A 115,343-nucleotide genomic window follows, 5' to 3' on the forward strand; every position below is an offset into this window, starting at 1 on the left:
ATTTCTAGCAGACGCTGTTTGAAGCTTCGGCCAATGACCGACATCGCGCTACCCACCATGTGAGAGTTGGCATCTTCATTGACAAGACGCACGAAGCTGCTTTTCACTTCTTCGGCAACAACTGCTAAATCTTCGATAGTCTGTTGTTGGAAAATACTACTCACCAACAACAACGAATTCTGAGATTCATAACGAACAATGTCGGTTGTTTCGATAATACCGATTGGTAATTGGTTTTTTACCACTGGTAGGTGGTGTACGTTGTAACGTAGCATCGTTAACATTGCTTCATAGATGTAAGCGTTGTGGTCAAGAGACATGACTTCAGTGGTCATCACACTGGACACATCGTCCTGTGGGGACAAACCTTCAGCTAACACACGGGTACACAAGTCACGGTCAGTAATGATACCAAGTACTGGGGACTGTGGATCGTCTTCGTCACGAACGAAATCTGGGTCGACGATAAGTAAAGCCGATACGTTGTCATTCGCCATTTGCTGCGCGGCTTGTTGGATTGTCTGACCACGATCAATCGTATGAGCCTCGCCAGTCAGCAAGGTTTTCACTTTCGATGTCGTCAGGTCATTGGCGTCTTTGTTTTCTGAAATGGCTTGGCGTAAACGAGCGCTATTTTCAACTTCAACAAAATCCGCAAAGGAATCAAAGTTATCGTAAATTTCTTGGAAAATGTCACCAGGAATACAGTAGAGCAGGGTATCCTCAATGGCTTTTACCGGAAAGCGGACTTTGTTATTGGTGAGCATGCCCATCTGGCCAAATAGGTCACCTTCGTCAAGGCGATTATACAGCTCACCTTTGCGTCGATAAACTTCAACAACACCGCTTCGCACCACGTATAAATCTTGGATATAGTCTCCAAAATGGATGATGGGGGTATCTTCTCGGTAGTACGAGATTTCGACACTCTCTGTCACCTTGTTTAGTGTTTCTTCAGGGAGTTCATTGAACGGGGGATACTTGGCGAGAAAGTTGTAAATCTCGAGAAGTTCTGCATCCATCGAAGGCGCCTTTTAGTTCGCAAATAATAAAGTAATCTTAACTTAGTTTTAAAACAGAGTCTTATCTGAACCGCGATTTTCGTGCTCAGTCATAAGATTCTGACATATCGCACGATAAGGGAGCTTCATTTTTACTACTATATGGTCACCTCAATTGAAAAAGACGTCGTCGATATGTTTTCTTCGTGATGACTGATGAGATCTTTGGCTGTTTCAGATCGTTATCACGTCTTTAGATTAAGCTATTCTTCTTGAGCCAAGTAGCTCAGGCGATGGAATACAGTGTTTAGATAATTCTCATGAAAGGAAGTCGAATGGTGAGAAATTTATTGCTTGTTTCTTTAGCTGCTTTGCCGGCGATATCAAGCGCAGCGGTCATGGACCAAGCAGAAAAATTTGGGTACGAACACATTCATTTGGATGTTGGTGCCGGAACGACAAACGAAGAATGGTTAGATAACTCTAATGCGACCACAGTTGGACTCGGTGGTAACTATTTGTTTACTGAGAACTGGTTGTTTAATGTTGATTACTCAGCGCAGTTTTTCCATCCGGATGATTTTACTCTTCGCATTGACCGCCTTTTGTTTGGTGGTGGTTACCGTTATGGAGTTACAGAGCAATTCGATATCTACGGGATATATGGAATAGGCGCAATCAAAGCGAAAGCGACGGACGACAAAACGGATAATACGTTGTCTTCCGATAGCGAATTGATTCAAGCTGTAACTGTTGGGGTGAATTACTTGCTCAGTGAAAAGCTTATTGCGACAGCTGAAGTGGAGTTGAACCGTAGTGATATCGTTGATGAGAACAATTTTAAGATCGGTTTTAACTACCAATGGCATAAAGTCATCGGCACTGGTCTTTTTTATCAGTTTAGAGATACTGATTACAGCGGTGAAAGCTCAGATTACGTCAATGAAGTAGGGCTGAGTTTGAAGTTTGTCTACTAGATCGGACGGGTTCGTTTTTGGCGTTAAGTTAAAACAAAAAAGGTCAGCTTATGCTGACCTTTCCTTTTAATAAAGTATGCGACAGTCGATTATAAAACCGCTGCAATGCCTTTACACAGAGGGCCCATATTTGACTTCGTCATACCAGCAACACTGATTCGGCCAGAACCGACAATGTAAATACCGAACTCTTCTTTTAGGCGGTTAACTTGCTCTTTAGAAAGACCAGAGAAAGAGAACATACCATTTTGACGTTCGATGAAACTAAAGTCTGCGTCCACACCCTCTGCTTTTAGTGTCGCTACAAACAGTTCACGCATTTCTTGAATACGGTCACGCATTTCTGCTACTTCAGCTTCCCATTCCGCACGCATTTCGGCGTTGCCAAGAATGTGAGTCACGACAGCGCTGCCGTGTGCAGGTGGGTTAGAGTAGATAGAGCGAATAATGGCTTTAACTTGAGAAAATGCGGTTGTTGCGACTTCTTCTGACTCAGCTACTAACGTGAAGGCACCTACGCGTTCATTGTATAGGCCAAAGTTTTTCGAGAAAGAGCTCGCGACTAGGATTTCTTTGTTGTACTTAGCAAAAGTACGAAGACCTGCAGCATCTTCTTCCACACCTTTAGCAAAGCCTTGGTAGGCGAAGTCGAACAGAGGAAGCAATTTCTTCTCTGCGATAAGTTTCGCCAATGTTTCCCACTCTTCAGCCGTAGGATCGATCCCTGTAGGGTTGTGACAGCAGCCGTGTAGAAGCACGATGTCGCCTTCAGATGCAGATTGCAGATCATTTAGCATCGCATCGAAGTCTTTGTCTTTTGTTTCAGCATTGTAGTAGCTGTATTGTGCCGTTTCGATACCAGCAGCAGTAAATACGCCGTTGTGGTTCGCCCATGTTGGGTTGCTGATCCAGATCTTTACATCGCCTAGTTGACGTTTAATGAACTCGCCGGCAACACGTAGTGCACCAGTACCACCCGGAGCTTGAGCTGTTTTAGCGCGTTTTTCGTTTACAATTTCTGCATCAGAGCCGAAAAGCAGTTTTTGCACTGCAATACCGTACTCTGCTGTGCCTTCGATGGTTAGGTAAGATTTGGTTTTTTCAGTTTCAACAAGTGCTGCTTCAGCTTTCTTTACTGTCGCAAGAACGGGAGTTTCGCCTTGCTCGTTTTTGTAAATACCTACGCCAAGGTTAATTTTTTCTGCGCGAGCATCTTTTTTAAACTCTTCAGTAAGGCCAAGAATAGGGTCAGCCGGAGCGGCAACTACTTTTTCAAACATAATCTTCATCCATGTTAATCGAAGGGGTGTGCTAACATTTATACCTTTCAGCAATATTGGTTACAACCGTTACTGAAAAGAAAACCTAAAAAAGTTGCGATTTGAAACAGAATTCTAACATAACTAAAGTTTTTGCCATGAAAACGTTTGGTAGGCACAGAGTTTGAAGGGCATTTATGCCATGGTTGGAGAAGTTTTGCACACATCCCAATCGTTTCAATTCAGTGCTTTGCGTTAACGCGTTTATAATTGTCTAGTGAGGATTTGTTGAGACAAAAACGCCCCACCAAAGGTGGAGCGTTTACTGTTAGAAGTATGGATATCGGTTGGAGTTATTTCTTCAGATTGATTTCCGACTCAACCGCATTGGTTTCGATGTCAGGGTTAGAAGAAAGTTTTTCAGTCGCCCAGTCGTTCATATGCTTTAAGATCGCTTTTAATGCGTGCTTTTCGGTTGGTACTTCTGTCTTTTCAACTTCAAGTTTTTGCTTCGGATGCGTACCCGTCGCATCTTCCGCAACGTGTAACCAATCTGGGTGCCAGTAATAAGGTTGGCCGGAAGGAGAGCTCCAAGAATGTACGCCGTTGGATTCACCTTTGTATTTAATATCTTCTTCGTTGTATTTCGCCATTATTGTTTTCTCTCATAATCCATGAGTTGAGGTGTGCATCACCATTACTATTTAAATGTAACAGATGTAATGAAAATTAATGTGATAACAATCGACTTATTTTGCCCTTTGAACGCTATAGAAGATGCGTACTTCTCATTCAGGAGAATTTACTATTTGGCAGGTTTTAGCTTTATTTGTGTCTAAAGCATACGACGATGGATTCGCCTACCTAATGCTATTCTTGAACGGTGATAGAGCCTAAACTACTCGTCATTCAAGTGTTTGAGAATCGCCGCTTTTGCATGCTCTTCTGTCGCTGTTTCTCCATCAGGGACTTCAAGGTCAGCCTTTTTGTGTTCACCCAAAGCATCTTCAGCGATATGCAGCCAATCAGGATGCCAATAATAAGGGGTGGTACTGCCAGGATGGTCCCAACTATGTACACCTTTATGTTTTCCGCGATACGAGAGATCGTCCATTGTAAAAACTTTCATCGCTTCCTCCTGATTTAAAGACAGTAGTTCGAAGTGAGTTTAACGCACTCAGTCCAACGTAAAACCTTGGCTTTTAGGTATTGCAAAGATGTGAGGCAATATGTGTGTAACGGTCAAAGTATGGGATATAAACGCTCACTTCGTGGCTGAAATATCTATTATAAGCTTGATAAATTACGTTGCTAAATTGAATACTCCCATATCAGAATGCTGGCGCGAAGTATGCTATGGTGCGGCTGTAAGTGAAATGAGGGAAACATGAACCGATACCGTCAACTGGCTGAGCTGTTCAAAACGCAGATTCAGCAAAATACTTGGAGAGCAGGGGAAAAGCTGCCATCAGTGCGTGTAACAAGCCGAAACCATTCTGTCAGCGCAGGTACGGTATTACAAGCTTATCAGCTGCTCGAAGCACAAGGTTGGGTCGCAGCGAAACCTCAGTCTGGATATTTTGTGACTGCGGAGTTGGACCGCTTCGAACCGAGTTCTCCAGCCACTTCCGTTTATCGCTCTAGCATCAACGATGAACTTTACGACTACCTCAAAAATCAGGCCTCACCGAATGCGGTGAAGTTTGGCTCCGCGTTTCCAGACCCTGCATTGTTCCCATTAGAAGCGCTAAACCGCAACCTAGCCAGCTCAGGCAGGAAGATGGGGGCAGAGACGTTATTGGATAACTTGCCGCCGGGCTGTGAGTCTCTACGCCGTTTGATTGCTCAACGGTACATCCAACAAGGTATGGTGTTTACCCATGATGATATTGTCGTTACTTCTGGCGCATTAGAAGCGTTGAATTTGAGCCTTCAGGCCGTGACCCAGCCTGGAGATACTGTTGTAGTTGAATCACCGACGTTTTATGGCGCAATTCAAGCGATTGAACGTTTAGGTCTAAAGGCGATAGAAATAACGGTGGATCCGTTAACTGGACATTCAGTGGATCAAATTGAAGCGACTTTTGCCGACAATGATGTTCGCGCATGTTGGTTAATGACTAACTTTCACAATCCAACAGGAACCTTATTAAGTGACGGGCAGAAGCAACGTATCGTCGAACTGGCTGATAAATACGATGTGTACTTGATCGAAGATGATGTGTATTCAGAGCTTTATTTTTCTGAAAAAAAGCCAAGCTCACTTAAAGCTTTTGATACACAAGAGCGCGTGTTGCATTGTGGATCATTTTCAAAAAGCCTTTGCCCTGGCTATAGGCTGGGCTGGGTGGTAAACAAACGCTTCAATGAGCAACTTCAAAAGCTGCAACTTATCTCGACGTTGTCAGGCAGTGCACCAATCCAGCAGGGTATCGCGCATTACTTGCAAAACGATAGTTATGATAGCCATCTTAGAAAACTGCGAAAGAATCTTGAGCAGCGGCAATTGGCGTTTATTGAACTGGTTGATAAGTACTTTCCCCAATCGATTCGTTACATGCAACCGGAAGGCGGCTATTTTCTTTGGATAGAACTGCCGAAAACAAAGTGCGGAAAAGCGATTTATCAAAAGTTATTGGAAGCGAACATCACTGTAGCATTTGGTCAGTTGTTTTCTGTCGCTCCAAATTATGAGAACTACCTGAGGCTTAATACATCGTTACCTGTAAATGATGAATTAGAACAAGCCGTGAAGACGGTCGGAGAATTACTTCATTAGCCAACTGTTTACCTGTTTTTTGCTCAAACTGTATCAGTGGACGATACCGAAGCTGTGTTTCAATCATGGGCAGACAACCATTTAGGTTAGGAGCCGTAATGAAAAAGCAGTTGGTAAAGCATGAACTTAGGTTGATGGGTGTTGCTATTTTTAGCGCATTTTTGTTGGTGTTTGCACACTTGATATTGGCGAAATCTTTTTCTCATATGGTTTGGACGGAATACACTGCTGCCGTTATCCCATTTGTGATGTTTGGCTTGTGTGTGGTTGGAGTAAAATACGCAGCGCGAGCAGATGAGGATGACGACGAAAATAACAACTAGAGTGCATACACCGGTTGCTAGAAAATCATTCGTACAAATAAAAGACCTCCACATGGGAGGTCTTTTTAATTCCATATCACTAAAAAGTGATTAGAAGTTCGCAGAGCGAGGAGTACGTGGGAATGGGATCACGTCACGAACGTTGCCCATACCAGTTACGTAAGATACTAGGCGCTCGAAGCCTAGACCGAAGCCTGCGTGTGGCACTGTACCGTATTTACGTAGGTCGCGGTACCAGCTCATGTGTTCAGGATCGATACCCACTTCACGCATACGTGCATCTAGAATGTCTAGGCGCTCTTCACGCTGAGAACCACCGATGATTTCGCCGATGCCCGGTGCTAGAACGTCCATCGCTGCAACTGTTTTACCGTCATCGTTAGCACGCATGTAGAATGCTTTAATGTCTTTCGGGTAGTTCTTAACGATTACAGGTGCTTTGAAGTGTTCTTCAGCAAGGAAACGCTCGTGCTCAGAAGACATATCGATACCCCATTCAACTGGGAATTCGAACTCACGGCCTGAATCAAGAAGAATCTGGATTGCGTCAGTGTAGTCAACCTGCGCGAAGTCAGAAGAAACGAACTGCTCTAGACGAGTGATTGCTTCTTTGTCGATGCGTTGAGCGAAGAATTCAAGGTCATCACGACACTCTGCAAGCACTGCTTTAAACACGTACTTGAGCATGTCTTCAGCCAGTTTCGCTACATCGTCCAGTTCTGCGAACGCAACTTCAGGCTCAACCATCCAGAATTCTGCTAGGTGGCGGCTTGTGTTTGAGTTTTCAGCACGGAAAGTAGGGCCGAAAGTGTAAACTTTGCTTAGCGCACAAGCGTAAGCTTCTGCGTTTAGCTGACCAGATACGGTTAGGAACGTCTCTTTACCGAAGAAGTCTTCGTTGTAGTCCACTTTACCAGCGTCAGTGCGAGGAAGGTTTTCCATGTCTAGCGTAGATACGCGGAACATTTCACCAGCGCCTTCAGCATCTGAAGCCGTGATCAACGGCGCAGATACCCAGAAGTAACCTTGCTCGTGGTAGAAGCGGTGGATTGCTTGAGATAGGCAGTTACGTACACGTGCTACTGCACCGATTACGTTTGTGCGCGGACGTAGGTGCGCAACTTCACGTAGGTACTCGATTGAGTGACGAGTTTTTGCCATTGGGTAAGTTTCAGCATCTTCAACCCAACCAACCACTTTAACGCCAGTGGCAGCAAGTTCGAAGTCTTGACCCTTTGCAGGAGATTCAACAATCTTACCAGTTACTTCAACAGAGCAGCCAGTCGTTAGCTTTAATACTTCGTCTTCGTAATTATTAAGATTATTTGGGACCACGGCCTGAATCGGGTCGAAACAAGAGCCGTCATATATGGCAAGGAAAGAGATTCCAGCTTTGGAATCACGACGTGAACGGATCCAGCCACGAACAGTCACTTCGCTGTCTACTGCTAGCTGACCTTTCAATACGTCTGATACAGGCGCGTAAGTCATGTTTTCAATATTCTCCATTGAGGTAAAAATTCAACTCAACGCTTACTTAAAGTACTTGTCCAATAACATTTTTGTTCAAAAAACAAGCTAAGCGCTGAGTTGGGTAGCATTTTACAGATTCAACGAGACATATTACCTGTCAATTCGCTCGCATCAACCTTTATATTCGTTTTGATGGGGAGAATCTCTCTATTTATTCACTCTTTGGTGCTCTGAAAGTGTGAATTGGTTTAGTAATTGCTCTAAACGTTCGGATAGGTGCTCTAAATCAACACTAATATCACGCGTGTGTGATGCTGATTGCGATGTGTCGTTAGCATGCAGTGTGATCACATCTATTTTAGATTGAATATGCTGACTTACATCAGATGTGGTTTGCGTCTGGTTTTGGATATCTTCTGCATGTCTGAGCACTTGGCGCATTTCGTCAACAACGTTATGCATTGTGGCTGATAGTGCCTCGACATCGACAGAGCGTTGATGAGCAAACTGGCAGACGGTATCAACAGAAGTTAATGACTCTTCACTTCCTTGCTGGAATTGAGAAATGATATGTTCAATATTACCAGTGGCTTCAGCCGTCCTAGAAGCCAGGTTACGCACTTCTTCCGCGACGACCGCAAAACCGCGTCCTTGCTCTCCGGCACGGGCGGCTTCAATAGCAGCATTCAACGCGAGCAGGTTGGTTTGTTCTGCAATACCCTTAATAACCACAAGAATGGACGACACTTCTTCGGTTCTTTGGTTTAGAGAGCTGATTTTTTCCCGTACGGTATCAATGTTACTTACTAGTTGTTTGATGTCTTCACTGACGTTGTGTGCTTGACTTGCACTATGAGTGGCGACATCAACGGTGTGATTGACCAAAACAGTAGCGTTGTTAGTCGAGTCCTCAACCGCAGTTTGTTGCTGCAACATATCGGTGATATTACTTTGTACTTCGTTGGTCTCTAGCTGTTGGTTATTGGCCGCTTTATCTGTGGACTGCGCGACAGCAGTTAGTTGACTCGCGGAGTCGGCAAGTGAGTGAGAGGTGTCTTGCACACGTTCTAAGCTTTCGGAGACCGTATCCATGAATGAATTGATTGCAGTAGAAAGTTGGCCCACTTCATCCTGTTGGTGATGCATAAGTCGTTGAGATAGATCTTTGCTATGGCTCACATTCGACATGAATTTCGACGTTCTTTGAATTGGTCGTACAATGATTTTCTGAATCAAACTCATCGTTATGATGAAGCCCACAAATGCGATTACGGCCATTATTCCCATCGCAAACATTGCCTGTTTACTGATCATTGAATTGACATGATTCATGTTGTATTCCAAGCGAATCGCGCCCAACACTTCTCCTGCTGGTGCAACGTGGCAAGAAACGCAGTTGGTGCCACGGTAATTTTCGCTCGATTTCATTGGTAGTGCGACTACTAACCCTTTGCCCCAATCGGCTGAGATTGGTTCAATCACCAGTTCACCATTCAACGCTCGTTGATCAATATCATCGACAGGCTGCTGGTTTTGTTGCCCAGGTCCGTAAAGTTTGGTCACAGCGTCAGCTCGCAACACGCGAACTGCTTCAATGCCTTCTTGGGCTAGGGCCTTTTGACGTAAGGTTTCTTTTTGCGACATGGTGCCCGTAAGCATCATCATATTTAGGCTGTCGAAATAATTACTAGCCTTATCATGGAGTTGTTCACTAAGAACATCATTGATTAAGGTTTTTTGTTGATGGTATTGGTAAGCCGTAGAGGCAGCTAGAACGCAGCTGAAGACAGCAATTAACGCCAGTAAGAGCTTAAAAGTGATAGTTGAGCGCATAAATTTATAAGTGTAATTGGAACGAACTGCACAATATTAATGTGCACAAATGCGCACTGCGAACAACGAAATGAATGATTGTGACCCCACACATGTTGGGGATATGTAATTGTGATGTGAGTGCTGTGTAATCAAATGTTTGGCGCGTGACAGAAATACGGCGCTTTGGTGTGAGTGATAGCAAAGAGGCCAGGAACCAGCGGAAGTTTTTGCTACGCTTGTATGGGGTAACGCTTGTCTCTTGGCAGCGAATTCCTTAGTATTGCCTGTCTTTTTAAAGCCTGAGAATCAAGATGAAAACAGAATTATACAAAGAGTTTATGTTCGAAGCAGCACACCATTTGCCACACGTACCAGAAGGTCACAAGTGTGGTCGTTTGCACGGACACTCTTTCCTTGTTCGTCTTTATGTAGAAGGTGAAGTTGATCCACATACAGGTTGGGTAGTGGATTTTGCAGAGATCAAAGCTGCATTTAAACCAATTTACAATCGCTTAGACCATTACTACCTAAACGACATTGAAGGGTTAGAGAACCCGACTAGCGAAGTGTTAGCAAAATGGATTTGGCAGCAGCTTAAGCCAAGCTTACCACTGCTAAGTAAAGTCGAAATCAAAGAAACGTGCACAGCGGGTTGTATTTACAAAGGCGAATAAGTCACTTTCTATTGAGCATTAAACAAAGGCAAGCGAGAAGCTTGCCTTTGTTGTGTCTGAATGGCCCAATTTTGATTATGCTTCACCAGCTAGCTTAATGGGTGTCGTAGAATCCATTCTTTTTCATTATCACCCAATGTTGTTTCCTCTGTATTAATGAATCCGCACGCATCAAGAAAACTGATAGCGTATTGCTGACTTTGTGGGACAGTGGCGCAAAGAGAGGTGCTTTTAGGGTTAATGGTATACGCATAAAGGAACAGTTTACGCAATGCCTCACTCCCAACCCTTTGACGTTGGAAACGTTGATCAATCATCAAGTATTTAAGCTCCAGTTCGTATCGTTTAGCAAACGGCGCATGTTGGGAGAAACCTTTATCGATAACAAGATAGCCTACTAATAGGTCATCAGAATAAATCGTAAAGAACGCCTCTGACTTACTGCGTTTTTGGTAAGCCATTTCAAACGGTGTAAAAAATCCTTTTTGCTCTTCTTGCACATCCAATTGCATCAAACTTGAAAAATCTTTCAGTTTGGTGGGTTTAATCGCAATCATCGCTCAATCACAAATTGGCGGCATACCGTTATGCCACCACGAGTTTTTATAGAGTATTAAATCTATTTTAAGTAACTAACCGAGTGAAGAAAAGCTAGCAATGAAGAGGGTAATAATAACCTTGGTGAATATAGGCGCCCAATGTTGTGAGTAAGTGAGCACTGTCTGCCGTTTCTACGCCTTCAACAATGACCGTGCAGCGATACGTATTGCCCATAGCAATTAACTGACGCAAGGTTTCTATCTTTTTATCATCAGATTTTAGGCCAATAACAAATTCTCGGTCGATTTTGAGGTAGTCAGGATTCAGCTTGCTGATAAGCGCCACATTATTATTGCCGGTGCCAAAGTCATCAATACTGATTTTACAATCCAGTGCTTTTAGTTTCGCGACATTGCCATAAATCTCAGAGGTATAATACATCGATGCATTTTCTGTGATTTCGATTGTCAGCAAACGGCAATCCCGATTAGATAGCTCTCTATATAGGATTGAAAAGTTACGCCCTCGCAGCAAAGAAGGACAAACGTTAATGCTGATAGGGATGGGCAACGCTTTTTGTTTGGTGTAGATGGAATCAATCACCAGTAAGGTATGAGTTAGCAGCAATCCATTGCGGATCAGTGTTTCAATAAACCGTTGCGTATTTTTTACCTTAAACCGGGAGAGCGCTTCGTAGTGCACAATCTTTTGTGCCGAAGTGTTATAAATCGGTTCCAGTTTTATTTTGAATTGTCGAATTGCGCACAAGTAAGCCATAAAGGCTTGTAGGGAGCGGTGACGCAGTATAATGAGAAAAAGTAAGCTCAGTAGAATGATACTTTGAAACGGTCCAGAGATGTAATACACCTCTTTATAGCCACTATTCTTTACGTGATAATTGAAAAAGCGTTCATTGGTGTTACCAATCTCTAACGACGTTCCGGTATTCGTTGATAGCTTCATACCGGAAAGAAAAAAACGTGAAATATGATTTTCAACATTGTCGGATAAGTTAATGTTTTTAACACGAACCAAAACAGTTGCGTTATTTAAGTCAAATGATTGGGTCGTGTAATTGTTATTGTTACTCCACTCTTCAAAGGCTTTTTTGCTGACAGGGACAACGGTTTCTGGAGTGACTAAGCATCGAATATTGAAACGATCTAGCATCATGCTCGATTCCACCAACTTCACATTATCAAATAGTGACTTCAGTTCGCTTTCATTAGCAAAGCAACTCCTGCGGGAAAGGTTCTCTGCAATTTCGAAGGCGTTATCCAGATAATTATGTTTAACGATGCTGTTTATCGCGTAGTAACAGATAGCAAAGAAAATGATCGCAGTGATCAACACAACCCACATTGCTTCTGAATAGATCTTTTTATTACGCAGGCAAATACGAAGCGCTTTGCGAAGACTATTGGTTGTGTATTGATTGATCTTCTGTTGATGTTCGATGCCATTCTGATGGTTGTTTTGCATAGTAAAAGGGATGAAGTATCCGGTCCGGTGAATGTTTTCGATAATGTTTTTGTTAGTGGTTAAATGTTCTTCCGTGAGCTTGCGAAATTTCTTTCTTAGAGCGGCCACCGCGTTTTTAAAGCCATTTTCAGGCAGTGTCATTTTGTATTGTTGAGTGATTTTGCTTTCTATTAACCGCTGACTAATCGGCGTATTTAAACTGCCGTATGTGGCGATAGTTGACAGAATGGCGTACTCATTTGGGTTGACAGGAATGGAGTGGTGGAGTGACTGATTGAGCTCTAGAGATATTTCGTTTTCGGACAAGCAAACGCAGATTTGGTTTCCAATTTCAAACCTAATCATGTGTTGATGTGCTCCAAGTTTAATTTTTGGCTACGTTATCAATAAAGCTAGGGAAGAGATGTGATTTTTTACTGAGATATCCATAATATTTGGATATATTCAACGTTTTAGGTTTTTTTTACTTGTCCTGATAACGTATTTTTCTGGGTTTTTTAGGTATAAAAAAACCCGAGCATAAACTCGGGTTTTGATTGGTATTCAGAAAGGCGTGTTAGCAAATCACTTTGATTGCTAGACCACCTTGAGATGTTTCGCGGTATTTTGCGTTCATGTCTTTACCTGTTTCTAGCATGGTTTCGATAACCTTATCTAGAGAAACAGTTGGAGCTGAAGAGCGACGTAGTGCCATACGAGTAGAGTTGATTGCTTTTACTGCCGCAATACCGTTACGCTCGATACATGGAACCTGAACCTGACCTGCAACTGGGTCACACGTTAGACCTAAGTTGTGCTCCATTGCGATTTCTGCTGCCATACATACTTGCTCTGGGCTACCACCCATAAGCTCAGCAAGGCCTGCTGCTGCCATAGAACATGCCACGCCAACTTCACCCTGACAGCCAACCTCTGCACCAGAGATCGACGCGTTACGCTTGTAAAGACCACCGATTGCGCCAGAAGCTGCAAAGTAACGGATGTAATCTTTTTCAGTCACAGTTTGGATGAACTTATCGTAGTAAGCCAGTACCGCAGGGATGATGCCACACGCACCGTTAGTTGGTGCTGTAACAACGCGGCCACCTGCTGCGTTCTCTTCGTTTACTGCGAAAGCAAACATGTTTACCCAATCAACAACAGACATTGGGTCGTTTGTTGTCTTTTCTGAAGTAAGTAGCTGCTGGCGAAGTGCTGCTGCACGGCGAGGCACACGCAGTGGACCAGGCAAAATACCTTCTTCATTCATACCGCGATCCATACACTCGCGCATTGTGCGCCAGATGTTTGCGAAATAAGTACGAGTTTCTTCATCTGAATGAAGCGCATGCTCATTCTTCATGGTTAGTGCGCTGATGGACAATCCACTTTCGTGGCATTGGTTAACCAGTTCCTCTGCCGTTGTAAACGGGTAAGGTACTTTTACTGGGTTTTCAGCTTCTTTACCGAAATTTTCTTCATCAACGATGAAACCACCGCCGATAGAGTAGTAAGTTTTTGAGTACGCCTTTTCGTCATCAATCCAAGCGTGGATCTGCATGCCGTTTTCGTGTAGCTCTAGGTTTGTTTTGTGGAAGTTCATTCCACCTTCACGTGGGAACGATACTGTGTGACAGTGCATGCCAACAGGAAGGCGTTCAGTTTCTTCTACACGAGCGATAAAGCCCGGGATAGAATCGATATCAACTTTCTCAGGAGTGTTGCCTGCAAGACCCATGATGATAGCAATATCTGTGTGGTGACCTTTCCCTGTCAGTGATAGTGATCCATAAACGTCAACGGTGATTTTAGTGATGTCGCGCAGTTTTCCCATTGCACGAAGATCATCAATAAACTCTTTACCCGCTTTCATTGGGCCTACAGTGTGTGAGCTTGAAGGTCCAACACCGATTTTATAGATATCAAAAACACTAATCATATCGATTACCTCAGAAGAAAGCCTCCCAAGGGGAGTTGGGAGGCTTAATTTTATCGTTATATTTTTGGATTAATCATACTGCAACGGGCAGAGATGATTAAAGAGCGCCGTAGATTACAGAACTAATTGCAGCAAGACCACAGATTGCTGTGAAAATTTGCACAGGTGCTGAAGTTTTGTACTTAGCCATCGCAGGAACTTTTTGCATTGCGAAGATTGGCATCAAGAATAGGATTGCCGCAATCATCGGTGCACCCATTGTTTCAATCATACCTAGGATGCTTGGGTTAACGATAGCAACGATCCAAGTTGTGATTACAATGAAGATTAGAGACATCTTCTCGATCTTGCTTACTGGTGATTTTGAACGAGATTTCACTAGACCAACTAGACCTTCGTGCGCACCTAAGAAGTGGCCAAAGTAGCTAGAGGTGATCGCTGCGAAAGCAACCAATGGACCCATGTAAGAGATCAGTGGAGATTCATGCACGTTTGCTAGGTAAGAAAGAACAGAGATGTTTTGCTCTTGCGCTGTTGCTAGTTGCTCTGGAGACAGAGAAAGTACAACAGAGAAAACGAAGAACATAACAAAGCCCATCAGCATCATTGCTGCGCCACCAGTGATAGCGTCAGTTTTCTTAACTGCGTCATCACCGTATACACGACGTTGCTCTTTAGAGAACTGAGAAATGATTGGGCTGTGGTTGAAAGAGAACACAATAACAGGGATTGCTAGCCATACGATAGCTGGCATTGCACCCCAGTCAGGCGACACTTCCATCATTGAAGTGTTCCAACCAGGAATTAGGTATACAGACAATGCTAGTAGGATGAACACGAGAGGGTAAACCATTGCTGAAGTTGCTTTCAGCATAAGCTCTTTACCGAATACTACACCTGCTGTCATTGCAGCAATAAGCGTACCAGAAAGTAGCCAGCGAGGAATAGATTCCATGCCCATTTGGTTAACTAGGAAAGAGTCAACTGTGTTTGTGATACCAACACCGTAGATAAGTACGATTGGGTAGATAGCGAAGAAGTAAGCGAACGTAATAAGGTTTGCGCCAGTCTTACCAAAGTGCTCTTCTACTGTGTCGGTGATGTCCGCTTCAGGGTTTTTCGCAGAAAGAACGAAACGAGCTAAAGATTTGTGTGCGAACCAAGTCATTGGTGCTGCAATTAGGGCTAGGATTACTAATGGCCAGAAGCCACCTGCACCTGCTTTAATAGGAAGGAACAGTACACCTGCACCTACTGCCGTACCAAAAAGGGACAGACACCAGGTAAAGTCTTTGTAAGAAAACTTACTAGACGATTGTGCGGTAGAAACCGCAGAAGTAGTTGTATTCATTTTTTAGTTACTCATTTTGGGAACAGGAAATAAGTCGGGAGTAATTTTGCAAGATTTTACACTAGGAAAATTAGATCTAAATCATTTATTGCTTACGCTTATTGAATGATATGTCAAAAACCTGCTTTTTATCACGAAAATGATGTGCTACTCGTGATTTCTGCTAATGAGTAAAATTAGAAAAACTTATCAATAGGGCTGTTTGTATAAATTTATTTCACCGCAAGCGTTTGCGGTGAAAATGGAAAATTAATCTAATGTGAATGAATGTTTATGAAGCAACGTTTTATTAATATTGATGCGCATAATGATCGCGCCTATAAAAGCACCGATATCAACAACTGTTTAATGTGAAATAATATGTTTTTGCATTGATTCGATAATTTGTGCCGTCATGCCCCAGATGAAATGCTGTCTATATGGGATAGCAAATACACGATGACTGCTTCTTTTTAGGTCAAATTTGGTGCTATACAATTTTTTGGGGTTCAGAATATGGTTGGCAGGAACCTCAAAAACTGACTCTACTTCATTTGGGTCAATATGCGTTTTATATTCCGGAGAAACAAAAGCCAAAAAAGGTGTCACATTAAACTGACTAATCGTTGGTAGTGTAGGCAGTTGACCAAACACATGAATATGCTCATCTTCTATCCCAACTTCTTCTTTGGTTTCTCTTAAAGCGGTATTCACGAGCTGAATATCTTCCTGCTCATATTTGCCACCGGGAAAGCTGATTTGTCCCGGATGATGGCGTAAGTGGGCTGCACGCTTAGTCAGAATGACTTGTAACCCGTCATCGCGTTCCACAAAACCGATTAAGACTGCCGCATCTCTCAGGGACTTTTCTTTCATCCATTTCAGTCGTGCAAGGGACTCTTTGTGGTAGCCCGTTGGAAGCCGAAATTGAAAGTTCTGTAGTAAATGAGTTTTGTCGATAACCAAACTGAGTCCTTATTTATCGTGCCTAACCATTATTTATTATACTCAAAGACGGCAAAGCGTATGGCGTTATCGTTACTGGTTACCAAATAAAGCATTCGCATTAAAACACTCGCCAGCACTTTCCCTCTTTGTGTCGTGTGTCTCACTCTACTTGAACATATTAATTTGAAACTTATAAGGTTATACACCATTCTTTATTTTAGGACGTCACTATAGGGCAAGTATTGGCCAATGAAAGGGATTATTTTCACCGAGTTCATGGAGTTAGTGGAAGAGAAATTCGGTCTTGATGTGTTAGACCAAGTTCTCGATCTTTCTAACGATGAAGGTGTTTACACCGCTGTTGGTAGTTACGATCACAAAGACTTAGTTAAGTTGATCGTGAATCTCAGTAAAGTATCTGGTGTTCCCCCCGAGCAACTGCAAGAGGTGTTTGGAGAGTGCGTCTTTTTGAATTTACTTCGCTCTATTCCTAGTCACGCCAGTTTGCAACAGTGTGAAACGACGTTTCAATTTGTTCGCCATGTTGAAGATTTTATTCATGTCGAAGTTAAGAAGCTCTATCCTGATGCTAACCCTCCGCAATTTGATTTCATTAGTGAAAACCAATCCCAATTGGTATTTGACTACCACAGCGCAAGATGTATGTCTCACGTATGCTTAGGATTGATAAAAGGTTGTGCTGCACATTTTGGTGAGGTAGTTCATATCAAACATCAAAACCAGTCAGAAGATGGCAGCAAAGTACGTTTTTGGTTAGAGGCTCAATAAGAACGATATGACGGGAAGTTCCTCATTAGAAAGGAAACTCAAACGAGAAGTTGCATCAAGAAAAGCAGCTGAGCAGCTGTTGGAACAGAAAAGCTTAGAGTTATATGAATCCAACCAGCAACTCAGTGTTGCATTGAAAAAGCTGGAGCTGAAATCTAAAAAGGATCTGCGTAAGTTTGAGTTTGAAGAGCAAATTGATGCCACGTTGATTAAGTTCGGTCGTACTTTTTTATCGAGCACGTTCGATGAAGCAATGATAGCGAGCTTTATTGAGCAGCTCACTTCTAACTCGATCATTTCTGCGGCTTACTTGTTTCTTGACGCTACAAAGCTGAGCTCATTACGTCGTCATCACTTTGGTCACTTACAGCTTCGTCATAACAACGAGATTTTCACCACTCCTAATTGGCAGGGAGAGAATTTGCATTTGCCAGTTATCATTGATGGGGAAACGGTTGGGGAGTTGATTTTCTCTGTGTTGCAAGATCAAATCGATCAGTCTTTTATTTCCAAACAGATGGAGCTCGTGTCTGACTTAGTTCATGGTGTTATTGGTCGACACTTAAGTTTAGAGCGAGAGGTCGAGCTGAGAAAGCGGGCTGAGGAATCAGAAAAAGCGACGAAGGAGTTTGTCGCCATGATTAACCATGAGCTGCGAACTCCTCTCAATGGCGTATTGGGTAGTGCGGAGTTATTGAGTCGAACCCAATTAGAAGAAGAGCAGCGTCAATACTTGAGCAATTTGACTCAATCAGGGGACTTATTGAGAGTTATCATTAATGATCTTCTTGATTTCAGTAAGATGAATGCCGGTATGATGGAAATCATACATAAAGTTTTTGCCTGGGAGGAGCTTGAAAAAGCCATCATGGGTGTATTTGCCGCTAAGGCTGCGGAAAAACGTATCCATTTCTCTATCGACAAAAAGCTGGGGATCCCGGAATTTTTAGTCGGTGACTTAGAGCGCATTACACAAATTTTGGTTAACTTGGTGGGAAACGCGATTAAGTTTACTCACTTGGGTGGTGTCGTGTTACGTGTGGAATGGCTTAACGGCACGGCTTATTTTGAGGTTGAAGACACTGGTATTGGCATCCCAATAAAAGCACAGCCGTCACTATTTGATCCATTTGTCCAAGTTGATCGCTCGGCGAAACGCAGCTTTGAAGGTTCAGGTTTAGGTCTCGCGATTTGTAAAAATCTCGTGGATTTGATGCAAGGTCAAATTAGCTTTGAGAGTGAAGAGCGCAAAGGGACAACTTTTAAAGTTGCTATTCCTCTTGAGGAAGGGCAAGCACAAGGCACAGCAGAGGGGGAATTGGTCACCATAGAGCGAAGCGATTTAGCAGGACGCTCAATATTAGTGGTTGATGACATCAGAATGAATCAAGTCATTGTTACTCAAATGCTGAAAAAACTCGACATTACACCTGATTTAAAAGCCAACGGCAAAGAAGCATTAGAAGCGGTGAAAAGTAAAGACTACGAACTGATATTCATGGACTGCCGAATGCCTGAAATGGATGGTTATGAGGCGACGATGTATCTGAGAGAGCGTGGCTTTACTCATCCTATTATTGCATTAACCGCTGGCACTACCATCGAAGAGCGTCAAAAGTGTATTGATTCAGGCATGGACGACATCCTCACTAAGCCGTACACCGCAACCGATATTGAACAGATTATGTGTAAGTGGCTTGAGCAGTAGACGCTTCCTTTTAAAAAAGAATTTTTGTTGGCCAACGGCTAAAAGCTAAAGTACATGATAATGCCGATCATTTAACGATGTTTTTTGGGTCATTCTAGCGAGCCTTGGCGAGACTAAGAATCTAGTAGCAGCACGATGAGCGGGTAATGAAACAAATTTGACCACAAAGTGCTTGAATAGAAGAACCTGTATCACGCTCCTTCGTCGCTGTGCAGGGTGATGAGATACAGAAATATGCCACTCGCTGTTAAACGAGCGGCATTATCCGTTCTAGAGGCGTTTTAGATTGTTTTCGTCACTAGCATTAAGCGACGTTGTCCGCGGTTGAAATCTACGATTGCAGCGCTGGCAAAATCTTTGAAAGCTTATCCAACGTTTCTTGATACTCAGAGGCGCAATCGCTATCTGCCACGACGCCGCCGCCAGCCCAAGCGTAAAGTTTGTTTTTTTCCGCTACAAGAGTTCGGATAGTAATGCTGGTGTCCATACGACCATGGCGTGAAATGTAGCCAATACTGCCGCAATACGCGCTGCGTCGATGCGGCTCCAGTTCTTCAATAATCTGCATTGCGCGAACTTTAGGTGCTCCCGTAATTGAACCGCCTGGAAAACACGCTCGCAGCAAATCCGCAGGAGCGTATTGTTCATCCAAATTTGCACGAATGGTGCTCACCAAATGATGCACGGCAGGGAAGCTTTCAATATCGAACAACTTTGGCACGTGAACGCTACCCGGTGATGCAACCCGACCAATATCATTACGCAGCAAATCGACAATCATCAGGTTTTCTGCCTGATCTTTTTCCGCTGTCTGCAAGTCATGGGCATTAGCGTTATCTTTCTTTGGATCTTCGCTGCGTGGGCGAGTACCTTTGATTGGTTTTGTTTCAATGACGCGATCTTTGAGCTCTAAAAAGCGCTCTGGAGAGATACTCAAAATCGAAGACTCAGGCATACGGATAAAAGCGGAAAATGGCGCTTGGTTGGCGGACTCTAATTTTAGATACGCTTGCCACTCACTGCCTTGATACGGTGCGTTAAAGCGTTGCGCCAAATTGATCTGATAACAGTCACCGCTCAACAAGTATTCTTGCACCTTGTCAAAGCGAGTGGCGTAGCTCTCTTTTGTCATGTTTGACTGCCAAGCACCAGACAAAGCGAAGTCAACGGTTTGTTCTGCTTTTTGCTCGTTTAACCATTGCCAAGCTTGCTCGATGTTCTGACCGACTAAGCATGCTTTTTTAAGCTTGTGGTCAACAACGACGGCCCATTCATACAGACCTACCGCCATATCCGGCGTGTTGAGATCTTTTTCTGCCACTTCTGGCATCGTTTCTACGCGGCGACCTAAATCGTAACTGAAGTAACCTAGCGCACCGCCGACAAAAGGCAAATCCAATTCTTTATTTAACTCTACGTGAGGAAGCCACTGTTCTTGCATCTGATGAAGCAGCGCAAATGGGTCATCTTGAGTTGAATAGGCATTCGATGGCGTTTCAACTTGTGTGTTGTCGGCAGTGGTTTCTAACGTTGCAATTGGGTTGGCAACCAATACATCGAAGCGGCTATCGATATGCGTTTTTGATGCAGAACGCAGCAACATCGCCCAAGGCTGGTGTTGAATGCGAGAAAAAAGGTGAAGAGCAAACTCTGGTGCGTATTCCAGCGCTTTAAAATCAATGAATTGATTGTCCATGTTGTTCATTTGTGTAATTTGTGACAAAGAGATCGTTCACTGCATGGCATGTCATGGGCAGCAAGAGTATCATATTCCTCTGTGTAGCCAAACTCCCTCTATTCATAGGGTTTTGAGATGGTTTACAAGTAGGCAACTTCAGCGTTTCGTGTGTCGATATCAGCCGTTCGACAATTGTTTATAAAAAACGAAGCTCAAAAGAGCAATAAGCTCAACAAACACGATTGAAGCCAAGCCAATAATGGAAGCATAACTATAACGAGGCATGTAATGACGGTAATACGCAAGCAGGATGTGATCAGCAGTGTCGCTGATGCGCTACAGTATATTTCTTACTACCACCCGCTAGACTTTGTTCAAGCTCTTGAAAAAGCCTATCACCGCGAAGAGAGCCAAGCCGCTAAAGACGCGATTGCTCAGATCTTAATTAACTCTCGAATGTCCGCAGAAGGTCACCGTCCAATTTGTCAGGATACTGGTATTGTGACGTGCTTCGTCAACATCGGTATGGGCGTGCAATGGGATTCGACCGACATGACGGTTCAGCAGATGGTAGATGAAGGTGTTCGACAAGCGTACACGAACCCTGATAACCCGTTGCGTGCGTCAGTACTTATGGACCCTGCTGGTAAACGTATTAATACCAAAGACAACACGCCTGCCGTCGTACATATCAACATGGTTCCGGGCGATAAAGTTGAAATTCAGATCGCTGCGAAGGGCGGCGGTAGCGAAAACAAAACTAAGATGGTGATGCTAAACCCATCTGACGATATTGCTGAGTGGGTAGAAAAAACGCTACCAACAATGGGGGCGGGCTGGTGTCCTCCTGGCATGCTTGGCATTGGTATCGGCGGTACGGCTGAAAAAGCAGCGGTATTGGCAAAAGAATCTCTAATGGAACACATCGATATTCAAGAGCTTATTGACCGTGGCCCACAAAACGCAGAAGAAGAGCTTCGTTTGGATATCTTCAATCGCGTGAACAAACTTGGTATCGGTGCGCAAGGTCTTGGCGGTTTGACGACTGTTGTCGACGTTAAAATCAAAACTGCGCCAACGCACGCGGCTTCTAAGCCTGTTTGTTTGATCCCGAACTGTGCGGCGACTCGTCACGTACACTTCACGCTTGATGGTAGCGGCCCAGCAGAGCTAACACCACCTAAACTAGAAGATTGGCCAGACATTACTTGGGAAGCGGGCGAAAATACGCGTCGCGTAAACTTAGACACAATTACTAAAGAAGAAGTACAAGAGTGGAAGACAGGCGAAACGGTTCTTCTATCAGGTAAAATTCTGACTGGTCGTGATGCTGCGCATAAACGTATTCAAGGCATGCTAGATAACGGTGAAGGTCTACCTGAAGGCGTAGATCTAAACGGTAAGTTCATTTACTACGTAGGCCCTGTCGATGCAGTTGGTGATGAAGTCGTTGGTCCTGCTGGCCCAACAACATCTACGCGTATGGATAAATTCACCGACATGATGCTAGAAAAGACCGGCATCATGGGCATGATCGGTAAAGCTGAGCGTGGCTCTGCAACGGTTGAATCTATCAAGAATCACAAAGCGGTTTACCTAATGGCTGTCGGTGGCGCTGCGTACTTGGTGGCGAAAGCGATCAAGAAAGCTCGCGTTGTCGCATTTGAAGATTTAGGTATGGAAGCGATTTACGAATTTGAAGTTGAAGATATGCCAGTAACAGTGGCTGTCGACTCAAATGGTGTTAACGCGCACCAAATTGGTCCAGACACTTGGAAAGTGAAAATTCAAGAGATGGAAGCATAAGGCAAAGGGCAATCTTGCTGCGTCTCAGCAGAGAGAATGTGACAAGGTGCTGATTTACCTAGCAAACAATTGACAAAAGTGCAGCGAAACCTGCACTTTTTGTCTATATAATTAAGGATATAAACCTTTAGGCATAGCAATCAAACGTTATGCGAACAATAATTAGGAGACGGCATGCCTCGTTTTATTCAGATTCTACAAATTATTCTTGCTGTAGTGATAGGTGGCTTTGTTGGCTATGACTTGATTCTTCACGGTATCAGCATCTTTGATGAAAAGTACGTGACCATCACATGTGTGTTGTGGCTGATTTTAGAAATCGCTCTATTTGTTATCTATAAGTTGATCGAAGACGACTAGGCTTAAAGAAAGCGGGTTCCTGTTTAACATAGTAATCAGCGCATATAGAGTTACTAATGCTGTAGATTAAGTAAGCCTCTGAACCACTCAGGGGCTTTTCTTTTTTTAATACAGCATCAAGCCGGATGTTTTGTTCATCTTTTATTAAGGTATATAAAGTTAAACTCATAGAATTCGGGATAGAACAGTATTCGTAGCTCGAAATTCGAAGTCGCTGACAACGTTGTTTTAAAGTGGAGTAAGATAAAGAAGCGTAATGAAGAGAATAAAGAAAGAAGTTAATGACTTTATCAACAGAGGTATGGACTCTAATGTTCGAATTGCTGTCACCGGACTTTCTCGTGCCGGTAAGACGGCATTCATCACGTCATTAGTGAATCAGCTTCTTCATACTGCAACCCATGACAATTTGCCTCTTTTGACTGCGGCTAGAGATAAGCGCCTTATTGGGGCGAAACGTGAGCCTCAATCGAATATGATGGTGCCACGCTTTGCTTACGATGAGGCGATGAGCCAAATTCATGCGACTCCACCTCAGTGGCCAGTACCGACACGTGATGTGAGTGAGATTCGCTTAGCGCTCAAGTACAAACCAAATAAAACCACGAAAAAGCTGTTGAGTAAAACCGCAATTTTAAATGTTGATATTATCGACTATCCAGGAGAGTGGTTGCTCGACCTGCCTTTATTGGACATGGACTTTGCAACGTGGTCGCAAACTCAGTTTGATGCACTTAAAGGCCAGCGTGGCGATTTAGCCAAAGCTTGGCTTTCTGAACTGGAGAAAGTGGATCTCTTTACAGAAGTGAATGAGAAACTACTTGAGAAAGTTGCACACACATACACAGAGTACCTTCATTCTTGTAAAGACTCTGGCCTTCATTGGGTTCAGCCTGGCCGCTTTGTATTACCTGGTGAGCTAGCAGGCGCGCCGGTGCTACAGTTTTTTCCGTGTCGTGCTGATTCGGAAAGCAAAGCGCCCAAGGGCAGTAACTTAGCGATGCTAGAAGCCCGTTTTCAGGAATACCAACAAAAAGTAGTGAAAGCGTTTTATAAGCATCATTTTGCGACCTTCGATCGCCAGATTGTACTGGTGGATTGTTTGCAGCCTCTCAATGCTGGTGATGAAGCGTTTTACGACATGCGCCAAGCGCTAGAACAGATCATGCATAGCTTCCGTTATGGTCGTAGTAGCTTTTTGCGTCGTTTGTTCTCACCAAAAATCGACAAAGTGTTGTTTGCTGCTACAAAAGCGGATCATATCACGCCCGATCAGCACCCAAATTTGGTGTCTCTGCTCCAACAAATGGTGCATCCAGCATGGCAAACGGCAGCCTACGAGAATATTGAGATGAGCTGCATGAGTATCGCTTCCATCCAAGCAACCACGACGGGGTTTATTTCCTCTGGAGATAAGACCATCCCGGCGTTACAAGGAACAACATTGGGTGGTGAGCCGATGACTATGTTTCCCGGAGAGGTGCCGAAAAAGCTACCAAATGCAGCTTATTGGCAAAACAACGGGTTTGATTTTACGTCGTTTCGTCCGATGCCCTCACCGAATGATGAGCCAGTGAAGCACATACGCTTAGACAAAGCACTGGATTACCTGATTGGAGATAAATTGAAATGAGTGAGTTGAAGCAAAAACAAGTTTTCTCTGAAAAGGTAATGGAAAAAGATCAGCAATCGAATCAACCGGAATTGACGGCGCAGCAAACATTCGGCGAAAAAGAAACATTTGTACCAGTTGAAGTTAAAGAAGCGCACCAGGAGACCGAACAGGAATTGCAACTCGAGCATGTCATTCGTCCAAAATCGGGCAGAAAATGGCTTGCGACTGGCGCATTTGCAACTTTTGCTGGTCTGGTTGGCTGGCAAGCGGTGGACTCGGTTATAACCGCAATTCAGGCTTCTGATTGGCTGGCCTTAAGCTGGACGGGGTTTATTGCTGCGATCGCTTCGCTTGGTTTAGGAGCTATGGGTAAAGAGCTTTGGAAACTACGAAAACTACGAAATCATTTTAGTGTTCAAGAAGAAGCAGAAGCACTTGTTAATAGTGAGAGCGTTGGGAAAGGGAAAGCCTTTTGTGAAACCGTAGCAGAACAAAGTGGTGTGATGGCAGAGAATCCGGGCTTTGATCGTTGGCAGAACAGTATTAACCCTGCTCATAGTGACGCTGAAATTCTTGATATGTATGACTCGATGGTGGTGAGCCAACAAGACAAGTTGGCAACGAAAATCGTATCACAGCACGCAACCGAGTGTGCGGCCCTAGTTGCCGTGAGCCCTCTGGCTGCCGCTGATATGTTGCTGGTGGCGTGGAGAAATTTCAAAATGATCGACAACCTCTCCAAAGTATATGGGGTAGAGCTAGGTTATGCCTCTCGCATCAAGTTACTAAGAGCGGTATTTGTCAATATGGCGGCGGCTGGAGCCAGTGAGCTCGCTATTGATGCCAGTATGGATTTGATGTCGATGGATCTTGCTGGCAAAGTTTCTGCTCGTGCAGGGCAGGGGCTAGGTGTTGGTATTCTAACGGCACGTTTGGGCTTGAAAGCGATGACCTTATTGCGTCCACTACCCTGGTATCCTGACCGTCAGGTTAAGTTGGGCACCATACGCAAGGCAGTGGCGGCGAAAGTTGCATCAATTACGATGAAACCGTAACGAATATCAACTTTGATGGATAGGATTGCTTGACGCCATTCCAAGCATGATAGAAACTACTGTCAACTTTTCCTGACAGTTGTGAATTGGGATATTTTTAGTGCGTCTTGAAGTCTTATGTGAAGATCGACTCGGCTTGACCCGAGAACTGCTCGATATTTTAGCGTCTAAAAGCATCGACTTGCGTGGTATCGAAATCGATATTAGCGGTATTATCTATTTGAATTGCCCGGATATTGATTTTGATACGTTTAGTGAGCTGATGGCTGAAATCCGCCGTATTCCGGGGGTGAAAGACGTACGTAAAATCCAGTTTATGCCGATGGAGCGCCACAATACGGAGCTGCTCTCGTTAGTTGATAACTTGCCCGATCCGGTTTTTGCCATTGATCTTAAAGGTGCCGTAGACATGGCAAACATGTCTGCACTTTCATTGCTTGGCCTTCACAAGCAAGAAGTGATTGGTACTCAAATCGGTGCTTTGTTACCAAGTGTTCGTTTCTCTCGTTGGTCTGAAGGTGTTAATGGTCGAACGCGGGAAAACCTTGTGATTGATGGCTTGGACTATGTTCTAGAGTTGATGCCCGTTTATATCCGAGACGAAGCGCAAAACTCGACTCTAGCGAGTACTCTAATGACGATTCGCTCTAGTCAGCAAGTTGCCAGAATTGAAGAAGCACTACCGCTGCATAATCCTCTGGGTTTTGAGCACTTTGTTGGTATATCGAACCGTCATAAAGCACTAATGAACCAAGCTAAAAAGCTGTCTGTGCTTGACCAACCATTGTTGATTGAGGGCGAAACGGGGACTGGTAAAGAAATGCTTGCTAAAGCTTGCCACAGCCGTTCTAGCCGCGCGAGCAAGCCATTCCTAGTTTTGAGTTGTGCTTCGATGCCTGACGATGTAGCAGAAACCGAACTTTTTGGTCATGCGCCGGGTTCATTCAATCATGAACAAGGCCACAAAGGCATCTTTGAGCAAGCAAATGGCGGCACGGTATTTCTTGATGAAATCGGTGAAATGAGTTCGCACCTTCAAATCAAGCTGTTACGTTTTCTACAGGATGGTAATTTCCGTCGTGTCGGTGCAGAAGATGAGATGCATGTCGATGTTCGTATCATCGCTTCAACAAAACATAACCTTGCCGAGCTTTCTGAAGCAGGAATGTTCCGTGAAGATTTGTATTATCGTCTCAACGTACTTACGCTCAGCATTCCTCCGTTACGTAAGCGCTCAAACGACGTTGCACCATTGCTTGAGTTGTTTGTGGCGAAACATGCTCAACAGCTTGGGATTGATAAGCCAGAGTTTGATGATGGTCTAGTTGATGCCCTTGCAAATTATCAGTGGCCAGGAAACATGCGCCAGCTGGATAACATGGTTCTTCGAGCGCTCACGGAAATGGATGGTGATATACTAAACGCGGGTCACTTCAATTTACCTCAGCCTCAGTCAGTCGGCGCTGGTAGTGCAACGCTTAACATCGACGGTTCTTTGGATGAGATCATGCGTGATTATGAATCTCAAGTTCTGGAACGTTTGTATCAGTCATTCCCATCAAGCCGTAAGCTTGCTAAGCGCTTAAATGTATCGCATACCTCAATCGCTAACAAACTGCGTGATTACGGTATCCGTAAGAATTAATCGAATTGAACGAAAAGACGGAATTAATCATTTGTAATGGAAGATAACAGCTCATCTATCGCCGTTCATATGTTGGACGGTGACTTGCTTCTTCGTACCGCTGAAATCGGTGACGCAGATATGATTGCCGAATATTTTCAAGCGAACCGAGAATACCTGAAACCGTTTGAACCGAAACGTGAAGAGGCTTTTTTCTCAGTGAACGGTTGGTTGCAAAAGCTTATCAAGCTCAATGAGCTGCATCGAATGGGATTGGGGTATTATTGCCTTTTAGTCAGAGCCTCTTCGGGTGAAATGCTAGGTACGATATCCTTTAGTAGTTTGAGTCGTTTTCCTTTTTATTCTTGTAACGTCGGATATTCTCTCGCTGAAAAAGCGCAAGGGCATGGTTATATGCGTCGTGGATTAACCATGGCTTGCGACTACATGTTTAACGTTCAGAAACTGCATCGTATTCAAGCTGGCTACATGCCTCACAATAAACGCAGTGAATCTGTGCTAGAGCATGTAGGGTTCAACCGAGAAGGGTATGCAAAAGATTACCTTTTGATTAATGGTGAGTGGCAAGACCACGTTCTAACGTCGCTTATTAATCCGAATTGGCAGCAAGAAGGGCGATAGTATGGAACGATTGGAAAAGCAGTTAGCACTTGTAATCGAGCTCGATAAACTCAAAAGCATTTTGCGCCGAACTCGAGTTAAAAGTGCTGAAGGGCGCCTCGAAAATAGTGGTGAGCATAGTTGGCATGTCGCACTGATGGCAATATTGATGGAAGAGCATGCGAATGCACCTGTTGATATTTGCCGAGTGATGAAAATGTTATTGATACATGACGTAGTAGAGATCGACGCGGGCGATACCTTTGTTTATGATACTGCTGCGTCTCAAGAGCAAGCAGAAAAAGAAATTAGAGCTGCAGAGCGCTTGTTTGGTATGTTACCCAGCGATCAGGAGCAAGAGCTATTGGCGCTTTGGCATGAATTTGAAGCCGCGCAGACCGATGATGCTAAGTATGCAAAAGCACTCGATCGGTTAATTCCAATGCTCTTGAACTACCATAATAATGGTCAGAGTTGGAAGGAACATGGTGTCTCACGCGAACAAGCACTTACCATTAATAAACGAATTGAATTTGGCTCTGTTACCTTATGGGACAAAGCGAAAGAGTTGATTGAAGAAGCCACAGAGAAAGGTTGGCTGAAATCGTAATAAAGGAGACTGAATGTCTTATTTGCCTTTGGACGAATACCAAAGAAAATGGATTTTTACGCATCAGTCGATGCCTGTGCCAGAAGAAGATTTGGCTTTTATTAAGCCGATGAGCCAAGCCCGCTCAGCACAATTTTGGAAAGAAAATATCAGTGCTCAAAGCCCTGATATGGATAGACTAAGTTCCCAAGACTGGCCAATGAACGAGGCGAATTGGTCTGAAACTGTGGATTGGATGGCTGCGTGGGAGTCGGATGATCCTGACATGCCAGCGGAAGCTGAGGCACATATCGATTGGCAAGACGATGTAACCGTTTACTTTTGCTACGAGAAGTACAATGTCATCGAAACGAAATGGTCTATTTTTAAAAAGCACTGGAAGAACTTTCTCTTTTATGACGATGGTCCGATACTAATAGGACGTCGCCGTTCGCAAGCACTTTGGTTTGATTCAAAAGGCAATGTGAAACTCGGTGTTCGTCAATAAAGAGTTATAAAACAAAGCCACCTTTCGAGGTGGCTTTGTTTTTCTAAAGGCTGGATAATGGACTCAACACACCACCAGCCCCGCGCTCGATAACGTGAGTATAGATTTGCGTGGTTTTTACATCAGTATGCCCTAATTGTTCCTGAACAGTTCTAATGTCTGCGCCAGATTCCAATAAGTGCGTGGCAAAACTGTGTCTTAGTGTGTGGCAAGTTACAGTTTTCTCAATGCTTGCGTCGCTTGCCGCGCGCTTTACTGCTCTTTGTATTGCGCTTTCATTGATATGATGCCTTCTCAATTCACCAGTGTCTCGATCTGCGCTTAACTTTGTTGATGGAAACAAAAAGTGCCAGTTAAAATCTAGCTCCGCTTTTGGGTATTTACGTCGTAAACCTTCAGAGATGTATACGCCCGCATAACCAGGCATGTGCCTATCTTTAAAGTAGTAGTTTCTTGCTAAATTAACTTGAGCTTTGAGTGGTTCATGTAGTTCTTTGGCTAATGTGACTGTACGATTTTTACCTCCTTTTCCTTGCCAAACGCGAACTGCACCATAATCATAATCGATGTCTTGAACTCTTAAGCGTAAACATTCCATAACTCGAAGCCCGGAGCCGTAAAGTAGCTGAATATGGAGTCTATACCTCGGGTCGATATGCTGAACGAATCTTCGGATCTCCTCCCTGGTTAACACAACGGGAAGTTTCTTTTCGGTCAAGGATTTCTGAAATCTCATATCAAGTGATAGTGGGGTTTTAAAATAATCACGATATAAAAATGATATTGAGTTCAGCGCCAAAGCTTGCGTTTTTACCGCAACTTTTTCTTCTACCGCTAAGTAACTCAGAAATTGAATGACATCATCTTCTGCTAGTGTTGATGGGTGGGCGAGCTGGTGAAAAGTGATAAAACGTTTTATCCAAAATAGATAACTTTCGATAGTTTTATTCGCATAATGACGAGTAAGCATGTGCTCTTTTACACTAAGTAAAAACTGACTTTTCATGATAAATTAACCTGTTTATTTACACAGTTCCGTTAATGTATCACCACTTTTGAAATTAGCGTGCTGTGCGCCGCCTAATTGCGCGCGCCACCACACATATTCATACTGTTTTTCTATTTGTTTCATACAGATAAGTGCTACGATTGATAGCGCTTTTGATAAGAAAGAAGGCGGTAGCCTGCCAGAAAGACGGCAAGTCGCCGTATAGAAAGCGTTATACGCTTTATGGAAAATGATACAAAAAGGACGTTATGAAGTTATCAGAGTTACAAAGACATATAAAAGAATTCGATTATGCGCCAGAGCAATCTGAACACTACTTTTTAAAACTAATCGAAGAAGTTGGCGAATTATCGGAATCTATTCGTAAAGCTAAAAGTGGGCAACCAACGCTAGATGAATTAAAAGGTTCAATCGCAGAAGAGTTATATGACGTCTTGTATTATGTTTGTGCTTTAGCCAATATTCACGGTGTAAACCTTGAGAAAACGCATGAACTAAAAGAAGTTCTGAATAAGGTAAAGTACAACCGATAGGACGCGTATAACAAATTGTTCAAGAGGGATTCAGCACGCGTGGCATTTTTACTATCCGTTGGTTTAAGTGATTAAGGTGGTATGCGGTAGCATCGGTGTTGCGTGCTTCACCCCTTAACAAGGCGTTATGTGCCACCAGAGTTTTGAGGCAATTAATTGAAGTATAAAGACTTGTCGAAAATTGCACTAGATCCATATAGCACAGATAAGAGTATTGATTTGCTCAAGCAGCGTGGAGTTAGTGCGCCTGATTCTGTGATTGAACAGTTTTATATTGACCATAATGCCAACAGTCGCTTTTTAACTCTCTACGGCGATTTATCACTTCCTGATCTAAAGTGGGAGCTAGTTGATTTTGATACGACGAAGTTTTTGCAAATAGGTAGCAACGCTTCATTTCCTGATTTCCTTGAGGAGGTGTCTGAAGATGCATCGCATTTCCACGATATTGGAGAGGCTGTGATTGATTGCCGAGAGGAAGTACTCAACCATTGGAAAAAGCATGGTACTTGGTTAACTCCACCGATATTTCTAGATGCAAATGTTCTTGGTGGTAAATCTGGCATACCTCATTTAGTTGAGGGGCATTCAAGGGTTGGGTGCCTGCTTGGTATCCAAAAATATAAAATCATTCCTTTGGCTGACAGGCACAAAGTGTATTGGGGGTCTATTCGCAAAGGCACATAACAAATTGTTCAAGAGTGATTCGGCACGCGTGGCATTTTTGCTATGCGTCAGGTTTAATGGTTAGGGTGTTATGCGGAGGCTTCGGTATTGCGTGCCTCACACCTTAACAAGGCGTTATAACCACGGCATAAAATGGAGTATTTATGATAGCAAGGGAATGGAAAGCTACTTGTCCGAAGGAACATGAAGAAGGGTTTATTGTTTACCTTTACGAGACAGGTATAAAAGACACGTCAGCTACTAAAGGTTTCCTTGGAGCACAAATTCTGAATCGAGATTTAGGAGATGATGCTGAAATCACGTTGCTAACTTACTGGGAAGATCTAGATTGTATTAAGTCGTTTGCTGGTGAAGATATCAGTATTGCTAAGTTGTACCCAGAAGACGAGAAGTACAAATTGAATCCTGATCTCCACGTGAGTCATTATGAAGTCCGCGAGAACATGTGGTTATAACAAAGCGTTTAAGAGGGACTTGGCACGCGTGGCATTTTCAATTTGCGTTAAGTTTAGTGGTTAAGGTGTTATGCGGTCACTTTTGTATTGCGTGCCTGCGCCCCTTAACGCGGCGTTAGGCATTTTGAGGTTAATTTAAAATTGTTGGATAAAAACAAATCTACTTGGACTGTCGATGAGATTCGAACTGCATATTTCAGGAACTTTTCGGAAACTGAAAAAATCCTAAAGGGTACTGAGGGTGCAATACTTTGGCAGCGACACGAAGAACTATTGGATTGTGTAGCAATATTGGAAGCATGCTACAACGATGTGCTAAATAGCATTAATTCTTTTAGCCATGAAACAACAAAGGTAGATTTTTGGTACCCCGCTAATCAGCCAAAACTTGATCAAAAACAGTTAGATGTTCGAAAAGCTATTTTTAGTGCATCAGCAGCTACAATGGCTCTTGTTGATCACTTTCGACGATTTTCGAAAAAGTATCCGGTTGAAAAGTCGAATGAAATGCGAGTAGAAGTTTTTGGTGAATCAGGCATACATGACTTTATACAGGGACTTCGTAACTATATTCTTCATGTCAAAATTGCTGAAGCAAACTGGGTTATATCGAGAGATTTCAAAAACAAAACTAGGGACGTAAATTTTTACTTCTATATCGATGATCTAAAAAAATTCAAAGATTGGAAACCAGCTGCAAAAGTATTCTTGGAGCGTCATGGAGATAAAGTTAATGTATATAATACATTTTCCACATATCTAGAGTGTGTTAAAAAGTACTACACATGGCATAAAAACTCATTGTTAATCGAGTATCATGAAATAATTCAACGCCACCTTTCTAACGAGTATCTGCTCAATGGAATTAAAAGTGATACCAGATGGAATTTCATTATTGCTAACCTAAAAACTCGCCAAGAGTTACTAGCAACGCTTAACAAGTATATTTCAGAAGAGCAGTTAAAACTTGTTCATGCTTGTGAGGTCGGCTCTCCTCAGCAGCTTAGTATGATTTTGGCAGTTACAGACACATTTGGCTCGTTTACCGACCATTTAAAAGAGAAATTCACTAAGTTGCTAGAAAATGCCTAACAAACTGTTTAAGAGTGATTCGCAACGCGTGGCATTTTTACTATGCGTTGGTTTAGGTGATTGAGGTGGTATGCAGCGGCATCGGTATTGCGTTGCTCACACCTTAACAGGGCGTTATATGCACGGGAGAGTCCAGTGAAATCAAGGGTTCAAAATAGAGAAATCAAAGTGTGTCCTGTAGTTTTTCGTAACTCAGGTAATGCTCGTGAATTGCTCCTGTTTGAACATCCTCTAGCTAACGTGCAGTTAATTAAAGGGACATTAGAGTTAACAGATGACTCATTTGAAAGTGCCGCTTTAAGGGAACTTAAAGAAGAATCTGGCATTTCAAAAGTCTTAAATACCAAATATCTCGGTAGCTGGGAAAGCGGTTTTCAAAATCAACAGTGGCACTTTGTACTCTGTGATATAGCGGAAAAACTGCCGAATAACTGGAGTTTTTACACATACGATGACGGTGGGCATGAGTTCCATTTTTTCTGGTATAAAGTAGGTACAAAACCTGACTTTAAGTGCCACAAAATGTTCTCTGATGCCATTAAGTAAGTAGAAAAACTGTGCATATAACAAGTTGTTCAAGAGGGATTCACAACGCGTGGCATTTTTACTATGCGTTGGTTTTAGTGTTTAAGGCGGTATGCAGCAGCTAAGGTATTGCGTTGTTCACCCCTTAACAAGGCGTTAGTTTGCAAGAGGAAAAACGTGCCTATATCGCAAGATCTAGTGGTAAAAGCTTATAGTTGAAATTGTCTTATCGGCATTCAATTTCAGTGTTAACTTGCGTGGTGTAAACTCAAAATTGGTATCGTTTCAACGGTTGATTTGTTCTTTGGTGCGGCGACTTTTGGGTTAACTGAGTTGAACTTTTTTGCTGAGATTCTGCTCGTTGAGTTTGTTGGTATAAAAGCCGATCTACTCGCTGAAGTGACGCTTTCTTTGGTGTGGCAAGTTCCACGTGGTTTCAGTGGCTTTGTTGAAAGTCCGCATTGTGAGATTGGTTTTCCAAAAGCGCTTTTTGGTGTTGTTAGTTCGTTTTCTGCGGCGTTGTTTGTTCCAAGTGGTTTCATTGAGTAGCCGCTTTGAGACTACGCCTGATTTTAATGCATCAAAACACATAAAGCTTATTGTTTGCAAAGTTTAAAATAACGTAAAATCAACGCTTTGGGCTTGCAAACTAACAAACTGCTCAAGAGGGATTCGCAACGCGTGGCATTTTCACTATGCGTTGAATTTAGTGATTAAGGTGGTTTGCGGTAGCATTGGTATTGCGTTGCTCACCCCTTAGCAGGGCGTTAGCTGTCACTTTACTCTTGCACCTTGAAAAATAAAGCTTTAAACCCAATTCATATCCAAAGAGTTGAACTTTAGAGTGTGAAAAGATGAGTCTACCAATAACCGATAGTTGTATTGTTGCTGTTGCAAAGCTAATTGATGATGCTCAATCTGATTGCAAACGTGAACCGAGTCATTCTGATTTGTCATTTATGATCAATAAAGCAGGCTTAAAGAATGTAGATCCTAAAGAGAATGGGCAAACGGTAGGTAAGGCTAAACGCTTAAAAGAAACGTTGTATTGGGCTTTAGAAAATTCTCCAAATCAGGGTAGTGAGCTTATTTCATTAGTTTTGTCGCACGTTAGAGCTGTAGGTGGCTTTAGGGAGCAGTCAGCAAACTTCGTCGGTATAGATAGCATTGAAAATGCTATAAGTGCTTTCGATGTGGAAGGGTTCGAACTTTCTTATGATGGTAGCATTCGAGCGAAAGTGCTCGATAATTTATCTGGTAAGCAACTGACAGAGGCGTTACTTTCTTATGCTCAACGCGCCAAAAAAGGTGTCGGAGACCCCGCATTGCTCGCAGGTACAGGCAAAGAGTTACTCGAAGCCACAGCTAAACATGTAATACACACTAAGTATGGTGCTCATCCTCAAAATGCTAATTTCCCAACATTGATGGGACAGGCATATTCTGCGCTTCAGATGTCAATCCCTGAAAGTAATGCAACTCCAGTTTCAGATAATCCCGTTGCTGAGTATGAAAAAGCCATGTTCAATATGGCGCTAGCTATCAATAGGGTGCGTAACAGAGAAGGTACGGGACATGGACGTATTTCAGTTACTAAGTTAAGTGATACCGAAGGTGAGAACATCGTTCAAATGGTTGGTGTCATAGCTGACTTTTTGCTTCATCGGCTAAGCCAAGACAGCTAACAAAACGTTTAAGAGCGATTCGTAACGCGTGGCATTTTTGCTATGCGTTGATTTTAGTGTTTAAGGCGCAATGCGGAGGGTTTGGTATTGCGTTACTCACGCCTTAACGTGGCGTTAGGCAAATCTCAGGAGTTTCAGATGAAGTTAACTTGTCATTGTGGAAATGTAACTCTCGAATTATCGACGGTTCCAACTGAGGTAGGTGAATGTAATTGTTCTATCTGTCGTCGCTACGCAGCATCTTGGGCATATTTCTCTCCAGTGCAAGTTCAAGTCCGGTTTACAAAGCAAACTGTTTTTTATTGCTGGGGCGACAAAGAAGTCGAGTTTCATCGCTGCAATGAATGTGGTTGTTTAACTCACTACGTAACTACTGAAAAATGCGCGGAAGAGATTTTAGCAGTAAATATGAGAATGGCTGAAAATGAAGTGCTATCTGGTATTCCGGTCAGAAAGATAGACGGCGCATCATACTAATTTGCCTAACAAGGCGTTCAAGAGGGACAGTCAACGCGTGGCGAGTTTGGCTCAAATCTTGGTATTTGTGTTTACGATGGTAAATTGAAGCTTGGTGGTAGCGCGTTGCTGCCCCTTAACGCGGCGTTAGGCGTTGTCCAGAAAGTATGGAGAGATAAGATGGATAGAACTTTTCCAGATCAATTGAAAAAACTGCACTCAATAGAAATTGACTACGCGGACGGTGAGGGAATTGATTTTGAACCATATGATGATTTCTGTTCGCAAGAGGAAACATCAGAATGGATTAAAGCATGGACTGGTAATTCTTCACTCAATGGCCATGAATATTTAATTTTTGGTCAAGATGGTTCTGGCGGCTACGCTGCTTTTTGGCTTGTCGCCAATGTTGAAGATCTTTTGCAACAACCTATTGTTTTCTTTGGCTCTGAAGGTGAAGTTGGGGTGGTTGCACAAAATTTTGGAGACTATGTTTGGTTGTTTGCACATGGTCTTGGGCCATACGAGGCTGTTGCTTATCCTGATTTGAAGCGCCCCCTAAATAGTAAGTTTTTGGACTTTGCTCAGGAGGTTGCCCCGTCAAATGAAAGCTCAGTGTCTAAAATCATAAGTGAGGCCAAATCAAAGTACCCTAACTTTGAGCAAATGATTGACGAACTTTGCCAGTAAGCCAAGCGCCTAACAAACTGCTCAAGAGGGATTCGCAACGCGTGGCATTTTTACCATGCGTTGATTTTAGTGAATAAGGTGGTATGCGGCGGCTTCAGTATTGCGTTGCTCACCCCTTAGCAGGGCGTTATGTGCTTTCTCGGAAAATCTTAAAATAGCGTACAATCAGCGTTTTGAAATAGCGGAAATTGTCATGTCTAAAACTGTTCAGCAGCAAATTGGAAACATCGCTCTAGTCGTTGAAAATTACGACGATGCTATTGAGTTCTATACTCAAAAACTTCAATTCACATTGGTTGAAGATACTGACTTAGGTGGTGGTAAACGCTGGGTTCAAGTTTCTCCTCCAAATTCCAGTGGTACGAACCTGCTTTTGGCTCAAGCGAGTACACCAGAACAAATGCAAGCAGTAGGGAATCAAACGGGTGGTCGTGTGTTTTTGTTCTTACAAACTAACGATTTCTGGCGAGACTACGAGTTAATGAAGACAAATGGCATCGTATTTAATGAAGAGCCACGAGTTGAAGAATACGGGATAGTGGTGGTATTCCAAGATCTCTATGGTAACAAATGGGATTTACTGCAACTGAACAGAGCAACCAAATAGCACGCACATAACAAAGCGTTCAAGAGGGATTCTCAACGCTTGGCGGTTTTGGCTCAAAGTTTAGTTTTTGTGTTTATGGCACAATGGCTTAAGTTGGGTGGTATAGCGTTGTTCACCCCTTAACGCGGCGTTAGGTGTCAATAAGTAGCAGGAGGCTACTATGATTAAATTTGGTCTCCCTTGTGATGGGTGGTTAGATCTACACATAGCTCTGAATGCAAATTGGGCTACCTTCTCAATTTCTGATGTTGGACCTAATTCCGTACTCCAGTTTTTGGGCGTTTTAAGCTGGCTCGAGGACCCGCAAAATACATACATTGCTCATTGCAACCTAGAGCCAGCGTTGTTGACTTTAAATTTCGAGGTTTACAACGATTGTGTAATCGTAGATGCGGAGCTAGAGGCATCGAAGATAGGTCAAGCCTCTATGAGCGTTAGTGATTTTAACGCAATGTATGGCAGGGAAATTAGAGCGCTGTTGCCATATTGCAAAGGAAATGCATGGACTTGCGAAGTTAACACCTAACAAACTGTTCAAGAGGGATTCACAACGCGTGGCATTTTTATTATGCGTTGATTTTAGTGTTTAAGGTGGTATGCGTGAGCTTCGGTATTGCGTTGCTCACCCCTTAACAGGGCGTTATGTGACCGAGGAAAAATTATGAATGAAGAACAGCTTGATACATCTAAACAAGACTGTATCTTAAAAATGGTCGAGGTTCTCTCGTCTTTTCAACGTATCGAAAGATCACTTAAAGACGACATTAACTTGAAGTATGATCTAATCAGGCAATATGTCGATGGGCGAACCCCTTTTCATCATCGAATTGAGAAATCTTTGCCGTTAGGAGGCTTAGTCGAACATCTAGAAAGGTTATCTGATGATAAGGACTTAATCGCCTCATTGCGAAAAATGGCTAAATATCGAAATGAGATAGCCCATGAAAAATTCTTGCTCGTCAGCGAAAGTAGAAACATTGAGGACATCAATCGCACATATAAGTGGCTTACTGGCTTACATAACGAATTAACTGAATGGTTTATAAACCACAGTACTGACAGAATAAAAACTATGCATAAGTCAGTAATAACTCACGTCGACAAAGTCACATAACAAAGCGTTTAAGGCAGATTCGCAACGCGTGGCATTTTTGGTTTTAGTCGGCTTTAGTGTTTACGGTGGTATGGTTAGGTTCAGTGGTAGCGTTGCTCACTACTTAACGCGGCGTTAGGTGAATTAATGGAATATCACTACACAAATAATGATAGATTGATGCAGCTAAGCGACTTAAAAGGACACTTGATGCTTTTAATTGCTCATCTTCAACTAAACCATAACGATGCCCAGATAATTTCAATATACGAGCGTGCTTTGTTTGACGTAGATGAGCTGATTTGCAATGGTTTTAACCAAAATCAATTGTTGAATGTTAGTGATTCAATCCCAGATCTTTTTAATCGGCACAAAGATTGGGTACCTCTCTTAGAAGTTGGTTCTGATGGTAAATTGTCTGAGCCGCAATGGTTTTTAGCGTTAGAGAACTATCTTCAACCTGTTCTAAAAAGTGCAAGGGAACTAAAGGAGTTGGGTGCGCGATAATTCACCTAACAAATTGTTCAAGAGGGATTCGCAACGCGTGGCATTTTTACTATGCGTTGGTTTTAGTGTTTAAGGCGGTATGCGGCGCATCGGCATTGCGTTGCTCACCCCTTAACAAGGCGTTAGTTGCCAACGAGGAAAACGCAGCTAAAACAGAATGTTTAGGTCTAATCGCACGTGTGCTTTGCTCTATTTTGCACTTCGAACTTCGGGATCTTGGTTCGCGGAAATTGAGCTTCGTTCTTTTCCTAGTTTGATTGGCCGTTTCAGAAGCCGATTTACTTGTTGAAAGTCAGCTTTGTGGCATTGTTTCTCCAAAAGGTCTTTTTGGTGTTGTCAGTTCGTTTTCTACGGCGTTGCGTGTTCCAAGTGGTTTCAGTGATAGGCGCCTTGAAACTGCGCCTGAATTGAGTTTTTCAAAGCACATAAAACTAGTGTTGGCAAAACGGCAATCGACTTCAAATCAAAGCTTTAGGTTTGGCAACTAACAAAGCATTCAAGAGGGATTCACAACGCTCGGCAGTTTTGGTTTGAATTGGCTTTAGTGTTTACGGCACAATGGTTTAGTTTGGGTGGAATGCGTTGTTCACCCCTTAATGCGGCGTTATGTGACCCGAGTAAAATGTGAGACCTCTCGCACGTGAGATTTAGTTGCATATAAAGCTGTATGTGAATAGTAATACCCTAATAGTCTTCGTTATTACAAAGGTGGCACATAATGTATTTCTGGAATATTGAGTCTCTCAAACGTGATATCGTCGCTGAGCGACTAACAGAGAAAGACAGGTTCAAATACGCCCTTATTTATATCGTGTTTAGTATTATAGCGTTAGAGTACTTTCAACAGGAAAGTTCAGGGAAACTGAATTTATGGCTTCAAGTCGAAGCTGCTCTAAATGTTATTATTGTACTTTTAGGGACTTACTTTGCTTACAGGGCGAATGGCGGTGAAAATGGCCAAGACTTTTTGGGTCGTTATTTCAGTATCAGCTTTGTAGTTTCAATTAGATTTTCGGTTTTACTTTTCCCTATGATTTTTGTTGTACTGATGTATCACTCTGCATTCGGTGCGGAAAGTGAGCTGGTTTCCACAAGTCCGATCGAAATCTGCATGTTCTTGCTCTGGACTGCTCTTCTGTATGCAAATATCGTTAAGCATATGGGGTTGAGAAACGTCACATAACAAGGCATTTAAGAGTGATTCCCAACGCTTGGCATTTTTCATTCCATCGTTGGGTTTCGTGTTTATGGCGCATTGGTTTAGTGCTGTGGTAGCGTTGCTCACACCTTAATGCGGCGTTAGCCCTATCAGAGGAAAACAATGAAATCTGCAGTATTAGTTATTGATGTTCAGTCGATTCTGTTCGACCCGGAACCTCAACCATTTGAATCACAAATCGTACTCACCAAAATTAATGAGGTTACGAAATTAGCGCGTGCTAAGTCTATTCCAGTTATCTTTGTTCAGCACGAGCAACCTAAATCTGTTATTGAATACGAAAGCGTTGGTTGGGCATTACAGTCGAGCTTAATTACACAAACTGGTGACCATTTCGTTCGCAAAACAACACCAGACTCTTTCTTGAATACTAATCTTCAAAGTGTTTTAAATGAACTCGATGTAGATAGCTTAATTGTGTGTGGCTACGCCTCAGAGTTTTGCGTTGATACTACCATTCGCAGAGCTGCAGGTTTAGGCTATCCCGTAACGTTGGTGTCGGATGCTCACACAACTCATGACAAGGAGCACGCAAGTGGGGCTCAAATTCGAGCGCACCATAATGCCACGTTACCTAGCATTTCTAGTTTCGGCGTTAAAATCGAAGCGGTAGAGGCGTGCAACCTTTGGGCATAGGGCTAACAAGCAATTTAAGAGTGATTCAGCACGCTTGGCATTTTTAGTTTGGATTTGGTTCAGTGTTTACGGTGGTCAAATTAAGTGTCGTGGTTGCGTGCTTCACACCTTAATTGGGCGTTATAAATCATTTCAACAATATAGCATTTTCACTATTACTTGATCTAAGCTTTGTTTTTATCAAGTGATATGTTGTAACTTCTTACTGGTATAAATATAGGTGCATAGCAAGAGGTTGTATGACACAAATTACTTTTACTTTAGATTTATCGAATGAGGATGAAGCTGAAATTGCCTCAATTCTAGGTTGCGAAACTAATGAATTACCCGACGCAATAACTAAATGTTCATTGGCTTCTACTTTAGAGTACTTAGCCATGATTCGTGGGCAGAAAGTCTTTAAACGTGGAACAGATATTTTAGAGTATAGGCTTCTGTTACTCATTCAACACCATTTTGATGGTGTTATTCCAGATGAAAAAGATGTTACACATCTTTTTCAAACCACTTTGACAGAGAGCCGCTCATTGATTCGTGCTGTTATTTCTAAATATCAGTATTTATTAAGAGAAGCAATCGACCAGACAATGTTGACTGTGCTCAATGCAGCTGAAGCTGAAACAGATGCTTTACCTTACGAAGTTGTTATTAAAAGCCAAAATATAGTCGATGAACTTAATCGATTAATTTCTGATATAGATGGTAGCCTTCCTTCAGTAACGAAAAAACGGGGAAGTGTGTCTACGTATGAAATTAAGCGCTCTGCATATGACCAACTCAAGCTGAGGCTTGACCCTTAATGAGTGATTTACTGTCAGCATCTAGTTTATTAATGGCAACAATAACGATCTTATTTAGCCTTTGGTACGGTGAGATAGTTAGCATTCTTGACAAACCCAAGGCAAAACATGCCGCAGATAACGTAGGGTTACTAAAAGAAGTTAAGAGTGTGCTTTTCAGTAAGGCTATTCTCTTGGCTTTAATGTCATTATCCGTAACATTGATATTTGCCCCTAATGCTTTGATGATCATGGTGGAGTCTTTTGATCTTCTAAAGAAACAAGGGCTTCCTACGTTCGAAACGTATAGCGCAGTCAATACAGCATTTAGTCTTGTTTTCTTTATCTGTTTGGGGATTACAGTCTACACGTTAGTACTTTCATTTCAGTTAGTTGCTAGGTGGAAAGAACTTAAGCAAAACTGATTTATAACAATCTGTTTAAGAGTGATTCGCAACGCGTGGCATTTTTGCTATGCGTTGCGTTTTGTGTTTAAGGTGGTGTGCGGGAGCATCGGTATTGCGTTGCTCACACCTTAACAGGGCGTTAGTTGAATAGGGAAAATCCGTGAATATTTTTGAAGTATTTCTTAATGTGCTTGCGCAAGTCTGGTATCTAGTGCCTTTATTGCTCATTGTTAGCGTTTTCAAAAGTAGGTGGCTAAAAGGTGTGTTTGGTGAGTTTCTCGTGAACCGTCTTTTGTCCAAATTACCAGAGCCTGATTACACACTAATAAAAGACGTAACGTTGCCGACTAACGATGGTACAACTCAAGTCGACCATATTGTGGTTTCTAGATATGGCATTTTCGTCGTTGAAACTAAGAATATGAAAGGTTGGATATTTGGTTCAGCTCGCCAGAAACAGTGGACACAAAAGATTTACCGTCATTCCTCTAAATTTCAGAACCCACTGCATCAGAATTACAAGCACATAAAAGCTCTGGAAACCTTGCTAGGTTGCAGTGAAGAACACTTGCATTCAGTTATTGTTTTCATTGGCGACAGTACCTTTAAAACCGAAATGCCTCCAAACGTTACCTACGCTCGAGGAAGTATTCGATACATTCAGCAATTTAACGAGGTAGTGTTCTCTGACAATGATTATGCTCGGTTAACAGAGTCTATAAACCGGCTAAAGTTAAAGCGCGGAGTCATTACGGATTTAAAGCATCGTAAACATGTCAAAGAAGTTGTTGCATCCAAAGTTAGCTCAAATGAGTGCCCCCGTTGCGGCTCTGAAATGGTGTTGCGTGAAACCAAGCGTGGTGAAAATATAGGTAAACAGTTTTGGGGTTGTTCAACCTTTCCCAAGTGTAGGGCTGTGAAACAATTCAACTAACAAACTGTTTAAGAGTGATTCGCAACGCGTGGCATTTTTACTATGCGTTGGGTTTAGTGTTTAAGGTGGTATGCGGCAGCTTCGGTATTGCGTTGCTCACACCTTAACAGGGCGTTATGTAGCCGCGAGAGGACGGTAAGTTAAAAGGATTTATATATGTTAAATATTCGGCAAGCTCGCATTGAAGATATCAGTGTTATCAAGAAACTACAGTTTCAGCTTAATGAGTATCATCAAGCAAATTTACCTGATGACTTTTTATCACCGGAAGAAATTGAACAAAAAATAGACCTACACAAGATAATCAAAAGTGAAAGCTCGATTTTTCTGGTAGCCGAAAGCAAAGGGCAGTTAGTAGGTTTTGTTTTTGGTGAGCTATGGGTTCGTAAGTCTTGGACTCTCAAAGAGCGAAAGATCGTAAACGTTGAACAGATTGTTGTGGATTCATGCTTTAGGAGTCAAGGTGTTGGAGTGGCGCTAATAGAGGCATTTGAGGAAAGAGCTATTTCTAACGGCGGAGAAGAGCTGTGGTTAGAAGTATATTCTTTCAATGAATCAGCTCTAGCTTTGTATCGCAAAGCTGGTATTGAGCCCAAGCTCCAAATTGGACAGAAAGCACTAACCTGAAAGTCGGCTACATAACAAATTGTTCAAGAGTGATTCGGCACGCGTAGCATTTTTACTATGCGTTAGTTCTAGTGGTTAAGATGGTATGCGGAAGCTTAGGTATTGCGTGCCTCACACCTTAACAAGGCGTTATATGATTTTTAAACTGAGGAGTACAACTTAAGAAATGATAAGTTCTGAAATAATGAATAAGGCAAGGGTTTTTGTACCGAGTTGGAATGTAATTGCAAGAGTTGTTGATCATAAAATATGGAACTTAGCCTTCCTGTTTTTCGTTCTAATGCCTGTTATAGCTCTATTTATGAAGGAAATACCTGAGCAAGTTTCCGTCAAGATCAACGAGAAAGACTACGTTCTCCACCTCGAACTGCCTTTTAAATGGTGGGTGCTTTACTTTTCTGCACTTTTCATCTCGATTGCTAAAGGGGTTTACCTAGCATTTTCTCCTGCTTTCATAAAAGACTTCCAAGATTATGATGATTTTATTAAGTCTGGGCGTAGTGGTGGTTTCTTACAAAAAACGCTTTATGAGCTTATCCCGTTCTGGAAAAAAAAGAAAAGTAGCTCACTAGATGATTACGTTGGGAAATTTGATGAAAAGATTCATTTTCTTAATAAAAGTGGCGTGAATATGGCTTTAGGGTCAGAATTATGGGGCTCCGAAATAAAGCAATCATTTTGGCTAGTATATGACATCTGCAATTTCTCTAGAGTAATACCACGACTGATTAGTGTGTTATTTATAGGTCTGGCTGCTCTAGCATTCGCTTATATTATGATTGACAAAATTTTACTGGTGCTAGCAATCATATAACAATCTGTTTAAGAGTGATTCGCAACGCTTGGCATTTTTGCTATGCGTTGCGTTTAGTATTTAAGGTGGTATGCGGAAGCATCGGTATTGCGTTGCTCACACCTTAACAGGGCGTTATACGCATGGAGTAATTGCCACCAATATGCAAATCGGTGGCAAAACCAAACTAGTGGGTGAAAATTCGGATTCGATGCCCATCAGGATCAACTGCAACAAAGTTAAACCCGAAGACTGAAGCTTCAATTTCTTGAGCAAATTCAATCTCTTTTGCTTTCCAATCAGCAAACAGCTTTTCAAAGGTATCTTTGTCTGAAATTGCCATTGAAAGCTCAGTGCCACCGCCTTTAATATCACTTTCAGGTGTTAAATCATTACTCTGCTTTAGTGTTATTTTAACGTTAGTTGCAAAGTCTAAGGCAGCGAAAGTCGGTGAAAAAAGCTGTGGCTCACAATCAAAGGCTTTAGCGTAGAATTCCATACTTTGTTGAACATTACTCACATAAAGCACAAATGAATCAATCGTAAACATCGTAAGTATCTTATTGTTGTTAATTAGCTGTATTATAAGGCTAATTGTAGTGGGTAAAATGCGTATAACAAAGCATTTAAGAGTGATTCGTAACGCTTGGCAGTTTCGCTTCGCTCAAGTATAGCCAAGCGCTGCTCACACCTTAATGCGGCGTTAGTACGGGTTTGACATCAAAGGTCATAAGTTTTGGTGTTTATCTGTTTTAGCGCTTGTATTTACACCTTTCAGTTAGTGCCTTTCACGTTCTTTCCGGTGGCACTATATGCGGAGTGTTCGTTTTGACTTCACCGTTTACGGCTTCTAACTCTTATCCTATTTCTGTGGCACTTCTTCTTTTTCGTGGCTTTTACTAAGTCAGAATTGTCTTTCTTTGGTGTTGCTGTCGAAGTGCGGGGAACTAATCCTTTTCTAATTTGAACTGAGTGAAAGAAAGGGATTTAGTGCGTTTTTCTTCTAGCTAACTTTCGTCTTCCCGACGGGGTAAAGTTTTGTAGCTGCCCGTCTCACTTCAGTGTTCAAAGCCTTTCATATTATGCCAGATTTCAATATCTTGGAGCGCATAAATAGAAGTAGCGCATGTACTAACAAATTGCTTAAGAGTGATTCGTAACGCGTGGCATTTTTACTATGCGGTGGCTTATGTGATTAAGGCGCCGTGCGGTAGCTTTTGTATTGCGTTACTCACACCTTAGCAAGGCGTTATGGCGCAGGGCGAAAATGGATAAAATCGTAGAACTAGTCAAACAAGATCCAATCAGAATTGAGGCACTCAATTGTGTGTCAGAGTTAGGTTTGCCGCAGTGCTATATAGCGGCAGGTTTCGTTCGAAATTTAGTTTGGGACTCACTGCATGGTTTCAAAAAAATCCACTCTCTTGAATGATGTGGATGTTATCTACTTTGACCCAAGCGAATCTAATCCCAATAGTTATTTGGAGTATGAAGCACAACTAAAAGCTCGTATGCCTCAGCTTAACTGGCAAGTACGCAACCAAGCTATGATGCACGAGCGTAATGGTGACAATCCTTATAAGAGTTCTGTGGATGCAATGAGTTATTGGCCTGAAAAAGAAACAGCGGTAGCAATTCGCCAAATTGGGCTAAACTAATATGAATGTGTCGCTGCTTTTGGGTTCGAATCCTTATTTAGCTACTGGGTCACGTATAATCCTAAAAGGTTACGAGAAACATTTGAAAATCGCGTAAATTCAAAAGGGTGGCTAGTTAGGTGGTCATCGTTGAGAGTTACGCCACAACAAAGCGTTTAAGACGGATTCACAACGCTTGGCATGCTCAGCTTGATTCTACTTAAGTGTTTACAGCACAATGGTTTAGGTTTGGTGGTTTGCGTTGTTCACCACTTAACGCGGCGTTATGTGTTCGGAGGAAATTATGGGAAGACGCTATAGGCGCAGATCACACGGTTCTGCAATAGTTAGTGATTCGGTGTATATAGCGGCTAGGTTACCTTGGTGGGCTGCGATTTGTTTCGGGTTTATATCCTTCCTAATTTTCTATTTCGGCTTTCCCGCATTTCTCGAGAGTAAGGCATCAGAATTGAGTGGTAGTGCTGTTTCACAAGCTTTTGAGTCAATCTTTACGCGTCGAATTCACTGGTTTGAGTGGCTTGGAATAGCTTGTGGTTTAATCGGTGTATTTTTTGGTTTTCGTAACTATTTAGTGTCGTCTTATGCTGGGTATGAAGAGCGTGGGCTGGTTGCGTTTCTTGCCAAAATTATCAGTAGAAACGTCAACTAACACACATAACAAACAATTTAAGAGGGATTCCCAACGCTTGGCATTTTTGCTTCTACTTCAGTTTTAGTGGTTACGGTACAATGCTTTAGGTTGGGTGGTAGCGTTGCTCACCCCTTAATTGGGCGTTAGAAGTTTTAGGAATAAATATGGGACGCAGGAGAGAACTAGGTAGTATTGCAAGCGGTATTATTGGCTCGTTTCGGAGTAGAAACAATGACGTCGATGGTTATTGGGGTATCGGTAAGCTTTACCTGTCCGTAGACCACCTTCAAAGCAAGCGTGTTTCAATAGACCTTTGCTCCCAACAGATTGCTCCATATTACCCGCACTTTGACCTCATGACTGAACGCTATTCAAAGATGTTTAAAGGGTTGCTTGTAAAACATTCAATTCCGTTTGAATGGGTTCGCTCAGCATACGTTTACGTTGAATTTGAAGCAGAATATGAGGAGCGTCATCACAATTGGCGGAGTGCATTGGGAAATCCGTGCAATCTTGTTTGTGTAGTCATAGATGACAATGGCAAAAGTCATGTCGCTCGTGCGTATACAAACTGTTTCCCACATGACGCGAAAAGGGAGAGTCGGAGCACTAGGTGAGCAAACTTCTAACAAATTGTTCAAGAGTGATTCGCAACGCGTGGCATTTTCACTTTGCGTTGGTTTATGTGTTTAAGGTGGTATGCGGCGGCTTCGGTAATGCGTTGCTCACACCTTAACAAGGCGTTATGTTTACTTGCATTTCAAAGGCTTAAAGGTCTTAGGCTCTAGTTCTTTGTCCCTCTGGCAATTCGTCCCTAGTAGACTCAGCAAATCAGTATTGTCGGTCTAAGTTCTTGAACCAATCAGCCCGTAAAACATACCAATGTTCGTGGGTTGCTTCATTGTCAGGTCGTGGCGGTCGGTTTTTAGTTTAACTGGCTCAAAGTCGCTTTTGGATTCTTAGCCAATTAGCATTTTGGCTTGGCAGTTGCCTCGGCAATTTGCCATTGTTTTGCACTTTGGTTGGAAAGACAGGTCGCTTGTTGGAGCTTCGTCGGGTTGCCTCATTGGGCAGGGAAGTGGAATTACTGGTTTTGGGTTAGTCGCTTTTGGTGGCCAAGTTGGTTCTTGCCTTGTGGTTTGGTTCAGAAAACTAGCTTGAAATAGCAGTTCTTTCTCAATAAAGTCAGTGACTTGTGGTAAAACATAACAAACTGTTCAAGAGGGATTCGCAACGCGTGGCATTTTTACTATGCGTTGGTTTTAGTGTTTAAGGTGGTTTGCGGCGGCTTCGGGATTGCGTTGCTCACCCCTTAACAGGGCGTTATGTGGAAAGCCTAGCCAATCGGATGTGGCTAGGCTGCAAGCTATTTATTTGAAAATCTCGTTAGCCATTTTCAGTAGCACGTGGCTGATGAAAATAAACATCACCGTATAGATGTTGAGGTCTGGGGTTGCCTCTAAAAAAGGCACATTGGTCGAAATAATTCGGCTAAAGACCAGTAGTCCTGTAAATAGAGAAAATGAGCCTAGAATCTTGTTGATACACATGGTAGCAATTCGAGTTTGTTGATGCTGAAACCTATCGTACAAAACGTTTAGTACGAACATCAGGACTGCAAGAGCCATCAGAGCATAAACTTTCGTTGTTTCAAACGGTTTTAGCAGATAGTCAGTCCAATCAGGGACGGAAGAGCTTAGAGTCATATCGTTACTAATAATATAGTAAGAGCATAAATCTGCCAGTGTTACAAAGACTGCGATAAATACCATTTGGCTAATACATAGTCGAGAATGCGAAGGTAGTTTAGTTTTGAAAACGGTGTTGGTTAGAATGCTTTTTAGTAAACTTGTCATTATTACTTCTTGGGTTTTTTGTTAATTAAGAAACACGAACCAAAAGGTTAAAATGGATCGTGACTTCACTTGAAGCTAACTCTAGATGAGGGCTTTGCTCAAAAAAATCAAGTGCTTACTGTGATTTTTCACATAACAAACTGTTTAAGAGTGATTCGCAACGCGTGGCATTTTCACTATGCGTTGGTTTTAGTGATTAAGGTGGGGTGCGGAAGCTTCGGCATTGCGTTGCTCACACCTTAACAGGGCGTTATGTACCTAAGGGGTAACTGGAATTATGAGTGATTTTGTTCGTAAGGTTGGTGAAAACTGGAGTCAGATTGGTGCTGGCGCTAGTATAAAACGTCAATCAGCTGGTGCGACGAATCATGTTTTTCGTATCCAATCCTCAGAGACTTATTATCTTAGAAAATATAGTGTTCGCAATGTTGCTAAGATCAAGTTAGAACATGAGCTGCTGAGAAAGTTATCGCAAAATTTGAATACTATAATTGCCCCTGTTTTGACGCGCGATCACCACTCCTTTTGTAAAATAGGTGATGAGTTTTATGCTCTATTTCCTGAAGCAAAAGGAACGTTAATCGAAAAAAGTGCTCTGTCTGCGTTTCATGCTTTTCAGTTGGGAAAAGCCCTTGCTGACCTGCATGTTCAACTCGCTTCCGAGGTTGGAAACGACTTTCCAACAATTGAGCTTTCTTGGGATAAAAGTGCTTGGGTCGATAGACTACAAAAAATAGTCGCAGCTATTGAAACAAATAGTGAATTTGATATGTATAACTCGGTGCTACGAAGAGTAAAACAACAGCGTGATTATCTAGCTAGCTCAGAAGCTACGCACTCATATACCCCGTTAACAAGCAGGCAATTAATCCACGGCGACTTTCATCATTTCAATGTCTTTTTTGATTCTAATTGCACAGTAAGCGATGTGATCGACTGGGATTTAGTGCAAAACATGCCTCCTGGTTATGAGTTGGCGAGAGCATGCATGTATATGTTCGATTTGGAGCTTCATAGGTCATTAGCTTTATTAAAAGGCTATCTGTCTGTCAAGCCTCTATCCCGATTAGAGCTTAACGATGGAGCAAAGGCGTGGGCTGTTTACGCCGACCACTATGTGTGGACTTTGGAGGAAGTATTTTTAAAAAATAATACAGCAGCACAGAAGTTCATACCTCAAAGGGACTTTATCCCTTTTATGGAGCAATGGCTCCAAATTGAAAGTGCCTTGTTTTGAGGCGGCACATAACAATCTGTTTAAGAGTGATTCGCAACGCGTGGCATTTTTACTATGCGTTGGTTTTAGTGTTTAAGGTGGTATGCGGTAGCATCGGTATTACGTTGCTCACACCTTAACAGGGCGTTATACGAATAGAGGGAAATTATGTACAAAAGTAATGATTTTAACTTGGATTCAAAAGAGTTCAGGTTTAAGAAAGACTCATATCCTTTGTCTAAGATAAACAATGTTAGGGTTAAAAAGTTAAGTTTTCTTGATAATTTAGGTCAAGTTTTATTCTGGGTATGTGTTTTTTCAGGGGCAGTTTGGTTAGTTATTCCAAGGTTGGAAGAGGTGCCACAATGGCTACTAGTTTTAGTTCTTAGTCTGACGGTTGTAGGTTTGGTTTTTGCTCTTTTTCGTTGTTCTAAATATGCACTTCAAGTCGAGTTTCGTCACATAGATGAAACGGGCGTTCAATGGGTTAATGTCGCTAAGTCATACTCAAAGTCAGATTGTGAGTTATTTGAACAGCAAGTGTTGGCACTGAAGAAATTCGTATAACAAATTGTTCAAGAGTGATTCGGCACGCGTGGCATTTTTACTATGCGTTGGCTTTAGTAGTTAAGGTGTTATGCGGAACCTTCGGTATTGCGTGCCTCACACCTTAACAAGGCGTTATGTGTCAATGGGTTTCTAAACAGAGTGAGAAAGATAAAAATGCAGTTTATTTGGGAAGTCTCGGACGTAGAAATAGATACCTTGTTACCTCAGTGGAAATGGTTGCTTAATCCTACAGGGAAACCTTTGTATCTAACCATCATGGGTGACTGGCTATTTGGTGAAGTGGATGGCTCAATTTCATTGTTATCGGTTTTAGATGGTACCTATGAAACAATTGCTTCGGACTTTCATGAGTACAATAAAATGAATAAATCACAAGATTGGTGTGATAATGTCTTTTTAACTAGTTGGTATGACTTGGCGCTCGAACACGGGCTACAACCAAAACAAGACGAATGCTTAGGTTGGGATCTGCATCCAATTATTGGTGGTGAGTTTTGTATGGAAAATTTGCAAGTATTTACTATGAAAGTATATCAATCACTAATGTCTCAGTTGCATTTTCAACTTCAGCACGCAAACACATAACAAACTGTTTAAGAGTGATTCGCAACGCGTGGCATTTTTGCTATGCGTTGCGTCTAATGTTTAAGGTGGCATGCGGGAGCATCGGTATTGCGTTGCTCACACCTTAACAGGGCGTTATATTTTGAGGAGATTTTGTGCAATACATTTGTGAAGATGAAGATAAATTAAACGATTTGCAAACTCCAAATGGTACGAGTGTTGTTATACAGGATGGAGATGGTGTTTATCAAAAAGTCTATCTCGACGATGACAACTTTTTAGCAGATCGCTTTCATCGTAAGATTAAATCAGAGATGGAATGGTTTGAAAAAATAATTAGACACTCTCCAACAGTTGGTAGTTTTTATGAAAACCTACTGCGCACAACCTTAAAAGAGTTCGCACCAGCAAACAATTGCATTGGGACTGGTTTTGTCTTTGATTCGACAAGAAAAAAGCATGGCAAGCAAATTGATGTGCTTGTATATGATGATTCCGATCGAAGTGTCATCTATAGGTGTGATGAGTTTGTAGTCATCCATCCATCTAGTGTTATTTCAACTATTGAGGTTAAGAAAACACTGAATAGTACAGTTCTAAAAGATGTTGTAAAAAGCACCTTTTACAATAACTTAGGGCAAGAACCTTTGAACTTGAATAAAGTTCAAAGCATAAAGATATTTTCTTATAAGCTTCAGTGTAAAAAAGAAACAATTTGTAAGGCGTTAGTCAGTGCTTTAGAGGATTGCATAGAGTCGCTAAGAGTTTCTTGTGATGGGGTAAATGGACGCCTGCCAATTACATATTGCTCATTACCTAGTTTGTACTTTCTTGATGAACCTTTCTATATAACGACCAATCTGGTTAAAAATGAAGATGGTTCATTTTCAATCGTTACTAATGTTCATGATACAAAAGGTAGTGGTTCAATTGGAGCGCTACTTGAATCAGCGATTCAAGAAAACAAACATAAAGTGCTCGAACATGAGAAAAACTTCTTGCAAAATGTGCTAAGGAGATCTCCCGATACTATCGATGTAAAAGGCGATATTTGTCTTGTCGACTACATATCTTACCGAGATTTTATCAATGTTTTTCCCAAGCATAGAAAAGCGTTATCTGTTTTAGAATTTGATGGTTTTAAACCAACAAGCTTAATGCTACCTAAGGGGGAGGACTTGTCTAAATATGCCAATCCAAATGCATTTTTTGATTCAGCTAGAGCTACTTTTGAAATGTATAAATACGATGCAGACTCTCCAGAGGTAAAGCTTTTAGCTGCGGCGAGCTTCAAAATATAACAAACAATTTAAGAGTGATTCAGCACGCTTGGCATTTTTGGTTTGGGTTGAGTTCGGTGTTTACGGTAGTCAAATTGAGTGTCGTAGCCGCGTGCTTCACACCTTAATTGGGCGTTATGTGTTCGGAGGAAATTATGGGAAGACGCTATAGGCGCAGATCACACGGTTCTGCAATAGTTAGTGATTCGGTGTATATAGCGGCTAGGTTACCTTGGTGGGCTGCGATTTGTTTCGGGTTTATATCCTTCCTAATTTTCTATTTCGGCTTTCCCGCATTTCTCGAGAGTAAGGCATCAGAATTGAGTGGTAGTGCTGTTTCACAAGCTTTTGAGTCAATCTTTACGCGTCGAATTCACTGGTTTGAGTGGCTTGGAATAGCTTGTGGTTTAATCGGTGTATTTTTTGGTTTTCGTAACTATTTAGTGTCGTCTTATGCTGGGTATGAAGAGCGTGGGCTGGTTGCGTTTCTTGCCAAAATTATCAGTAGAAACGTCAACTAACACACATAACAAACAATTTAAGAGGGATTCCCAACGCTTGGCATTTTTGCTTCTACTTCAGTTTTAGTGGTTACGGTACAATGCTTTAGGTTGGGTGGTAGCGTTGCTCACCCCTTAATTGGGCGTTAGCTTAAATCATTAACAAGGATGTGTAATGAGAAACAAAAAATGGGTATTTGCGGCGATTTTACTCATTGGCGGACCTTCACTATTGCCCTTTAGTTTGGAAGTGATTTCTGCAATCGAGTTATTTGGCTTTTTGGGCTTATGGACAATTTATTCATCCTATGCAGAATATTTGGTGAATCATCCTAGATTCAAAAGAGGTCTTTGCTTAGCGACGAGTTGGGATTTTCAGCCTCAAATGCTGTTCTCTCTAAGTGAGCTTAAGGCATGTCCCCAGTTAGTTTTCCATATGCTTCCAGTTCAAAGCATTATGGTTTGGACTCTGAATATTCTGTTTTGGGGTGGTGTAGCGTGGTGCTACTAATTTAAGCTAACAAACAGTTCAAGAGGGATTCAGCACGCGTGGCATTTTTGATATGCGGAGGTTTTTGGTGTTGAAGTGCTATGCAGAGGCTTGGTTATTGCGTGCTTCACCCCTTAACTGGGCGTTAGGCAACATTTAGAACAAGGAGTATATCTATGACAGATCAAAGGTTTCCGAACCAAGAGGAACGTAGTTTAATTGGAGAAGGCGTATTAATTACGAAGGTAAAATATAACGATAATAACATCCAACCGATTTATCATAAGTGGAAAGATATCTGGGATGACGACAAAAAATTTATAGTTAAAGGAAGTAACCCAGACTACATAATACGAGCAATCTCAGTAACTCTTCCGATGTACTTCTTAGATGACCCCAGTGTACGAGAGTGGACATATCGTGGTTATGTTGCGGGTTTAGCTCAAAACGAAAGCAAAAATGGTGATGTTCAAATATTTCCTTTAAGTGAAGTGTCATGGGTTTGATATTGCCTAACAAACTGTTCAAGAGGGATTCGCAACGCGTGGCATTTTCACTATGCGTTGGTTTTAGTGTTTAAGGTGGTCTGCGGCGGGTTCGGTATTGCGTTGCTCACCCCTTAACAGGGCGTTATGCCTCACAAGGAAAAGGAACTTTCGATGTTTAAAATCGAGACTAAGCGTCTGATTATTAGGGATATGACTCCGAATGATGAAGACGCTTTTGTTGCTATGTCCCAGGATGCTAAATATCAGCGTTTTTATGACGAAAGCGATTGTGACCCTAATAAATACCGAGAGTTAACACGCTTGTTTATAGCTCAGGCTTCTGAGAAACCAAGAAAATCATACCAATTAGCTGTCGAGCGTAAGGTATCAGGTGAGTTTGTTGGTACTGTTTGTTTACGGTTAGAGGATAATCAGCAGGCTTCGATGGGGTGTGCATTTTCCAGAGTCTCTCAAGGTAATAAGTTAAGTCATGAAGCCGCCTTGGCTCTAGCAGATTTCGGGTTCTCGGAGTTGGGAGTTCACCGCATTTATGCTGAGACAATCAGCAAAAACCTGCCAGCTATTAAGCTCTGTAAGTCTCTGGGTATGCGCCAAGAAGCACATTTTAGAGAGCATCGTTTTTTCAAAGGACAGTGGTGGGATACAGTGGTTTTGGCAGCTCTTCGAACTGAGTGGGGCAAGGCATAACAAACTGTTTAAGAGTGATTCGCAACGCGTGGCATTTTTACTATGCGTTGGTTTTAGTGTTTAAGGTGATATGCGGGAGCTTCGGTATTGCGTTGCTCACACCTTAACAGGGCGTTATACCTCAAGGTGAAAAATGAAGAAAAAGAGTAAAAGTAGGCTGATAGAAAATTTTCCTCCTGCGGTATTGTACTTAGATGACATAGAAAAAATCGTGGCAATTTTAGAGAAGTCATTTGACACTGTTTCATTGTCGACAGAAGAGTTTGACGAGGTTACATCGGAAGAACTTTTGAAACTCGCTTCTCAAACTGAGGGTGAACGTTTTAACCGCTTACAGATTAAGTGTAGAGAACCGCATATTAGCTTGGAGTTTTTACCTTACAAAATTACTGCCTTTATTAGCGATGAACGTCCTGAAACTATAGGTGCTATTGAGTTAATCAAGGGTATTATTCACTCCAGAAAAAGGCGTCTTTTTAGGTTGATAAAATGGAGTGGCTTGGTTGTTCCTGGGGTTCTCGTAGGATTGTTTCTTTCAGGATCTGACAAGGTACTTGCTCTTGGAGCACTAATTTCGGCTATTCTAATTGGCATTCTTTCTGTTCGTTATGAAATGTCGAGTAGTGTGATTGTTAAAACAACTACGAAATCTGATACTCCAAATATACTGTCACGAAACTCTGAATCTTTGATTGTGGCTATTCTAGCTGCATTGGTTGGTTCCGTAGTCTCTTATGTACTAACAAAGTACCTCTAAGTTGAGGTATAACAAAGCATTTAAGAGTGACTCCCAACGCTTGGCATTTTTCATTCCATCGTTGGGTTTTGTGTTTAAGGTGTTATGGTCAGGTTTCGTGGTAGCGTTGCTCGCACCTTAATGCGGCGTTAGCTGCTTAGAGGAAAAATGATGATCCAAGATAAAGCTACATCAAGTTCCAATTACATAAGATTTATCGACAGAGTAATCGAAAATCGAACTGTTTGGGGACTTCAGCATCCTGATGGTGGTTGGGCAGTTTGTAATTCGAATCAGTGTCCAGACGCATTAGTTTATGTTTTTTGGTCAGATAGAGCATACGCAAGTCGGGTCGCAGTTGGTGATTGGGAGTTGTATGTCCCAAGTCCAATTAACCTAGATTCATTCGTTGATAATTGGCTAAAAGGTATTCATAGCGATGGACATCTTGTGGGTCTCAATTGGGATCCAAACCTGTGCGGTACAGAAGTTGTCGCAATTGATGTGGCAAAAATGTTGGTACGCAGCTAACAAACTGTTTAAGAGGGATTCACAACGCGTGGCATTTTTACTATGCGTTGGTTTTAGTGATTAAGGTGGTATGCGGTGGCATCGGTATTGCGTTGCTCACCCCTTAACAGAGCGTTATACGCTTTCAAGGAAATAATCCAATATGAACAAGATAGTATTCAGAAATTGCGATGAGAATAGTCCGCATTGGGTTGCACTAGAGAAGCTATTTCAAACTGTTTGGTCTGATTTTTTGTTCGTAGATACCTATAAACCAGAAGCTCACCTTCCACCTGTGCTTGTTGTTCTCAAAGACAATGAAGTTATTGGTGGTTTGGCTTACTCCCGTTATCAAGAGCCTCACGGTAACTCCAACGTGATTTGGTTTAATGCTGTCTATGTTTCTCCAGAGTGGCGTGGTCAAGGTATCGCTAGTGAGTTGATCAATCGTGGCGTCAATCAAGTGTCAGCTGCTGTTCAGAGTCATTTATATGTTTACACAAATGTAGCGCCGTTGTACCAGTTTTTAGGGTGGTCAGAGGTTGGCATTGAAAGCGAGCCAAATCATAGAGTTATGAGTCTTTCACTCCGGTCTCAACCACGCGTATAACAAGGCGTTCAAGAGGGACATTCAACGCGTGGCGAATTTGGTTCAAGTTTTGGTATGTGTGTTTATGGTGGTAAATTGAAGTTTGGTGGTAGCGCGTTGCTGCCCCTTAACGCGGCGTTAAATGCTTTTCGGTAGAAGTAGGAATCAATGACATCACATCCATTATTACCAATGCCAAGTACAAATCTAGAAATCTCTGAGTCATATGCACTTCTTGGTCGTGCGTTAGCATACGCTACAGATTTTGAACACAACTGTAGAACGTTGGCTCATTTGACAGATGTTGTGAACACAAATAATGAGTTTTCATTCGAGGTCTACATGCTTTTGAAGTCAGGTACTTTGTATGAAAAAATTCGGTCATTGGTATCTGAGTACAGTTTACCAACGCATTCAGAGGACAGTATTCACGCCGCTAGGAAGGCAAGAAATAACATTGCTCATAGTATCTGTATAGAACATGAAAAACTCTTGTCTAGTGAGAGTGGGCGTTTGGCTTTTAGGGCAAACATCATGTGTGAAATGGATGCGCTAATTAAGGGGAACCAGTTAGTTCAAGACATAATACGAACACTAAAACAAGGCAGCAAAGACACACATGGCTCAGAGGTTATCGAGTATTTTTTTGCTGTATCTGAATGGCTTGATGGTAAAAATTAGCCACGCATTTAACAAACTGTTTAAGAGTGATTCGCAACGCGTGGCATTTTTACTATGCGTTGCGTTAGGTGTTTAAGGTGGTATGCGGAAGCATCGGTATTGCGTTGCTCACACCTTAACAGGGCGTTAGGCTACATATTTAAACTTATAGCACTTGAAAGTGCCAAATTTACCCTTATATAAAATATAGTTATTAGTGTTTTGTTGAGTATGGAGTGGTTATGAGCGAACAAGCAATTTACGCAGTTGGTGATATCGTAAAACTTAAATCTGGTGGTCCAGATATGACTGTAAAAGAAGTTATTACAAAAGGCTTAGGCTCTACTGATTATGGCTCTTTCAGTGGTAATTATCGTTGTCAGTGGTTTGCTGGTAAAAAACTAGATAACGGTGTTTTTCCACAAGAATCTCTACTCAAAGTAAGCTCTGGCGAATAATTCAATGGATGCAAAGTCACTTGCAGCTTGGATGCAACTTGAGCTTGAAAAGCAAGGTTGTCTTTATCAAGATGATGTTGTTGATCATGCTATTAAATCGTGCGCTGAACAACTGTTGCGTGAAAACGCTGATGGTAATCAGGTAATAGGGCGTCAAGCTCTGAATGAGTTTAAAAAGCTAAATTCAGAAACTGTGGTTTGGGTTCGCCCTGATAAGTATTGGCGTTTTCGAGTCCCAGAAGATGAAGAAGGTAGGGATGCTAGAGGGTAGCCTGTAGCCTAACAAAGCATTTAAGAGTGATTCCCAACGCTTGGCATTTTTGGTGTCATCGTTGGGTTTTGTGTTTACGGTGGTATGGTTTAGTTTTGTGGCAGCGTTGCTCACACCTTAATGCGGCGTTAGGTGCTTGAAGGAAAAGGTAAGTATGGAAATTACTTTTCGGCAGATAAACATTGATGATTTCGAATTATGCGTTGCCGCAAGAAAAGATGCATACTTTTGTAGTTTTGGGCATTACGATGGTTTCGATGACTTCATCAGTGGTTATCGTGAACGAGTATTAGACCGGTTAGCAACATCAGGATGGTTCTATATCCATATATTTGTGGAGGGTCAGTTTGCAGGGCAGTTAGAGTTTCGTAGCTTTTCACCCGAGCCGGGGACTGGCTATGTACATCTCATTTACTTAAAGCCGAATTTTCGTGGTTCAGGACTCGCTGCAAAATTGCAGGATTATATTGTAAGCACTTTGAGTAAAGCGGGTTGTTTGCGTGCTGTACTTTCAGTAAGCCGAACTAACCATCGAGCTCTTACATTCTATAAGCGCCATGGTTGGGAGTTCGTGCGCAAGAATCCCAAGCACGATGAAACAGACTTTTACCAACTTTGGCTACGCACCTAACAAACTGTTCAAGAGGGATTCGCAACGCGTGGCATTTTCACTATGCGTTGATTTTAGTGATTAAGGTGGTGTGCGGTGGCTTCGGTATTGCGTTGCTCACCCCTTAACAGGGCGTTAGTTGCAAAGGGCAAAATATGACGATTGAGCAGCTTGATAAAGTAGATGTTATTGCACATGACAATGAAAAAGTAATTTTGGTTATATCCGATCATTTAGAGTGGGATGATCAAAATGAAAAGCTATTACTGCTGCAAGACAAATTAAATCTGTATTTATCATTTATTGAATCTGGAGAAATATTTGAACAATACCCAATAGCAAAGGGCAAGCTTTTTGAAATTAGGATTGTTTCAAAGTATCAGCCAAACCGCGAAGCTGAAAAATTCGTTTCATTGGTTTCAGAAGTAGTAAGTGATGCAGGTTTTAGTCTTACGCACGAGTTGGGGACTTACAACTAACAAGGCGTTCAAGGCGGATTCACAACGCTTGGCGATTTCAATTCAAGTCTGGTTAAGTGTCTAAGATGCAATGGTTTAGGTTTGGCGACTGGCGTTGTTCACCACTTAACGCGGCGTTAGGGCAATTCAAAGTTTAGGAGGAAGCGGTGAGTTTTAAAGGTCATAGACATATTTCCCGTCAAGACGGTAGTAGTAAGGATAGCTGGGAAACATATACTTGTGGACACTGTGGTACTAAAGTCAGTGGAGCTGTCGTAGCTAATTACAACTGGAGCGACCAATTAGGTCATACCCAAAGAAACAAATGGTTGTTATGCCCTCACTGTACTCGTCCTTCAGTTAAGTTTAATAATTCTCTATTTCCTGGAGCAAAATTTGGTCCTGTCATAGATGGCTTACCTGATGACGTAAAATTGAGTTACCTAGAAGCTCGGAATTGTATGGAAGTAAATGCGTTTACAGCAGCCGAATTAATCTGCCGAAAAATATTGATGCATGTTGCAGTTGATAAAGGAGCAAAAGAGGGAGACTCATTCGCTAAGTATTTAGACTATTTAGAAAAGAGTGGTTATGTCACACCTCCAATGAAAGGGTGGGTTGACTTAATCAGGCAGCATGGAAATAAGTCAACTCATAGACTTGATAGCCCCGATCAAGATAGAGCGCAAAGTACGGTTATGTTTACAGCCGAATTATTGCGTTTAGTGTACGAAATGGAATTTATGTACAAAAAGTACACCAGTTAATTGCCCTAACAATGCATTTAAGAGTGATTCGCAACGCTTGGCATTTTCGCTTCGCTCAAGTATATCCAAGCGTCGCTCACCCCTTAACAGGGCGTTATGTAGCTAGGAGGAAATGTTTAATTGAGCAGTAGTTACACAGTTTCATTTGCTTGTTTAGAGTGTTGCAAGTCTTTTAAGCGTGACAGCGAATTATCCAAGGGTATTCCCAATGAGTTACCTTGCCCAAATTGCGGTAATGTTTCATACAATCTTGGACGCCATTTTAAAGCACCTAAACAATCAGACAAAAAGCAATGGGATAAGATCAGGTTTTTAGTATCACATGGCTTTCGGTTTCAAAAGATAAGACCACACAGAGACAATAATGACTCCGTCCCTTATCCGATTGACTTGGCTGAAGCTCGGGAATTTGTTGAACGCTATAAAGAGTTTTCGTTAAACATTGGGGACGCGACATAACAAAGCATTTAAGAGGGATTCACAACGCTTGGCGGTTTCGGTTTGAATCGGCTTTAGTGTCTACAGCACAATGGTTTAGGTTGGGTGGTAGCGTTGTTCACCCCTTAATGCGGCGTTAGGTTTTCGGAGTCACATGAAGAAAATTCTGTTTATTTTGTGTACGTTGATGTCAGGAGTAGTAATGTCTGAGGGTTTGTTTTTAAGTTCATATAACGAAGTGTCCGAACGTTATGCAATTCTCGATGAGTTTGAAGAGTCTGGGGTGCTTTACCTAACTAAGCCTCAAACTCAAAAGCCAGAAAGAGATGCTGTTGCGTACATACAGTACGTGCCTGTTTCCGAGGAATCTTGGAAGCAGAAAATGAGAGCAGGGGAACCGCCACAATTACACCAAGGGCTAGTTTCCAAAACAGCAATTATTGAGAAGACAGTAGAGCAAGATTTTAGCTTTCAATGGTCGGCTGATGGTAATTCAGTAGCCTTATTATATAGAAGCGTTCCCATAGCTTTCGTTACTAAAAGCGAAAAGTATGGTTTTAGCAAAGCGGTTGTATCAGATTCGCCAGTTGTTTCAGTCTGGAATTCAGAGAAGTTTAGTGAACTATTTGCGTAAAAACCTAACAAAGCATTTAAGAGTGATTCGCAACGCTTGGCAGTTTCGCTTCGCTCAAATATAGCCAAGCGCTGCTCACACCTTAATGCGGCATTATGTTCACAGGAGAATTAAGTGGATTTTGATGATCAAATCGAACAACTTTTGTTATTAGATGATCTGATGAAAATATCTATCATTGGGTTTTCTATTATCGAATCTGAAATTGAAAAATTGATCAGCTTAGGTCTCGGTGAAGGCCATAAAGTTGAAGTTAAGAAGATGAGCGTAAGAATAAAAATAGACCTAGCAATAGCCCTTGGTACTTTTCCACATAGCTACAAAGGTATACTCGGGAAATTAGCATATTGGAGAAATGAGTATGCGCATAAAGTTTATATTAGCTCAACACCCGAGACTATTAATCACATAAAATCTAGTTTATCTAGCAGCCAGAAAACGGCTTTGAAATTAAAAAATGGTTATACAGACACAGAGGTACTTCGATATGCAATTCTAAGTACTATTTTAGTTGCTAGACAGTGTGCTAAGAATTTCAGTTACAGGTTAAAGCAAAAATCAAACGTTGGTTCTTTGCATACTTCATTTCCAGGTTTACCAGCGTTTGATACGACAGCAATAGAGAAACAATTGCAATCTATAGTTGAATCGGCTCAAGAAGAGCTAATTTGTAAATGTGCGTACGAAGCTCTCAGTAAGCTTGATATGTAACAGTGAGTATAACAAACAATTTAAGAGTGATTCAGCACGCTTGGTATTTTTAGTTTGAATCAAGTTTAGTGATTACAGTGTTCAATTTGAGTTTGTGGTAGCGTGCCTCACACCTTAATTGGGCGTTAGCTGGCAAATTAATATGGAGCAAAAATGGCAAGAAAAAATCCAACCCCAAAACAGCGGATGAACTTACTCAAAAAAAATGCTTATCGTTGTTGTGTATGCAAGCAATCTGGGGTCGGTTTTGAATTACACCATATAGATGGTGACAACTCTAACACGGTGGAGTCTAATCTGGCCGTACTCTGTGTCAGTGATCATGATAACCACCATCGCCCTGATAAATATACACATAAAGTCTTTTGCAAAGACTTAAAGCCGGAAGTACTTCTAAGATACAAAACAAGATGGGAAGATCTTGTTAGTGAAGCAAAAAAAGAAAATCCTGAAATAATTGCTACATTAAATGTTTTTGGTTTTGAAGATTTCATTCATTCGATGAAACTTGTTATGCAACGAAAAGATGGCTCAATTGAATATGAGCAGTTGCATCATTTACACTTTGGTACTCCAGAAGACTGGATAGATGATGTACTTCAGGAAATACAAGATATCGGAAAAAATATTAAAGTTGTTATCGTTGACTCACCTCTTGATGTAGAACTTTGCCCTGACCACAAGAAAAGTTATAGCCAAACGATAGATGAGTGTATGGCTACTAAAATAACAGCTAGTGACTGGGATGAAAAATCGTTCTTATCGATTTATATTAACCCTGAACGCCCGTCTTTGGCGCTGACAGTATTTTATGATGAAGAGCATATTTTTGCTGCAGTTCTACATAAATGCAAAGGTAAGTATTTGCATTTGGAAAGTGATGGACCAAATTTACGTGAAAAGATAAAACGTAAACCGAGTATCAGGAGTCAGGTTACTTCAATAGTGCAGAGCCTTGTGGACACTTGGGAGCCTGCGATTATTATGTATGGTACAGGCGATCCTGATGACCCAGAACTTATCGAAAGTTTCAACCTGCCAAAGCTGTGGGAAAAGCGCAGCTAACAAAGCATTTAAGAGTGATTCCCAACGCTTGGCATTTTTCATTTCATCGTTGGGTTTTGTGTTTACGGTGTTCTGGTAGAGTTTCGTGGTAGCGTTGCTCACACCTTAATGCGGCGTTAGGTTTTTCCTTGCGACCAATTAGTTTAGCGCTATCATATTGATTTTAAGAAAGAGTTTAATGGTTTGGTAATATTCTTAAATGGAACTTCCAGCTCTGGAAAAACGACATTAAGTCATGCCTTGCAACAGGCTTTGGCTGATGTTTACCTACATGTCTCAGTTGATACTTACTTGTCTCAAATCGCTCAATGTGACCTAAATAATGCCTCACTAATGGAAGAACGATTCCCTTATATCGTCAATGGTTTCCATGAATCAGCAGCAGCTATTGCGCGTACAGGAAATAACGTTATCGTAGATTACGTACTTCAGCAGCCAGAATGGTTATACGCTTGTGTTAAAGCGTTTGAGGGGTTGCCTGCGCTCTTCGTCGGTGTGCACTGTCCTCTCGAAGTGCTGGAAGCGCGTGAAGTGTCGAGGGGTGACCGCAAACAAGGAGCAGCCCGTTTTCAGTTTAATCGCGTACATAGTCATCGTACTTATGACCTTGAATTAGACACATCAAGTTTAGGCGTAGAAGCTTGTGTATCAGAAATCATTGCGTATATTGAGTCAGGTTCGAAACCTTCGGCATTTGAGAGGCTTAGGGCTCAAAGTGAAATTGGAAAACAAACCTAACAAAGCATTTAAGAGTGATTCCCAACGCTTGGCATTTTTCATTTCATCGTTGGGTTTTGTGTTTACGGTGTTCTGGTAGAGTTTCGTGGTAGCGTTGCTCACACCTTAATGCGGCGTTATGCGATTCATCATGTCTCCGTTTCTTTGAAATAAGAACTGACGTTTTCATCTAAAAAGCTTTTGAATGCATCCATACAAAAATTATGTCTAGCTTCCGCGGACTTAGTTCTTTGTTGAGACTTCTTCATTTGATACACAAATAGCAACGCTGCATCCTCTGGAGAATCCTTTCCAGACTCAAATTTTCCTCCATTGTGTACAGAGCCAAGGCGTCGACTTAAAGACTTGAATAAATCTTTGTCATAAGTGATTGCTGACGTGATAGCAATAGAGTTACTGGAGCATTGAGATGTTAAGTCAGCCATAGATAACAGTTCTATATCAGCGAGCCCCATTAAATCTCCTTTACTCTTAATTTTGAATAGCTTAGATAGCCCATCCTTATCTCTATTCATCATGTTGCGAGCTTTCGGTTGCTTCTTGTTCTGATCAAACATTCGTTTTTCCACGAAGTTCATCAACGCCCATTTAACGTAAAATGGACTTAAATAATATAGCTTAATTTCTGGTATAAGGTTTTCAGCAACAGCCATTGGGATTGATATAGAGCCATCCTCACGATCAAAACTCATAGTCCAATCTTGTGCTGCTAATTTTTCTACAGCCTTTTTAATGTTATTGGAATCTTTGTCAATTAATTTAGTTACGTTTTTCAGTTCTTTGTAATTTCTAAAGCCTATCGTGTTAGTGGAAATGCCAAGTTTAATAGCAGCTTCTTCTACGATAGACATTGCGTTGTTATACTGAGAAATATTAGAAATTGGTTTTTGATTATTCAATTCATACAAAACAGTCGGTGTTATACACAGAGAAATAGTAGCTCCAGCGTAGTCTTCCAAAAAGTAGAGTATTGAACTTGTTGCGATATATCTTATTTCTCTAAAGCGATTCTCATTTGAAGACAAAATATCCTGAATTATATTTGTATCTAAAATGATTGAAAATCGATTAGAGGACATTAGATACTCATTAAGTAAAGAGTGTAATTGAAACAAAGATTCAATGAATGTCTCTTTTTCTTTTTCAGATGCACTTTCTAAAAATCTTTTCAATAAGCTTTCTCTCTTAGCTTGACTTATTAAAACTTGATTTTCAAAATCACTCGTTATGCGCATCGCAAACACTTTTTGATCGCTTGTACTTTGTTTATTACTAGATTTGAAAATAATACCACCTCTGCCTTTAGGCTAGATTTAGTTAAAAGTTTTGTTGCATATCACTCCAGTAATGTGGCGTGAACTTTGACTTTTCAATAGATTTATAACTGAATAACTTAGATATGTGCGCAAGATCGCATAACAAAGCGTTTAAGGCAGATTCGCAACGCTTGGCAGTTTAGGTTTGAATCAGCTTTAGTGTTTACGGCACAATGGTTTAATAAAGGTGGTAGCGTTGCTCACTACTTAACGCGGCGTTAGTTGCCAACGAGGAAAAACGTACTTAAAGCAGAATGTTTAGGGCTAATGCCCGTGTGTTTTTGGCTGGTTTTTCGTATTTCAATTTCTAGCCATTTGGGTTTGTGAAAATCGAACTTTGGTTTCTTGTGCGATTGGATTTTCTGTTTCAGACGCTGATTAGCTTGTTGAAAGTCAGCTCGGTTAAATTATCAGTCCAAAAGGGCTTTTTGGTGTTGTTAGTCCGTTTTCTACGGTGTTGCATATTCCAAGTGGTTTCAGTGACAGGCGCTTTGAAACTGCGCCTGATTTGAGTTTTCGAAAACACGTAAAGCTAGTGTTGGCAAAGCGGTAATTAACTTCAAATCAAAGCTTTAGGTTTGGCAACTAACAAAGCATTCAAGAGGGATCCACAACGCTTGGCAGTTTTGGTTTGAATTGGCTTTAGTGTTTACGGCACAATGGTTTAGTCTGGGTGGAATGCGTTGTTCACCCCTTAATGCGGCGTTAGCACTGGGTTGGCATCAGAGATCAAAAGTCTTGGTGTTTATTGGTTTCTTTTCCTAGCTTTACACAGGAGCAAATGTGCCTTTCATGTTCGCTCCGGTGGCACTAGATGTGAAGTTTTCGCTTTGAGTTTATCGTTTACGGTTGCTAACTTTCGGGCTATTTCTCTGGTGTGGTTTCTTTAGTGCTGAGAAATTTTCGGCAAAACAAGCGTTGCTTTGTCGCTGTTGTTCAAGTTCGAAGCCCGTATTCTTTGCTAATTTGAAAGCGGTGAAAAAGGGCAGTTAAGCATGTTTTTCTTCTAGTCAACTTACGTCTTGATGTCTGTTTTTAGTTTGGCAGCTGTCCGTTTGGTTTAGTGTTTTAAGCCATAAGTTTCGTGCTATATTTCAATGTCTTGGCGTGTACCAAAAGCTTAAAGGGCAGCGTGCTAACAAACAGTTCAAGAGGGATTCAGCACGCGTGGCATTTTGGTATGCGGTGGTTTCGGTGTTGAAGTGCCATGCGGAAGCTTAGGTATTGCGTGCTTCACCCCTTAACTGTTGCCAGTCCGTTTTCTGCGGCGTTGGTTGTTCCAAGTGGTTCCATTAAACAGCCGCTTTGAGACTACGCCTGACTTAAGTGCATCAAAGCACATAAAGTTTGTTGTTCGCAAAGTTTAGTTTGGCTTAAAATTGGCGCTCGGTGCCTCGCGACTAACAAACTGCTCAAGAGGGATTCGCAACGCGTGGCATTTTTACTATGCGTTGAATTTAGCGATTAAGGTGGTTTGCGGCGGCTTTTGTATTGCGTTGCTCACCCCTTAGCAGGGCGTTATGTTTCTTTAGGAGTTAAACGTGGAATTTTTGGAAAGTCGTATAAATAAGCTATTGGGCGAAGCTAGAAAGATTGAAATTGATGTCGCGCATCATCAAATTAGTTGGTCTCAATGGGATCTAAAGCAAACCGGAGTTCGGTCGGTTTCCTTAGCTGAGCTAATGCGAATAATTTCAGTTTGATACTTAAGTTTACTGATGTGAAAGGCGGCACAAAGCCTTCTAATAATATAAGGCATTCGTGATTAGTTCGGCGCACTTACATCGCCGAAGTATGGTGTTGTGAGACGCATTTCAAACTAAAGATAAACGGTAATTTTTTGGTTAAATACATATTTGAGTTAGCTTTGTTAATCATTAATTAGCAAAACGAGCTTTGGCGAAAGTGGCTGAAAGATCGGCGAAAACTGAAAGGTGCTCAGTTAACAAACTGTTCAAGAGGGATTCGCAACGCGTGGCATTTTTACTATGCGTTGGTTTAAGTGTTTAGGGTGGTATGCGGCGGCTTCAGTATTGCGTTGCTGCCCCTTAATGCAGCGTTATGTACCTATGAGGTCAATTGAACTATGAGTGATTTTGTTCGTGAGGTTAGTGAAAACTGGAACCAAATAGATGCTGATGCTAGTTTAAATCGGCAATCAGCTGGCGCGACTAATCATGTCTTTCGAATCCAATCCTCAGAGACTTTTTACCTTAGAAAATATCGTGTTCGCAATGTTGCACAAATCAAGCTTGAGCATGAATTATTACAAAAACTCTCCCAAAATTTGAATACTATAATAGCCCCAGTTTTGACGCGCGATGGCTGCTCCTTTGGCAAAATAGGTGATGGCTTTTACGCTTTATTCCCTGAAGCAAAAGGGGGGCTAATTGGAAAAAGCGAGCTGTCGGAGTTACATGCTTTTCAGTTAGGAAAAGCACTGGCTGAATTGCATGTTCAACTAGCTTCTATGGCTGGAAATAGTTTTCCAACAATCGAGCTCTCATGGGATAAAAGTGCTTGGGTCGATAGGTTACAAAAAATAGTTGCCTGTATTGAAATCAACAGTGCGCTTGATGCAAAAGGTTCGGTGCTACGAAGAGTAAAACAACAGCGTGACTATCTAGCGAGCTCACAAGCCGTACACTCATATACTCCTTTAACAAGCAGGCAATTAATTCACGGCGACTTTCATCATTTTAACGTCTTTTTTGATTTAAACGGTGCTGTAAGTGATGTGATTGATTGGGACCTAGTACAAAATATGCCACCTGGTTATGAGGTGGCTAGAGCCTGTATGTACATGTTTGACATGGATGTTAATAAATCATTGGCCTTATTAAAAGGGTATCTGTCTATTAAACCTATGACACAACCTGAGCTTAACGATGGAGCAAAGGCATGGGCTGTTTATGCTGACCATCATGTATGGGCTTTGGAAGAGGTGTTCTTAAAAAACAATACCGCTGCACAGAAGTTCATCCCCAAAAGTGACTTTATTCCGTTCATGGTTCAATGGTCCAAAATTGAAAGTGCATTATTTTGCGGCGGTACATAACAAGGCGTTTAAGAGGGATTCTCAACGCTTGGCGGTTTCAGTTCAAAGTTTAGCTTTTGTGTATATAGCACAATAGTTTAAGTTGGGTGGTATAGCGTTGCTCACCCCTTAACGCGGCGTTAACAGTATTAAGGAATTTTCGTGGCTGATTATATAAATAAAAACATTCTTAGTCAGGCGTATATTCACGTTGAGCCAGCGGGAATTGAAACTGAAGAACAGCTTGAAGCGTTCAAAGAAAGCATAAGAGCCTTTGCGTTAAGTCGTACAGAGTTTTTCTTATCTGAAGGGCTTGATATAAATATTGAGTTTGAAGAAAGGTCGATTAAAACGCGAGTAACGGTTATCGGTACATTAATGCTTCTACTACAAGGCATTAGCTCATACAAAGATTTTAGAGAAGGTCTTCAGCTGCTCTACTCGGATTCAAAGTGGTTGTCAGATTCAATCATATCGGAGTCTTTGTTTCAAACCAAAGCAAAACACCATGATGTAATTCGGGTTGAAGCTAGGACTGGAATCATTGGCTATGTTCATAAGGTATTGAATCAGTTAGAAAGAATTAAAAGTGGCGCAAACGGCGCTATGCTTGCTTCCGACATTGTTGAAAAAATTGATGATGTTCAAGATGAACTATCAAAGTTAATGGACAATATCTGCGACTTAGATGATCGCAACTTAGTCGCTAAAGAGTGCAAATGTTTGGTTCAAGAATTGCCAGAGATACCCGTACCTCCGAAAGATAAAACCAATAGCGATCATGCTATCAACGAATATAGACGCAAAAAGTTTACACTCAGCTCCTCTATAAATATTCATGTAATTGTTGAAGAGTAAGGTGAAGGCATACTGTTAACAAACGCTTTAAGACGGATTCGCAACGCTTGGCAGTTTTGGTTTGAATTGGCTTTCGTGTTTACGGTGTAATAATTGATTGTTGTGGTAGCGTAGCTCACCACTTAAGCGGGCGTTAGTAAGGGTTTGGCATCAAAGGTCATAAGTTTTGGTGTTTATCTGTTTTGGCGCTCGTTTTTACACCTTTCAGTTAGTGCCTTTCACGTTCTTTCCGGTGGCACCATATGCGGAGTGTTCGCTTTGATTTCACCGTTTACGGCTTCTAACTCTTAGCCAATTTCTTTGGCGCTTCTTCATTTTCGTTGTGGCTTTTGAGAGAACCTGGATTACTTCTGGTGTGGCTGTTGAAGTACGAGGAAAGAATCCTTTTCTAATTTGAAGCCAGTGAAAGTAGGCCTGTTCAGTGCGTTTTTCTTCTAGCCAACTTTCGTTTCTTAACCGAGTTTAAGTTTTGTAGCGGCCCGTCTCACTTCAGTGTTCAAAGCCTTTCATATCATGCTAGTTTTCAATATCTTGGAGCACATAAATAGAAGTAGCGCATGTACTAACAAATTGCTTAAGAGTGATTCGTAACGCGTGGCATTTTCATTATGCGTTGAGTATAGTGATTAAGGCGTAATACTGGATCTTCGGTATTGCGCTACTCACACCTTAACTCGGCGTTAGGCAAAAAGGAAGACATATGGCTATAGAAATAATTGTTGGTGCTGCTGGTGCATCCCTTACACTTCTTGACCTTGTATTAAGGGCTAAAGGGTCATTAATTGCTCCCAAAAAAGATCCTTTCATAAATTACGATACTAGCTATCTGTTAGGTGTTTACTCGGAAGAAACGCCGATTTCTCATTTTATACCTTACAGTGAACTAATAAGCATGTACCCTGAAGGTAAGAAAATAGAAATTAAAATAAACAATCGAAAGTTCATGCTTCGACCACCAAACCAAGAATGGTCTAAAGTCTCAGACCTTGGGTTCAGTCAACTTATAGAGTCCCAAAGGGTTAGAGATAACGAAGGAGCGATCAGGCTTCATGAAGTTTTAGAGTCAGGTGATAATATAAGCTTCTCACTACAGAAGGCATCATACTTTGACCAATGTAAATCCAATTTAATATTAGATTGGTCATCTCAGGATGATGATGGCATTTCACTAAGGTCCTTACAGCGTGGAATCTATGGAGGGCTCTTACCTAATTTAAATGATAAAACTATGGCTAACACAGTTGGAATTGCAGCTCTCATTTATTACAGAGAGGAAGACGAATATGTCCCCTATATGGTTAAACGTGTAAAGAAAGTAGGAGTCTTTCCTGGTGGTATTCACTGCACTTCGTCCGGGGTTGCAAAGTGGCCCTCAGATTCTGCCGATACTAGCTTTGAAAATTTCTTTACAAAGCATATGTACTCTGAATTAGAGGAAGAAGTTGGTCTGACAAAGAATGATATTTCAGAACTTATTCCCATGGCTGTTTGCAGGGAGTTCGCTAGGGGAGGAAAGCCCCAAGTCTTTTATGCTGGTTTTACTGAGTTATCTAAATCTGAACTAATAGAAAAAAGAATTAAAGCGCAAGCAACAATTGCAGAAATGAAGCTATGGTCAGAAATTGAACAGCAAAGATGGTATCACTCTGAAATCGTATTAGGTACTGATGAATTAATGGGATCTATTAGTAAATACAAAGTTACTTTAGAAGGCGTGGCATCTCTGCATTATGGAATAAAGTATTTGCAGCAGCACAGGATATAAAATGCCTAACAATCTGTTTAAGAGTGATTCTCAACTCGTGGCATTAACTGGGCGTTGAGCTCAGTGATTAAATCGGTATGCGGCGGCTTTTGTATTGCGTTGCTCAACTCCAAAAGGTCATTAATACTCAAAGGTCAAATATGGATATTTACCCAGAAATCGAATTATCTAAAGCGCAGCATAATGCAATTGAAGCTCTTAGAAACCAGTCGTTTCCTGAACACCAAGTTACTCGCTCTTACTATAAGCAACTCCCGCATATGAGAGTTCTGAATTACGAAGGTGATCAGTTAGTTGGTTACATGGGATTAGACTACAGAGTTGTTCGCGTTGGTGATGAAATTTATAAAGTATTAGGTGTGAGTGACTTTTGTGTCGAGAGCAAAGTTCAAAGACAAGGTATTGGCACAACAATGTTGTCTCAACTCAGCGAGTATGCGTCCACTAAAGATGTCGACTTCATCATTTTAGTCTCCGATTTGGAGCGTTTTTATGTGGCTAATGGTTATCAGCGCCTTAACTCTCTAAGTTCTTGGTTGCGCGTTCATGAACATAAAAATTACGGTGTTGCTGTAGAGCAACTAGATGACTTATATGTTAAACCTATCAGCGGCAAAACTTGGGCTGTTGGCCATATAGATTGGTTAGGGTATATGTACTAGTCTGTAGTGGGCTAATAAGTTGTTCAAAAAGAAATACTACACATAGCATTTCCAATTAGCGTTTCTTATACCTTACGGGAGCGCTTTCCCACAAGGAGCAATATGTGATTGTAGTAGCAAGGTTTTCTTTTCCTCATGAAGCTCATATTGCGAGAGCAAGCCTAGATAGTGTCGGAATAGAAAGTTACATCGCTGACGAGCACACGGTAAATACTCAGTGGCTTTATTCAAATGCAATAGGCGGCGTCCGTCTGATGGTGGCCGAAAGTGATGCAGAAGATGCGAAACAAATACTTAGTAGCGATTTCTCAGAATCATTGGGAAATGAAGTTGACGTTGATGAAGAAAAAGACGTTTGCCCTAAATGTGGTAGTAAAGATCTATTTGCATTTACAAAAGGTAAACGCCCAGCTTTCTTAGTTTTTATTTTACTGGGTTTTCCACTGTTTTTTTACAAGCATGGTTATAAGTGTAAGCAGTGTGGGGAGTTTAGTGAAAAACTTTAAATCTTCAGATAACAAGGCATTAAAGAGACAACTTGTACTCGTAGTATTTTTACGATGAGTTAGGTCTAGTGCCTATACAAGAAGTCAGAGTTACTGCTTGCTTACAAGCAAAGCATTATACGATAGTGAAGGAATAACATTGAATGAGTGAAATTAAAACAATAGAGCAGTTAAAAGAAATTTACGCAGAGCCAAGTGCGAGAGCTAAAAATAAAGCTCTGCCTGTGCTGGATGTTCATGCGATTACATTAATTAATAACTGCCATTTTGCAGTTCTAAGTACCGCTGATTCACAAGGGTATATCGATCTTTCTCCTAAAGGAGGGGAGCCTGGCTTCGTAAAAGTTTTAGATGAATCAACATTGTTGTTCCCTGATAGCTCGGGGAACAATCGTATCGATAGTCTAAAAAATATCATTAGTAACCCCAAGGTAGGGTTGTTATTGATGGTAAATGGTATTGATGAAGTGCTCCGTATTAAAGGAATCGCAAGTATTCACACCGACGCCAACTTGATATCTGCTTGCCCCGATGGAAGTAAAGATCCTAAGGTTGTTATCAAAATAGTCATAGAGAGTATGTACTTTCATTGTGCGAAAGCGGTGATGAGAGGGAAACTTTGGTCTGATGACTATAAAGTAAATCGCTCAATTCTCCCTTCATTAGCTCAAATCTTTAAAGATCAACAAAAGTTAGAAAGTAAAGCGCTTAATCAAGAAGAGATGTTGAAATATTACCAATCTAGCCTTTAGAACAAGCGTGGTAATATATTGAAAAGATAGAAAAATCAGGTTCGACCGTACTATGCGGAAGTATGGATTAGGTTTAGTGGGGATGTTACTGTCTCAATAGCGTTAGTTCACCAATAAGCAATTGTTAGTCCAAATTTTAGAATGAAAAATGCAGAAAAATTTACTCTAGAAAATTACGTTTTGGCTAGTCCGGGAGTTAGGTGTGTTGGACAAATGATTGATCTTTTTGTCAGTTTTAGCATTTTTACTCTCGTTTTATGGGTCGGCTTAGAAATCGGTATTGAAAAAGAGCTTGTGCGCGCTACAGCAGTAACTGCGACTGTATCGTATTACCTTTTTTCTGATTGTTTACCAAATGGTCAAAGTGTGGGTAAAAAACTTTTGGGCATTGCAGTTATAAGTGCAAGAACGGGTAAAAAGTGCAATATTTTTCAGTCGCTCTTTCGAAATGTTATTACTCCATTCTTCGGTTTTATTGACTCAATTTTCATTCTTGGTAAAAAGAGGCAACGTCTCGGTGATAAGTTAGTGAGAACGGTGGTGGTAGTGCACTAGTTTGTGATAGCGCTGAGGACTAGGGTTCAAGTCGGGCTTTGTTTTCGTGGTGGAACAGCCTCGCTTAGGAGGTAGCGTTACTCACATACTTAATGTAGCGTTGTAAGAAAATTGGTATTGGAGTCCAAGTTTTATGTCAGAAAAAGAGAAAATGTTAGCAGGTGAGCTTTATGACCCAAGTGATGAAGAGTTATTAAAGTTAAGGTTGAGCGCTAGGTTACTAACTGAAAAATTGAATGCCACGTCTGTTGAGCATAAACAAAAGCGAGTTCAAATAACTAAGCGCTTGTTCGGCACAACAGGTGACGATATTCATGTTGAATCTTCTTTCAATTGCGACTACGGATCCAACATTCACGTTGGAGATAATTTTTACGCTAATTTTGGTTGTGTGATTTTGGATGTTGCGGAAGTTAAGTTTGGTGATAACTGTTTACTTGGGCCTCAAGTTGGAATTTATACTGCGACTCATCCCTTAGATCCTATCGAGAGGAACAGTGGTTTAGAGCTAGCAAAGCCCATAAACATTGGTGACAATTGTTGGATAGGTGGCCATGCCGTAATCAACCCTGGCGTAACACTTGGGAACAACGTGGTGGTAGCCTCTGGCGCAGTCGTTACAAAGAGTTTTAGAGACAATGTCGTTGTTGGTGGCAACCCAGCCAGAGTACTGAAGGAAATCGTCACTAAGCGATAATAAAGTATATGGACTATTTTGAGCCTGAGTTTAGGACTTATGATCAACTCACTCCAAGCTTTGATGCGTTCAGCGGTTACTTGTTGACGCACTTGAATGTCTAAAATTTGCTTCAATATAGAATCGTGACACGTGGCGCTTTTACCGTGCGTTGAGCTTGTTTAAAAGTCTCATACGAAATCATTTGTATTACGTGTCTCACACTTTTATTGTATTTTCGTCACCAATAACAAACCAAAAGGCTGGCTCCAAAATGTTAGTAACAAAGATTGAAACGGAACGATTAATTCTAAGAGAGCTAGTTGAAGATGATGCAAGCGAATTGTTTGACATCTTCTCAGACCATGAGGTCATGAAATATTGGAACTCTGGCCCTTGGCTTTCAATTGAAGAAGCGCGGACATTTATAGCCAAGAGTACACAGGCCATGAATAGCAATACAGAAGTGACACTAGGCATCTTCCTAAAGAGCAATGGCCAACTTCTGGGTAAGATAATGCTGTTTAATCACGTGAAAGAGTCTAGGCGCGCAGAAATTGGCTTTGGCGTTAGTCGTCATTTCTGGGGTAAAGGCATGGTATTAGAGGCGGGAACTGCATTAATCGAACACGCATTCAAAACACTGAATCTACGTCGAATCGAGGCTGAGATAGATCCAGACAATACTTCTTCAGGTAAAGTCTTGGAACGGTTAGGTTTTATAAAGGAAGGTTTCCTAAGGCAGCGTTGGGAAGTGAATGGAGTAGTCTCAGATTCCGCAATTTACGGGTTGTTAGCTAAACCCCTAGACAGCGTTTAGTATCCGGCCTTAAACGCATCTAATAGGTCTAGCCTGCTCGTGCTCTATACACAGCCTTACATTTGACGGTGAGGTTTCTTGAATTGACTTGGTGGTCACTGAATGTACTATCAAGGATAGGACTTACTGCAAGGATAGCAGCATGAGCGAGAAATTATTTTGGGTTAATCCCTACCAAACAGAACTTAACTCAAGAGTGACCAATGTAGACGGAAATAAGGTTGAATTGGACCAGACTATCTTCTTTGCAGAGTCTGGAGGCCAAGAGAGTGATAAAGGAACGATTAATGGTATTCCGGTTTTGATTGCTCAAAAGCTAGGTGTTCGACTTATTTACACATTGGAATCCTCTCCAAATTTTACTCTTGGTGACATTGTAACTACGAATATTGATTGGAAGCGTAGATACGCCTTAATGAAGCTACACTTTGCGGCTGAAGTGGTGCTCGAGATGTTTTATCTGCGTCGGGAAGGCATTGTTAAGATAGGCGCGCATATTTCTGAAAATAAGAGTCGCATAGATTTCGAGTGGTCTGAAAGTATTGGCCCGCTATTGAAAGAAATTGAAACTGATGTGCAAGATTTGATTAACTCTGATTCAGTTATTATTAGTGACTTTTCCGATCAAGAGAGCGAAAGAAGGTATTGGAGAGTGGATGGGTTTGCGCAAGTACCTTGCGGTGGCACTCATTTAAAGCGCACATCAGAAGTCGGCCAAATTCAATTAAAACGCAAGAACATCGGTAAAGGCAAAGAAAGGGTAGAGATAACCTTATGCTCGTAAGTCGATAGGGCATTAGAAATAGATTCCTAACACGTGGCATTTTAATTCATGTGAGATTCACATTTGCGATATGATGGTTGAGATTGAGGGCGTGTTGGCTACTTCTTAACGAAAGGTTACAGGGGCGAGAGGATGATATGTCGAAAGTAACATTGAAAGGCTTTATTTTAGTTCCGGAAAAGGATTTAGAATTAGTAAAACATGCGTTAATAACTCACAAAAGGCTCACGTTAGAAGAGCCGGGCTGCCTTACTTTTCTTGTGACTCAAAGCTCGACTAATCCTTTTCGTTTTGATGTCTATGAGGAGTTCGTCGACAAAGCCTCTTTTAAGCAACATCAGGAAAGAGTTCAAGCCTCACATTGGGGAAAAGTAACTGCCAATGTTAAACGTCAATACGAAATCTTTGAATGTGTGCATGACTAATCGAATCGGAGTGATTTAGAGCGTTTACGCTTTGTTTTTTAGATTGCTCTACGCTCTACTATGTTGCTTTATTCATCTATTAACCTGGCTTAGTGTTCCTGATACTTTGCCGTATTAAATCTAGAAATTTTAATGGAAGTGTTATGTTTAGAGTTGTGTATGAATGGCGTGTGCCAAGTGAAAAAATGGATGAGTTTCAAAATATATGGCGTTCGACGACAGATTCAATTCATGAGTCAGTAGATGGGGCGCTTGGTAGTTTTATGCTTCGTTCTTACGATGTACCGGAAAAGGTTTTAACTATTGCCAAGTGGCGAACACGTGAAGACTGGGAGCGGTTTTGGGGAACTAGTAACCCAGAAAAAATGAAGAAGATGAGTGAAATTGCAGAGCGTATTTCAGTTGAACCATTCGATGAAATTGAAGATAGAACTAAGTAGGGCAATAGAAACGTTAAAGTGATGCCTAATGAACAGTTTGACGGACAATATGAAAGACAACCTTAATCAAGGAATAGGGTTATGCAGATTTTAATCGTTGGAGGTAGTAAAGGGCTAGGAAGGTTCTTGGCTACGAACTTACAGGGTACAGAAATTTATGCGATTTCTAGATCAAAGCTAGTTGAGGGGGGAGTCGCCTCTGTTTGTATTGACGTTGATCCCGGTAAAAAACCAGATTATACGTGCTTCAAAGGTGTAGAGTTTGACATCATAGTTTATTTGGCGTCGATGTGGGGAGAGTCTTCAGAATTGACAACAAACGAACTGATTGAGTTTATGAATGTTGGTCCGATTGGGTATCTTAATTTAGTCAATGAGCTTAACGCTTTAGGTTCACTTAACGATAAATGCAATATTGTATCTATTGGCTCTACAGCAGAGCTTTCAGAAAGTAGTGAATACCCTGCATTCGCCCTCAGTAAAAGATTACTCAAAGATATTTCTAGCCAGCTGCAAAACGTTTATCGTGATTACCGCTTTACTCACTTTACAATAGGTGGGATCGGGCATGCTGAAGAGGAACGTATTGAGTATTCGAGTGTTTTGGAGATTATAAATATGCTAACCAAGCTTGATCCAAACACATACCTTTCAAATATGCATATAAAGTCCAAGCTAGGAATGTAGCTCTCAAGCTGTATTACGTACCTGCTTCTATGGTTTGGCATCATGTGCATTCTTTTTATTGAGCTATGGTTATAACTCCAATGAAAGGAGTTTACTTATGTCATACATTGATGGGTTTGTCGCTGCAGTGCCGACAGCGAATAAAGAAAAGTATATCGCACACGCAAAAATAGCAGCAGAAATGTTCAGGGAGTTTGGGGCCTTAAAGGTTGTTGAGACGTGGGGGAGTGAAGTACCAGATGGTGAGATCACATCATTTCCCATGGCAGTTAACGCTGAAAGCAACGAAACCGTTGTGTTTTCGTGGGTAGTCTGGCCTTCAAAAGAAGTTCGAGACTCAGGGTGGCTGCGGATCATGGGTGATCCTCGAATGAGTCCAGACAATAACCCAATGCCCTTTGATGGAAAGCGTCTCATTTATGGCGGATTTGATGTTATTTTGGAGCAGTAAAATACCAAATAATCTCAACTCGATTCGTGATACTTGGTGTTTTAATCAGTATTACGCTTCTGATGTACGTTCAATAGACTATTCTGCGATAAGTGTTGATAAAACTCCATTTGGAGGCTTAGAGTAAAAATGGAAGAGATAAATTATTCACTGATTGTCGTATCAGCTATCGCTGCCATCGCTAGCCCCGGACCTGCAACTCTTGCGATAGCAGGCACGTCAATGAACCACGGTCGGCGCTTTGGTGGGTATTTGGCTGCAGGTGTTTTAACGGGGTCTTTATTTTGGTCAACCTCAGCCGCTTTTGGTCTCGCAACCATACTCTATAGCAATGTTTGGCTTTTTGAAATTCTTAGATATTGTGGGGCATTTTATCTTTTATATTTGGCTTTAAAGTCTGTACATTCTGCCTGCAACATCGAGCAGCTAAAGTTACCCAAAACATACGTAACGACAAAGAAGGGTAACTACTTAACCGGAGTGTTAATTCACTTAACTAACCCAAAGGCTATTCTGTTTTTCGGTGCGCTTTATTCGATAGGGGTTCCTCCTAAGGCCAGTCCGTTGGAATTGTTGTCGGTCATTTTTGTTGTGGGGCTGGTTAGTGCTTTGGTTTTCTTTGGCTATGCTTTTCTTTTCGCGCATAAAAAGGTCAGACAAACCTATCTCAGATCCAAAGCAGTTTTTGAAGGCGTGTTCGCGTTATTTTTTGGTGTAGCAAGTATTAAGTTGCTGCTTAGTGAGGCAGGAAAATGAAGCACAAAAGGCTTGAAGAAATAAGAATAGATAATCTATCTGATTTGACGGTCTATTAAGTATACTAAGTAGCCGATTTGTTAACTTCCATAAGAGCTGCTGGCTAGAAAAAGCATACAACCAAACGATGCTAAATATTATCATTCAAAGGGCTAACAAAGGCCCATAATTTAATTCGTATCACTGTTCATGATTGTGCTCTTCGCGCAGTGCTGTAGTATTAGTAACGTGTTGTTAATACTAAATATAACCAATTGAAACCTGGACGTTGCATTACTTGTAGTTCGATGAAATGTTATCCCGCAAGACGTTAATTTGGAGAAAAGAATGGATTCAAACTCACTATTATTATTTGTTGTCGCTTGTCTCGCTATCAACATGATTCCTGGACCTGATGTAATTTATATTGTTTCCAATACAATGAAAGGTAAATTATCTGCTGGGCTGAAAGCGGCTCTGGGGCTTGGTGTTGGTTACTTTTTTCATACACTAGCGGCATGTTTAGGTTTGTCAGCAATAATTCTGAGTTCATCTTTGGCTTTTAGCGTTGTTAAATGGTTAGGGGCCGCTTACCTAGTTTATTTAGGTGTTCAGTCATTACTGTCCATGTGGCGTGGAGAAAATAAAATCGTTGAAAACAAAAATGTTGGTAATAATAAAAATGTGTTTGTTCAGGGGGTTATCGTCAGCGTCTTGAATCCAAAAGTAGCGCTATTCTTTCTCTCGTTTCTGCCTCAATTTATTGATACGTCTGCAAGCTCAACATCAATGCAATTATTAGTACTTGGCTTGCTGTTCAGCGTACTTGCGACGACATGTAACGTTTTGTACGCCTCTGTGGGTAATTGGGTATTTAGTCGTCCACACTCTCAGCGTTATTCAAGAACTCTTGAAGGTGTTTCAGGTATTCTACTTATCAGTCTAGCGAGTAAAGTGGCATTTAGTGATCGTTAGATACAGGGCATTTTATTCTCGTGATTATTATATGGCTAATGTTTGCTCAATCCATACGTTAAATGAGTGCTATTGCATAGGTTGAATCACAAATTAAAAAAATACCAATAAGTGAACGTATTTATTTATAGTATGGTTGGCGCGATTTTATCGTAGCTAGGTTAATAACATGAAAAATAAAGTAATTCTGTGTTCCGCATTCCTTTTGGGTTTGTCAGGTTGTGCTTCTGTTCCTACTGTTGATTCGACAGTATCAAATCAAATGAAATCATTTGAAGCACCTCAAAAGGGGAACGCAGGGATTTACATTTACCGAGAAGATGCTTTTGTCGGAGCAGCGCTTAAAAAGTATGTTTACGTCGATGGGGAATGTATTGGTGAAACCGCTCCTGGTGTATTCTTCTACCATGAGGTCGAAGGCAATAAAGAACATCAAGTAAGTACAGAGTCTGAGTTTTCTGAAAATCACTTAACTATCTTAACGGAAGAGGGCCGTAATTATTTCGTTAATCAATACATTAAAATGGGTGTATTTGTTGGTGGTGCGGGCTTAGAACTCGTGGACGAAAGCAAAGGTAAAGCAGAAGTACTAAAAGTCGACATGGCAGAAAAAGGAAACTGTTCTTCGATCTAGTTTTACTAACAGACGCTTTTTAGATTAAAAAACACATTATCAATGTAACCCAACGCTTGATGAGATCCATTCAGCGTTGGGTTTTGTATTTTTGGCAAACAGTATACCTATTTCAGACCGCATGATTTGCCACCTCCTAGCTTGAGCCAATTTATCGTTCAAAGTATCTACTTGTGAAACGTGAATTTTCGAGAGGATTTCGTAGGGAGCAATCCTACAAACGCGATTAACTGATATGCCATTCCATCATTAACCTTGTCGAGTGTATTGCTAAACTAGGTAGCGGTGTGTCTCCTCTCATTAAACAAATAATAGGTATATCGGTTTTAGCTTCTATGCCTTTACATCATGCACTCGGAGCGCAATTTAAAATCAAAGGGCTAACACCAATATTAGAGAAAAATCTTGAAAGTCACCTTACACCACTAACGAAACTCTCTGTTTCAAACATTACCTCAAATCGACTAACGCAGATGGTTAATAATGCGTTAAACCCTTATGGCTACTATCATTCCGAGCTCAATGTTCAGAGATCAGAGAATGATCTCATCACGCTTGAGGTTGACGCGGGGGAGGTGATGTTGGTCAAAAAATCTAATCTTGCTGTGTCGGGGGAGGCCAGTAATGATCAGGATTTCATCGAACTAATTAATCAAGCTCAACTTAAACAAGGTGAGCCGTTGCTTCATTCTGAGTACGATACGTTAAAGCGAAACTTGATTTCATTGGCTCAGCAAAAAGGTTATTTAGATGGGCGTTTTATTGAATCGTCGTTGGAAGTCATTCCCAGTTTAAATCAAGCCTATGTGAATCTGCATTTCTCTAGTGGTTCTCGTTACCAATTTGGAGAGCTGTCTGTTCTTACGTCGGGTATCGAAACAGCACGAATAGAAGCGATGAGAACGTTTGAGCGGGGCGACGATTTTGACACTTTGAAATTGAGTCAATATCAGGCCGACCTCTCGAGTACTGATTGGTTTCGCAGTGTGATTGTGAAAGCGGATTTCGAGGAGATATCCGATGGTCATAAGGTGCCGATAGAAGTGCTCGCAGAGCCGAATTCACGTAATATTGTGCAGGTCGGTGGAGGGTATTCGACAGACTTGGGATTGCGCGCTTCGCTGAAATGGACCAAGCCTTGGTACAACGCACGTGGACACAGTTTTGAGGCACAAGCGTACGCTTCCAAACCGGAACAATCGCTATTACTTGGTTACAAAATTCCCACCCAAAATGTTCTAACGGATTACTACGGGATTCAGTTTGAATCTAAGCATGTTGACTATCGAGACACATCGAGTTTTTCTAATGATTTATCGTTTGAAAAACACTGGCAGTTAGACAGTGATTGGCAAAGCACCATGCACGTTCGTTATTTGCAAGAAAGTTATCGACAAGCGTCGGAGAATAACGAATCACAGTTGTTATTACCGGGGGTGACATTTTCACTGCTTGATCGCAAGAACGATCAATTAGAAGTAAAGCACCGTCACGTCTACTCATTGGAATACTCAGACCCTAATTTTTTCTCCGATTCTCGTTTGCTGCGTATTGAGGGCAAGAGCGTGCTGTCTTGGGATATTAGTGAAAAACACAAGTTTCACTTTCGTTCTAATGTCGGTATTAATGTCGCTGACACTTTGAGCGATATCCCATCATCATTACGTTTCTTTGCGGGAGGTGATGGCAATCTTCGTGGTTATGGTTATGAGTCTATCTCTCCGAGAGATGAAAATGGCGATTTAACGGGTGCCCGTTACATGTTTACTGCTGGGCTGGAATATCAATATCAGGTCTACCGCCAATTGTGGCTTGGGGCATTTTATGATGTTGGTGATGCCTTCAACGATAGGGTGGATTGGAAAAGCGGTACAGGGCTGAGTTTGATATGGAATTCAAAATATGTGCCCGTCAAAGTGGACTTTGCTTATGGTTTAGATGCTCCTCAAGGAGACCAATTCCGCGTTCACTTTTCGCTAGGCACGCAGTTTTAGCGGGCATTAAAAAGGCTCTCATCCTTGCAGATAGAGAGCCTTTTTAAGTCTTGATTGTTTAGAGTTCGAACTCACCATTCAGTTTCTTGAATATCCAGTTAGGCGCCTTATGCCATCCACCATAGTTTGGATTCTTAGTATGGATCTCATGCATTGATTGCCACTGAGTTTGGCCTTGTCCATCTCGAGATACTCGCCAAAACAGTTCATCTTGTTGTCGAGTTAAGTAGTGCATGACATGTTCTGCAAAGGCTTCGCTCTGGACCAACACACCAAATTCCACATTGAGGAAATCCGATCTTGGGTCGAAGTTTGATGAGCCGATATAAGTCAGCCGATCATCGAGTATCACCGTCTTGTTGTGATAATAAGTATCCGCATGGAAGTAATGGTCATCATTTTTTGCTTGGTTTTTGTACTCAAGTATATGAACGCCCTTACCCAACAAGGTTTGGCGATGCTCCTCGTAATAAGCCGGAATAAAGCCAGAATCATTAGATGCAGACGAGTTCGTCATTAACGTGATGTCCGCTTTTTGCTCCATCAAGGTATCAATAAAGGCAAATTCACCATCACTTGGTACCACATAAGGCGTTGATATCACTGCTTTAGATGCAGAGGTTATTTGTTGCCAAACTTGGTGTTCTGCACGTTTTCTAAAGTAGGGTTTGTTGTTTTCTAACTTGTTTAATGAGTCGAAAACGGGGGTGACTTGCGCAGCAATGAAGTTGGGACTGGTCAGGTGTTTAACCTGTTTTTCAACTTCCGCCAGAATGATGCTTTTGTCTTTCTCACCTTTATTAAGCGCTTTAGTGAACGCGGAATAGTTTGGGGTAACGTTAACGATGTTTTCTATTGGCGTGACATGCTTGCTGTCCCAAAGTTGTTGGTAGTTCTGGTCGAACGCTCGAATAATGCTGCCTTTGAACAAGACATCCATATCAAAGAAGTTGGCTTTGCGGCTGTAACCAAAATAGTCGTCGCCAATGTTACGTCCACCTAGAATCATCCATTGATGGTCAACGTTGAAGTACTTCTCGTGCAGACGATTGTCCAAACGTTGTTGATGAGTAGAGAAGTTGACGGCGCGACCAATCCAACCTGACTTACGTGAATCAAACGGATTGAATAAACGGATTTGAATGTTGTCGTGAGCGCTGAGATCAGCAAGCCATTTCTCGTTAAACACCAATAAATCATCGAGAGTGAGTCGAACTTGCACGCCTCGATCTGCTGCTTGCTTGAGTTCATTGAGTAGCATCAAACCAAGCGTGTCACTCTCCCAAGAAAAGTAAGTCATATCGATGCTTTGCTGAGCGTTTCTTACCAGCTCAACGCGACGCGCAAAGGCTTCTGGAGCGGTAGGAATTAAGTAAACTTCGGCTTGATGCTGAGTAGTTTGCCAATTGGCTTCAAAATCCGGTTCAACTTGAGGGTAGGGCTGAGCACAGCCAACCAACAGCGCGCCGAAGATAAAGAGTAGCAGAGCACGAAGGGCGTTAGGAAACATGAGTAAACCTTCCTAATTATGTTCAAGGAATGAGGATGAAAAAAGCCAGCGAACTGGCTTTTAGGTATTCGGGAACGAGTTTTGAGTAGCTGAGGATGAAGTTACATGTGGCTAAGAATCAGCCCAAGTTCCTCGAGACCGTTGAGGCGACCTTGGCGCAGTTTTGGATCGATGCCTGAGTGATGAGCATTGTCCCAGTCTTGTGTGGATTGAATACCGCCATCGTTATCGATCAGCAATACTCGATCAGTCGCACTGTTGTATTGGAAGTCTTCAAATAAACGTTCGCTAAACCACATACGAGAGAGCTTGTTCATCATTGCTTTGTCTTTGCTACCTGGACGAACACTTGAACCATCAAGCTTTAATGTCTTGTTAAACACAAATGGTAATTCTGATGCATTACAAGCGCCCACAATACAACTGATGCTTTTGAGTAAATCACCAACATCGAGATCGCCATTTTCACCTTTGGTATTGTAAGTCCATACGTTGAATCCAGGTGTGTAGTCAAAGTAGTAGAAGCTTGGCGTTGCTCCTGTTGTTTCTTCAGTTGAAACCTTATGACGGTTTGGACCCGTGAAGAGCAAATCATGCAACGTGGTTTTGAATTGCTGCATGTTTTTGACCGCGCCATTCAGTTCGCTTTCATCGTTAGGGAAGAAGTCAGCCAGAGCAAGTAACTCAGTGGTTGAATCGGAGTTCCCCAAACCGAAAAACAACTTAGTCATCGCCTCATAAGCGGTGCTAGGCAGCAGTTCCAATAAGTTAGAAAGATCGAGTTCAATCGAAGCTGAATCGCTGAGTAATGAACGATATTCGGTGCGTAAACGGTTTAAGTTCGTTTCCGATTCTAGCCACTCCACCATGTATTCGACGATTAAGTTTTCGTCACCACTTTCAATAATTTCTGGCGCTTCTTGGCTCAAGATTTCAATAATAGTTGGGATCAAAAATGTCAGGCTCGGCAGCATGCCCAGAGTATTGCTTTCTGCACTGTTTGAGCCAATTACCGTCGGTACGATCCATTCACTCTCAATCGCTTGTTCAGTAAAGTGATAGCCTGGTACTTCTTTCACTAGAAACGCTGGTGGGCGATGCTCGATGTAAGGCGCAAATGGCATCAACGTAGATAATGGGCTGTTGTCGCGTGTTGGACTGATAACCGGAATATTCGCGGCGGTCAGTACCCAGTTCTTAAGACGTTGAATCGGATCAAGCATCTCGCTCTGTACCTTCATGATCTCTTCAAGTGGTAGTAACGCAAGATCTTCAACGCTTTGCTCTAGTCTTTGGCTCTTGGCAACATCGTAACTTTTATATTCAAAGCCGTAAGCGTTGCTTTGCATGATGGCACGTTGAAAGTGCTCACCTGCGATTGCCGCATCGCCTTTTGATTGCTGTAAAATTCCCACCGACATGGCACCCGCACCTTGACCCATGAGTGTCACGTTTTGCGGATTGCCGCCGAATGCCTCTATGTTTTGTTGAACCCATTCAAGCGCGTGTTTTTGATCGCCTAGGCCAAAGTTACCGCCCTCTGGGTTGTCCAAACCATCGACCCAAACACTGCCCAACAAGCCCAAGCGATAGTTAAAAGTAACTGCAATAAACGGGTTACCATCGTCAGCACCTTGTGCAACCACCATATCACCATGAATCAGCGGTTCTGAGCCCGAGCCGTATTCAAAGTCTCCACCGTGAATAAAGACATACACTGGCAAATCTGCGTACGTTTCTGTCCCTGCTGGTCGCCAAATGTTTAGGTTCAAACAATCTTCTGATTGCGTTTGTGCCGTGGTTTTTAACTGCGGGCACGCATCACCGAACTGAGTCGCATCAATATCGCCTTCAAGTGGGACCGCAATGCTGTGCTGAAAGCGGTCTGCTTGCGCAAATTGGATACCTTTGAACGCCTCTACCGCTGCCAGCTTTTCATCCGCATCAAGAGGCGTGATGACAAGGGACTCTTTGGTCGCTTGAATGGTTGCATCGCCAATTTCCAAAGCGATTTGCTCTGGTGGTAAGGGTTGTAGTGGCTTCGGGCCGTTAGGAACGCTAGGTTTACCAGAGTCATCACTGCAAGCTGCTAAGGCAAGAGTGATGGTAATGGCTAAAGTTGAGCGATTGAGTAAAGTCATTGTTATGTCCAAAAAGTCATTTGGTGCGTACACCGAAAATGTTAAACGGCATCTAACAAGCGACGTCCTGACGCTTTGGCATTAATCCGTGAATGGTTGGATGGCTTGTTGTATTGATGGCTCAAATGGTAGGACATCGGCGACAGTTTCAGTAATCGCCTTTGTAGGATGCAGTCCTACCATCGTCTAGGGGCCGGCTCTTTATGAGAGCTAGAAACGGTAACCAAGATTTAAGGTTACTGACTCTCGAGTTTCCCCTTTGTTATAGAGAAAGGTCAGGTTGTAGTTTTTGCCGATTTGCTTATTGAAACCAGTCAAAAACGCCCATTGATTAAGATCTACACCAATGTCGTAATCGAATTCGATATCACCACTTTTTACATGCCCGTCCATTCGAGCGTCCAGTCCTTGATATTCTGCTCCGACAAAGAACTGCGTGCGATAATCGACAAGTTGATAACCCAACATCGGCTGTACAGTAACAATACCATCGCCCCAATCATCTAAGCCCTTTAAGCGAGTTTGCGAATAGGTACCAGTGACAGAAGCAAAGAATTCTTTATAGCCAACCGAAAGGGTTGTACCTATACCACGAAGGTCATATTCCAAATGCAGCGGCACGTCTAGGCGTCCGCGACTACAAAGTGCAGATAAACCATCGCAAAACTTATCACCTAATCCTGGCAGTTTATCGTTCAGCTTATCTTTTATGTACTGGCCACCTTCACCCGTGTAGGCGGCATCAACATTGGCATCGACATTAACTTTTCCGATGTAACCAAATACATTCCAAAATGGCAGGATGTTTACATCGCCACGAAGCGTCATGCTCTCAGCACTCACGATGCCGACACTGTCTTCTGGATCAAACAGTTCATTAAGGCCGATGCCTTCAATCGTGAAATCATTAAATGGAATATTCATATCTTGATTTCGATACGCTAGCGACACACCAAACGGCAGAGGCAAATCGATACCTTGACGACGCACCATATCACCCATTAAAGGAAAAACTCGGTCTAGCTTAACACTGGCTTCTTGCATGCGTGGATCAGATACCTCATTCAAGCGTTTTTCGTCTAGTACTTGCACGCCAAGCTTATCTTCATAAATCGCTACCGGTTTTACGCTGCTCATCATTTCGAGGGGTTTATTTTTCTTTGAACCAACTATCTTGGTGTTTTTACTGGCAATCGCAATTTTGCCTGATGTTAACTTCTGGAAGAGGATCTCTTGATCGTAAGAATCCACTTGGTAGTTGTGATGTGTGAACGGTTTATCGTTGGTAATGACCATACGTTTCGGTTCACCATTAACCAACTCAATATCAACGCTTAAAAAGCGGAAGTAGGCGATATCTTGAGGAAGACCGTATTTTGAGTAATTAAAACTGATGATCACATTACCATTCTGATCCTCTTTGGCTCTTACTGATGACGGATCAAAACTCTCCGCGTAGTTTCGAAGGCGGTATTCTGTTCGTGTGAAAGCTTCGATCTCATCAAGTACTTTTTCATTTTCATCGAGTTGTTCAGGGTTGTACTTGATACGCAGATCAATGTTGCCTTTGTTATCGGTGTTCTTAACCAAGTAGACGGACGAATCGCGAACGCTATCACCGATTTTAACACTTCGGTGGGCATGCTCTACCAAATGCTCGCCTTGAACTAGAGAGCTGATGGCCAGTTTTGGTAAATCATGACTGATACCGTATTTGTCGAACAGCGCTCGGCCTTGCTCGATTACTTCGTTGTAGGTCGTCGTCTCTTCAGCGGCGAAGCCAAAAGTGGGGGTAGTAAGCATTAGTGCGCTCGCGAGCACACTAAGAGAAGACGTCTTACCGGCGCGTAATTCAAAAAAACTCATGACAGTTTCCACTCTGAATAGTCTCAAACCTTCGAGACTCAGACAGTTAATGTGTCACTGAACTTCTTGTTCAGTTAGATAGATATGTTTGCTGTGATTGACGTTGTGAATGCATGGTTTTCGATTGCATTTCGTAAATCAATGAGAGGATTTTATGGTGGGTAGAGAAATCCCGTTAATCGCTTTTGATGGATACTATCCTCGCTTTATGGGTTACGAAGGAATAATGGCTAGCTCACAAACAAACAGCCCCGCATAGCAGAAGCAATGCAGGGCTTTAGTTTCAAGAACGGAGGTGACGCTTAGACCGTAACGCGAACACGAAACAGATCAGTAAACAACTTGGCAATCATCAAAATAATCATAATGTTTACCAGCATCAGCAAGGGCGTTTCAATTCGATACGCTGGGGTTAAATTGAGCGCTCCTGATGTCAAGACAACCAATAAGTTAATACCTAGAATTCTGTGTACCATCAGCTTTGGTGTGGAAAAGACTTTCCAAATTACGATGATGTTGATGAAGTAGAATAGCCCAAGCTGCCAAAGCTCGGTCATCATTGGCATTAGGAAAATGTATTGCAATAGAATCACCGTGCCAGTGCCTATCACACCAAAAAATGCATCTTTAATAATGCTTGGTGGCATAGTAGGAACGATTGAAGAGAACACGCCTGCTAGCATCGGAAAAATGAAACCTCCGGGTACGGGCAGATAAATCCAGATCAACAAAGAAGTGACGAACATGGATACACCTTGCAATACCTTTCTGCCGTCTTCATTCAAATGCTGGATAAACGTTCGATGCTCGTGATGCCAAACCGTGTTTTTCTCTCTTTGCATGACATAAGCAACGTGACCAATGAGCGACGTACTTGGATTTTTAATATCAAAGCTTTGCAGTTGCTGCGTTAGTGTTGGCCAATCGATCTCACGACTTTGCGATTTATCTGCTTGTTCTAGCAATCGGTCTTGGATTTGTGCCATCTCATTTAAACGCGCACGCCATAGCTGACGATGTTCTTTCAAGTGGTAGCTGCCAGTAAGTGGTAAGCCGACCAGTTGGAATAACTTTTCTATGTTGGCGCTGTTGGTCTCAAGAGCTTCAATATCTGTATCATTGGGCGATTTCATAGCGTTAAGCATCGCCTCTCTGCTGGTCTCAAAACGTTGAATGAAGTTTTGTTCTGTACTGACTGGCCAGACTAATCGGTACACAACAGAAAACGTGATCACACCAAGAATCGTCTCCTGCATACGAAGGACGGCGAAGTGGAACGTTGCTTGGCTATCAAATCCTCCCATACATGCGATGATGGAGCACACAGCAAAACCGATAGAGAACACATAACCATACTTTTCGTCGCTCGACATAAAAATGCACGCACCTAAAAACAAGGTGAAGAAGGTGAGAAACAAAAAGCGATCTTGAGAAAACGTCGTGATGAGGAAAAAGGCATAACCGATGCCAAGGAGGGTTCCTAATAAGCGATTATGACCTTTGTTTATTGAGTGAGCGAAGCTTTCATTTAATGCCATTACCGCGACTGCGATCGCTGCCCAATACGGTTTCTCCCATTGAAACCATAAGGCAAGGCAGATCGCGATAACGATAGACAGCGCAGCTTTGATTGCTTCTTTGGTTGAGGCATTAAACATACATTCCACCGCATTATTGTTTGATGATTTTGATAGAGGCCGTCATACCAACACGTAGTTGAAAATCTTTCGGTAAGTGATCTAATTTAACTTTAATTGGAATGCGTTGAGCTAAGCGTATCCACTGAAAGTTAGGGTTCACATTGGGCAAAAGATCGTTACCAGTACTACCATCTTGCTTCGCAATGCCGTAGCCAATGCTTTTGATTTTTCCTTCCAGCACAGCTTCATTGTGCATCATTAAGGTCACGTAGGCTTTATCTTGTGGATCAACGCCAACTAAATCCGTTTCTTTGAAATATCCTTCGATCCAAAAGCTGTCTTCATCAATCAAAGCCACGACTGGGGAGTTAGCGACGACTTGAGAGCCGACGCGTAAGTTCAAATTAGTTATATAACCATTCGTTGGCGCATAAACTTTTGTGTAATCAAGGTTTAGCTTGGCTTCTTCAACATTGGCTTTCGCGAGCTCTACGTTGGCAACGGCTGTCTCCACCGCATTGTCTAGGTTATTCAATGTCAGTACAGGTACAGCGCCAGGTGTGCGCTTTTCTAACTTAAGTGCTCGCTGCTCTTCATTTTTGGCCTTTGCTAGTAATGCAATGGCTTGCTTTTGAGCTGCTAGCGCTTTGTGGTACGCCGCTTTATAGATGCTTGGGTCAATCTCAAACAGCAAATCGCCTTGTTTCACTTGCGAATTGTCTTCAACGTAGACTTGGATGATTTGTCCTGTTACGCGGGGGGTTATAGAAACGATGTGCGCGCTAACTTGGCCATCTCTAGTCCAAGGGTTGTCGGAGTATGATTGGTAGTAGCTGAAAATCACGGTGCCAGCGGAACACAGTAGTAGCAGTGTGATGAGATAACGTTTTATCACGGAATTTGCCTCAAAATATGGTAATGAATCGACCAATAACGCCAGTAAAAATCACAATTAGGCTTAGCTCTGCGAGTGCAGGAAATGCAACGTATTTGTGGAGTCCCAGTTTTGTAGCAACGGTTCCGACCAAAATGGTGAGCATGTAAGCCAATGCAATAACCAGCAATAAGGGTGGGAAGTAAACTTCGCCCCACACAAGTTCATGTGGCATTGAGTTCATGGTGTTTTTCTCTATTAACTTGATGAATGGAAAGATAAGGCAAATGATGGCATCCGTGATAATCGCTTTTGGAGGATCTAATCCATCAAACGAAAGGTGTTATGCGCTATATAGAGGGAATGATGCAACCAAACCGCTTTTTTAAGCGCGAAAACAAAAATAAAATTATTTTGCGATTTATCTGGTGTTCATTGCAGAACGCTAAGTTATTAAATTTTCGACAATTATTGATCGATTTTTGCTTTTGAATATGCGAAGTGATGGTTTCATCCTTCAAATGGGATTACGATTTGTGAGGTTTTGTTCCTAATATTCGCTTCGAAGCAAACGAGATGCTTTTTAAATTAAATAATCCAACAAATATGAGTGACAGATTATTCGTTAGATTATTTGAGTTTTATATTTATTAGTAAGAGTAAAATTGTCATGGAAATTATTTCTAATCTTTTTGACATGGCACCATTTGTTGCTCTCTTTATTACGCTCTCTCTCGGTTATATGGTTGGTAAAATTACCATTGGTCGATTTGTTCTTGGCGGTGTTGCCGGAACATTATTAATGGGTGTAATTATTGGGCAATTTGGTGTTCATATTGATCCCGGCGTAAAAAGCATTTTCTTTGCGCTCTTTATTTACGCAGTAGGGTATCAAGGTGGTGCGCAGTTCTTCAGAGCATTGAACTTTAGAACCATCAACATTCTACTTTCTGCTGTAGTGATGACGGTGTCTGGCCTGCTTTGTGTACTAGCAGCAGCTTGGATGTTTGATCTAGACAGAGGTACGGCAGCAGGCCTTGCAGCTGGTGGTTTGACTCAATCGGCAATCATCGGTACAGCGGGTGATGCGATCGCACGTCTTGGTGGTGTGACAGAAGAAGCGAAGCACCTAATGCAGACCAACGTCGCAGTAGGCTACGCAGTTACGTACATCTTTGGTTCGCTTGGTCCAATTCTGATGGTGACATGGGTATTCCCAACACTGATGAAGTGGGATATCCGAGCAGAAGCGATTGCGCTAGAAGAGAAAAATTCAAATGGTAAGCGTGATTTAGCGCCGGGTGAGTTCAACGCTGTCACAGCGCTGGTTACACGAGCATTTAAAGTGAGCAAAGATGGTGGGCTAGCAGGCAAAACCTTAGCCCAGTTAAACCAACACGCTCTGGCTGCTTGTATTGAATTGATTCAACGCGATGGCAAAGTGCTAGACGTGGACAAATTCACAGCACTGAAAGAAGGGGATGTCATTGTTGTAACAGGTCGCCGTAATGCAGTACATCAGCTGCAAGATGGTTTGGCTGACAACGAGATTGCACTTCCAGAAGGCTATGAAGTTATTGAAGAAAACCGTCAACTGATCGCAGACAACCGCAAACTGATTGGTAAGTCGCTGCAAGAGATTAAAGAGGCTTCGAACCAAGGCTCTATGCGCGGTATTTATGTGACGGATTACATTCGTGAAGGCAGCTCTATCGAAATGACGCCGGATCTTGTGGTGAAGAAAAACGACGTCATCCAGCTTACAGGTACAGCAAAAGACATCAATCGCGTTGAGAAAAACATTGGTCAGCGAATGGGCTCAGCAAACGTGACTGACTTAGTCGTGCTTGGTATGGGCATGGTGGTGGGTCTATTAATTGGTCTAATCAGTTTTAAGATTGCTGGTATTCCCGTCACTATCGGTTCTGGTGCAGGTTGTTTGATCTCAGGTTTGATCGTCGGTTGGTTGCGTAGCCGCAATCCGCATGTTGCTCAGTTTCCTGTGGGTGCCGCGAACTTTATTCGAGATTTCGGTTTGGCAGCATTTGTGGGCATTGTTGGCCTTGAGGCTGGCCCTCAAGCGGTCGACACCATCAAAGAACACGGTATGTCTCTGTTGTTCCTTGGCATGGGTGTAACGATTATCCCTCAGATTATTTCGTTCTTCTTCTCATACTTTGTATTGAAGATTAAGAACCCAGTTGAAGCACTTGGCTGTGTTACAGGTGGACGAAGTGCGAACCCAGCATTCGCGGCTTTAATGGAAAAAACAGGTAACGCAACGCCAGTATTCTCATTCACTGTGACTTATGCAGTCGCCAATGTACTGCTTACCCTATGGGGTCCAATTATTGTCGGCATTATTACTTTAAACGCAGGCATGTAATTTAAATAAATTCGAACACGCTTATCGCCTAATTAAATAGGCGGTAGGGGAAGTATTATCCAAATTTTACTAAATAATAGATTCAGGTAAATATTATGACTACGCAAAACACAACAATTGATTTTTCAAAATTTGCAGATTTAAGCCCATTTGAATTAAAAGATAAACTAATTGAAGTGGCACAAACTGTTCCTGACCGCGCGTTATTAGATGCAGGTCGTGGTAATCCTAATTTTCTTGCGACACTACCACGTAAAGCGTTCATTCGTTTGGGTGAGTTCGCAATATTGGAAGCCGAGCGCACTTATTCATACCTAGATGGTGGTTTCGGTGGCATTCCAGATGGTGTGGGCATTGTTGAACGCTTCGATACGTTTGCAAGCAAGAATAAACAAGACCAAGGCGTACAGTTCTTGGAAAAGTCGCTGAGCTACGCAAAAGACCGTTTGGGTCTAGAGAAACAAGCATTCTTGAATGAACTGGTTAACGCATACCTTGCATGTAACTACCCAGTGCCACCACGTATGTTGACGAACATCGAAACCGTTGTGAAGCAATACATTGCAGAAGAGATGTACGGCCCAATGCCAATGACAACAGACTTCGATCTGTTTGCAACGGAAGGCGGTACAGCGTCTATGACGTACACCTTCCAAACTATGTTCAACAACGGTCTATTAAAGAAAGGTGACAAGGTTGCGCTAATCACTCCAATCTTTACGCCGTACCTAGAGATCCCAGAACTGAGTGAATACGAACTGGAAATCGTTGAGCTACGTCTGGATGAGACAACATGGCAACTGCCGATGGCTGAAATCGAAAAGCTTGCAGATACAGACATCAAACTGCTTTGTGTCGTGAACCCAGCAAACCCAGCGTCTGTGAAGTTCTCGGATGAAACTCTGGATAACCTATCAAACTTCGTGAACAACGAACGTAGCGACCTGTTCATTGTGACTGACGATGTATACGGCACATTTGCGGACGACTTTGTCTCACTGTTCGCGAAACTGCCATACAACACGCTTTGTGTGTACTCGTTCTCGAAGTACTTCGGTGCAACAGGCTGGCGTTTAGGCTCGATTGCGATTCAACACAACAACGTGTTTGACGATGCAATGCGCAGCCTTCCTGAAGCGCGTCAACTTGAGTTGGACGATCGTTACAAAACACTGACTCCGGAACCTCGTGAGATCAAATTTATTGACCGTATCGTAGCAGACAGCCGCAGCGTAGCGCTTAACCACACAGCAGGTTTGTCTCTTCCTCAACAAGTTCAAATGGCGCTGTTCTCTTTGAACTGCTTGATGGACTCGGAACAAAACTACAAAGAAGCATGTAAACGCATCATCCGCGAGCGTTACAAAACTCTGTACAAAAACATGGGTGTAGAAATTGAAGAAAACAAAGATCGTGTGGACTACTACACACTGCTTGAGCTCGACACTTTGGGCGGCAAATTGTACGGACCAGCCTTCGTTGAATGGTTCAAAGCGAGCGAGAAGGGCAAAGACTTCCTGTTCCGCCTTGCACATGAAACCGGCGTTATCCTGCTTCCAGGCCAAGGCTTCGATGTAGTGCACGCATCAGTTCGAGTTTCGTTAGCAAACCTTACTCACCACGAATACGAGCTTATCGGTCGTGCAACACGCAAAGTGTTGGATGAGTACTTTGCTGAGTTCCACGGCTAATTAATCCAGCCTGATTAAGAATAAGCCTCGGCGTTGTCGAGGCTATTCCGACCAAATAAGCACAGTGCGCGATATTGTGTTTATTTAGTCGCCAAGCTAACAAACTTCTCAATTAAGAGTGACTTATGAAAAGCATTATTTCTATTCAATCTCATGTGGTTTATGGCCACGCCGGAAACAGTTCTGCAGTCTTCCCAATGCAGAGAATGGGCCTCGAAGTATGGCCAATTCACACGGTTCAGTTTTCAAATCACACTCAGTACCAGCAAGGTTGGACTGGACAGAAGTTTGGGGCAGATGAAATTCATTCTCTAATGAGAGGCTTAGATAACATTGAGAAGTTAGGCGAATGTGGCGCGATACTGTCCGGTTATCAAGGCAGCGCAGAGCAATGTCGAGCGGTGGCCGAAGCGGTAAGTTTAGTCAAATCGCGTAACCACAGCGCGCTTTATGTGTGTGACCCAGTTATGGGTGATCCAGACAAAGGTTGCATTGTGGCAGACGGTGTCAAAGAAGCGATAAGCCATAGCTTGTTGCCCATCGCTGATGTGATTGTTCCTAACCAGTTTGAACTGAGCGAGTTAACAGGTGTGAAAATTGACTCTCTTTATGATGCGGTCACTGCATGTAAAAAAGCCCTAGAGCTGGGACCGAAAATGGTATTGGTGAAACACCTGCATGCACTAACAGATGACGCCTTCAGTATGATTTTAGCCACGCCGAAAGCAAGCTATTTGGCCCAACGCCCTAGTGTTGAATTTGCTATGCAGCCAGTCGGTGTCGGTGATTTGATTTCTGCGATTTTTACTTCTTGTTTGGTGAAGAAGATGTCTCCTGTCGCAGCCTTTCGTCATACACATAACGCCGTTTACGGTGTATTGGAGATCACCAAAGGCTATGGCACATGGGAGCTACAGACGATCAATGCCCAATACGAATTTGTCGAACCGACGCATGAGTTCAACGTCGTGAAAATTGCTTAGCGCAGTACCTAATTAACGGAGAAGCGTAAAGTTAGCATATAGAAACTTGGCATAATTGCTTTGATGGATCGCATCCTACAATCGCGATTATGGGGTTTAGCCGTGCCTAGCTATAGTAACTCCACACAACGAAACGGACTTCATTTTGACCCAATTAACTTCAAACTGAGTCTCTGGTCATACGCCAGAGAACATTAAATGAGACTGATTATGAATCGTTTAATTTCCTCTGGTGTGACGGTTGCACTTTCGCTGCTGATAGTAGCTTGTAGTTCACCTCATACGCTGGATGTTCGTGTTTCTCAAAGCAACTATAAAGATGTCGAGATCGCGAGTTCGACACCAAATGAGCCACTTCGAATGTGGGCCAATGAAGCGCCGGATTTTCTCTACTCAGCGCACAATCAAACCACACCGATCAAAGTAGAGGGTGAACAGCTCAATATTTTGGCCTTATCGGGTGGTGGCGTAAACGGCGCATACGGGGCCGGCGTTTTGATGGGGCTACAGGAAAAGGGGGAGCTAAAAGATTATGCCATCATTACTGGAGTCAGTGCTGGTGCCCTAATCGCTCCTTTTGTTTTCATTGGCGGTGATGCGATGCCAAAGATGAAAGAAGTCATGCTCAACATCAATGATAAGAATATTTTGGGTAAGAAGAACTTCTTAAATACCCTGTTTAAGGACGCGTTTACCGATGGTGAGAACCTCTATGATTTCATCGCAGACGCTTACCCTGAGCCCATGATTGAGGCGATGGCGCAGCAACACCGCAATGGTAAACGCCTCTTTATTGGCAGTACCCATTTTGATTCAGGCGAACTGGTGGTTTGGAATATTGGTGCGATTGCGAACAGTGATTTAACGGACAAATCTGAACTGATTTACAAGGTGCTTGCTGCGAGCGCATCGATCCCTGGTGTTTTCCCTCCACAATTTATCGATGTTGAACATGATGGAGAAACACTTGAGGAGTTACACGTAGATGGCGGTCTCGCAGCGCAGGTGTTCTTTAATCCGTCTAACTTCAACTATCAACAAATCTCAGATGCTTTGGGGTTAGAAAAAGCGCCTCAGCTGGATGTGATTCGCAATGGTGCGTTAAAAGCGCCGTATCGTCCACTAAAAGACAAAGGTTTGGACTTGGTATCGAAAAGTGTCTCAAGCCTTACGCTAGCGCAAACTCGTGGTGATCTCTATCGAATGAAATACATCAGTGAAATCAACGATATCGAGATGCAGTTTACCTACATTGATCAAGATTTCAGATACGCCAAAGTAACGAAAGATATGTTTGATCACCGCTACTTGCTGACGATTTACGAATATGGATTCAAAAAAGCCACCCAAGGGCAACTTTGGGTAACTGAACTCCCTTAATACAGGAAAACGATACAATGAAAAAAGCCGTTCTTACACTCATGATGCTTACCGCTTCCGCGACTGCATTCGCCCAAAGTGGTGCCCATCTTGACCAGCAAAAAGTGGATAGTGATATGCAGCAACTGTCTGCAATCAAAGAAGAAGGTGCAGCCTTTATTATGATTGACGAGAACTCGAGTTACGTGGCGGTCGAGTTCGTGGGAAAGTGGGAAGAGATCAACAACTATGTGTCACACAAAGAAGCGAAACAACGTAAATTGGAAAAAGTGAACAAGCAGTTCGTGTACTCTCAGGTCGGTGAAACGTTGGAGTCACTTGAGCAAAAAGTCGTTGACCACATTTACGCTGATCAACCTAAATATTTCAGTGTCGATGTCTACCGCGATTACCATGGTGACTCAGGAGAATTCAACTATTTAGCTCGTGTCGTTGAGTACAACTAAGTTAGAGAAAACCTACTGAAGCTAGTAGGTTTTTTTGTGTCGTCGAGAAGGAATTCAAACGCAGATTGTTTCCGTTACCAAGTAGCAATTCTACGATCTTGTGGTAATTTAATTAGATAACTCTAAAAAGTAAGCACAACCTATGAATTTTAGTTTTGAACAACTTCTCGCGTTCGTAACCGTTTATGAACAGCTTTCGTTTAGTAAGGCGGCGGTCAAACTCAATAAGCACCGAACCACAATAGGGCAGGTGATTACCAATCTTGAAGACCAACTGGCGGTCAACCTGTTTGAGCGAGTGGGGCGCTCGGTAGAACCGACAGAAGATGGTCATCTTCTTTTCCACTATGCTAAGCAAACCATCGAACAAGCACGTACTTTCGATAAAGTCGCATTAAGTCTAGCTTACGGTGGGTTAGAGAATGTTAGTATCGCCTATTCAAGCGCTATACCACACCGTTTTCTTGTATTGCTTCGTATTCAATTAGCAGCAGATTTTCCGATGATGCGAGTTAACTTTCTTGTTCGTAATCGCAACGAAATTAAAGAGGGTTTACAGAATGGTGAGTATCAATTCGGTATTGTCAATGTACATGATAGTCGAGCAATACATAGTCTGGATGCGACGTTTTTAGGTCATTTTGAATTTGTTCCTTTCGTCCAGAAAGGTGGTGAACTCGCTTCTGTGGCACCAGATCGAGTATTGACAGCCTTGAGGAATAGTAAACAATTTGTACTGCGGTCTCTTATTGAAGAGGGAATGGGCGAAAAAGTCATCGTAAGTTCGAACCATGAAGAGGTCGACCAATTGGCCCTTGTAGTGAAAATGGTTGAAGCAGGTTTAGGATGGGCGATTCTCCCCAGAACGTTTGCCCATTCGGAGTTTTCTAATAATCATATAGAGCCAGTGGAAGCTTCTGAATTATTGGAAGGTTTTAAGTTTGGTTTTGGCCTATGGTGCCAACCCTCTAAGCAAGTCGGTGATGTAAAAAATTCAATCATGAAGGTCGTTACAGAATACCGAGAGAAAATAATCCGCGATATGACTTAGCGGCGACATGTATCTTGCTCATCCCTATCAACAACAAGACTCAATGTGAGTCTTGTTTTTTTGTGTCTGAAAAACGTTATCTTTCTAGCGAAGACTAATGTCTATTGGAAGGATATGACCCTCTATATGAGAGTATGGAATCCATACTTTTTGGCTTAATCTAATCTCGCTCAATGGGTAAGCCCAGAGCAAAAAGTGTTTTTACCATATGTCCGCTGCAAGGACGCAGATTTTCAGCCGGGTTTAGTTACCCGGCTTTTTTTATAGTAATAGAAAATGTCAGCTGTCACCCCAAGCTCTCTGTTACAACTGGCTTGTTACTTCGCTTAGCAATCCAGTACGCAACGCTACCCCAAAGCACGGTGAGTGCCCAAAGCGCCGTCCAATGTGGAGCGACTTGTTGCCAGGTTGCCCCCATTTGGTTTAGCGCTAAGAAAGCTTTTATCGCCCAAGTGCTTGGGCTTAAATCAGCAATCCATAATAAGGGAGTAGGTATGGCTTCAATCGGCCAAATAAAACCAGCCAAGAAAATGAGCGGCATAGAGCTCACTAGGACGACTAAGGTGACAAGTTCACGCCGAGGTAATAAGTAACCTAGCCAGAAGCCTAGTCCGCAACAACCTAAAAAGAACGGTAACAACATAGCCAGCAATTCGCCCGCGTTGGCGATATGGTTTACGTTTAAGCGTTCGAAGCTAAAACCAAAATAATAGGCGCCGAGTAAATAATAAATTGCCACAAATACTAACGTTCTCACAAGCAGCAGCGATCCCGTTGATACTTGTGACCAATAGCCACGACCATGACGCTGTGTTCCCGTTTGCAATCCAACCGCCATGATCAACGTTTGTTGTAAAATCAGAACAAATACTGCCGGCACTACGTATTCGATGTAACCCATGGTTGGGTTGAACGTCGGTTTCATATTAAGCTTAATAGCAGAGTAATTATGGCTAGCCATACTCATGGGCACACCATCTATCACCATTTTACTGACTTTCACTTGGGCCCCTAATGTGCCTCCCGCTTGGGCCAATCCTTCTACCACGGTTCCGTACACGAGAAAATACGAGGCGTCCGCAGCGTAGGCCAGAGTCGGGCTTTTACCTAGCATTAGGTCTTTGTAAAAGTGTTCTGGTATGACTAAAAAACCGGTGATCTCTCGTTGTAAAAATGCTTGCTTTGCATCGGCAATCGTATGAAGTCGAGTGACTACGTTGACTTGCGGAGTGGCATCAACCATACGTTCTAGCTTTAAACTCGTCTGACTACCATCTAGATTAACAATCGCGATTGGTTGTTCACGAGGCGTTTGTTGTGCATAAGGCAAAGGGTATAAAAACGAGTAAAATACGACACCACCAAACACGGTCAACGTAACGACTGGATTGGTTAGAACGGCCTTAAGTTCCGCTTTAATCAGTTGCCACAATGTCATACCGCCTCCTTCGCTTGGCGTGTTGATGAAGCTGTTCGATGTTTACCCATCAAGGCTGCGGTAATGAGCAGAGGCATAACGTAACCAATCATAGGCCATAGCGAGCTTAAAGATTGCGCGGCCGATGCTCCATAGCTTGCTTGACTCACTTGTACTTCAATGTAATGGGTAATCGGCAATAATGAACGCCATGCATAAGCGAGCGTGTTCATGTCAGAAACTGGGAATGTAATTCCCATGAACGCGAAGCTTGGAGCCGTAAATGCGCCAGCAAAACTCATCGCACGTGCAGGATCCATCGACAAGAAGAAGAACAACGCTCCCATAATGATACAGGCGATAACCGTCGCCAATTGTGCTAATAGCATAACCACAAAACTGCCTTCCATTGGCCAATCAAGCACGGAATAAAACCAGTACAAGAACAACGCACCTTGCGCCATAAAGACCGGAATGTACTGACTTAATAGGGTAGTGAGCCTGGCGTATGGCTTTTCGCCCAAAAATGCAAAGCTATTCTTTCCACCATAAATGCGAAAGTGCGCGGCAAGAATCAAAATAGTGCTTACTACAATACATATTTGCCAAATGGCTGGCACGATAGCCGTTACCAAAAATTGTGCGTAGTTATTGTTACGGTTAAATAATGCGGTTATTTGTGTCGACACGGGTACAGCCTGTCCAGCCGCTGCTAACGTTGTGGTGTTACCCTTAGCCAAGTTGCCCATTACTTCAACCTGAGCGTCGAAATAGCCTTGTGCTTGCGCAATGGCAGAGTTGATCAGTTTCGCTACCAAAATGTACTGACTGTTGTAAAAGACAGAAAGTTGAGGTTGGCGGTGCTGGAGAATATCTTGGTCGAACTTAGATGGGATGACCGCGTAAGCGTAGATATCGCCTTCAATCATCGCATTTTTTGCTTCGCTTGCACTGGTGTAGTGATAGTTAACAGCCAGACTCGACGACGCATCCAAAGATTGAATGAGCTTTCGAGAAAGTTGGGAATGTTGTAGATCAACCACACCGATTGGCAGATTCCGGGCAATGCCCGCAGAGAACACTCCCCAAATCATCATCGCGAGCAAAATCGGTATCCAAGTAAGGCACGAAAGCAACCACTTGTCTCGTCGTAAGATATGCCGCTGTGAAATCTTAATCGTCATAGCATTAACCTAGTGGTTGTGATTAAAGTTCAACGACAACACTCATTCCCATACGCAGTTCAGGTTCGGGTTGAGCTGGACGAGCTTCTACTTCAAAGGTACGAAGATCAAAACCTTGAGAAGCATCGGTTGCTCTCCACGTTGCAAAGTCACCCATAACGGCAACATGCGTTACTTTGAACTCAACATTTTTGTTTAAGGCAGGCAAATAGGCATCAAAGGTTGCTCCTTTTCTAAAGTGTTGAAGGTAATCTTCACGCACATTAAGTGTCGCCCAGGCATCTTCTGTATCTATCACAGTAACTACTGGGAAGCCCTGAGGTGCTAATTCACCACTTTGAAGTAGAACTTGAGAGACTTCGCCGTCGAACCAGCTGTAGATCTGAGTATCTTTCGCGTACGCTTCTACTTCGGCTACGGCACCTGATGCCATGCGCGCTTTTTCCGCCGCAGCCACTTTGGTTTCACTTCTAGCGCCTTCTTTTGCCATTTCATACATTTGAAACGCAGCACTTTCTGTGTATTTCGCTGCTTGCCATTGAGTTAAAGCTTCATCGCGTTTTTGTTCTGCAACCACGCCATCGTTATAAAGGTTATTCACACGATTGTAGGTTTTTTCCATTAAATTCGCAGCGGCTTTGGCTTTCATCCACTGATCTTTTGCTGCTTGGATTTGTTGCTCACGTGCGCCTTTCTCAGCTTCTTGAGCTAAGGCGTCCGCCGCTTTTTCACCTGCTTTTGCTTGTTCTAACTTCGCTTCAATTTCAGGACTATGAAGGGTAAAAATAAGCTGACCTTTCTCTACATCGTCGCCTTTACGTACCATGACCTCATCAATACGCCCTGGAACTTTTGAGGAAATACTGTATTGCTGGGCTTCAATTAATCCCTGTAAGCGGATCGGTTCCGGTTGATAGGCTTGGTAAAATTGATACCCAACCCAAGAGGCAACACCCAAAGCACAAAGTGAGAGTAAAACGGGTTTTAGTGATTTAGCTGCCATGATTTATTTCACCTCTTTGGATGTTGAAGCAGGGATATAAGCGGTATTTTGATATTGTTCGAAGCTGTTCATTTCACTGCTCAATGCGAGCAGCTTGGTTAAAGATATTAAATAGCGGAAACGCGCCACTGAACGTTGTGTTTCTATACTCGCGACATAAAGTTGTGCATCCACAACATCCAGAGAAGACGACAGACCCTGAGTAAATGCTTTTTCACGCAAGCGCAGGTTTTCGTTAGCGAGTTCAATGCTAGATGCGAGCCCTTGTACTTCATCAATGGCTTGCTGAGCCTCCAAGTATGTCTTTTGGACTAACAGCGATAAGTCTTGTTTGGCTTGGGACTTTAATGAGTCGACCTGCGAGACGACGCTTTGAGCGGCTTTGACTTTTTCGCTTCGCCCTGATGATTCAATCAGTGGAATGCTGACACCAACACCAACTAACCAGTCAGGCTTCATTTGGCTTGCGAGAGAATCGTCTTCATACAAGCTGTAGTCGCCGTAAAGATAAACTTCAGGGTAGTATTTCCCTTTTTCTGCTTTGATTAAGCTAGAGGCTTGTTTGTGTTTAGCGCTCAGAAGCTCCAACCCCGGATAGGTAAGCAACGTTTGATCGACAAAAGCAGTAAGAGGGGGAAGACTGTCGTTGATAAACAAAGATTCAGCGGGCTCTACGGCATCATCTTGCGCGAGTAATTTACCTAATGCAGCCTGAGCGATACTCAAATCACTGGCTGCTTTACGTGTTTCTACGGATGCTTTATCTAAAGAAGCCTCGGCTTGCAGGCGCTCAACGTGCGCGATTTGTCCTTGCTCTTCAAGCTTAATGGCAAAATCTCGATGCTTTTTTAGCCCTGCTTCAACCGCTTGCCGCGTTGCGAGTACTTCCTTTGCCAGTACGACAGAAAAGTAGTACTTCGATAAATCTTCAAAACGCGCTTGTTGTTCCATTAGAAGCTGGCTTTTCGCCTCATCCGTTTTGCCTTCTGCAGCTGATTGAGCCGCAGAAATTCGACCACCAGTAAAAATCGGCCAAATCGCACGAATAGACGAAGAGAAAATATCGCGCTCGGTTATGGTCGAAGTGGTATTAGCTAAGGCACCAAAAATAGGCTGAAAAGCAGGAGGTACGTTAATGTGTGCTCCTGTGCTGTCTAGGATCTGTTTTCCCGACAGCGTGATATCGGTATCTAAACGCGTGTAATTCGCGCCAATAGTAACCTGAGGTAAGTTGAGATTGCTGGTGGCACTCTCTTGGTATTGGTAGTTCTCGACGTTTGAGCGTTGAGCTTTGAGAGAATAGTTGTTTTCTAGCAATAGCTGCCATGCGGTATCAAAAGTGATCGGTGCCGCATGACAGGCAAGGGAAATCGAGCTGCTAAGTAAGCCCAGTATCCAAAACTTTCCTGTTTTTTTCATAATGGCTGCTTTGTCGTAGAGTATTAGCTCTAATATAAAGGATTCGTAACTGCGTGTTAAGTAGGAGGGAAAATTGGGCAGTAGTATGCGCCCAGTTATATTTGTGCTGGGCGCGGGAGATGTTACAAATTTATTTCGTATATGGACAGTGAAACTCCGCTCTCCACTCGAGCTGACGAGAACCTCGCATCGTATTCAATAGATCTTTTCCACTCATTTGAGGGAACGATAACAGGACTTTGAGATCAGAAGTACCGCCTCCGTTTTTTTCATAAGCCCTGACGTGTGTAAATGTTGAATACATATTCTCTGACAGCATCGCCTTATTCAGGCATATTCCAAAGGTATCGCGTTCCATGTTTGGTGTTCCTTCTAACTATAAATGCACCTCTGTTTATAGTTTTCCAGTTTTCAGATGGTGTCTAAGTGTTTGTCATATAGTCAGTATTTGTGTTTTGTTTTATTTGTGTCCAAATCACTGACATCAATGTTGAGCTTTTAATAGACTTCCAGCTTCACTGCTTTCAAACCGAAACTCTCATTGGTTTCGTTGATTAAAAATTATACGTTGTAAAGTCTAAAAACGCCTCAAAAACCGCTAAAATCGATGTGATCGCGATCATGATTTTAAGGGCAATTTATGTATGGAATTGAGTATCAGAGAGGAATGCTAAATTTGGTGAATGGTTGTAATTTTATGTTTCAGCTCGTCGATTAATTAACCGTAAACTCTGCGGTTTGCTTGCCTTCCTCACAGATTTATCACCGCGACAACGTCATGCTGTTAACTGAGTGTTAACGTTACGCTCAAGAGTGAATCACAAGGATGTATCAATGAGTTGGAAAACCATCAGCTTTCGTAAGCGGATGCTCATTATCATGACGCTATCGGGGTTGATAGAGCTGTTATTGCTCGTCGCCGCGGGTTTCACTTATCTCAAAATCAATCAAGAGCAAGAAATGGGAGAAAAAGCACTGGGTGTTGCCCGTTTTTTAGCGGACTCAGCGGTTGTTCGTGAAATGATCGAAACCCAAAACCCCCAGCCATACCAACTTCGCTTTAGAGAATTAACCGAAGCCATAGGTGCTGCATTCATCGTTATTGGCGACCATAAGGGAGTACGCTTAATCCACCCTGTTGATGAGCGGTTGGGCAAGCCAATGAGAGGTGGCGACAATCGTCGAGCGCTAGAACAGGGGTTGTCTTATGTTTCGACGGCACAGGGCTCGTTAGGTTATTCAGTTCGTGGTAAAGCTGCGATTTTTGACGAGCAAGGGAACATCATTGGTGTGGTTTCGGTTGGCTATTTGCTCGACCGACTGCAAGACCGCATCGAACCATTTTTGGCCTTTTTGATTTTAATGGTCATCGTAGTTGTCGTCGCTAATGCCATTGTATCCAATTATGCGTCGAGAAAGTTTCAGCGCGCCATTTTAGGCTTTGAGCCTGAAGAGATAGGGCGGTTGTACGGCGAATTAGAAGTGACGATGAGCACCATCAAAGAGGGCGTGTTAAGCATTGATGCCCAAGGGATACTTCGCTCGATAAATCGTAGTGCCTGCCAGATTCTCGGTATTGATAGAGAATCAGCGCTCAATAAACCTTTGACTGACACGCTGCGTGATAGCGATCTATATACAGTGTTAGAAAGCGGGCAGGAAGATCATGATATTGAGATATTCCTTAATCATAAGCGCCTGATTGCAAATCGCTCTCCAATTTATGTTGATGGAAAAATCGTGGGGGCGGTATCGAGTTTCCGTTTAAGGGATGAAATCAATGATCTAACCGAGCAGCTATCACAAACCAAGGAATATGCAGATTTGTTACGTTCGCAGACCCATGAGCATCGCAATAAGCTCAACACCATTAGTGGGCTAGTACAAATGGGTGAACTTGATGCGGTGCAAAAGTTAATTGGACAAGAAACCGCACACTATCAGGCAATGATTGAGTTTTTAAGAGATACCGTTAAAGACCCGCTAATTGCAGGTATGTTGCTTGGAAAAACTGAACGTGCTCGCGAGTTAGGCTTACAACTGGTGGTTGAGAAAGGCAGTCGTCTGGAGCCCCTGCCTGAGTGGCTAAATTCGGAAGACCTAGTCACAATTTTGGGTAATTTGATTGATAACGCTTTCGATGCCACGTTAACTTCAATTCGCGATGAATCAAATGTTGCGTCAGAACGCAGAAACATTGATGTGTCCGTTAGCGATTACGGAAATGAAGTGATACTTGAGGTGATAGATCATGGCTGTGGCCTCCCAAAAACAATGGATCCACAAACATTATTTACAAAAGGCGTTTCGACGAAATCTCGCCAAAATCGAGGTGTTGGGTTACACCTTGTCAATCAGCTTGCTACTCGATATCACGGCCATGTTGAGATGATACCCAATACAAATTATGGGACAAGAATAACGGTGTACTTACCCAAGGAAGAACAATTATGAGTATGGCGACTCGCGTAATGATCATTGAAGATGATCTGGCTATTGCTGAGCTGCACCACAAATACTTAAGCCAACTGACAGGTTTGGAAGTGGTTGGAATTGCGACCACGAGAATGGAAGCAGAAATGCAACTCGACATTCTTAAGCCAGATTTACTATTGATGGATGTCTATCTTCCCGATGGCACAGGGCTTGAGATACTAAATACACTGCGTGCAAGTAACCAAACGTGTGATGTCATTTTGATTACAGCCGCAAGGGATGTCGATACATTACAACAGGCGATGAGGGGTGGCGTTGTCGATTACCTGTTAAAACCCGTGATGTTTCCACGCTTAGATGCCGCACTGAAAAAGTATGTGTCCCAACGCCAACAACTAGACATCGTGGAGAGTTTGGATCAGAACCTCGTTGATAAAATGCTGCAGTCTCATGCCAATCAAGACAACTTGCCGAACCGATTACCAAAAGGGATTGATGGTGTAACCCTAGACAAGATCAGAGAGTTGTTCCCAAATGGCAGTGCGCTGACCGCTGATGAGGCAGGCGAAAAGATCGGCGCGAGCCGAACAACGGCGAGGCGCTATTTGGAGTATCTGATCAGCACTGGTGAACTAGAGGCTGATTTAAACTATGGGTCGGTAGGTAGGCCGGAAAGGTGCTATAAAAAAGTGACACGGTAGCGTTTATATTGATGCTCTATGCAAAATAAAAAGCGATGGCTTATTGTAGAAACCATCGCTTTACAAATTACGGCTGTTCCGCTCTAAGAGGTTAGAAGTTGTATTCTAACTTCGCTTCGATAGAGCGCTCAGCGCCAAACCAACAGTTATTTTTGTCGTAACAAGAATAGTATTCTTTATCGAATAGATTGCTTGCAGAAAGCGTGACGCTAGCCCCTTTCATTGATTCAGATACCGTTGAGAAATCGTAACTTGCTGCCAAATCAAACAAGGTGTAGTCCGGTACTTTTTGACTATTCTGTGCATCAATTTGTGCTTCTCCGACATAGCGAACGCCAGCACTGGTACGAAGGCCTGAAAGATTTCCTTCAAAGAAGTAATTTGCCCATAGAGAGGCCGTTTGCTCAGGTACCCAAACCGGCGTTTTACCTTCTTGGTTGTAATAACTGTCCTCGGTAATCTCCATATCGGTATATGTATAGCCTAGAGTGAAATCAGCTTGTGCTGTGGCTTGCCATTTTGCCTCAAGTTCAATACCTTGTGATACCACTTCGCCCGCTTGATAGTTCGGTGCATAAGGATTATTCGGATCGGTCAAGATCGCGTTTTTCTTCGTAATATGGAAGAGTGCTAAGTTACCTGAGATATCACCAGATAATGGGGCGTATTTAAAGCCTAACTCCCATTGATGACCGGTTGATGGCTCAAATGCTTTACCAGAAGAGTCGGCACCCGCAATTGGCTCAAAACTTTCCGAGTAAGTAAGATATGGCGAGAGACCAAAGTCTAGCTCATACAAACCACCGACTCGGAAAGATACGTTGGTATCGTCTAACTCTTCCTTGCTGTTGGATACTGCTCCTAGATAATCGCTAACGGCGTCTGTATTTGAATCGTATTTATCCCAACGAAGACCTGCAATCATTACAAGTTGGTCGTAACGAACTTGATCTTGGAAATAAACGCCAATCTGCTTCGTTTTGATATCCAAGTTTTGTTTGTATTGGAAATTCAGTGCATTACGATCAATGCTGTTGTGGTCAGGATTAAAAATGTCCTGAGTTAGCGAATACCCAAGCGTGTCTTTGTATTTTACATCTGAATCTAGATACTGATAATCAAGCCCGAACAATAAGTTATGTTCAAAATTTCCTGTTTTAACGTAGCCAGATAGTTGGTTGTCAATCACAAAGGATTTGGACTTTTCATCGGTTAAATAGGCATTTCGACCAACGGTACGGTTATCCGCTTCAAGTGCACCGTTATATGTGTTTTCCTGATAGGCATCGGCGGTCATGTAGCGGGCATTCTGTAGAAATTGCCAATTGTTGTTAAAGTCGTGTTGGACTTTGTAACCCATCATCAGAACTTCGCGTTCGTAAGTGTTCCAGTCCTCATCCCCCAAATAAGTGCTTGGTGACATCGAGCCAAGTGGGTTTTTAATCACTGAGCCAGATGCAGGCACAGTCGTGTAGATACCTGCTGATGGATCATTTTGATAGTAAACATTCACGTTCACTAATGTGCTTTCTGTCGCTTGCCAATTGAAAGATGGGGCGAGTACATAACGTTCGTCTTCAGACGTATCGGCTTGACCATCTCGCTGTTTTGCCAGGCCGACGATACGGTAATCAACATTAGAATCACCAATTTGTCCTGTGGTGTCGAACGTCAGTTCTTTTAGGCTGTTAGTCCCAGTACTAATCGAGACAGAGTGCGAGGGTGTTGACTGAGGCGCCTTGGCGATAATGTTGACCATACCTCCTGGTGGAATATTGCCGTAAAGAACAGACGTTGGCCCTTTAAAAACCTCGATTTGCTCAAGAGCAACGGAATCGACCTGAGGTTGAAGGTTCCAACCGTTGTACAGCAAAGGAAGACCATCATAAAAGTTGGTGTAGTTAATAAAACCACGAATATTGAATAGGTCAAGTCGGGAAACGGCACCGCCACGCAATTCTGTATTTACGCCAGGCGCGTAACGCAATGCTTCGCTCACCGAGTTTACGCCGCGCAGGTCCATGTCATCTTTAGTGATTACCGTGATCGCTTGCGGTGTTTCCTCCGGTTCTAAAACGGTTTTAGTTGCGGTGTTTCGGTATGTTTCTCCTAGCACCGTAATCGTTTCGTGTTGGGATACGCTCTCAGTCGCATTGGCGTGGCCAGCGAGCAATGCGGATACGACGATAGCAACCGCTGAACGATGAAATCGAATCGGACTTTCCATATTTATAAATTCCACTACTTTTTCTATTTATTGATAATGATTGTTATTTGTATTCTATATTCAAAGAAATAGGAAAAGTTAACAATTTGGTGCAAAACACTAATCTTTGGAACTTATTCTTCTGTTCTTAGGTTTTAAAGATAGCGAGTCGTTTGGCTCGACAGGAATCCAATACTGCATTTGTGCTTGTTCGCTATCAACATCATAACCTTCTGGATAAAGCTCTAACTCATAACCATCGATAGCATGATAATTAGAGTAGGGTAGCCAATGTAAAATAAACCATTCCAGCGTTGAGGCGAGCTCTGATGCTTTGCCTATGTGTGTAATGACGGCGTAGGTTTGCTCAGGAACAGCCAAGAGGTCTAACCCCGAGTTGGAAGAGTTCGTTGATCTTGATGCGTTTGCTGTTGGACCACACTCATAACCTGCCCAGTACTCAAGTTGTTGGTTGTTTGAATACGCTTGCGTCACATCAATCACGCCAAAGTAAGTACTTTCCGAATTATTAAGGTTTTCAGATGAATAAAGACGTGACCAAAGTGACGGTACTTTGGATTGGAAATCGGGCGTAGCGGAAAACAATCCGTGAATAGGTTCATGATAACCAGCAAGTTCAAAAGCCGGTTTTGTTTCTATTCGAACTTCAATAAAGCGCTGATGTTTTTTCTCTTCTTCTGGTGTCTTACGCAGCGTCAAAGGTTGCCTCAACCCGGAGAGTTGTTGCGTTTTTCGATATTCGCGGGGGCTTTTTGAAAACATATTCCTGAACGCTCGGCTAAATGCGTGCTCAGATGTAAATCCCATTTCTATCGCTATATCTAACGAGCGGTCAGAAGTATGGATTAAGCGCTCAGCCGCAAGGCTAAGTTTAAGCTCTCTGATATAGTGAGCGACGGATACGCCAGTGTGTTGTTGAAATACGCGTTGCAGTTGCCAGCGCGACCAACAACTTGCTTTTGATATTTCATCTACGCTCAGAGTGCTGTCTAAGTTAGTGTGAATGTAGTCAAGCACCGATTGTATTCGGTTTATGGGATGTGGGTTAATGGCGCTTGATTTCATGGCGTTCTACTTTCACATTAATAGTGATTTCATTATCTTTAATTGAGTATCATTATCAATAGGATGATGAAATAAAAAGTAAGTAACACAGATCACGATAAAACTGTAATGGATTGCAAGGATGAGTAATTATTGCCCATATTAGAGTTTTTGCTTAAATTTTGGAGCGTTCAGATGAAACTTTTTTTATCAATAAAATACAATCGCTTATGACGTTTTGTGCAACTTATTTAAACGTTTGCACTGGCAAGTGTTGATGTAAATCAAATAGTCGTAGACAATATTGCCCCGTGTCGGACTCTCCTCCAGCGAGTACAGTGTGTACTTTTGAGACATAAGTGACTTAAATGACCTCAATACGTCGTGTTTTCAAGAATCGGAAATGCAACTTCTTGAGGTTCTTTGGGCCCATAGACTTTACCTATCAACGTAATAGGTAAGACCAATTTTCTATTTTGAGGTGCCATTGATAGGGTTGGCTCATTCTCTAGCCGTATCCGGGCACACAATAAGTACCTCGTTTTTAAGGGAAAGATGATGGTAATACCAGAAAACAGCAGCATCGTTATTTTTGGTGCTTCAGGTGACCTTACGTACCGTAAGCTCATTCCTGCTTTATACCACCTCTACGCGAACAAGCAGCTTCCAGAGAATTTTGCCATTCTGGGTGTAAGTCGCACTGAATACAGTGATGAGTCTTACCGCGCGAAGCTGAAAAAATCGCTTCAGGAAATGGAAAAGACTGAGCCAGAAACGCTTGATGCATTTATTAACCATCTGCACTACCAAGCAATTAATACTTCTGACACACAAGATTACGGTAAGCTATCTTCTCGCTTAGACCAACTTGCGGACGAATATCAATTCGAGCAACGCAATACGCTTTTTTACTTAGCAACCCCACCAAGTTTATACAGTGTGATCCCTGCAAGTCTTGCAGCACATGGTCTTAACAGTGAAGAGGATGGCTGGAAACGCCTGATCATTGAGAAACCATTCGGCTATGATCTTGAATCGGCGCGTATTCTGGACAAAGAAATTCACGAGCACTTCCAAGAGCATCAAATCTACCGAATTGACCATTACTTAGGTAAAGAAACGGTACAAAACCTGCTTGTGCTTCGTTTCTCTAATGCGATGTTTGAGCCGCTTTGGAACCGTAACTTCATTGATTACGTTGAAATCACAGGCGCAGAATTCCTTGGCGTAGAGGAGCGTGGTGGTTACTACGACAACTCTGGCGCTGTGCGCGACATGTTCCAAAACCACTTGCTACAAGTATTAGCAATGGTAGGTATGGAACCACCAGCGCAAATCAATGCAGACTCGATGCGCGATGAAGTGGTAAAAGTGCTTCAATGCTTAAAGCCATTAGACGAAAACGCTCTGCGCAATGACCTAGTATTAGGCCAATACACGGCGTCTGAAGTTCGTGGGCAAAGCCTACGCGGCTACCGTGAAGAGCCGGGAGTTGCAGACGATTCTCGTACAGAGACTTACATCGGTTTGAAAGCGTACATCAACAACTGGCGTTGGAATGGCGTGCCATTTTACGTGCGTACTGGTAAGCGTCTTCCAACACGCGTTACTGAGGTGGTTATCCACTTTAAACAAACACCGCATCCTGTGTTTGGTCAAAACGCACCAGAAAACAAGCTGATCATTCGTATTCAACCAGACGAAGGCATTCAAATGAGCTTTGGCTTGAAAGAGCCAGGCGCAGGCTTTGAAGCGAAGGAAGTGAAAATGAACTTCCATTACGCTGACCTGCAAGAAACGCAAATGCTAACGGCATACGAGCGTCTTCTACTTGATGCTTTGAATGGTGATGCTACGCTATTTGCACGTAGTGATGCGGTGGAAGCGTGCTGGCAATACGTACAGCCAATCTTAGATTTTAAGCAAGATCCACAATCCCTCTTCGGGTACGCATGCGGCACTTGGGGACCTAAAGAGTCAGATGACTTGTTACAGCGTGATGGCCGTGCTTGGCGTTTCCCATGTAAAAACTTAACAGATACGGATTACTGTGAACTATGATCAACCATAAGATCTACCAAACAGCAGAACAGGTAGTTGAAAGCCTAGCTAACGATATGAAAGCGTTTAGCGAAATGGGCAGACCTGTTCACATCTCTCTTTCTGGCGGCAGCACTCCTAAAATGCTGTTTAAACTACTGGCTTCAGAGGCTTACGCAACCTCCATTCAATGGGAAAACCTCCACTTTTGGTGGGGTGACGAACGTTGTGTTGCCCCTGACGACGCAGAAAGCAACTACGGTGAAGCGAACACGTTGTTGTTTAGCCAAGTAAATATTCCTGCAGAAAACATTCACCGCATCCGTGGCGAAGATGAGCCTAAAGCAGAAGCCGAGCGCTTTGCAAAAGAGATGGCAGAGGTAATCCCGAATGAAAACGGCACACCTGTGTTTGACTGGATCTTATTAGGCGTTGGTGCAGATGGTCATACAGCTTCTCTGTTCCCTGGCCAAACGAATTATGATGATGCGAACCTATCTCTTGTGGCGTCGCATCCTGAATCGGGCCAACTTCGTGTGTCGAAAACCGCACGCGTATTAGAAGCAGCGAAACGCATTAGTTACTTAGTGCTTGGTGCAGGAAAAGCGGACATTGTTGAAGAAATTAACAGTTCACCAGCACACGCACTGCCATACCCAGCGGCTAAGATTCAAGCGAAATCGGGCCTAACGGAATGGTATTTAGATTTAGACGCGGCAGCAAAAATTGCTTAAGACGCTGCTCGTCGATGAAATAAAATTGGAGAGAAACAATGAAAGGTGATATCGGTGTAATTGGCCTAGCAGTAATGGGTCAAAACCTTATCCTAAACATGAATGATCACGGCTTTAAAGTGGTTGCTCACAACCGTACTGCTGCTAAAGTAGACGAGTTCCTGGAAGGTCCAGCAAAAGGCACGAACATCATCGGTGCATACTCTCTAGAAGAACTAGTAGAGAAGCTAGAAACGCCGCGTAAAGTAATGTTGATGGTTCGCGCTGGTGACGTTGTAGACAAGTTCATCGAAGCGCTAGTACCTCTGCTAGACAAAGGCGACATCATTATTGACGGTGGTAACACTAACTACCCAGATACAAACCGTCGTGTTGCTGCACTACGTGAAAAAGGTATCCACTTCATCGGTACTGGTGTATCTGGTGGTGAAGAAGGTGCGCGCTTCGGTCCATCTATCATGCCTGGCGGTGCTGCTGAAGCATGGGAAGCGGTTAAGCCTATCTTCCAAGGTATCGCTGCGAAAACTGACGCTGGTGAGCCATGTTGTGACTGGGTTGGTAACGACGGTGCTGGTCACTTCGTTAAGATGGTACACAACGGTATCGAATACGGTGACATGCAGCTTATCACAGAAGCTTACCAGTTCATGAAAGACGGTCTTGGTATGTCTGCAGACGAGATGCAAGCAGTATTCGCTGATTGGAACAAGACTGAACTAGACAGCTACCTTGTTGAAATCACGGCTGACATCCTTGGCTACAAAGATGAAGACGGTGAGCCTCTCGTTGAGAAGATCCTAGACACAGCAGGCCAAAAAGGTACTGGTAAATGGACTGGTATTAACGCACTAGACCTAGGTATTCCACTAACACTTATCTCTGAGTCTGTATTCTCTCGTTGTCTATCTGCACTGAAAGACCAACGTGTTGAAGCTGAATCTCTATTCGGTAAGACAATCACTCCTGTTGAAGGCGACAAGCAAGAGTGGGTTGATGCACTACGTCAAGCGCTACTAGCTTCTAAGATCATCTCTTACGCTCAAGGCTTCATGCTAATGCGCGAAGCATCGAACGAGAACGGTTGGGACCTAAACTACGGTAACGTAGCCCTAATGTGGCGTGGTGGTTGTATCATCCGCTCTGCGTTCCTAGGCAACATCCGTGATGCGTACGAAGCGAACCCAGACATCGCATTCCTAGGTTCTGATGAGTACTTCAAAAATATCCTACAAGGCAGCCTAGCAGCATGGCGTAAAGTAGCAGCGAAGTCTCTAGAGTCTGGTATCCCAATGCCATGTACGATTTCTGCGCTATCTTTCCTAGACGGTTACACAACAGCTCGTCTACCAGCGAACCTGCTTCAAGCTCAACGTGACTACTTCGGTGCTCACACTTATGAGCGTATTGACCGTCCACGTGGTGAATTCTTCCACACTAACTGGACTGGTACAGGCGGCGACACAGCGTCTACAACTTACGACGTGTAATCGTTTTAAGTAAACCGACTAAATATAAAGATATAAAGGGATGCCCAAGTGGCATCCTTTTTTGTGTCTGTAAGATATTGGTAGATTTAAAAGTTACATTAAACGTTGATTCGTCACGCACTTCTCAGAAATGGGAGAGCATGCATTTGCTAGCAGTTTAATATTTCTCTTCGAAGAGTGAAGCTAAGCCGCTCTCTGCCGTCTCCTCAACTATAAGGTAATAGAAATGACACAACAGAAGCATCCATTTCACACAGCTTTCGTGTTGCTTATGTTCATATTACTGATTACTTACTCCATCTATCGCCTTTATCATCATTTCGTTTTCGAATCTCTACCGCTTCAGCTCAGTAGTGGTTTTCAAGTGGTCTACATTGATGCGTCATATGTTTTAAGTATCGCAAGCTTACTCTTGTGCCCTACATTATTGGTCTATATTTTATTTGATCGAATGACTCAGTTAGTCAAAGTGCCGATTAAAGTGATAACTATAACAGTTGTCTTGTCCCTTATCGTTGCTATTCCAGGTCAAGTTTTTGAATTTGGGCGATTGAAATATATTGCAGAAAATAATGGTTACTCAGCGTGTCCACCTTTCACAATTGCATCAAGCGGAATGTTTGTAGAAGCTATGGTAAAAGAAGAAAAATACTGTATAGAACCAGAAATTAATCGTATTGGTATGTATGGTTATTTTCACGAACTCGAACGGATTGATAACTATATCAAGTCACACGGAAATGACATCCAATAGAAAAGAGCGCCTAGGCGCTCTTTTCAGTGGTCGTTTTCTTGTTTTGATAAAACCTGTCTTTTAGGTAGAGAATTGCACTGACCACAAGAGCCACTAAAGAAACAGTAAATAGGGCGTACATGCTGAGAATCCATGCGAATGTGGCCGTCAAGAATGCAATGAAGGAAAACATCCTGCTGAAAGACATCACATGGCCAAGTTTGTTACTTTTCATAAACGCCTCCCGAAGCTAAGTGGGGATAGACAATTGTGGTCATATGCCACACTTTTAATTGTCTGCTCTTTTGGGGCGTTTCACACAAAAAAGTGGCTAAAGATTTCTCAAAAAAGGTGAAATATTGAACCGGTAGACAAATCGTTAAACTGAGTTGCACAGATATGACTTCGGTTGTCTATCACTTCAAAGTTTTTAACTACGCAGATTAAGGGCATGTAGCGTTATTATTATCGTATTCGAACTCTACGATACACAATTGCAAGTGAACCTACACTCGTAAGCTCATCCCTGTCGTCAGTTACAGTAAAAGCTTTTTTCTCTTTTTAACAATACCTTAGTAATTACGGGCAATTAAATCCGTTTTTCGATCGAAACTCAGATTGCACAAAAGGTGAAAAAGAGTGCTAGGTAAGCCTTTAAACTACGCCTATAATTAGCGCCCACATGGAGGATGTTTATTATATGAACATCCTTTATTTTTTGAAACTAGCAACAAGGATCCAGTAAAACATGTTTTTCTGGTTTTGTTTACGTCGACCAAGAAGGTAATTAACACAGCAAATTGAGGTTCTAAGATGACTCTTAACAAGTACTTTGTTTTCATTCCAGCAGAATTGGAACAGGAAATGCACAAGGACAATCAAGTGATCTCTGAGAAGGAAACTCAACGTCAGGCATTAGTAAAACAGGCACAACAACAAGGCGGCCTGTAAGCTAGGTTTCAAAGAGAAAGAGCACCGCAACGGTGCTCTTTTTGTATCTGAGGTCGTAGAATTAACTTAATATGCCAAGGCTTTTCAATTTTCTGTAAATGGTATTTCGGCTCACACCAAGCATACGAGACGTTTTGCTAATGTTCCCCCGGTTGGCTTGATATGTTTTGAGCAACTTATCTTCGACGGTTGCACGCAGTTCTGAAGTTGGTTCAGCGGATACTACTCCTTCTTGAGCTTGGCTGAGTTTCTTACTTAGGTGGGCTGGGACGTGTGTGAGTTCCAATATTTCTTCACCTTGCGCCATTAAGGCGGATACTTTGATTAAACTATCGAGTTCACGCAAATTTCCTGGCCATGAGTAAGACAGCATCAGAGAAAGTAGGTGAGGGCAAAGCTGTTGTTCAGATTCGGCGTGACGCCGATGAATGTTCTCAATCAGTTGTCGTTTATCTTCACGCTCCTCAAAGCGAGGTAGCTCAATGATCAAGCCATTAAGGCGATAATACAAATCTTGGCGGAACAATCCTTCGCTGACCAAATGTTCCAGATCTTTATGCGTGGCTGCAATGATTTGCGTATCGACTTGAATGCTTTGGTTGGAACCCACGGGAAGCACGGTTTTATCTTGCAATACATGGAGCAATCGGCTTTGAGCTTCCAAGGGTAAATCCGCGATTTCATCCAGAAACAAAATCCCTTTGTGCGCTTGGCGAATTTTTCCCTGATAGCCTTTGCTGTTTGCGCCAGTAAAGGCACCGGCTACGTAGCCAAACAATTCAGATTCAACCAGATCTTTTGGTAGCGCTCCGCAGTTGACGGAAACCAACGGTCCCGTTTTTCTCTGGCTGTTTTTATGGAGCGCTTTCACAAACTCGTTTTTGCCAACACCAGTCTCTCCGAGAATCAACAAACTGATGTCTTTATCGATGACGCGATTGGCTTGCTGCCAACAGTGCTCAACAGCGGAGTCGCCATAATGAAGATCATTGGACGCCGCTACAGCACGAGACTTGACCTTGCTATCTTTATCGGTAAGCGGTTTTGTTTTGAAAACGAAAGGGTGCTCATTTCCCCGAGTGGATAGAATGTCGTCTAAGGATTGCCCAATGATACTTTTTTGCGCAAAAAGTTGAGAGGCTACTTGATTGTGAGCCAAAACTTGTCCGTCTTCATTTGCAATGATAATTCCTTGCCAACCACTATTCAGTAAACCTTTTTCGCACGCTAAATCCACACGAATATGCCCTTGTGGAATCAAGTTAAGTAGTTGATTCTCCACTTGCTGGACCATGTTTTGTACTAGTACTTGCGTTGAGAAGTCATGTCTCTTTTGCTCGCTCGTAATATCTAATACGCCAATGAGGTTACCAAGATGATCGAAAATAGGATTAGCCGAACAGCTAATAAAACGATGGTGTTGGATAAAGTGCTGATCACCAATAACAGAAACGGGCTTTGCTTCAACCAAGGCTGTACCAATAGCGTTGGTGCCTTTGACCTTTTCTTGCCAGCATGCTCCAGAGCTTAGCGAGATTTCCGTCAACTTCTCACGAAATCTAGGCTGTCCCCAACTGCCGATGATGACACCATCTGAATCCGTCAAAATTAAGCGACTGTCGCTATGAGCAAATAGCTGATTAAACAAAGGGAGTGCAAATTGAGTAACTGCCTCTAGCAAAAAATTGAGTTGGTGACGCCTATCTTGGAGCGTT

116 protein-coding genes and 1 pseudogene (2 of these 117 cut by a window edge) are annotated in these 115,343 nt (G+C 42.4%); 86 read left to right on the forward strand and 31 right to left on the reverse strand.

Annotated features, from left to right (window positions below; genetic code table 11):
* On the reverse strand, positions 1 to 1,022 hold the 5' portion of the coding sequence (locus tag R7093_RS04225; protein WP_047103226.1) for a DUF294 nucleotidyltransferase-like domain-containing protein. 868 nt of this gene lie to the left of the window's left edge; only the first 1,022 of its 1,890 coding nucleotides appear in the window; the start codon lies at positions 1,020 to 1,022; its stop codon lies off the left edge, out of view.
* Positions 1,023 to 1,336: 314 nt separating this feature from the next.
* Here R7093_RS04225 and R7093_RS04230 point away from each other — a divergent pair, with 314 nt between their 5' ends.
* The gene (locus R7093_RS04230) at positions 1,337 to 1,978 is read left to right on the forward strand and encodes an outer membrane beta-barrel protein (protein ID WP_025767291.1); all 642 of its coding nucleotides are present in this window, start codon (positions 1,337 to 1,339) and stop codon (positions 1,976 to 1,978) included.
* 89 nt (positions 1,979 to 2,067) lie between these two features.
* On the opposite strand, the gene R7093_RS04235 is transcribed toward R7093_RS04230, so the two are convergent.
* From R7093_RS04235 to R7093_RS04245, 3 genes are all read right to left on the reverse strand, one after another.
* Positions 2,068 to 3,258 carry an amino acid aminotransferase gene (locus tag R7093_RS04235; protein WP_047103223.1) on the reverse strand — a complete coding sequence of 397 codons (1,191 nt, stop codon included), beginning with the start codon at positions 3,256 to 3,258 and terminating at the stop codon, positions 2,068 to 2,070.
* A 332-nt stretch (positions 3,259 to 3,590) separates the two neighbouring features.
* The gene (locus R7093_RS04240; RefSeq protein WP_005376885.1) at positions 3,591 to 3,890 is read right to left on the reverse strand and encodes a hypothetical protein; all 300 of its coding nucleotides are present in this window, start codon (positions 3,888 to 3,890) and stop codon (positions 3,591 to 3,593) included.
* Positions 3,891 to 4,135: 245 nt separating this feature from the next.
* Positions 4,136 to 4,366, reverse strand: a complete 231-nt coding sequence (locus tag R7093_RS04245; RefSeq protein ID WP_017636104.1) for a hypothetical protein — start codon at positions 4,364 to 4,366, stop codon at positions 4,136 to 4,138.
* Between the two features lie 258 nt (positions 4,367 to 4,624).
* Between R7093_RS04245 and R7093_RS04250 the strand changes: the two genes are divergently transcribed.
* The gene (locus R7093_RS04250) at positions 4,625 to 6,016 is read left to right on the forward strand and encodes a PLP-dependent aminotransferase family protein (protein WP_318146524.1); all 1,392 of its coding nucleotides are present in this window, start codon (positions 4,625 to 4,627) and stop codon (positions 6,014 to 6,016) included.
* Positions 6,017 to 6,114: 98 nt separating this feature from the next.
* Positions 6,115 to 6,339 carry a hypothetical protein gene (locus R7093_RS04255; protein WP_017636102.1) on the forward strand — a complete coding sequence of 75 codons (225 nt, stop codon included), beginning with the start codon at positions 6,115 to 6,117 and terminating at the stop codon, positions 6,337 to 6,339.
* Positions 6,340 to 6,429: 90 nt separating this feature from the next.
* Here the strand turns inward: R7093_RS04255 and asnS are convergent, their stop codons facing one another.
* Positions 6,430 to 7,830: an asparagine--tRNA ligase gene (gene asnS, locus R7093_RS04260; RefSeq protein WP_047103214.1), complete on the reverse strand. Its 1,401-nt coding sequence runs from the start codon at positions 7,828 to 7,830 to the stop codon at positions 6,430 to 6,432.
* Between the two features lie 189 nt (positions 7,831 to 8,019).
* Entirely contained in the window at positions 8,020 to 9,645 is a 1,626-nt protein-coding gene (locus R7093_RS04265; protein WP_047103211.1) for a methyl-accepting chemotaxis protein, read from the reverse strand.
* Between the two features lie 293 nt (positions 9,646 to 9,938).
* Between R7093_RS04265 and queD the strand changes: the two genes are divergently transcribed.
* Positions 9,939 to 10,301: a 6-carboxytetrahydropterin synthase QueD gene (gene queD, locus R7093_RS04270; protein ID WP_005376896.1), complete on the forward strand. Its 363-nt coding sequence runs from the start codon at positions 9,939 to 9,941 to the stop codon at positions 10,299 to 10,301.
* A gap of 89 nt (positions 10,302 to 10,390) precedes the next feature.
* Here the strand turns inward: queD and R7093_RS04275 are convergent, their stop codons facing one another.
* The 5 genes from R7093_RS04275 to R7093_RS04295 form a co-directional block, all read right to left on the reverse strand.
* Positions 10,391 to 10,858, reverse strand: a complete 468-nt coding sequence (locus tag R7093_RS04275; protein ID WP_025767296.1) for a GNAT family N-acetyltransferase — start codon at positions 10,856 to 10,858, stop codon at positions 10,391 to 10,393.
* A gap of 94 nt (positions 10,859 to 10,952) precedes the next feature.
* Entirely contained in the window at positions 10,953 to 12,668 is a 1,716-nt protein-coding gene (locus tag R7093_RS04280) for an EAL domain-containing protein (RefSeq protein WP_017820447.1), read from the reverse strand.
* A 211-nt stretch (positions 12,669 to 12,879) separates the two neighbouring features.
* A complete protein-coding gene (locus R7093_RS04285; RefSeq protein ID WP_005376899.1) occupies positions 12,880 to 14,241 on the reverse strand; it encodes an L-serine ammonia-lyase in 1,362 nt (453 codons plus the stop codon).
* Positions 14,242 to 14,338: 97 nt separating this feature from the next.
* Complete coding sequence (locus R7093_RS04290) at positions 14,339 to 15,592, reverse strand: aromatic amino acid transport family protein (protein ID WP_047103208.1); 1,254 nt, start codon at positions 15,590 to 15,592, stop codon at positions 14,339 to 14,341.
* Positions 15,593 to 15,937: 345 nt separating this feature from the next.
* Positions 15,938 to 16,537, reverse strand: coding sequence for a CoA pyrophosphatase (locus R7093_RS04295; RefSeq protein ID WP_005376901.1), 600 nt, complete (start codon positions 16,535 to 16,537; stop codon positions 15,938 to 15,940).
* Positions 16,538 to 16,768: 231 nt separating this feature from the next.
* On the opposite strand from R7093_RS04295, the gene R7093_RS04300 reads away from it, so the two are divergent.
* On the forward strand, positions 16,769 to 17,308 hold the full coding sequence (locus R7093_RS04300) for a heme NO-binding domain-containing protein (protein WP_005388282.1): 540 nt from the start codon (positions 16,769 to 16,771) through the stop codon (positions 17,306 to 17,308).
* Between the two features lie 7 nt (positions 17,309 to 17,315).
* Positions 17,316 to 19,016 carry an ATP-binding protein gene (locus R7093_RS04305; protein WP_005376903.1) on the forward strand — a complete coding sequence of 567 codons (1,701 nt, stop codon included), beginning with the start codon at positions 17,316 to 17,318 and terminating at the stop codon, positions 19,014 to 19,016.
* A gap of 331 nt (positions 19,017 to 19,347) precedes the next feature.
* On the opposite strand, the gene pabB is transcribed toward R7093_RS04305, so the two are convergent.
* The gene (pabB, locus tag R7093_RS04310) at positions 19,348 to 20,712 is read right to left on the reverse strand and encodes an aminodeoxychorismate synthase component I (protein WP_042522775.1); all 1,365 of its coding nucleotides are present in this window, start codon (positions 20,710 to 20,712) and stop codon (positions 19,348 to 19,350) included.
* 270 nt (positions 20,713 to 20,982) lie between these two features.
* On the opposite strand from pabB, the gene R7093_RS04315 reads away from it, so the two are divergent.
* From R7093_RS04315 to R7093_RS04350, 8 genes are all read left to right on the forward strand, one after another.
* Positions 20,983 to 22,500 (forward strand): fumarate hydratase, encoded by a 1,518-nt coding sequence (locus R7093_RS04315; protein ID WP_029795937.1) that lies wholly within the window; start codon positions 20,983 to 20,985, stop codon positions 22,498 to 22,500.
* A gap of 174 nt (positions 22,501 to 22,674) precedes the next feature.
* Positions 22,675 to 22,860 (forward strand): hypothetical protein, encoded by a 186-nt coding sequence (locus tag R7093_RS04320; RefSeq protein ID WP_005376906.1) that lies wholly within the window; start codon positions 22,675 to 22,677, stop codon positions 22,858 to 22,860.
* A gap of 256 nt (positions 22,861 to 23,116) precedes the next feature.
* Positions 23,117 to 24,493 (forward strand): YcjX family protein, encoded by a 1,377-nt coding sequence (locus tag R7093_RS04325; RefSeq protein ID WP_047103200.1) that lies wholly within the window; start codon positions 23,117 to 23,119, stop codon positions 24,491 to 24,493.
* Complete coding sequence (locus R7093_RS04330; RefSeq protein WP_017636096.1) at positions 24,490 to 25,530, forward strand: YcjF family protein; 1,041 nt, start codon at positions 24,490 to 24,492, stop codon at positions 25,528 to 25,530. Before R7093_RS04325 ends, R7093_RS04330 begins: the two co-directional genes overlap by 4 nt.
* A gap of 100 nt (positions 25,531 to 25,630) precedes the next feature.
* On the forward strand, positions 25,631 to 27,175 hold the full coding sequence (gene tyrR / locus R7093_RS04335) for a transcriptional regulator TyrR (protein WP_047103197.1): 1,545 nt from the start codon (positions 25,631 to 25,633) through the stop codon (positions 27,173 to 27,175).
* 36 nt (positions 27,176 to 27,211) lie between these two features.
* The gene (gene rimJ / locus R7093_RS04340; RefSeq protein ID WP_025767303.1) at positions 27,212 to 27,796 is read left to right on the forward strand and encodes a ribosomal protein S5-alanine N-acetyltransferase; all 585 of its coding nucleotides are present in this window, start codon (positions 27,212 to 27,214) and stop codon (positions 27,794 to 27,796) included.
* Between the two features lies 1 nt (position 27,797).
* Positions 27,798 to 28,385 carry an HD domain-containing protein gene (locus R7093_RS04345; protein WP_005376917.1) on the forward strand — a complete coding sequence of 196 codons (588 nt, stop codon included), beginning with the start codon at positions 27,798 to 27,800 and terminating at the stop codon, positions 28,383 to 28,385.
* Positions 28,386 to 28,398: 13 nt separating this feature from the next.
* Complete coding sequence (locus R7093_RS04350; protein WP_017636094.1) at positions 28,399 to 28,872, forward strand: DUF2947 domain-containing protein; 474 nt, start codon at positions 28,399 to 28,401, stop codon at positions 28,870 to 28,872.
* A gap of 43 nt (positions 28,873 to 28,915) precedes the next feature.
* On the opposite strand, the gene R7093_RS04355 is transcribed toward R7093_RS04350, so the two are convergent.
* Positions 28,916 to 29,878 (reverse strand): integron integrase, encoded by a 963-nt coding sequence (locus R7093_RS04355; RefSeq protein ID WP_017636093.1) that lies wholly within the window; start codon positions 29,876 to 29,878, stop codon positions 28,916 to 28,918.
* Between the two features lie 251 nt (positions 29,879 to 30,129).
* Here R7093_RS04355 and R7093_RS04360 point away from each other — a divergent pair, with 251 nt between their 5' ends.
* From R7093_RS04360 to R7093_RS04450, 19 genes are all read left to right on the forward strand, one after another.
* The gene (locus R7093_RS04360; RefSeq protein WP_069495722.1) at positions 30,130 to 30,414 is read left to right on the forward strand and encodes a MazG nucleotide pyrophosphohydrolase domain-containing protein; all 285 of its coding nucleotides are present in this window, start codon (positions 30,130 to 30,132) and stop codon (positions 30,412 to 30,414) included.
* Between the two features lie 156 nt (positions 30,415 to 30,570).
* The gene (locus tag R7093_RS04365; protein ID WP_060657891.1) at positions 30,571 to 31,101 is read left to right on the forward strand and encodes a hypothetical protein; all 531 of its coding nucleotides are present in this window, start codon (positions 30,571 to 30,573) and stop codon (positions 31,099 to 31,101) included.
* 143 nt (positions 31,102 to 31,244) lie between these two features.
* A complete protein-coding gene (locus R7093_RS04370) occupies positions 31,245 to 31,556 on the forward strand; it encodes an antibiotic biosynthesis monooxygenase family protein (RefSeq protein WP_017420651.1) in 312 nt (103 codons plus the stop codon).
* 144 nt (positions 31,557 to 31,700) lie between these two features.
* On the forward strand, positions 31,701 to 32,648 hold the full coding sequence (locus R7093_RS04375; protein ID WP_318146525.1) for a hypothetical protein: 948 nt from the start codon (positions 31,701 to 31,703) through the stop codon (positions 32,646 to 32,648).
* 135 nt (positions 32,649 to 32,783) lie between these two features.
* Positions 32,784 to 33,194 (forward strand): NUDIX hydrolase, encoded by a 411-nt coding sequence (locus R7093_RS04380; protein WP_318146526.1) that lies wholly within the window; start codon positions 32,784 to 32,786, stop codon positions 33,192 to 33,194.
* A gap of 312 nt (positions 33,195 to 33,506) precedes the next feature.
* Positions 33,507 to 33,722, forward strand: coding sequence for a hypothetical protein (locus tag R7093_RS04385; RefSeq protein WP_242013347.1), 216 nt, complete (start codon positions 33,507 to 33,509; stop codon positions 33,720 to 33,722).
* A gap of 305 nt (positions 33,723 to 34,027) precedes the next feature.
* Entirely contained in the window at positions 34,028 to 34,858 is an 831-nt protein-coding gene (locus R7093_RS04390; protein ID WP_005377004.1) for an abortive infection family protein, read from the forward strand.
* Between the two features lie 138 nt (positions 34,859 to 34,996).
* On the forward strand, positions 34,997 to 35,335 hold the full coding sequence (locus R7093_RS04395; protein WP_076665323.1) for a GFA family protein: 339 nt from the start codon (positions 34,997 to 34,999) through the stop codon (positions 35,333 to 35,335).
* Positions 35,336 to 35,494: 159 nt separating this feature from the next.
* On the forward strand, positions 35,495 to 36,004 hold the full coding sequence (locus R7093_RS04400) for an SMI1/KNR4 family protein (protein WP_213967277.1): 510 nt from the start codon (positions 35,495 to 35,497) through the stop codon (positions 36,002 to 36,004).
* 193 nt (positions 36,005 to 36,197) lie between these two features.
* A complete protein-coding gene (locus tag R7093_RS04405; protein ID WP_203488194.1) occupies positions 36,198 to 36,611 on the forward strand; it encodes a VOC family protein in 414 nt (137 codons plus the stop codon).
* Between the two features lie 661 nt (positions 36,612 to 37,272).
* The gene (locus R7093_RS04410; RefSeq protein ID WP_042779897.1) at positions 37,273 to 37,725 is read left to right on the forward strand and encodes a hypothetical protein; all 453 of its coding nucleotides are present in this window, start codon (positions 37,273 to 37,275) and stop codon (positions 37,723 to 37,725) included.
* Between the two features lie 126 nt (positions 37,726 to 37,851).
* Positions 37,852 to 38,211, forward strand: a complete 360-nt coding sequence (locus R7093_RS04415) for a hypothetical protein (RefSeq protein WP_318146527.1) — start codon at positions 37,852 to 37,854, stop codon at positions 38,209 to 38,211.
* Positions 38,212 to 38,929: 718 nt separating this feature from the next.
* Positions 38,930 to 39,394, forward strand: coding sequence for a hypothetical protein (locus tag R7093_RS04420; RefSeq protein WP_318146528.1), 465 nt, complete (start codon positions 38,930 to 38,932; stop codon positions 39,392 to 39,394).
* Positions 39,395 to 39,532: 138 nt separating this feature from the next.
* The gene (locus R7093_RS04425) at positions 39,533 to 40,066 is read left to right on the forward strand and encodes a cysteine hydrolase family protein (protein WP_318146529.1); all 534 of its coding nucleotides are present in this window, start codon (positions 39,533 to 39,535) and stop codon (positions 40,064 to 40,066) included.
* A 239-nt stretch (positions 40,067 to 40,305) separates the two neighbouring features.
* Positions 40,306 to 40,866, forward strand: a complete 561-nt coding sequence (locus R7093_RS04430; protein WP_318146530.1) for a hypothetical protein — start codon at positions 40,306 to 40,308, stop codon at positions 40,864 to 40,866.
* Positions 40,866 to 41,270 carry a hypothetical protein gene (locus R7093_RS04435; RefSeq protein ID WP_318146531.1) on the forward strand — a complete coding sequence of 135 codons (405 nt, stop codon included), beginning with the start codon at positions 40,866 to 40,868 and terminating at the stop codon, positions 41,268 to 41,270. Before R7093_RS04430 ends, R7093_RS04435 begins: the two co-directional genes overlap by 1 nt.
* A gap of 142 nt (positions 41,271 to 41,412) precedes the next feature.
* Positions 41,413 to 42,186: a nuclease-related domain-containing protein gene (locus R7093_RS04440; RefSeq protein WP_054575577.1), complete on the forward strand. Its 774-nt coding sequence runs from the start codon at positions 41,413 to 41,415 to the stop codon at positions 42,184 to 42,186.
* Positions 42,187 to 42,342: 156 nt separating this feature from the next.
* Positions 42,343 to 42,813 (forward strand): GNAT family N-acetyltransferase, encoded by a 471-nt coding sequence (locus tag R7093_RS04445; RefSeq protein ID WP_176311058.1) that lies wholly within the window; start codon positions 42,343 to 42,345, stop codon positions 42,811 to 42,813.
* Positions 42,814 to 42,979: 166 nt separating this feature from the next.
* On the forward strand, positions 42,980 to 43,627 hold the full coding sequence (locus R7093_RS04450) for a hypothetical protein (RefSeq protein WP_318146532.1): 648 nt from the start codon (positions 42,980 to 42,982) through the stop codon (positions 43,625 to 43,627).
* Positions 43,628 to 43,793: 166 nt separating this feature from the next.
* Here R7093_RS04450 and R7093_RS04455 read toward each other — a convergent pair whose 3' ends face one another.
* Positions 43,794 to 44,156 (reverse strand): VOC family protein, encoded by a 363-nt coding sequence (locus R7093_RS04455; protein WP_318146533.1) that lies wholly within the window; start codon positions 44,154 to 44,156, stop codon positions 43,794 to 43,796.
* 717 nt (positions 44,157 to 44,873) lie between these two features.
* On the opposite strand from R7093_RS04455, the pseudogene R7093_RS04460 reads away from it, so the two are divergent.
* Positions 44,874 to 45,423 (forward strand): annotated as a pseudogene (locus R7093_RS04460) (nucleotidyltransferase family protein).
* 636 nt (positions 45,424 to 46,059) lie between these two features.
* Positions 46,060 to 46,512 (forward strand): hypothetical protein, encoded by a 453-nt coding sequence (locus R7093_RS28660; RefSeq protein ID WP_039549993.1) that lies wholly within the window; start codon positions 46,060 to 46,062, stop codon positions 46,510 to 46,512.
* 753 nt (positions 46,513 to 47,265) lie between these two features.
* Here the strand turns inward: R7093_RS28660 and R7093_RS04470 are convergent.
* Positions 47,266 to 47,751: a hypothetical protein gene (locus R7093_RS04470; protein ID WP_017633497.1), complete on the reverse strand. Its 486-nt coding sequence runs from the start codon at positions 47,749 to 47,751 to the stop codon at positions 47,266 to 47,268.
* A gap of 277 nt (positions 47,752 to 48,028) precedes the next feature.
* Here R7093_RS04470 and R7093_RS04475 point away from each other — a divergent pair, with 277 nt between their 5' ends.
* The 20 genes from R7093_RS04475 to R7093_RS04580 all read left to right on the forward strand — a co-directional run bounded on the left by R7093_RS04475 (position 48,029) and on the right by R7093_RS04580 (position 62,212).
* A complete protein-coding gene (locus tag R7093_RS04475) occupies positions 48,029 to 48,988 on the forward strand; it encodes a phosphotransferase (protein ID WP_047104322.1) in 960 nt (319 codons plus the stop codon).
* 147 nt (positions 48,989 to 49,135) lie between these two features.
* Positions 49,136 to 49,534, forward strand: coding sequence for a DUF6232 family protein (locus R7093_RS04480; protein WP_025539256.1), 399 nt, complete (start codon positions 49,136 to 49,138; stop codon positions 49,532 to 49,534).
* Between the two features lie 156 nt (positions 49,535 to 49,690).
* Positions 49,691 to 50,122 carry a T6SS immunity protein Tdi1 domain-containing protein gene (locus R7093_RS04485; protein ID WP_042524345.1) on the forward strand — a complete coding sequence of 144 codons (432 nt, stop codon included), beginning with the start codon at positions 49,691 to 49,693 and terminating at the stop codon, positions 50,120 to 50,122.
* 134 nt (positions 50,123 to 50,256) lie between these two features.
* Positions 50,257 to 51,402, forward strand: coding sequence for a DUF6602 domain-containing protein (locus tag R7093_RS04490; protein ID WP_047104539.1), 1,146 nt, complete (start codon positions 50,257 to 50,259; stop codon positions 51,400 to 51,402).
* Between the two features lie 654 nt (positions 51,403 to 52,056).
* The gene (locus R7093_RS04495) at positions 52,057 to 52,392 is read left to right on the forward strand and encodes a hypothetical protein (protein WP_047104544.1); all 336 of its coding nucleotides are present in this window, start codon (positions 52,057 to 52,059) and stop codon (positions 52,390 to 52,392) included.
* A gap of 155 nt (positions 52,393 to 52,547) precedes the next feature.
* The gene (locus tag R7093_RS04505; RefSeq protein WP_047104546.1) at positions 52,548 to 52,877 is read left to right on the forward strand and encodes a hypothetical protein; all 330 of its coding nucleotides are present in this window, start codon (positions 52,548 to 52,550) and stop codon (positions 52,875 to 52,877) included.
* 153 nt (positions 52,878 to 53,030) lie between these two features.
* Positions 53,031 to 53,567: a GNAT family N-acetyltransferase gene (locus R7093_RS04515; RefSeq protein ID WP_047104549.1), complete on the forward strand. Its 537-nt coding sequence runs from the start codon at positions 53,031 to 53,033 to the stop codon at positions 53,565 to 53,567.
* Positions 53,568 to 53,700: 133 nt separating this feature from the next.
* Positions 53,701 to 54,324: a hypothetical protein gene (locus tag R7093_RS04520; RefSeq protein ID WP_047104487.1), complete on the forward strand. Its 624-nt coding sequence runs from the start codon at positions 53,701 to 53,703 to the stop codon at positions 54,322 to 54,324.
* Between the two features lie 147 nt (positions 54,325 to 54,471).
* Positions 54,472 to 54,834: a DUF2750 domain-containing protein gene (locus R7093_RS04525; RefSeq protein WP_235429261.1), complete on the forward strand. Its 363-nt coding sequence runs from the start codon at positions 54,472 to 54,474 to the stop codon at positions 54,832 to 54,834.
* Positions 54,835 to 54,976: 142 nt separating this feature from the next.
* A complete protein-coding gene (locus R7093_RS04530) occupies positions 54,977 to 55,423 on the forward strand; it encodes a GNAT family N-acetyltransferase (protein WP_047104324.1) in 447 nt (148 codons plus the stop codon).
* A gap of 147 nt (positions 55,424 to 55,570) precedes the next feature.
* The gene (locus tag R7093_RS04535) at positions 55,571 to 56,083 is read left to right on the forward strand and encodes a DUF4145 domain-containing protein (RefSeq protein ID WP_047104327.1); all 513 of its coding nucleotides are present in this window, start codon (positions 55,571 to 55,573) and stop codon (positions 56,081 to 56,083) included.
* A gap of 221 nt (positions 56,084 to 56,304) precedes the next feature.
* Complete coding sequence (locus tag R7093_RS04540; protein ID WP_047104329.1) at positions 56,305 to 56,520, forward strand: YodC family protein; 216 nt, start codon at positions 56,305 to 56,307, stop codon at positions 56,518 to 56,520.
* Positions 56,521 to 56,524: 4 nt separating this feature from the next.
* Complete coding sequence (locus R7093_RS04545; RefSeq protein WP_047104331.1) at positions 56,525 to 56,791, forward strand: DUF6953 family protein; 267 nt, start codon at positions 56,525 to 56,527, stop codon at positions 56,789 to 56,791.
* Between the two features lie 154 nt (positions 56,792 to 56,945).
* Positions 56,946 to 57,422: a GNAT family N-acetyltransferase gene (locus R7093_RS04550; protein WP_025510224.1), complete on the forward strand. Its 477-nt coding sequence runs from the start codon at positions 56,946 to 56,948 to the stop codon at positions 57,420 to 57,422.
* A gap of 134 nt (positions 57,423 to 57,556) precedes the next feature.
* Positions 57,557 to 57,880 carry a DUF6572 domain-containing protein gene (locus tag R7093_RS04555; protein WP_038217934.1) on the forward strand — a complete coding sequence of 108 codons (324 nt, stop codon included), beginning with the start codon at positions 57,557 to 57,559 and terminating at the stop codon, positions 57,878 to 57,880.
* 146 nt (positions 57,881 to 58,026) lie between these two features.
* The gene (locus R7093_RS04560; protein ID WP_052767723.1) at positions 58,027 to 58,626 is read left to right on the forward strand and encodes a DUF4145 domain-containing protein; all 600 of its coding nucleotides are present in this window, start codon (positions 58,027 to 58,029) and stop codon (positions 58,624 to 58,626) included.
* Positions 58,627 to 59,218: 592 nt separating this feature from the next.
* Entirely contained in the window at positions 59,219 to 59,698 is a 480-nt protein-coding gene (locus R7093_RS04565; protein ID WP_021033927.1) for a hypothetical protein, read from the forward strand.
* Positions 59,699 to 59,812: 114 nt separating this feature from the next.
* Complete coding sequence (locus R7093_RS04570; RefSeq protein ID WP_052767725.1) at positions 59,813 to 60,409, forward strand: hypothetical protein; 597 nt, start codon at positions 59,813 to 59,815, stop codon at positions 60,407 to 60,409.
* Positions 60,410 to 60,562: 153 nt separating this feature from the next.
* The gene (locus R7093_RS04575; protein WP_047104354.1) at positions 60,563 to 61,474 is read left to right on the forward strand and encodes an HNH endonuclease signature motif containing protein; all 912 of its coding nucleotides are present in this window, start codon (positions 60,563 to 60,565) and stop codon (positions 61,472 to 61,474) included.
* A 183-nt stretch (positions 61,475 to 61,657) separates the two neighbouring features.
* A complete protein-coding gene (locus R7093_RS04580; protein WP_052767724.1) occupies positions 61,658 to 62,212 on the forward strand; it encodes a chloramphenicol phosphotransferase CPT family protein in 555 nt (184 codons plus the stop codon).
* 128 nt (positions 62,213 to 62,340) lie between these two features.
* Here R7093_RS04580 and R7093_RS04585 read toward each other — a convergent pair whose 3' ends face one another.
* Positions 62,341 to 63,447 carry a hypothetical protein gene (locus tag R7093_RS04585; protein ID WP_047104349.1) on the reverse strand — a complete coding sequence of 369 codons (1,107 nt, stop codon included), beginning with the start codon at positions 63,445 to 63,447 and terminating at the stop codon, positions 62,341 to 62,343.
* A 2,167-nt stretch (positions 63,448 to 65,614) separates the two neighbouring features.
* Here R7093_RS04585 and R7093_RS04595 point away from each other — a divergent pair.
* From R7093_RS04595 to R7093_RS04680, 18 genes are all read left to right on the forward strand, one after another.
* The gene (locus R7093_RS04595) at positions 65,615 to 66,586 is read left to right on the forward strand and encodes a phosphotransferase (protein WP_047102731.1); all 972 of its coding nucleotides are present in this window, start codon (positions 65,615 to 65,617) and stop codon (positions 66,584 to 66,586) included.
* Between the two features lie 141 nt (positions 66,587 to 66,727).
* Positions 66,728 to 67,423 (forward strand): hypothetical protein, encoded by a 696-nt coding sequence (locus R7093_RS04600; RefSeq protein ID WP_047102730.1) that lies wholly within the window; start codon positions 66,728 to 66,730, stop codon positions 67,421 to 67,423.
* Positions 67,424 to 68,123: 700 nt separating this feature from the next.
* Entirely contained in the window at positions 68,124 to 69,188 is a 1,065-nt protein-coding gene (locus tag R7093_RS04605; RefSeq protein WP_047102729.1) for a hypothetical protein, read from the forward strand.
* Positions 69,189 to 69,328: 140 nt separating this feature from the next.
* Positions 69,329 to 69,850, forward strand: a complete 522-nt coding sequence (locus tag R7093_RS04610; RefSeq protein WP_005377075.1) for a GNAT family N-acetyltransferase — start codon at positions 69,329 to 69,331, stop codon at positions 69,848 to 69,850.
* A gap of 104 nt (positions 69,851 to 69,954) precedes the next feature.
* Positions 69,955 to 70,356, forward strand: a complete 402-nt coding sequence (locus R7093_RS04615) for a DUF2007 domain-containing protein (protein ID WP_005377076.1) — start codon at positions 69,955 to 69,957, stop codon at positions 70,354 to 70,356.
* 143 nt (positions 70,357 to 70,499) lie between these two features.
* Positions 70,500 to 71,108 (forward strand): pyridoxamine 5'-phosphate oxidase family protein, encoded by a 609-nt coding sequence (locus R7093_RS04620; protein ID WP_047102728.1) that lies wholly within the window; start codon positions 70,500 to 70,502, stop codon positions 71,106 to 71,108.
* 141 nt (positions 71,109 to 71,249) lie between these two features.
* The gene (locus R7093_RS04625) at positions 71,250 to 71,663 is read left to right on the forward strand and encodes an RDD family protein (protein ID WP_031778951.1); all 414 of its coding nucleotides are present in this window, start codon (positions 71,250 to 71,252) and stop codon (positions 71,661 to 71,663) included.
* Positions 71,664 to 71,796: 133 nt separating this feature from the next.
* Positions 71,797 to 72,360, forward strand: a complete 564-nt coding sequence (locus tag R7093_RS04630) for a sugar O-acetyltransferase (protein WP_047102727.1) — start codon at positions 71,797 to 71,799, stop codon at positions 72,358 to 72,360.
* Positions 72,361 to 72,613: 253 nt separating this feature from the next.
* A complete protein-coding gene (locus R7093_RS04635) occupies positions 72,614 to 73,159 on the forward strand; it encodes a GNAT family N-acetyltransferase (RefSeq protein ID WP_047102726.1) in 546 nt (181 codons plus the stop codon).
* Between the two features lie 142 nt (positions 73,160 to 73,301).
* Positions 73,302 to 73,943 carry an alanine--tRNA ligase-related protein gene (locus R7093_RS04640; RefSeq protein WP_047102725.1) on the forward strand — a complete coding sequence of 214 codons (642 nt, stop codon included), beginning with the start codon at positions 73,302 to 73,304 and terminating at the stop codon, positions 73,941 to 73,943.
* Between the two features lie 137 nt (positions 73,944 to 74,080).
* Complete coding sequence (locus R7093_RS04645) at positions 74,081 to 74,368, forward strand: putative quinol monooxygenase (RefSeq protein WP_005377083.1); 288 nt, start codon at positions 74,081 to 74,083, stop codon at positions 74,366 to 74,368.
* A 143-nt stretch (positions 74,369 to 74,511) separates the two neighbouring features.
* A complete protein-coding gene (locus R7093_RS04650; protein WP_031781322.1) occupies positions 74,512 to 74,808 on the forward strand; it encodes an antibiotic biosynthesis monooxygenase family protein in 297 nt (98 codons plus the stop codon).
* Positions 74,809 to 74,889: 81 nt separating this feature from the next.
* The gene (locus tag R7093_RS04655) at positions 74,890 to 75,495 is read left to right on the forward strand and encodes a hypothetical protein (RefSeq protein WP_047102724.1); all 606 of its coding nucleotides are present in this window, start codon (positions 74,890 to 74,892) and stop codon (positions 75,493 to 75,495) included.
* 97 nt (positions 75,496 to 75,592) lie between these two features.
* The gene (locus tag R7093_RS04660) at positions 75,593 to 75,946 is read left to right on the forward strand and encodes a DUF1428 domain-containing protein (RefSeq protein WP_005387184.1); all 354 of its coding nucleotides are present in this window, start codon (positions 75,593 to 75,595) and stop codon (positions 75,944 to 75,946) included.
* A gap of 129 nt (positions 75,947 to 76,075) precedes the next feature.
* A complete protein-coding gene (locus tag R7093_RS04665) occupies positions 76,076 to 76,702 on the forward strand; it encodes a LysE family translocator (RefSeq protein ID WP_042523838.1) in 627 nt (208 codons plus the stop codon).
* A 327-nt stretch (positions 76,703 to 77,029) separates the two neighbouring features.
* On the forward strand, positions 77,030 to 77,656 hold the full coding sequence (locus R7093_RS04670; RefSeq protein ID WP_047102723.1) for a LysE family translocator: 627 nt from the start codon (positions 77,030 to 77,032) through the stop codon (positions 77,654 to 77,656).
* A gap of 169 nt (positions 77,657 to 77,825) precedes the next feature.
* Positions 77,826 to 78,290, forward strand: a complete 465-nt coding sequence (locus R7093_RS04675) for a DUF2846 domain-containing protein (protein ID WP_047102722.1) — start codon at positions 77,826 to 77,828, stop codon at positions 78,288 to 78,290.
* Positions 78,291 to 78,625: 335 nt separating this feature from the next.
* A complete protein-coding gene (locus R7093_RS04680; RefSeq protein WP_318122101.1) occupies positions 78,626 to 80,284 on the forward strand; it encodes an autotransporter assembly complex family protein in 1,659 nt (552 codons plus the stop codon).
* Between the two features lie 58 nt (positions 80,285 to 80,342).
* Here the strand turns inward: R7093_RS04680 and R7093_RS04685 are convergent, their stop codons facing one another.
* The 6 genes from R7093_RS04685 to R7093_RS04710 form a co-directional block, all read right to left on the reverse strand.
* Positions 80,343 to 81,794, reverse strand: coding sequence for a phospholipase D family protein (locus R7093_RS04685; protein ID WP_047102721.1), 1,452 nt, complete (start codon positions 81,792 to 81,794; stop codon positions 80,343 to 80,345).
* Positions 81,795 to 81,895: 101 nt separating this feature from the next.
* Positions 81,896 to 83,935: a carboxylesterase family protein gene (locus R7093_RS04690; RefSeq protein ID WP_318146534.1), complete on the reverse strand. Its 2,040-nt coding sequence runs from the start codon at positions 83,933 to 83,935 to the stop codon at positions 81,896 to 81,898.
* A gap of 210 nt (positions 83,936 to 84,145) precedes the next feature.
* Positions 84,146 to 85,801, reverse strand: coding sequence for a hypothetical protein (locus tag R7093_RS04695; protein ID WP_047102719.1), 1,656 nt, complete (start codon positions 85,799 to 85,801; stop codon positions 84,146 to 84,148).
* A 302-nt stretch (positions 85,802 to 86,103) separates the two neighbouring features.
* A complete protein-coding gene (locus R7093_RS04700; protein WP_047102718.1) occupies positions 86,104 to 87,459 on the reverse strand; it encodes an FUSC family protein in 1,356 nt (451 codons plus the stop codon).
* A 13-nt stretch (positions 87,460 to 87,472) separates the two neighbouring features.
* Positions 87,473 to 88,336, reverse strand: coding sequence for an HlyD family secretion protein (locus R7093_RS04705; protein ID WP_005377105.1), 864 nt, complete (start codon positions 88,334 to 88,336; stop codon positions 87,473 to 87,475).
* 10 nt (positions 88,337 to 88,346) lie between these two features.
* Entirely contained in the window at positions 88,347 to 88,559 is a 213-nt protein-coding gene (locus R7093_RS04710; protein ID WP_005377106.1) for a DUF1656 domain-containing protein, read from the reverse strand.
* 426 nt (positions 88,560 to 88,985) lie between these two features.
* Between R7093_RS04710 and aspT the strand changes: the two genes are divergently transcribed.
* The 6 genes from aspT (at position 88,986) to R7093_RS04740 (ending at position 96,252) form a co-directional block, all read left to right on the forward strand.
* Positions 88,986 to 90,701, forward strand: coding sequence for an aspartate-alanine antiporter (gene aspT, locus R7093_RS04715; RefSeq protein WP_047102717.1), 1,716 nt, complete (start codon positions 88,986 to 88,988; stop codon positions 90,699 to 90,701).
* A gap of 95 nt (positions 90,702 to 90,796) precedes the next feature.
* On the forward strand, positions 90,797 to 92,392 hold the full coding sequence (locus tag R7093_RS04720; protein ID WP_213898656.1) for a bifunctional aspartate transaminase/aspartate 4-decarboxylase: 1,596 nt from the start codon (positions 90,797 to 90,799) through the stop codon (positions 92,390 to 92,392).
* 125 nt (positions 92,393 to 92,517) lie between these two features.
* Complete coding sequence (gene pdxY / locus R7093_RS04725) at positions 92,518 to 93,375, forward strand: pyridoxal kinase PdxY (protein ID WP_005377109.1); 858 nt, start codon at positions 92,518 to 92,520, stop codon at positions 93,373 to 93,375.
* Between the two features lie 210 nt (positions 93,376 to 93,585).
* Positions 93,586 to 94,755 (forward strand): patatin-like phospholipase family protein, encoded by a 1,170-nt coding sequence (locus R7093_RS04730; protein WP_115386040.1) that lies wholly within the window; start codon positions 93,586 to 93,588, stop codon positions 94,753 to 94,755.
* 17 nt (positions 94,756 to 94,772) lie between these two features.
* On the forward strand, positions 94,773 to 95,201 hold the full coding sequence (locus R7093_RS04735) for a hypothetical protein (RefSeq protein WP_047102715.1): 429 nt from the start codon (positions 94,773 to 94,775) through the stop codon (positions 95,199 to 95,201).
* Positions 95,202 to 95,343: 142 nt separating this feature from the next.
* Entirely contained in the window at positions 95,344 to 96,252 is a 909-nt protein-coding gene (locus R7093_RS04740) for a LysR family transcriptional regulator (RefSeq protein ID WP_318146535.1), read from the forward strand.
* A gap of 286 nt (positions 96,253 to 96,538) precedes the next feature.
* Here R7093_RS04740 and R7093_RS04745 read toward each other — a convergent pair whose 3' ends face one another.
* From R7093_RS04745 to R7093_RS04765, 5 genes are all read right to left on the reverse strand, one after another.
* Complete coding sequence (locus R7093_RS04745) at positions 96,539 to 97,690, reverse strand: ABC transporter permease (RefSeq protein ID WP_047009844.1); 1,152 nt, start codon at positions 97,688 to 97,690, stop codon at positions 96,539 to 96,541.
* A complete protein-coding gene (locus R7093_RS04750) occupies positions 97,687 to 98,853 on the reverse strand; it encodes an ABC transporter permease (RefSeq protein WP_047102714.1) in 1,167 nt (388 codons plus the stop codon). The genes R7093_RS04745 and R7093_RS04750 overlap by 4 nt, the downstream gene beginning before the upstream one ends.
* A gap of 22 nt (positions 98,854 to 98,875) precedes the next feature.
* Entirely contained in the window at positions 98,876 to 99,856 is a 981-nt protein-coding gene (locus R7093_RS04755) for an HlyD family secretion protein (protein ID WP_033906180.1), read from the reverse strand.
* Positions 99,857 to 99,859: 3 nt separating this feature from the next.
* Positions 99,860 to 101,275: a TolC family protein gene (locus R7093_RS04760; protein ID WP_047102713.1), complete on the reverse strand. Its 1,416-nt coding sequence runs from the start codon at positions 101,273 to 101,275 to the stop codon at positions 99,860 to 99,862.
* Between the two features lie 130 nt (positions 101,276 to 101,405).
* On the reverse strand, positions 101,406 to 101,633 hold the full coding sequence (locus R7093_RS04765) for a hypothetical protein (RefSeq protein WP_005377125.1): 228 nt from the start codon (positions 101,631 to 101,633) through the stop codon (positions 101,406 to 101,408).
* A 476-nt stretch (positions 101,634 to 102,109) separates the two neighbouring features.
* Between R7093_RS04765 and R7093_RS04770 the strand changes: the two genes are divergently transcribed.
* A complete protein-coding gene (locus R7093_RS04770) occupies positions 102,110 to 103,729 on the forward strand; it encodes a sensor histidine kinase (RefSeq protein ID WP_047102712.1) in 1,620 nt (539 codons plus the stop codon).
* Positions 103,726 to 104,412 carry a response regulator gene (locus R7093_RS04775; protein WP_005377133.1) on the forward strand — a complete coding sequence of 229 codons (687 nt, stop codon included), beginning with the start codon at positions 103,726 to 103,728 and terminating at the stop codon, positions 104,410 to 104,412. The genes R7093_RS04770 and R7093_RS04775 overlap by 4 nt, the downstream gene beginning before the upstream one ends.
* Positions 104,413 to 104,503: 91 nt before the next feature.
* On the opposite strand, the gene R7093_RS04780 is transcribed toward R7093_RS04775, so the two are convergent.
* Together R7093_RS04780 and R7093_RS04785 are read right to left on the reverse strand one after the other, a co-directional pair.
* A complete protein-coding gene (locus R7093_RS04780) occupies positions 104,504 to 106,639 on the reverse strand; it encodes a TonB-dependent siderophore receptor (RefSeq protein ID WP_005377151.1) in 2,136 nt (711 codons plus the stop codon).
* 99 nt (positions 106,640 to 106,738) lie between these two features.
* Complete coding sequence (locus R7093_RS04785; protein WP_047102711.1) at positions 106,739 to 107,704, reverse strand: helix-turn-helix domain-containing protein; 966 nt, start codon at positions 107,702 to 107,704, stop codon at positions 106,739 to 106,741.
* A gap of 537 nt (positions 107,705 to 108,241) precedes the next feature.
* Between R7093_RS04785 and zwf the strand changes: the two genes are divergently transcribed.
* The 4 genes from zwf (at position 108,242) to R7093_RS04805 (ending at position 112,698) form a co-directional block, all read left to right on the forward strand.
* Positions 108,242 to 109,744, forward strand: coding sequence for a glucose-6-phosphate dehydrogenase (zwf, locus tag R7093_RS04790; protein ID WP_017634563.1), 1,503 nt, complete (start codon positions 108,242 to 108,244; stop codon positions 109,742 to 109,744).
* Positions 109,741 to 110,457, forward strand: a complete 717-nt coding sequence (gene pgl / locus R7093_RS04795; RefSeq protein ID WP_005387158.1) for a 6-phosphogluconolactonase — start codon at positions 109,741 to 109,743, stop codon at positions 110,455 to 110,457. Before zwf ends, pgl begins: the two co-directional genes overlap by 4 nt.
* Before the next feature lie 38 nt (positions 110,458 to 110,495).
* A complete protein-coding gene (gene gnd / locus R7093_RS04800; RefSeq protein ID WP_005377160.1) occupies positions 110,496 to 111,944 on the forward strand; it encodes a decarboxylating NADP(+)-dependent phosphogluconate dehydrogenase in 1,449 nt (482 codons plus the stop codon).
* Positions 111,945 to 112,170: 226 nt separating this feature from the next.
* Complete coding sequence (locus R7093_RS04805; protein ID WP_047102710.1) at positions 112,171 to 112,698, forward strand: hypothetical protein; 528 nt, start codon at positions 112,171 to 112,173, stop codon at positions 112,696 to 112,698.
* A 10-nt stretch (positions 112,699 to 112,708) separates the two neighbouring features.
* Here the strand turns inward: R7093_RS04805 and R7093_RS04810 are convergent, their stop codons facing one another.
* A complete protein-coding gene (locus R7093_RS04810) occupies positions 112,709 to 112,912 on the reverse strand; it encodes a hypothetical protein (protein WP_005377162.1) in 204 nt (67 codons plus the stop codon).
* A gap of 578 nt (positions 112,913 to 113,490) precedes the next feature.
* Between R7093_RS04810 and R7093_RS04815 the strand changes: the two genes are divergently transcribed.
* On the forward strand, positions 113,491 to 113,628 hold the full coding sequence (locus tag R7093_RS04815; protein ID WP_005377165.1) for a hypothetical protein: 138 nt from the start codon (positions 113,491 to 113,493) through the stop codon (positions 113,626 to 113,628).
* 61 nt (positions 113,629 to 113,689) lie between these two features.
* Here R7093_RS04815 and R7093_RS04820 read toward each other — a convergent pair whose 3' ends face one another.
* Positions 113,690 to 115,343: the 3' portion of a sigma-54-dependent Fis family transcriptional regulator gene (locus R7093_RS04820; protein WP_047102709.1), read on the reverse strand. The gene runs 113 nt beyond the window's last position; 1,654 of the gene's 1,767 nt are visible here — the last part of the coding sequence; the start codon falls outside the window, past its right edge; its stop codon occupies positions 113,690 to 113,692.

It is taken from the genome of Vibrio sp. 1580 (genome assembly GCF_033340055.1).

Bases quoted from the DNA above. Each gene is read 5' to 3' on its own strand.
- R7093_RS04345 (WP_005376917.1), top strand. From the start codon at position 27,798: ATGGAACGATTGGAAAAGCAGTTAGCACTTGTAATCGAGCTCGATAAA.
- R7093_RS04595 (WP_047102731.1), top strand. From the start codon at position 65,615: ATGAGTGATTTTGTTCGTGAGGTTAGTGAAAACTGGAACCAAATAGAT.
- R7093_RS04680 (WP_318122101.1), top strand. From the start codon at position 78,626: ATGCCTTTACATCATGCACTCGGAGCGCAATTTAAAATCAAAGGGCTA.
- queD (WP_005376896.1), top strand. From the start codon at position 9,939: ATGAAAACAGAATTATACAAAGAGTTTATGTTCGAAGCAGCACACCAT.
- zwf (WP_017634563.1), top strand. From the start codon at position 108,242: ATGGTAATACCAGAAAACAGCAGCATCGTTATTTTTGGTGCTTCAGGT.
- R7093_RS04415 (WP_318146527.1), top strand. From the start codon at position 37,852: ATGGAATATCACTACACAAATAATGATAGATTGATGCAGCTAAGCGAC.
- R7093_RS04235 (WP_047103223.1), bottom strand. From the start codon at position 3,258: ATGTTTGAAAAAGTAGTTGCCGCTCCGGCTGACCCTATTCTTGGCCTT.
- R7093_RS04810 (WP_005377162.1), bottom strand. From the start codon at position 112,912: ATGAAAAGTAACAAACTTGGCCATGTGATGTCTTTCAGCAGGATGTTT.
- R7093_RS04735 (WP_047102715.1), top strand. From the start codon at position 94,773: ATGAAAAAAGCCGTTCTTACACTCATGATGCTTACCGCTTCCGCGACT.
- R7093_RS04245 (WP_017636104.1), bottom strand. From the start codon at position 4,366: ATGAAAGTTTTTACAATGGACGATCTCTCGTATCGCGGAAAACATAAA.
- R7093_RS04665 (WP_042523838.1), top strand. From the start codon at position 76,076: ATGGAAGAGATAAATTATTCACTGATTGTCGTATCAGCTATCGCTGCC.
- R7093_RS04390 (WP_005377004.1), top strand. From the start codon at position 34,028: ATGAGTCTACCAATAACCGATAGTTGTATTGTTGCTGTTGCAAAGCTA.
- R7093_RS04280 (WP_017820447.1), bottom strand. From the start codon at position 12,668: ATGATTAGGTTTGAAATTGGAAACCAAATCTGCGTTTGCTTGTCCGAA.
- R7093_RS04645 (WP_005377083.1), top strand. From the start codon at position 74,081: ATGTCGAAAGTAACATTGAAAGGCTTTATTTTAGTTCCGGAAAAGGAT.
- R7093_RS04695 (WP_047102719.1), bottom strand. From the start codon at position 85,801: ATGAGTTTTTTTGAATTACGCGCCGGTAAGACGTCTTCTCTTAGTGTG.
- R7093_RS04530 (WP_047104324.1), top strand. From the start codon at position 54,977: ATGAACAAGATAGTATTCAGAAATTGCGATGAGAATAGTCCGCATTGG.
- R7093_RS04445 (WP_176311058.1), top strand. From the start codon at position 42,343: ATGTTAAATATTCGGCAAGCTCGCATTGAAGATATCAGTGTTATCAAG.
- R7093_RS04785 (WP_047102711.1), bottom strand. From the start codon at position 107,704: ATGAAATCAAGCGCCATTAACCCACATCCCATAAACCGAATACAATCG.
- R7093_RS04660 (WP_005387184.1), top strand. From the start codon at position 75,593: ATGTCATACATTGATGGGTTTGTCGCTGCAGTGCCGACAGCGAATAAA.
- R7093_RS04585 (WP_047104349.1), bottom strand. From the start codon at position 63,447: ATGCGCATAACGAGTGATTTTGAAAATCAAGTTTTAATAAGTCAAGCT.
- R7093_RS04775 (WP_005377133.1), top strand. From the start codon at position 103,726: ATGAGTATGGCGACTCGCGTAATGATCATTGAAGATGATCTGGCTATT.
- R7093_RS04655 (WP_047102724.1), top strand. From the start codon at position 74,890: ATGCAGATTTTAATCGTTGGAGGTAGTAAAGGGCTAGGAAGGTTCTTG.
- R7093_RS04670 (WP_047102723.1), top strand. From the start codon at position 77,030: ATGGATTCAAACTCACTATTATTATTTGTTGTCGCTTGTCTCGCTATC.
- R7093_RS04540 (WP_047104329.1), top strand. From the start codon at position 56,305: ATGAGCGAACAAGCAATTTACGCAGTTGGTGATATCGTAAAACTTAAA.
- R7093_RS04495 (WP_047104544.1), top strand. From the start codon at position 52,057: ATGAGAAACAAAAAATGGGTATTTGCGGCGATTTTACTCATTGGCGGA.
- R7093_RS04230 (WP_025767291.1), top strand. From the start codon at position 1,337: ATGGTGAGAAATTTATTGCTTGTTTCTTTAGCTGCTTTGCCGGCGATA.
- R7093_RS04650 (WP_031781322.1), top strand. From the start codon at position 74,512: ATGTTTAGAGTTGTGTATGAATGGCGTGTGCCAAGTGAAAAAATGGAT.
- rimJ (WP_025767303.1), top strand. From the start codon at position 27,212: ATGGAAGATAACAGCTCATCTATCGCCGTTCATATGTTGGACGGTGAC.
- R7093_RS04685 (WP_047102721.1), bottom strand. From the start codon at position 81,794: ATGTTTCCTAACGCCCTTCGTGCTCTGCTACTCTTTATCTTCGGCGCG.
- gnd (WP_005377160.1), top strand. From the start codon at position 110,496: ATGAAAGGTGATATCGGTGTAATTGGCCTAGCAGTAATGGGTCAAAAC.
- R7093_RS04610 (WP_005377075.1), top strand. From the start codon at position 69,329: ATGGATATTTACCCAGAAATCGAATTATCTAAAGCGCAGCATAATGCA.
- R7093_RS04410 (WP_042779897.1), top strand. From the start codon at position 37,273: ATGAATGAAGAACAGCTTGATACATCTAAACAAGACTGTATCTTAAAA.
- R7093_RS04720 (WP_213898656.1), top strand. From the start codon at position 90,797: ATGACTACGCAAAACACAACAATTGATTTTTCAAAATTTGCAGATTTA.
- R7093_RS04435 (WP_318146531.1), top strand. From the start codon at position 40,866: ATGAGTGATTTACTGTCAGCATCTAGTTTATTAATGGCAACAATAACG.
- R7093_RS04330 (WP_017636096.1), top strand. From the start codon at position 24,490: ATGAGTGAGTTGAAGCAAAAACAAGTTTTCTCTGAAAAGGTAATGGAA.
- R7093_RS04320 (WP_005376906.1), top strand. From the start codon at position 22,675: ATGCCTCGTTTTATTCAGATTCTACAAATTATTCTTGCTGTAGTGATA.
- R7093_RS04395 (WP_076665323.1), top strand. From the start codon at position 34,997: ATGAAGTTAACTTGTCATTGTGGAAATGTAACTCTCGAATTATCGACG.
- R7093_RS04565 (WP_021033927.1), top strand. From the start codon at position 59,219: ATGAAGAAAATTCTGTTTATTTTGTGTACGTTGATGTCAGGAGTAGTA.
- R7093_RS04620 (WP_047102728.1), top strand. From the start codon at position 70,500: ATGAGTGAAATTAAAACAATAGAGCAGTTAAAAGAAATTTACGCAGAG.
- R7093_RS04700 (WP_047102718.1), bottom strand. From the start codon at position 87,459: ATGTTTAATGCCTCAACCAAAGAAGCAATCAAAGCTGCGCTGTCTATC.
- asnS (WP_047103214.1), bottom strand. From the start codon at position 7,830: ATGACTTACGCGCCTGTATCAGACGTATTGAAAGGTCAGCTAGCAGTA.
- R7093_RS04285 (WP_005376899.1), bottom strand. From the start codon at position 14,241: ATGATTAGTGTTTTTGATATCTATAAAATCGGTGTTGGACCTTCAAGC.
- R7093_RS04605 (WP_047102729.1), top strand. From the start codon at position 68,124: ATGGCTATAGAAATAATTGTTGGTGCTGCTGGTGCATCCCTTACACTT.
- R7093_RS04265 (WP_047103211.1), bottom strand. From the start codon at position 9,645: ATGCGCTCAACTATCACTTTTAAGCTCTTACTGGCGTTAATTGCTGTC.
- R7093_RS04425 (WP_318146529.1), top strand. From the start codon at position 39,533: ATGAAATCTGCAGTATTAGTTATTGATGTTCAGTCGATTCTGTTCGAC.
- R7093_RS04450 (WP_318146532.1), top strand. From the start codon at position 42,980: ATGATAAGTTCTGAAATAATGAATAAGGCAAGGGTTTTTGTACCGAGT.
- R7093_RS04455 (WP_318146533.1), bottom strand. From the start codon at position 44,156: ATGTTTACGATTGATTCATTTGTGCTTTATGTGAGTAATGTTCAACAA.
- R7093_RS04275 (WP_025767296.1), bottom strand. From the start codon at position 10,858: ATGATTGCGATTAAACCCACCAAACTGAAAGATTTTTCAAGTTTGATG.
- R7093_RS04675 (WP_047102722.1), top strand. From the start codon at position 77,826: ATGAAAAATAAAGTAATTCTGTGTTCCGCATTCCTTTTGGGTTTGTCA.
- R7093_RS04635 (WP_047102726.1), top strand. From the start codon at position 72,614: ATGTTAGTAACAAAGATTGAAACGGAACGATTAATTCTAAGAGAGCTA.
- R7093_RS04355 (WP_017636093.1), bottom strand. From the start codon at position 29,878: ATGAAAAGTCAGTTTTTACTTAGTGTAAAAGAGCACATGCTTACTCGT.
- R7093_RS04290 (WP_047103208.1), bottom strand. From the start codon at position 15,592: ATGAATACAACTACTTCTGCGGTTTCTACCGCACAATCGTCTAGTAAG.
- R7093_RS04805 (WP_047102710.1), top strand. From the start codon at position 112,171: ATGACACAACAGAAGCATCCATTTCACACAGCTTTCGTGTTGCTTATG.
- R7093_RS04545 (WP_047104331.1), top strand. From the start codon at position 56,525: ATGGATGCAAAGTCACTTGCAGCTTGGATGCAACTTGAGCTTGAAAAG.
- R7093_RS04350 (WP_017636094.1), top strand. From the start codon at position 28,399: ATGTCTTATTTGCCTTTGGACGAATACCAAAGAAAATGGATTTTTACG.
- R7093_RS04400 (WP_213967277.1), top strand. From the start codon at position 35,495: ATGGATAGAACTTTTCCAGATCAATTGAAAAAACTGCACTCAATAGAA.
- R7093_RS04515 (WP_047104549.1), top strand. From the start codon at position 53,031: ATGTTTAAAATCGAGACTAAGCGTCTGATTATTAGGGATATGACTCCG.
- R7093_RS04815 (WP_005377165.1), top strand. From the start codon at position 113,491: ATGACTCTTAACAAGTACTTTGTTTTCATTCCAGCAGAATTGGAACAG.
- R7093_RS04520 (WP_047104487.1), top strand. From the start codon at position 53,701: ATGAAGAAAAAGAGTAAAAGTAGGCTGATAGAAAATTTTCCTCCTGCG.
- R7093_RS04505 (WP_047104546.1), top strand. From the start codon at position 52,548: ATGACAGATCAAAGGTTTCCGAACCAAGAGGAACGTAGTTTAATTGGA.
- R7093_RS04525 (WP_235429261.1), top strand. From the start codon at position 54,472: ATGATGATCCAAGATAAAGCTACATCAAGTTCCAATTACATAAGATTT.
- R7093_RS28660 (WP_039549993.1), top strand. From the start codon at position 46,060: ATGGGACGCAGGAGAGAACTAGGTAGTATTGCAAGCGGTATTATTGGC.
- R7093_RS04470 (WP_017633497.1), bottom strand. From the start codon at position 47,751: ATGACAAGTTTACTAAAAAGCATTCTAACCAACACCGTTTTCAAAACT.
- pgl (WP_005387158.1), top strand. From the start codon at position 109,741: ATGATCAACCATAAGATCTACCAAACAGCAGAACAGGTAGTTGAAAGC.
- R7093_RS04750 (WP_047102714.1), bottom strand. From the start codon at position 98,853: ATGACGATTAAGATTTCACAGCGGCATATCTTACGACGAGACAAGTGG.
- R7093_RS04730 (WP_115386040.1), top strand. From the start codon at position 93,586: ATGAATCGTTTAATTTCCTCTGGTGTGACGGTTGCACTTTCGCTGCTG.
- R7093_RS04475 (WP_047104322.1), top strand. From the start codon at position 48,029: ATGAGTGATTTTGTTCGTAAGGTTGGTGAAAACTGGAGTCAGATTGGT.
- R7093_RS04250 (WP_318146524.1), top strand. From the start codon at position 4,625: ATGAACCGATACCGTCAACTGGCTGAGCTGTTCAAAACGCAGATTCAG.
- R7093_RS04325 (WP_047103200.1), top strand. From the start codon at position 23,117: ATGAAGAGAATAAAGAAAGAAGTTAATGACTTTATCAACAGAGGTATG.
- pdxY (WP_005377109.1), top strand. From the start codon at position 92,518: ATGAAAAGCATTATTTCTATTCAATCTCATGTGGTTTATGGCCACGCC.
- R7093_RS04555 (WP_038217934.1), top strand. From the start codon at position 57,557: ATGACGATTGAGCAGCTTGATAAAGTAGATGTTATTGCACATGACAAT.
- R7093_RS04480 (WP_025539256.1), top strand. From the start codon at position 49,136: ATGTACAAAAGTAATGATTTTAACTTGGATTCAAAAGAGTTCAGGTTT.
- R7093_RS04240 (WP_005376885.1), bottom strand. From the start codon at position 3,890: ATGGCGAAATACAACGAAGAAGATATTAAATACAAAGGTGAATCCAAC.
- R7093_RS04780 (WP_005377151.1), bottom strand. From the start codon at position 106,639: ATGGAAAGTCCGATTCGATTTCATCGTTCAGCGGTTGCTATCGTCGTA.
- R7093_RS04430 (WP_318146530.1), top strand. From the start codon at position 40,306: ATGACACAAATTACTTTTACTTTAGATTTATCGAATGAGGATGAAGCT.
- R7093_RS04770 (WP_047102712.1), top strand. From the start codon at position 102,110: ATGAGTTGGAAAACCATCAGCTTTCGTAAGCGGATGCTCATTATCATG.
- R7093_RS04305 (WP_005376903.1), top strand. From the start codon at position 17,316: ATGACGGGAAGTTCCTCATTAGAAAGGAAACTCAAACGAGAAGTTGCA.
- R7093_RS04360 (WP_069495722.1), top strand. From the start codon at position 30,130: ATGAAGTTATCAGAGTTACAAAGACATATAAAAGAATTCGATTATGCG.
- R7093_RS04710 (WP_005377106.1), bottom strand. From the start codon at position 88,559: ATGAACTCAATGCCACATGAACTTGTGTGGGGCGAAGTTTACTTCCCA.
- R7093_RS04550 (WP_025510224.1), top strand. From the start codon at position 56,946: ATGGAAATTACTTTTCGGCAGATAAACATTGATGATTTCGAATTATGC.
- pabB (WP_042522775.1), bottom strand. From the start codon at position 20,712: ATGGACAATCAATTCATTGATTTTAAAGCGCTGGAATACGCACCAGAG.
- R7093_RS04315 (WP_029795937.1), top strand. From the start codon at position 20,983: ATGACGGTAATACGCAAGCAGGATGTGATCAGCAGTGTCGCTGATGCG.
- R7093_RS04760 (WP_047102713.1), bottom strand. From the start codon at position 101,275: ATGAAAAAAACAGGAAAGTTTTGGATACTGGGCTTACTTAGCAGCTCG.
- aspT (WP_047102717.1), top strand. From the start codon at position 88,986: ATGGAAATTATTTCTAATCTTTTTGACATGGCACCATTTGTTGCTCTC.
- R7093_RS04370 (WP_017420651.1), top strand. From the start codon at position 31,245: ATGATAGCAAGGGAATGGAAAGCTACTTGTCCGAAGGAACATGAAGAA.
- R7093_RS04740 (WP_318146535.1), top strand. From the start codon at position 95,344: ATGAATTTTAGTTTTGAACAACTTCTCGCGTTCGTAACCGTTTATGAA.
- R7093_RS04765 (WP_005377125.1), bottom strand. From the start codon at position 101,633: ATGGAACGCGATACCTTTGGAATATGCCTGAATAAGGCGATGCTGTCA.
- R7093_RS04640 (WP_047102725.1), top strand. From the start codon at position 73,302: ATGAGCGAGAAATTATTTTGGGTTAATCCCTACCAAACAGAACTTAAC.
- R7093_RS04535 (WP_047104327.1), top strand. From the start codon at position 55,571: ATGACATCACATCCATTATTACCAATGCCAAGTACAAATCTAGAAATC.
- R7093_RS04745 (WP_047009844.1), bottom strand. From the start codon at position 97,690: ATGACATTGTGGCAACTGATTAAAGCGGAACTTAAGGCCGTTCTAACC.
- R7093_RS04300 (WP_005388282.1), top strand. From the start codon at position 16,769: ATGAAAGGGATTATTTTCACCGAGTTCATGGAGTTAGTGGAAGAGAAA.
- R7093_RS04485 (WP_042524345.1), top strand. From the start codon at position 49,691: ATGCAGTTTATTTGGGAAGTCTCGGACGTAGAAATAGATACCTTGTTA.
- R7093_RS04690 (WP_318146534.1), bottom strand. From the start codon at position 83,935: ATGACTTTACTCAATCGCTCAACTTTAGCCATTACCATCACTCTTGCC.
- R7093_RS04755 (WP_033906180.1), bottom strand. From the start codon at position 99,856: ATGGCAGCTAAATCACTAAAACCCGTTTTACTCTCACTTTGTGCTTTG.
- R7093_RS04405 (WP_203488194.1), top strand. From the start codon at position 36,198: ATGTCTAAAACTGTTCAGCAGCAAATTGGAAACATCGCTCTAGTCGTT.
- R7093_RS04630 (WP_047102727.1), top strand. From the start codon at position 71,797: ATGTCAGAAAAAGAGAAAATGTTAGCAGGTGAGCTTTATGACCCAAGT.
- R7093_RS04625 (WP_031778951.1), top strand. From the start codon at position 71,250: ATGAAAAATGCAGAAAAATTTACTCTAGAAAATTACGTTTTGGCTAGT.
- R7093_RS04420 (WP_318146528.1), top strand. From the start codon at position 38,930: ATGTATTTCTGGAATATTGAGTCTCTCAAACGTGATATCGTCGCTGAG.
- R7093_RS04255 (WP_017636102.1), top strand. From the start codon at position 6,115: ATGAAAAAGCAGTTGGTAAAGCATGAACTTAGGTTGATGGGTGTTGCT.
- R7093_RS04575 (WP_047104354.1), top strand. From the start codon at position 60,563: ATGGCAAGAAAAAATCCAACCCCAAAACAGCGGATGAACTTACTCAAA.